114 protein-coding genes, 3 tRNA genes and 1 riboswitch (1 of these 118 only partly in view) are annotated in these 112,248 nt (G+C 63.1%); of the genes, 58 read left to right on the top strand and 59 right to left on the bottom strand.

Going from position 1 to position 112,248, the window contains the following annotated elements:
• From RMO95_RS02435 to RMO95_RS02335, 21 genes are all read left to right on the top strand, one after another.
• On the top strand, window positions 1-213 hold the 3' portion of the coding sequence (locus RMO95_RS02435; RefSeq protein WP_310448995.1) for a class I SAM-dependent methyltransferase. The gene continues 486 nt to the left of window position 1, outside the view; only the last 213 of its 699 coding nucleotides appear in the window; its start codon lies beyond the left edge, outside the window; it ends in the stop codon at window positions 211-213.
• A gap of 11 nt (window positions 214-224) precedes the next feature.
• Entirely contained in the window at window positions 225-2,105 is a 1,881-nt protein-coding gene (locus tag RMO95_RS02430) for an asparagine synthetase B family protein (RefSeq protein WP_310448994.1), read from the top strand.
• Between the two features lie 89 nt (window positions 2,106-2,194).
• Window positions 2,195-3,082, top strand: coding sequence for a class I SAM-dependent methyltransferase (locus RMO95_RS02425; RefSeq protein ID WP_310448993.1), 888 nt, complete (start codon window positions 2,195-2,197; stop codon window positions 3,080-3,082).
• Window positions 3,083-3,088: 6 nt separating this feature from the next.
• Window positions 3,089-4,096, top strand: a complete 1,008-nt coding sequence (locus RMO95_RS02420) for an N-acetylneuraminate synthase family protein (RefSeq protein ID WP_310448992.1) — start codon at window positions 3,089-3,091, stop codon at window positions 4,094-4,096.
• A 12-nt stretch (window positions 4,097-4,108) separates the two neighbouring features.
• Complete coding sequence (gene neuC / locus RMO95_RS02415; RefSeq protein ID WP_310448991.1) at window positions 4,109-5,263, top strand: UDP-N-acetylglucosamine 2-epimerase; 1,155 nt, start codon at window positions 4,109-4,111, stop codon at window positions 5,261-5,263.
• An 11-nt stretch (window positions 5,264-5,274) separates the two neighbouring features.
• Window positions 5,275-5,964, top strand: a complete 690-nt coding sequence (locus RMO95_RS02410; RefSeq protein ID WP_310448990.1) for an acylneuraminate cytidylyltransferase family protein — start codon at window positions 5,275-5,277, stop codon at window positions 5,962-5,964.
• The gene (locus RMO95_RS02405; protein ID WP_310448989.1) at window positions 5,965-7,617 is read left to right on the top strand and encodes a hypothetical protein; all 1,653 of its coding nucleotides are present in this window, start codon (window positions 5,965-5,967) and stop codon (window positions 7,615-7,617) included.
• Between the two features lie 29 nt (window positions 7,618-7,646).
• On the top strand, window positions 7,647-8,594 hold the full coding sequence (locus RMO95_RS02400) for a class I SAM-dependent methyltransferase (protein WP_310448988.1): 948 nt from the start codon (window positions 7,647-7,649) through the stop codon (window positions 8,592-8,594).
• 1 nt (window position 8,595) lies between these two features.
• Window positions 8,596-9,543, top strand: coding sequence for a hypothetical protein (locus RMO95_RS02395; protein ID WP_310448987.1), 948 nt, complete (start codon window positions 8,596-8,598; stop codon window positions 9,541-9,543).
• Window position 9,544: 1 nt separating this feature from the next.
• Window positions 9,545-10,474, top strand: coding sequence for an NAD-dependent epimerase/dehydratase family protein (locus RMO95_RS02390; protein ID WP_310448986.1), 930 nt, complete (start codon window positions 9,545-9,547; stop codon window positions 10,472-10,474).
• A 31-nt stretch (window positions 10,475-10,505) separates the two neighbouring features.
• Window positions 10,506-11,840 carry a glycosyltransferase gene (locus tag RMO95_RS02385; protein WP_310448985.1) on the top strand — a complete coding sequence of 445 codons (1,335 nt, stop codon included), beginning with the start codon at window positions 10,506-10,508 and terminating at the stop codon, window positions 11,838-11,840.
• Window positions 11,837-13,981, top strand: coding sequence for a bi-domain-containing oxidoreductase (locus RMO95_RS02380; RefSeq protein ID WP_310448984.1), 2,145 nt, complete (start codon window positions 11,837-11,839; stop codon window positions 13,979-13,981). The genes RMO95_RS02385 and RMO95_RS02380 overlap by 4 nt, the downstream gene beginning before the upstream one ends.
• A 4-nt stretch (window positions 13,982-13,985) precedes the next feature.
• Window positions 13,986-14,690, top strand: coding sequence for a class I SAM-dependent methyltransferase (locus RMO95_RS02375; protein ID WP_310448983.1), 705 nt, complete (start codon window positions 13,986-13,988; stop codon window positions 14,688-14,690).
• Window positions 14,687-15,457: a class I SAM-dependent methyltransferase gene (locus RMO95_RS02370; RefSeq protein ID WP_310448982.1), complete on the top strand. Its 771-nt coding sequence runs from the start codon at window positions 14,687-14,689 to the stop codon at window positions 15,455-15,457. Before RMO95_RS02375 ends, RMO95_RS02370 begins: the two co-directional genes overlap by 4 nt.
• A gap of 4 nt (window positions 15,458-15,461) precedes the next feature.
• Window positions 15,462-17,585, top strand: a complete 2,124-nt coding sequence (locus RMO95_RS02365) for a heparinase II/III family protein (RefSeq protein ID WP_310448981.1) — start codon at window positions 15,462-15,464, stop codon at window positions 17,583-17,585.
• Window positions 17,509-18,765, top strand: a complete 1,257-nt coding sequence (locus RMO95_RS02360) for a hypothetical protein (RefSeq protein WP_310448980.1) — start codon at window positions 17,509-17,511, stop codon at window positions 18,763-18,765. Before RMO95_RS02365 ends, RMO95_RS02360 begins: the two co-directional genes overlap by 77 nt.
• Window positions 18,731-19,864: a glycosyltransferase gene (locus RMO95_RS02355; protein ID WP_310448979.1), complete on the top strand. Its 1,134-nt coding sequence runs from the start codon at window positions 18,731-18,733 to the stop codon at window positions 19,862-19,864. The genes RMO95_RS02360 and RMO95_RS02355 overlap by 35 nt, the downstream gene beginning before the upstream one ends.
• Window positions 19,865-19,903: 39 nt before the next feature.
• A complete protein-coding gene (gene asnB, locus RMO95_RS02350) occupies window positions 19,904-21,850 on the top strand; it encodes an asparagine synthase (glutamine-hydrolyzing) (protein ID WP_310448978.1) in 1,947 nt (648 codons plus the stop codon).
• Window positions 21,805-23,001 (top strand): glycosyltransferase family 4 protein, encoded by a 1,197-nt coding sequence (locus RMO95_RS02345; RefSeq protein WP_310448977.1) that lies wholly within the window; start codon window positions 21,805-21,807, stop codon window positions 22,999-23,001. The genes asnB and RMO95_RS02345 overlap by 46 nt, the downstream gene beginning before the upstream one ends.
• Before the next feature lie 36 nt (window positions 23,002-23,037).
• Complete coding sequence (locus RMO95_RS02340) at window positions 23,038-23,979, top strand: UDP-phosphate N-acetylglucosaminyl 1-phosphate transferase (RefSeq protein WP_310448976.1); 942 nt, start codon at window positions 23,038-23,040, stop codon at window positions 23,977-23,979.
• Window positions 23,976-25,796: a nucleoside-diphosphate sugar epimerase/dehydratase gene (locus RMO95_RS02335; RefSeq protein ID WP_310448975.1), complete on the top strand. Its 1,821-nt coding sequence runs from the start codon at window positions 23,976-23,978 to the stop codon at window positions 25,794-25,796. The genes RMO95_RS02340 and RMO95_RS02335 overlap by 4 nt, the downstream gene beginning before the upstream one ends.
• Here the strand turns inward: RMO95_RS02335 and RMO95_RS02330 are convergent.
• A complete protein-coding gene (locus RMO95_RS02330; RefSeq protein ID WP_310448974.1) occupies window positions 25,756-26,769 on the bottom strand; it encodes a glycosyltransferase family 9 protein in 1,014 nt (337 codons plus the stop codon). The genes RMO95_RS02335 and RMO95_RS02330 overlap by 41 nt on opposite strands.
• 16 nt (window positions 26,770-26,785) lie before the next feature.
• Between RMO95_RS02330 and RMO95_RS02325 the strand changes: the two genes are divergently transcribed.
• Entirely contained in the window at window positions 26,786-27,622 is an 837-nt protein-coding gene (locus RMO95_RS02325) for a symmetrical bis(5'-nucleosyl)-tetraphosphatase (protein WP_310448973.1), read from the top strand.
• Window positions 27,623-27,658: 36 nt separating this feature from the next.
• Here RMO95_RS02325 and RMO95_RS02320 read toward each other — a convergent pair whose 3' ends face one another.
• The 9 genes from RMO95_RS02320 to RMO95_RS02280 form a co-directional block, all read right to left on the bottom strand.
• Complete coding sequence (locus RMO95_RS02320; protein WP_310448972.1) at window positions 27,659-28,120, bottom strand: glycine zipper 2TM domain-containing protein; 462 nt, start codon at window positions 28,118-28,120, stop codon at window positions 27,659-27,661.
• 30 nt (window positions 28,121-28,150) lie between these two features.
• Window positions 28,151-29,083, bottom strand: a complete 933-nt coding sequence (locus RMO95_RS02315; RefSeq protein ID WP_310448971.1) for a carbohydrate kinase family protein — start codon at window positions 29,081-29,083, stop codon at window positions 28,151-28,153.
• 14 nt (window positions 29,084-29,097) lie between these two features.
• A complete protein-coding gene (locus RMO95_RS02310) occupies window positions 29,098-30,108 on the bottom strand; it encodes a DUF3426 domain-containing protein (protein ID WP_310448970.1) in 1,011 nt (336 codons plus the stop codon).
• Window positions 30,102-31,001 carry a 50S ribosomal protein L11 methyltransferase gene (gene prmA, locus RMO95_RS02305; RefSeq protein WP_310448969.1) on the bottom strand — a complete coding sequence of 300 codons (900 nt, stop codon included), beginning with the start codon at window positions 30,999-31,001 and terminating at the stop codon, window positions 30,102-30,104. The genes RMO95_RS02310 and prmA overlap by 7 nt, the downstream gene beginning before the upstream one ends.
• A gap of 5 nt (window positions 31,002-31,006) precedes the next feature.
• Window positions 31,007-32,371, bottom strand: coding sequence for an acetyl-CoA carboxylase biotin carboxylase subunit (gene accC, locus RMO95_RS02300; RefSeq protein WP_310449007.1), 1,365 nt, complete (start codon window positions 32,369-32,371; stop codon window positions 31,007-31,009).
• Between the two features lie 189 nt (window positions 32,372-32,560).
• Window positions 32,561-33,013, bottom strand: coding sequence for an acetyl-CoA carboxylase biotin carboxyl carrier protein (accB, locus tag RMO95_RS02295; protein ID WP_310448968.1), 453 nt, complete (start codon window positions 33,011-33,013; stop codon window positions 32,561-32,563).
• A 51-nt stretch (window positions 33,014-33,064) separates the two neighbouring features.
• Window positions 33,065-33,553: a type II 3-dehydroquinate dehydratase gene (gene aroQ / locus RMO95_RS02290; protein WP_310448967.1), complete on the bottom strand. Its 489-nt coding sequence runs from the start codon at window positions 33,551-33,553 to the stop codon at window positions 33,065-33,067.
• Between the two features lie 38 nt (window positions 33,554-33,591).
• Window positions 33,592-34,158 (bottom strand): TlpA disulfide reductase family protein, encoded by a 567-nt coding sequence (locus tag RMO95_RS02285; protein WP_310448966.1) that lies wholly within the window; start codon window positions 34,156-34,158, stop codon window positions 33,592-33,594.
• Window positions 34,155-34,760 (bottom strand): nucleotidyltransferase, encoded by a 606-nt coding sequence (locus RMO95_RS02280; RefSeq protein WP_310448965.1) that lies wholly within the window; start codon window positions 34,758-34,760, stop codon window positions 34,155-34,157. Before RMO95_RS02280 ends, RMO95_RS02285 begins: the two co-directional genes overlap by 4 nt.
• A gap of 55 nt (window positions 34,761-34,815) precedes the next feature.
• On the opposite strand from RMO95_RS02280, the gene mpl reads away from it, so the two are divergent.
• The 7 genes from mpl (at window position 34,816) to RMO95_RS02245 (ending at window position 41,195) form a co-directional block, all read left to right on the top strand.
• On the top strand, window positions 34,816-36,165 hold the full coding sequence (mpl, locus tag RMO95_RS02275; RefSeq protein WP_310448964.1) for a UDP-N-acetylmuramate:L-alanyl-gamma-D-glutamyl-meso-diaminopimelate ligase: 1,350 nt from the start codon (window positions 34,816-34,818) through the stop codon (window positions 36,163-36,165).
• Window positions 36,166-36,540: 375 nt separating this feature from the next.
• Window positions 36,541-37,707: a cytochrome c oxidase subunit II gene (gene coxB, locus RMO95_RS02270; protein WP_310448963.1), complete on the top strand. Its 1,167-nt coding sequence runs from the start codon at window positions 36,541-36,543 to the stop codon at window positions 37,705-37,707.
• Window positions 37,708-37,737: 30 nt separating this feature from the next.
• The gene (ctaD, locus tag RMO95_RS02265; RefSeq protein ID WP_310448962.1) at window positions 37,738-39,342 is read left to right on the top strand and encodes a cytochrome c oxidase subunit I; all 1,605 of its coding nucleotides are present in this window, start codon (window positions 37,738-37,740) and stop codon (window positions 39,340-39,342) included.
• The gene (locus RMO95_RS02260; protein ID WP_310448961.1) at window positions 39,335-39,478 is read left to right on the top strand and encodes a cytochrome oxidase small assembly protein; all 144 of its coding nucleotides are present in this window, start codon (window positions 39,335-39,337) and stop codon (window positions 39,476-39,478) included. The genes ctaD and RMO95_RS02260 overlap by 8 nt, the downstream gene beginning before the upstream one ends.
• Window positions 39,479-39,496: 18 nt before the next feature.
• On the top strand, window positions 39,497-40,078 hold the full coding sequence (locus RMO95_RS02255) for a cytochrome c oxidase assembly protein (protein ID WP_310448960.1): 582 nt from the start codon (window positions 39,497-39,499) through the stop codon (window positions 40,076-40,078).
• A complete protein-coding gene (locus RMO95_RS02250) occupies window positions 40,075-40,281 on the top strand; it encodes a DUF2970 domain-containing protein (protein WP_310448959.1) in 207 nt (68 codons plus the stop codon). The genes RMO95_RS02255 and RMO95_RS02250 overlap by 4 nt, the downstream gene beginning before the upstream one ends.
• Window positions 40,282-40,340: 59 nt before the next feature.
• Window positions 40,341-41,195 carry a cytochrome c oxidase subunit 3 gene (locus tag RMO95_RS02245; RefSeq protein WP_310448958.1) on the top strand — a complete coding sequence of 285 codons (855 nt, stop codon included), beginning with the start codon at window positions 40,341-40,343 and terminating at the stop codon, window positions 41,193-41,195.
• Window positions 41,196-41,253: 58 nt separating this feature from the next.
• Here the strand turns inward: RMO95_RS02245 and RMO95_RS02240 are convergent, their stop codons facing one another.
• A complete protein-coding gene (locus tag RMO95_RS02240) occupies window positions 41,254-41,451 on the bottom strand; it encodes a twin transmembrane helix small protein (protein WP_310448957.1) in 198 nt (65 codons plus the stop codon).
• Window positions 41,452-41,505: 54 nt separating this feature from the next.
• On the opposite strand from RMO95_RS02240, the gene RMO95_RS02235 reads away from it, so the two are divergent.
• The 4 genes from RMO95_RS02235 (at window position 41,506) to RMO95_RS02220 (ending at window position 44,533) form a co-directional block, all read left to right on the top strand.
• Window positions 41,506-42,210 (top strand): SURF1 family protein, encoded by a 705-nt coding sequence (locus RMO95_RS02235; RefSeq protein ID WP_310448956.1) that lies wholly within the window; start codon window positions 41,506-41,508, stop codon window positions 42,208-42,210.
• A 98-nt stretch (window positions 42,211-42,308) separates the two neighbouring features.
• Window positions 42,309-42,824 carry a hypothetical protein gene (locus RMO95_RS02230; RefSeq protein WP_310448955.1) on the top strand — a complete coding sequence of 172 codons (516 nt, stop codon included), beginning with the start codon at window positions 42,309-42,311 and terminating at the stop codon, window positions 42,822-42,824.
• 217 nt (window positions 42,825-43,041) lie between these two features.
• Window positions 43,042-43,938, top strand: a complete 897-nt coding sequence (cyoE, locus tag RMO95_RS02225; RefSeq protein ID WP_310448954.1) for a heme o synthase — start codon at window positions 43,042-43,044, stop codon at window positions 43,936-43,938.
• Window positions 43,939-43,960: 22 nt separating this feature from the next.
• Window positions 43,961-44,533, top strand: coding sequence for an SCO family protein (locus RMO95_RS02220; protein WP_310448953.1), 573 nt, complete (start codon window positions 43,961-43,963; stop codon window positions 44,531-44,533).
• 69 nt (window positions 44,534-44,602) lie between these two features.
• Here the strand turns inward: RMO95_RS02220 and rpoH are convergent, their stop codons facing one another.
• The 6 genes from rpoH to ftsY form a co-directional block, all read right to left on the bottom strand.
• Window positions 44,603-45,499, bottom strand: a complete 897-nt coding sequence (gene rpoH / locus RMO95_RS02215) for an RNA polymerase sigma factor RpoH (protein ID WP_409574918.1) — start codon at window positions 45,497-45,499, stop codon at window positions 44,603-44,605.
• Between the two features lie 152 nt (window positions 45,500-45,651).
• Window positions 45,652-46,047 (bottom strand): hypothetical protein, encoded by a 396-nt coding sequence (locus tag RMO95_RS02210; protein WP_310448952.1) that lies wholly within the window; start codon window positions 46,045-46,047, stop codon window positions 45,652-45,654.
• Between the two features lie 153 nt (window positions 46,048-46,200).
• Window positions 46,201-46,860, bottom strand: a complete 660-nt coding sequence (locus RMO95_RS02205) for a methyltransferase domain-containing protein (protein WP_310448951.1) — start codon at window positions 46,858-46,860, stop codon at window positions 46,201-46,203.
• A gap of 37 nt (window positions 46,861-46,897) precedes the next feature.
• Window positions 46,898-47,797: a permease-like cell division protein FtsX gene (ftsX, locus tag RMO95_RS02200; RefSeq protein WP_310448950.1), complete on the bottom strand. Its 900-nt coding sequence runs from the start codon at window positions 47,795-47,797 to the stop codon at window positions 46,898-46,900.
• A complete protein-coding gene (locus RMO95_RS02195; protein WP_310448949.1) occupies window positions 47,794-48,441 on the bottom strand; it encodes a cell division ATP-binding protein FtsE in 648 nt (215 codons plus the stop codon). Before RMO95_RS02195 ends, ftsX begins: the two co-directional genes overlap by 4 nt.
• Window positions 48,441-49,418, bottom strand: coding sequence for a signal recognition particle-docking protein FtsY (gene ftsY, locus RMO95_RS02190; protein WP_310448948.1), 978 nt, complete (start codon window positions 49,416-49,418; stop codon window positions 48,441-48,443). The genes RMO95_RS02195 and ftsY overlap by 1 nt, the downstream gene beginning before the upstream one ends.
• 154 nt (window positions 49,419-49,572) lie before the next feature.
• Here ftsY and RMO95_RS02185 point away from each other — a divergent pair, with 154 nt between their 5' ends.
• The 5 genes from RMO95_RS02185 (at window position 49,573) to RMO95_RS02165 (ending at window position 53,761) form a co-directional block, all read left to right on the top strand.
• Window positions 49,573-50,937: a pitrilysin family protein gene (locus tag RMO95_RS02185; protein WP_310448947.1), complete on the top strand. Its 1,365-nt coding sequence runs from the start codon at window positions 49,573-49,575 to the stop codon at window positions 50,935-50,937.
• 131 nt (window positions 50,938-51,068) lie between these two features.
• Window positions 51,069-52,451, top strand: coding sequence for a pitrilysin family protein (locus tag RMO95_RS02180; RefSeq protein WP_310448946.1), 1,383 nt, complete (start codon window positions 51,069-51,071; stop codon window positions 52,449-52,451).
• Window positions 52,452-52,462: 11 nt separating this feature from the next.
• Complete coding sequence (rsmD, locus tag RMO95_RS02175; RefSeq protein WP_310448945.1) at window positions 52,463-52,996, top strand: 16S rRNA (guanine(966)-N(2))-methyltransferase RsmD; 534 nt, start codon at window positions 52,463-52,465, stop codon at window positions 52,994-52,996.
• Window positions 52,993-53,484, top strand: a complete 492-nt coding sequence (gene coaD, locus RMO95_RS02170; RefSeq protein WP_310448944.1) for a pantetheine-phosphate adenylyltransferase — start codon at window positions 52,993-52,995, stop codon at window positions 53,482-53,484. The genes rsmD and coaD overlap by 4 nt, the downstream gene beginning before the upstream one ends.
• 28 nt (window positions 53,485-53,512) lie before the next feature.
• Window positions 53,513-53,761, top strand: coding sequence for a YfhL family 4Fe-4S dicluster ferredoxin (locus RMO95_RS02165; RefSeq protein WP_310448943.1), 249 nt, complete (start codon window positions 53,513-53,515; stop codon window positions 53,759-53,761).
• 4 nt (window positions 53,762-53,765) lie between these two features.
• Here RMO95_RS02165 and mutM read toward each other — a convergent pair whose 3' ends face one another.
• Window positions 53,766-54,590: a bifunctional DNA-formamidopyrimidine glycosylase/DNA-(apurinic or apyrimidinic site) lyase gene (gene mutM / locus RMO95_RS02160; protein WP_310448942.1), complete on the bottom strand. Its 825-nt coding sequence runs from the start codon at window positions 54,588-54,590 to the stop codon at window positions 53,766-53,768.
• A 99-nt stretch (window positions 54,591-54,689) separates the two neighbouring features.
• On the opposite strand from mutM, the gene RMO95_RS02155 reads away from it, so the two are divergent.
• The 8 genes from RMO95_RS02155 to ychF all read left to right on the top strand — a co-directional run bounded on the left by RMO95_RS02155 (window position 54,690) and on the right by ychF (window position 61,355).
• Window positions 54,690-56,393: a tetratricopeptide repeat protein gene (locus RMO95_RS02155; RefSeq protein WP_310448941.1), complete on the top strand. Its 1,704-nt coding sequence runs from the start codon at window positions 54,690-54,692 to the stop codon at window positions 56,391-56,393.
• Between the two features lie 8 nt (window positions 56,394-56,401).
• Window positions 56,402-56,929: an outer membrane lipoprotein LolB gene (locus RMO95_RS02150; protein ID WP_310448940.1), complete on the top strand. Its 528-nt coding sequence runs from the start codon at window positions 56,402-56,404 to the stop codon at window positions 56,927-56,929.
• Entirely contained in the window at window positions 56,922-57,758 is an 837-nt protein-coding gene (gene ispE, locus RMO95_RS02145) for a 4-(cytidine 5'-diphospho)-2-C-methyl-D-erythritol kinase (RefSeq protein ID WP_310448939.1), read from the top strand. The genes RMO95_RS02150 and ispE overlap by 8 nt, the downstream gene beginning before the upstream one ends.
• 68 nt (window positions 57,759-57,826) lie before the next feature.
• Window positions 57,827-57,903 (top strand) — tRNA-Gln (locus RMO95_RS02140).
• Window positions 57,904-57,977: 74 nt separating this feature from the next.
• Window positions 57,978-58,928: a ribose-phosphate diphosphokinase gene (locus RMO95_RS02135; protein WP_310448938.1), complete on the top strand. Its 951-nt coding sequence runs from the start codon at window positions 57,978-57,980 to the stop codon at window positions 58,926-58,928.
• A gap of 64 nt (window positions 58,929-58,992) precedes the next feature.
• Complete coding sequence (locus RMO95_RS02130; protein ID WP_310448937.1) at window positions 58,993-59,655, top strand: 50S ribosomal protein L25/general stress protein Ctc; 663 nt, start codon at window positions 58,993-58,995, stop codon at window positions 59,653-59,655.
• Between the two features lie 3 nt (window positions 59,656-59,658).
• Window positions 59,659-60,273 (top strand): aminoacyl-tRNA hydrolase, encoded by a 615-nt coding sequence (gene pth / locus RMO95_RS02125; protein WP_310448936.1) that lies wholly within the window; start codon window positions 59,659-59,661, stop codon window positions 60,271-60,273.
• A complete protein-coding gene (gene ychF, locus RMO95_RS02120; RefSeq protein WP_310448935.1) occupies window positions 60,270-61,355 on the top strand; it encodes a redox-regulated ATPase YchF in 1,086 nt (361 codons plus the stop codon). The genes pth and ychF overlap by 4 nt, the downstream gene beginning before the upstream one ends.
• A 210-nt stretch (window positions 61,356-61,565) precedes the next feature.
• Here the strand turns inward: ychF and RMO95_RS02115 are convergent, their stop codons facing one another.
• Both RMO95_RS02115 and trxA read right to left on the bottom strand, forming a co-directional pair.
• On the bottom strand, window positions 61,566-62,552 hold the full coding sequence (locus RMO95_RS02115) for a PAS domain S-box protein (protein WP_310448934.1): 987 nt from the start codon (window positions 62,550-62,552) through the stop codon (window positions 61,566-61,568).
• Between the two features lie 341 nt (window positions 62,553-62,893).
• Window positions 62,894-63,265, bottom strand: a complete 372-nt coding sequence (gene trxA, locus RMO95_RS02110) for a thioredoxin (protein ID WP_310448933.1) — start codon at window positions 63,263-63,265, stop codon at window positions 62,894-62,896.
• A 69-nt stretch (window positions 63,266-63,334) separates the two neighbouring features.
• Between trxA and gluQRS the strand changes: the two genes are divergently transcribed.
• Together gluQRS and RMO95_RS02100 are read left to right on the top strand one after the other, a co-directional pair.
• A complete protein-coding gene (gene gluQRS / locus RMO95_RS02105) occupies window positions 63,335-64,279 on the top strand; it encodes a tRNA glutamyl-Q(34) synthetase GluQRS (RefSeq protein WP_310448932.1) in 945 nt (314 codons plus the stop codon).
• 16 nt (window positions 64,280-64,295) lie between these two features.
• Window positions 64,296-64,766 carry a CoA-binding protein gene (locus RMO95_RS02100; RefSeq protein ID WP_310448931.1) on the top strand — a complete coding sequence of 157 codons (471 nt, stop codon included), beginning with the start codon at window positions 64,296-64,298 and terminating at the stop codon, window positions 64,764-64,766.
• A gap of 173 nt (window positions 64,767-64,939) precedes the next feature.
• Here RMO95_RS02100 and queE read toward each other — a convergent pair whose 3' ends face one another.
• The 15 genes from queE to RMO95_RS02025 all read right to left on the bottom strand — a co-directional run bounded on the left by queE (window position 64,940) and on the right by RMO95_RS02025 (window position 78,236).
• Window positions 64,940-65,608 (bottom strand): 7-carboxy-7-deazaguanine synthase QueE, encoded by a 669-nt coding sequence (gene queE / locus RMO95_RS02095; RefSeq protein ID WP_310448930.1) that lies wholly within the window; start codon window positions 65,606-65,608, stop codon window positions 64,940-64,942.
• The gene (ybgF, locus tag RMO95_RS02090; protein ID WP_310448929.1) at window positions 65,608-66,369 is read right to left on the bottom strand and encodes a tol-pal system protein YbgF; all 762 of its coding nucleotides are present in this window, start codon (window positions 66,367-66,369) and stop codon (window positions 65,608-65,610) included. Before ybgF ends, queE begins: the two co-directional genes overlap by 1 nt.
• Window positions 66,370-66,371: 2 nt before the next feature.
• Window positions 66,372-66,926, bottom strand: coding sequence for a peptidoglycan-associated lipoprotein Pal (gene pal / locus RMO95_RS02085; protein ID WP_310448928.1), 555 nt, complete (start codon window positions 66,924-66,926; stop codon window positions 66,372-66,374).
• Window positions 66,927-66,970: 44 nt separating this feature from the next.
• Window positions 66,971-68,257, bottom strand: a complete 1,287-nt coding sequence (gene tolB, locus RMO95_RS02080; RefSeq protein WP_310448927.1) for a Tol-Pal system beta propeller repeat protein TolB — start codon at window positions 68,255-68,257, stop codon at window positions 66,971-66,973.
• A gap of 69 nt (window positions 68,258-68,326) precedes the next feature.
• Complete coding sequence (locus tag RMO95_RS02075; protein WP_310448926.1) at window positions 68,327-69,085, bottom strand: energy transducer TonB; 759 nt, start codon at window positions 69,083-69,085, stop codon at window positions 68,327-68,329.
• On the bottom strand, window positions 69,082-69,483 hold the full coding sequence (gene tolR / locus RMO95_RS02070) for a protein TolR (protein ID WP_310448925.1): 402 nt from the start codon (window positions 69,481-69,483) through the stop codon (window positions 69,082-69,084). The genes RMO95_RS02075 and tolR overlap by 4 nt, the downstream gene beginning before the upstream one ends.
• A gap of 148 nt (window positions 69,484-69,631) precedes the next feature.
• Window positions 69,632-70,309, bottom strand: coding sequence for a protein TolQ (gene tolQ / locus RMO95_RS02065; protein WP_310448924.1), 678 nt, complete (start codon window positions 70,307-70,309; stop codon window positions 69,632-69,634).
• Window positions 70,306-70,722, bottom strand: coding sequence for a tol-pal system-associated acyl-CoA thioesterase (ybgC, locus tag RMO95_RS02060; RefSeq protein WP_310448923.1), 417 nt, complete (start codon window positions 70,720-70,722; stop codon window positions 70,306-70,308). Before ybgC ends, tolQ begins: the two co-directional genes overlap by 4 nt.
• Window positions 70,719-70,931, bottom strand: a complete 213-nt coding sequence (locus RMO95_RS02055) for a hypothetical protein (protein ID WP_310448922.1) — start codon at window positions 70,929-70,931, stop codon at window positions 70,719-70,721. The genes ybgC and RMO95_RS02055 overlap by 4 nt, the downstream gene beginning before the upstream one ends.
• Before the next feature lie 26 nt (window positions 70,932-70,957).
• Window positions 70,958-73,579 carry an FkbM family methyltransferase gene (locus tag RMO95_RS02050; protein WP_310448921.1) on the bottom strand — a complete coding sequence of 874 codons (2,622 nt, stop codon included), beginning with the start codon at window positions 73,577-73,579 and terminating at the stop codon, window positions 70,958-70,960.
• 10 nt (window positions 73,580-73,589) lie between these two features.
• Window positions 73,590-74,651 carry a Holliday junction branch migration DNA helicase RuvB gene (ruvB, locus tag RMO95_RS02045; protein ID WP_310448920.1) on the bottom strand — a complete coding sequence of 354 codons (1,062 nt, stop codon included), beginning with the start codon at window positions 74,649-74,651 and terminating at the stop codon, window positions 73,590-73,592.
• Window positions 74,652-74,797: 146 nt separating this feature from the next.
• On the bottom strand, window positions 74,798-75,397 hold the full coding sequence (gene ruvA, locus RMO95_RS02040; RefSeq protein ID WP_310448919.1) for a Holliday junction branch migration protein RuvA: 600 nt from the start codon (window positions 75,395-75,397) through the stop codon (window positions 74,798-74,800).
• Window positions 75,398-75,407: 10 nt separating this feature from the next.
• On the bottom strand, window positions 75,408-76,535 hold the full coding sequence (locus RMO95_RS02035) for a nucleotide disphospho-sugar-binding domain-containing protein (RefSeq protein WP_310448918.1): 1,128 nt from the start codon (window positions 76,533-76,535) through the stop codon (window positions 75,408-75,410).
• Between the two features lie 170 nt (window positions 76,536-76,705).
• A complete protein-coding gene (ruvC, locus tag RMO95_RS02030; RefSeq protein WP_310448917.1) occupies window positions 76,706-77,239 on the bottom strand; it encodes a crossover junction endodeoxyribonuclease RuvC in 534 nt (177 codons plus the stop codon).
• A gap of 151 nt (window positions 77,240-77,390) precedes the next feature.
• A complete protein-coding gene (locus RMO95_RS02025; protein ID WP_310448916.1) occupies window positions 77,391-78,236 on the bottom strand; it encodes a DMT family transporter in 846 nt (281 codons plus the stop codon).
• 96 nt (window positions 78,237-78,332) lie between these two features.
• Here RMO95_RS02025 and RMO95_RS02020 point away from each other — a divergent pair, with 96 nt between their 5' ends.
• Window positions 78,333-78,866, top strand: a complete 534-nt coding sequence (locus tag RMO95_RS02020; RefSeq protein ID WP_310449005.1) for a peroxiredoxin — start codon at window positions 78,333-78,335, stop codon at window positions 78,864-78,866.
• 28 nt (window positions 78,867-78,894) lie between these two features.
• Here RMO95_RS02020 and RMO95_RS02015 read toward each other — a convergent pair whose 3' ends face one another.
• On the bottom strand, window positions 78,895-79,620 hold the full coding sequence (locus RMO95_RS02015; protein ID WP_310448915.1) for a YebC/PmpR family DNA-binding transcriptional regulator: 726 nt from the start codon (window positions 79,618-79,620) through the stop codon (window positions 78,895-78,897).
• Window positions 79,621-79,722: 102 nt separating this feature from the next.
• On the opposite strand from RMO95_RS02015, the gene RMO95_RS02010 reads away from it, so the two are divergent.
• From RMO95_RS02010 to RMO95_RS01990, 5 genes are read left to right on the top strand one after another with little or no spacing between them, the layout of a single operon-like run.
• Window positions 79,723-81,252 (top strand): helicase HerA-like domain-containing protein, encoded by a 1,530-nt coding sequence (locus RMO95_RS02010; RefSeq protein WP_310448914.1) that lies wholly within the window; start codon window positions 79,723-79,725, stop codon window positions 81,250-81,252.
• Window positions 81,253-81,290: 38 nt separating this feature from the next.
• Window positions 81,291-82,151, top strand: coding sequence for a DMT family transporter (locus RMO95_RS02005; protein WP_310448913.1), 861 nt, complete (start codon window positions 81,291-81,293; stop codon window positions 82,149-82,151).
• Window positions 82,152-82,181: 30 nt separating this feature from the next.
• Entirely contained in the window at window positions 82,182-84,080 is a 1,899-nt protein-coding gene (locus RMO95_RS02000) for a TonB-dependent receptor plug domain-containing protein (RefSeq protein ID WP_310448912.1), read from the top strand.
• A 51-nt stretch (window positions 84,081-84,131) separates the two neighbouring features.
• Window positions 84,132-85,022, top strand: a complete 891-nt coding sequence (locus tag RMO95_RS01995) for an ABC transporter substrate-binding protein (RefSeq protein WP_310448911.1) — start codon at window positions 84,132-84,134, stop codon at window positions 85,020-85,022.
• On the top strand, window positions 85,019-86,941 hold the full coding sequence (locus tag RMO95_RS01990; RefSeq protein WP_310448910.1) for an ATP-binding protein: 1,923 nt from the start codon (window positions 85,019-85,021) through the stop codon (window positions 86,939-86,941). The genes RMO95_RS01995 and RMO95_RS01990 overlap by 4 nt, the downstream gene beginning before the upstream one ends.
• Here RMO95_RS01990 and metF read toward each other — a convergent pair.
• From metF to ahcY, 8 genes are all read right to left on the bottom strand, one after another.
• Window positions 86,938-87,774, bottom strand: a complete 837-nt coding sequence (gene metF, locus RMO95_RS01985; protein WP_310448909.1) for a methylenetetrahydrofolate reductase [NAD(P)H] — start codon at window positions 87,772-87,774, stop codon at window positions 86,938-86,940. The two genes, RMO95_RS01990 and metF, sit on opposite strands and share 4 nt — an antisense overlap.
• Window positions 87,775-87,806: 32 nt before the next feature.
• A complete protein-coding gene (locus RMO95_RS01980; protein WP_310448908.1) occupies window positions 87,807-88,160 on the bottom strand; it encodes a phage holin family protein in 354 nt (117 codons plus the stop codon).
• Between the two features lie 23 nt (window positions 88,161-88,183).
• On the bottom strand, window positions 88,184-89,062 hold the full coding sequence (locus RMO95_RS01975; protein WP_310448907.1) for a hypothetical protein: 879 nt from the start codon (window positions 89,060-89,062) through the stop codon (window positions 88,184-88,186).
• Entirely contained in the window at window positions 89,062-90,300 is a 1,239-nt protein-coding gene (locus tag RMO95_RS01970; protein ID WP_310448906.1) for an AAA family ATPase, read from the bottom strand. The genes RMO95_RS01975 and RMO95_RS01970 overlap by 1 nt, the downstream gene beginning before the upstream one ends.
• Before the next feature lie 3 nt (window positions 90,301-90,303).
• Complete coding sequence (locus RMO95_RS01965) at window positions 90,304-91,782, bottom strand: DNA translocase FtsK (protein WP_310448905.1); 1,479 nt, start codon at window positions 91,780-91,782, stop codon at window positions 90,304-90,306.
• Entirely contained in the window at window positions 91,782-93,818 is a 2,037-nt protein-coding gene (dndD, locus tag RMO95_RS01960) for a DNA sulfur modification protein DndD (protein ID WP_310448904.1), read from the bottom strand. Before dndD ends, RMO95_RS01965 begins: the two co-directional genes overlap by 1 nt.
• A complete protein-coding gene (gene dndC / locus RMO95_RS01955) occupies window positions 93,815-95,158 on the bottom strand; it encodes a DNA phosphorothioation system sulfurtransferase DndC (protein ID WP_310448903.1) in 1,344 nt (447 codons plus the stop codon). The genes dndD and dndC overlap by 4 nt, the downstream gene beginning before the upstream one ends.
• A 72-nt stretch (window positions 95,159-95,230) precedes the next feature.
• Window positions 95,231-96,640: an adenosylhomocysteinase gene (gene ahcY, locus RMO95_RS01950; protein ID WP_310448902.1), complete on the bottom strand. Its 1,410-nt coding sequence runs from the start codon at window positions 96,638-96,640 to the stop codon at window positions 95,231-95,233.
• A 55-nt stretch (window positions 96,641-96,695) separates the two neighbouring features.
• A riboswitch (S-adenosyl-L-homocysteine riboswitch) is annotated at window positions 96,696-96,774 on the bottom strand.
• 136 nt (window positions 96,775-96,910) lie between these two features.
• Here ahcY and RMO95_RS01945 point away from each other — a divergent pair.
• Window positions 96,911-96,987: transfer RNA gene (locus RMO95_RS01945), tRNA-Met, on the top strand.
• Between the two features lie 77 nt (window positions 96,988-97,064).
• On the opposite strand, the gene RMO95_RS01940 is transcribed toward RMO95_RS01945, so the two are convergent.
• The 5 genes from RMO95_RS01940 to RMO95_RS01920 form a co-directional block, all read right to left on the bottom strand.
• The gene (locus RMO95_RS01940; protein WP_310448901.1) at window positions 97,065-97,463 is read right to left on the bottom strand and encodes a TM2 domain-containing protein; all 399 of its coding nucleotides are present in this window, start codon (window positions 97,461-97,463) and stop codon (window positions 97,065-97,067) included.
• 207 nt (window positions 97,464-97,670) lie between these two features.
• Entirely contained in the window at window positions 97,671-98,000 is a 330-nt protein-coding gene (locus RMO95_RS01935) for a hypothetical protein (RefSeq protein ID WP_310448900.1), read from the bottom strand.
• Between the two features lie 92 nt (window positions 98,001-98,092).
• Window positions 98,093-98,809, bottom strand: coding sequence for an RES family NAD+ phosphorylase (locus RMO95_RS01930; protein ID WP_310448899.1), 717 nt, complete (start codon window positions 98,807-98,809; stop codon window positions 98,093-98,095).
• Window positions 98,787-99,167 (bottom strand): antitoxin Xre/MbcA/ParS toxin-binding domain-containing protein, encoded by a 381-nt coding sequence (locus tag RMO95_RS01925; protein ID WP_310448898.1) that lies wholly within the window; start codon window positions 99,165-99,167, stop codon window positions 98,787-98,789. The genes RMO95_RS01930 and RMO95_RS01925 overlap by 23 nt, the downstream gene beginning before the upstream one ends.
• A 169-nt stretch (window positions 99,168-99,336) precedes the next feature.
• On the bottom strand, window positions 99,337-99,744 hold the full coding sequence (locus RMO95_RS01920) for a glutaredoxin domain-containing protein (protein WP_310449004.1): 408 nt from the start codon (window positions 99,742-99,744) through the stop codon (window positions 99,337-99,339).
• Between the two features lie 130 nt (window positions 99,745-99,874).
• On the opposite strand from RMO95_RS01920, the gene RMO95_RS01915 reads away from it, so the two are divergent.
• The gene (locus RMO95_RS01915; RefSeq protein WP_310448897.1) at window positions 99,875-100,531 is read left to right on the top strand and encodes an OmpA family protein; all 657 of its coding nucleotides are present in this window, start codon (window positions 99,875-99,877) and stop codon (window positions 100,529-100,531) included.
• Between the two features lie 30 nt (window positions 100,532-100,561).
• Here the strand turns inward: RMO95_RS01915 and RMO95_RS01910 are convergent, their stop codons facing one another.
• Window positions 100,562-101,461: a radical SAM protein gene (locus RMO95_RS01910; RefSeq protein ID WP_310448896.1), complete on the bottom strand. Its 900-nt coding sequence runs from the start codon at window positions 101,459-101,461 to the stop codon at window positions 100,562-100,564.
• Window positions 101,462-101,571: 110 nt separating this feature from the next.
• Here RMO95_RS01910 and RMO95_RS01905 point away from each other — a divergent pair, with 110 nt between their 5' ends.
• Window positions 101,572-102,969, top strand: a complete 1,398-nt coding sequence (locus RMO95_RS01905; RefSeq protein ID WP_310448895.1) for a 3'-5' exonuclease family protein — start codon at window positions 101,572-101,574, stop codon at window positions 102,967-102,969.
• 9 nt (window positions 102,970-102,978) lie between these two features.
• Here the strand turns inward: RMO95_RS01905 and RMO95_RS01900 are convergent, their stop codons facing one another.
• From RMO95_RS01900 to RMO95_RS01860, 9 genes are all read right to left on the bottom strand, one after another.
• Complete coding sequence (locus RMO95_RS01900; protein WP_310448894.1) at window positions 102,979-103,881, bottom strand: patatin-like phospholipase family protein; 903 nt, start codon at window positions 103,879-103,881, stop codon at window positions 102,979-102,981.
• Window positions 103,882-103,993: 112 nt separating this feature from the next.
• On the bottom strand, window positions 103,994-104,239 hold the full coding sequence (locus RMO95_RS01895; protein WP_310448893.1) for an ArsR family transcriptional regulator: 246 nt from the start codon (window positions 104,237-104,239) through the stop codon (window positions 103,994-103,996).
• Between the two features lie 27 nt (window positions 104,240-104,266).
• Window positions 104,267-104,342, bottom strand: a tRNA-Ile gene (locus RMO95_RS01890).
• A 50-nt stretch (window positions 104,343-104,392) separates the two neighbouring features.
• Window positions 104,393-106,603, bottom strand: coding sequence for an RNA polymerase sigma factor RpoD (rpoD, locus tag RMO95_RS01885; RefSeq protein WP_310448892.1), 2,211 nt, complete (start codon window positions 106,601-106,603; stop codon window positions 104,393-104,395).
• 139 nt (window positions 106,604-106,742) lie between these two features.
• Complete coding sequence (gene dnaG / locus RMO95_RS01880; protein WP_310448891.1) at window positions 106,743-108,476, bottom strand: DNA primase; 1,734 nt, start codon at window positions 108,474-108,476, stop codon at window positions 106,743-106,745.
• Between the two features lie 14 nt (window positions 108,477-108,490).
• Window positions 108,491-108,943, bottom strand: a complete 453-nt coding sequence (locus RMO95_RS01875) for a GatB/YqeY domain-containing protein (protein WP_310448890.1) — start codon at window positions 108,941-108,943, stop codon at window positions 108,491-108,493.
• Window positions 108,944-109,049: 106 nt separating this feature from the next.
• Window positions 109,050-109,262, bottom strand: coding sequence for a 30S ribosomal protein S21 (gene rpsU / locus RMO95_RS01870; RefSeq protein WP_041100734.1), 213 nt, complete (start codon window positions 109,260-109,262; stop codon window positions 109,050-109,052).
• Window positions 109,263-109,361: 99 nt separating this feature from the next.
• Window positions 109,362-110,438 (bottom strand): hypothetical protein, encoded by a 1,077-nt coding sequence (locus tag RMO95_RS01865; protein ID WP_310448889.1) that lies wholly within the window; start codon window positions 110,436-110,438, stop codon window positions 109,362-109,364.
• Between the two features lie 6 nt (window positions 110,439-110,444).
• Window positions 110,445-110,762, bottom strand: a complete 318-nt coding sequence (locus RMO95_RS01860; protein ID WP_310448888.1) for a hypothetical protein — start codon at window positions 110,760-110,762, stop codon at window positions 110,445-110,447.
• A gap of 412 nt (window positions 110,763-111,174) precedes the next feature.
• On the opposite strand from RMO95_RS01860, the gene RMO95_RS01855 reads away from it, so the two are divergent.
• A complete protein-coding gene (locus tag RMO95_RS01855) occupies window positions 111,175-111,891 on the top strand; it encodes an Abi-alpha family protein (protein WP_310448887.1) in 717 nt (238 codons plus the stop codon).
• Window positions 111,892-112,248 lie beyond the last annotated feature (357 nt).

The raw sequence follows: 112,248 nt of genomic DNA, 5'->3' as shown, positions 1-112,248 counted from the left end.
TACGTGGTCGACGAATATCTTGATCCAGGAGTGCGCCTGAAGGTTCACGTGAATACCTATGCACGACGGGAGATCGTGCCTTTCATCGAAAGCTACGGCTTCGAGGTCGAGGAAGTCATCGACCGTCGCACGATGGGGGCGACCGAGATGGTGATCGGCTATCCCCACGCCTGGACTTTTCTGCGGGCGGTCCGCTCCGCACCCTCTTTGTAGATACTGCCAAAATGTCCCGAATATCTGGTCTGTTTTCCCCCTACGACGTGGCCGCCGTACCGGCCAGGGTCGAATCCATGTTGCAGGTTCTTCCTGGATCCATAGTCAGTTGCACGAACGGCGGCAACGGCGCTCTCGGCTGGAAAGGGCACCGGACGGGTACGGGCGGCGCAGGAATGCACGAGGGCCTGTACCTTGCGATCGATGGGCGCATTCTGAATGCCCGCGAACTCCGCACGGGCATGGGCGAAGTGCCGGATGGCGATCTCGCCTTGCTCGTGGCGCTCTATCGTCGCCATGGATTCGAGGGGATGCTCGAGCGGCTCGTCGGCGATTTCGCCGTTGCCATTTACGAGCCCAATGAAGGTGTCTTGTCGCTGGGACGCGACCGCTTCGGTGTCAAGCCGCTCTATTACTCGGAGCTTTCGGGCGGCGGTTTTGCGTTCGCCTCTCAGCCGCGTGCACTGCTGGCACTCGGCATTCAGCCTGACATCAACCGCGGTTTTGCCGCCCGTTTCGTCGGCCTGCATTATCGAACCTTCGACAACGCGCCGGAGGAGTCTCCCTACGCGCATATCCGGCAGTTGCCCGCAGCACACTGGGTTCGCCTGGCGCCCGGCGGTGTCCGGCAGTGCCGGCCATACTGGACGCTGACACCGCAACCGGAATGGACTGGCGACGAAGAAGCCCTGGCCGAACGCTACCGGGAATTGCTCATGAAGTCGGTTTCCCGCCGCGTGAATGCGGCCGAGCGACCGGCGTTTACCTTGTCCGGCGGCCTGGATTCGTCGTCGGTCCTGTGCTGCAGCAGCGTGATTCAGAACCGCAAGCAGGTGGCGTTCTCCAGTGTGTATGTAGACCCTACTTACGACGAGCGTGAAGAGATCAAGGACGTGGTGGTAGAGCGGGTGTCCGAATGGGTGCCGGTCGAGCTCGACGATGAAATAGACATCTTTGGAATCGTGTCCGACATGGTGCGGGTGCATGACGAGCCGGTGGCAACGGCGACATGGCTGTCCCACCACCTCCTGAGCAGGATCGTTGCGGAACGCGGGCATACGGCATTGTTCGGCGGGCTCGGTGGCGATGAGCTCAATGCGGGCGAGTACGAGTACTTTCCGATGTATTTCGCGGACCTCAGGGTGCGCGGGCAGGAGGAACTCCTGGCGCGCGAAGTCGATGCATGGGCGCGCCATCACGACCACCCGATTCATCGCAAGAACCGCCAGGTGGCCGAGCAAATGATGGCCGGCATGGTCGATCTGCAGAAGCCCGGCCGGTGCCTGCCGAACCTGGAGCGCATGCTGCGCTACGCTGATGCGGTGCGAGCCGACTATTTCGACCTCGGCGAATTCGCCCCGGTCATGGATGCGCCGTTTCCCAGCTACCTGAAGAACCGCACTTATCAGGACATGTTGCGGGAGACGCTGCCTTGCTGCCTGCGCGCCGAAGATCGTCAATGCACGGCAGTGGGGCTGGAGCACTTCGACCCCTTTCTCGATCACGAGCTGGTGGAGTTCATGTTCCGGGTACCGGGCCAGCTACAGATACGAGACGGCGTTACCAAGCAACTCCTCCGCAGGGCGATGCGCGGCGTATTGCCGGAACCGACTCGGACGCGGGTCAAGAAGACCGGATGGAATGCGCCGGCACACCGCTGGTTCGGCGGACCGGCACTCTCCGCGTTGAGGGATATGGTGACTTCCGATCGATTCAGGAATCACGGGGTGTTCGATCCTGTCCGGGTATTGGCCCTGATCGATGATCACGTTCGCATTCTCGAAAGCGGAACGAATCAGGAGAATCACATGATGTTCCTGTGGCAAGTACTGAATGTAAGTTTGTGGCTGGATGGTGTGCATGCGGCCCCCCAAAATTCCGGGGGCGCATGATTGCTCGTTTTCCTGCTCCGGGAAGCAGCCTGCAGCGGGCACAAATCGGATTTCTCGAAGTTCTGACCAGGCAATGAAAGCATTGGCAAATGATGGCCTTGAACAATAGCCCCGATACCTGCGCCATCTGCGGCGGGGAGCTCGGCGACACGGTTTTGGTACACGACAGGCCGGATCGTTTCGAGCGTGCCGCAGGGGTATCCGAAGCAGACTATCGTCGTGCGTGGGCCGGTTGTCGCTCCTGCGGCAGTGCGACGAACCTGCAGCAACCCGAGAATCTGCGCAAGCTGAGGAGTATCGCTGCCCAGTATTACGAAGTGGACTTTTCGGGTTCGGATATCGGAGCGAAGTATTCGCTGGTAATGAACCTGCCTCCGAACAAGTCGGACAACGCCGGGCGAGTAGACAGAATCATTGCGGCCTTGAAGCGGTGGGACTCGTTGCGATCCGCCAAAGACGCCTTGTCGGTTCTGGACATCGGCGCGGGTACGGGCGTATTCCTTTCACGGTTTCTTGCCCAAGCCTCTGGCGATTGGCGTGGCGTTGCTCTGGAACCGGACCCGAATGCGGCTGCCCACCTGCGTTCGCTGGGGCTTTGCGAAGTCAGGCAGGAGCTGTTTGCGGGCCAGCCGGAGTTGAGTGGCTTCAAGTTGCTGACCCTCAACAAGGTTCTCGAGCACATTCAGGATCCGAAGGCGTTTCTTGAACAAGTCGCACGCGCCATCGATCCTGCGGAGGGGCTCATTTACGTCGAGGTTCCGGATGTGATGACAATCGGCCGGCGGCCTCCGACCGACAATATCCTCGGAGCTTTGCACTGTCATTTGTACAGTCCGGCCGGCTTGATGCATTTGCTTGATCGGGTGGGCCTTGTGGCGCTTGATATTGGCCACGTCTTCGAACCCAGCGGGAAGCTGACCGTATTTGCATTTGCGACAGGCGCGGAAGCGGCCGAGCGACTGGCAACCAGGGAGTGAGTAAAAGTGCCACAGATAATTGCTGAGATCGGCTCGGTCCACGACGGTTCATTCGGAAACGCGCGCAAGCTCGTGGAACTTGCCGCGGATTGCGGCGCGGACGTCGTAAAGTTCCAGACTCATATCGCAGAAGCGGAAACCCTGGCCGACGCACCGATGCCCCCGTATTTCAAAGGTGAGCCGCGGCTCGACTATTTTCGTCGCACCGCATTCACCGAGGCGCAGTGGGGCGATCTGAAAGCGGCCTGCGCGGGCCTGGGCGTCACCTTTCTCTCGTCGCCATTTTCACTGGAGGCGGTCGACCTGCTGGAGCGGGTCGGCGTCGATGCCTACAAGATACCGTCCGGTGAGGTCACCAATCGGCCGCTGCTGGAAAAGGTCGCGGCGACAGGCAAGCCGGTGCTTCTTTCGTCAGGCATGAGCAACTGGGATGAACTCGATCGTGCCGTCGCGGCGCTGAAAGCGGGAGGGCCGGTTACCGTGCTGCAATGCACTTCAGCCTATCCGTGCCCGCCGGAACGCGTCGGCTTGAACGTCATCGAGGAGATGAAGGCCCGTTACGGGCTTCCGGTAGGATATTCCGACCATACGGAGAGCTGTGCAGCGGCCTTTGCCGCCGCCGCCATGGGGGCGACGGTCATTGAAAAGCATCTGACTTTTTCGCGCAGGATGTATGGCAGCGATGCGGCCAATGCCATGGAACCGGAAAGCTTCACAGCCTATTGCGCGGGTCTGAAAGAGATCTGGGCGATGCGGGCTTCGCCGGTCGACAAGGGAAACATTGAGCCATTCCGCGACATGAAGCGGATCTTCGAGAAAAGCATTGTCAGCTCGCGGGCTCTGAAAGCCGGTCAGACGATATCCATGGGCGATCTGTGCTTCAAGAAGCCGGGCGACGGAATTTCTGCAGCCAATTACCGTGAGTACATCGGTCGTGTCGTCACGAAGGATCTGCCCGCCGACCACAAGTTCAGCGCTGACGAATTCGGCGCCTTGGCATCTGCATCGAAGTAGGGACCAGCAAAGATGAAAAAAATATGTACCGTGATTGGATCGCGAGCGAACTACAGTTCGATCAAATCCGCAATGCGCGCAATACTCCGGCACCCTGATCTGGATCTGCAGGTTGTTGCCACGGCTTCGGCGGTCCTTGACCGCTACGGCCAGGTGGTCAACCTGATCGAGCGGGACGGCTTTGCGATCGATGAACGATTGCATATCCTGATTGAAGGCGAAACGCCGGCGACCATGGCCAAATCGACCGGTATCGGCCTGATCGAATTGCCATCGGTATTCGAGCGGCTCAAACCGGATGTGGTGATTACCGTCGGCGACCGCTTTGAGACCATGGCAACCACGCTGGCCGCGGCCTACATGAACATTCCGGTGGCACACACCATGGGCGGTGAGGTGTCGGGAACGATTGACGAAAGCATCCGGCACGCCGTAACCAAGTTTGCCCACATCCACTTTCCCGCCAGCCGCGACGCGGCCGAGCGCATCATCAAGCTTGGCGAACGGCCGGAGATGGTTTTCCGCGTCGGCTGTCCGAGAATAGATCTGGTGGCGGAAATCCTCGGGCAGGACGGCGACGGTCTGGACAGTCATCTGTTCGACCTTGGCGTCGGCGACAGGATTGACCTCAAGACTCCCTTTGTTATTGTCAGTCAGCATCCGGTTACTACCGAATATGGTGACGGGGAGCAGCAAATCACGGAGACCCTGAAGGCGGTGCGCAAACACGGAATCCAGGCCATTGTGCTTTGGCCGAACGCCGACGCGGGTTCCGAGGACATCGCTCGCGGCATGCGCAAGTGGCGGGAACACGCCCAGGCCGAGAACATGCATTTCTTCAAGAATCTGCCGACCGAGACGTATATCAAGTTGATGAAGCGGACAGCGTGCCTCGTCGGGAACTCGTCGAGCGGCATTCGCGAAGGCGCGTTCATCGGGACGCCCGTAGTGAATATCGGGAGCCGACAGACAGCAAGGGAACGCGGAAGCAATGTCATGAATGTGGGTTCGAATGCCGCCGATATCGCAGATGCCCTGGCGGCGCAGATTCCCCATGGACGTTATCCCATGCAGGATATTTATGGGGACGGCAAGGCCGGCGAGAGAATCGCTGAAACGCTGGCGGTTCTGGGGCCGGTGAACGTTCAGAAGCAAATCACCTACTAGAGCTACCGGAGATGCGTATCCTGGCGGTGATTCCCGCGCGAGGCGGTTCGAAGGGTATTCCTCGCAAGAATATTCTTCCGCTCGCCGGACGTCCGCTGATCGCCTACTCCATCCTGGCAGCGCAAGCCGCAAGAAGTCTCGACCGAACGGTCGTGTCAACCGACGATGAGGAAATCGCCGCGGTAAGTCGTGCCCTGGGTGCGGAGGTACTGATGCGCCCGGCGGCCCTTGCCGATGACCAGGCAGGTACTCGAGAAGTCCTGCTTCATGTCGTCCGCGAAATCGAAAAGACAGGTTACTTTCCTGACGCCGTAATGACCCTGCAGTCTACCTCTCCGTTGCGTACCGCTGCGCATATTGACGATGCAGTGGCCCTCTTCGAAGCGGATGCCACGGCAGACAGCCTTGTCAGTTGCATTCCGGTGCCGCACATATTCAATCCCTGCTCGGTAATGCGCAAGACCCCGGCAGGTTACCTCGAGTCGTTTCTCGACGCGCCGCAGCCAACTCGTCGACAGGACAAGGAGCCGGCCTATGCGCGCAATGGGGCGGCGATTTATATCACTCGCACTGGACGATTGCCGGAGTTCGTCTTCGGCGGGCGAATCCTTCCCTATTTGATGGACGAAGAGTCATCCATCGACATCGATACCCCGGCAGATCTCGTCGCGGCCGAGCGTCGGCTCCGGGAGCGCATTTAGTTGAATAGGGTTCTGCAGCTTCCCCGTCGCGCGTGGCGTCGGGCTCTGCTCGAAATCGACGCCTTGGCCTGGCGGCGGATGCTGTCAGGTCTGCGTACCGAGGCACGACCCGCATCTCGTGGCCGGGTTCTTGTTTGCGACCTGTTCACAATGATTGGGACCGCAAAGGTCGAGTCGCTCATCGCTGGCTGTTTGTCGCAAGAAGGTCTTCGCGCGACCGTGTTGTTGCCGCGCCGGGAGCCCATCCTGGAGCGTCTCTATCGGGCGGCATGCCCTGACGTCGAGTTCGCCTATTTCGACAAGTACCTGGCAGCGGTTCAGCGTGGGCCGGTCGAGGCAGAGGCGGAGCGGCTCATGGAGCACGCTGCGACGACATCTGACTTGGCGGGAATCGAGCGGGCAGGTGTGCGGATTGGCCGCAATGCGCTTTCCAAGGTGCTTCGCATTCGTCGCGAAGGCCGCCTCGACCTTGCCGACCAGGGTGTCCGTTCGCTCGTACTGGGGACACTTGCGGATTCGATCCAGGCAGCGGATGCAGCCACCATGTTGGTCTCGGAGGTGAAGCCTGCCCGAGCTCTGTTCAATGAACGCGGCTATACCCCGGCGGGAGAGGTGTTCGATGCCTGCCTGCTTTCCGGCTGCGACTCAATTCAGTGGTTCGGCGCTCCACGACCTGATTCCCTGATGTACACCCGCTATCGCCTTGAAAACAGGGCGATGCATCCGATGGCCTTGTCTCCCGCGACTTGGGCGAAGCTCAAGTCTCGTCCGTGGACAGAAAAAAACGATCAGGCGGTAATTGCGACGATTGATGCAAATTACCGGGATGGAGGTTGGTACAACCGTCAAAAGCTACAGGACGGAAAGAAGCGGTTGTCCGTGGATGAAGTTCGCCAACTCCTTACGCTTGATCCCGCCCGCCAGACAGCAGTGATCTTTGCCCACATTCTGTATGACGCAACGTTCTTTTACGGGGAAAGTCTTTATGACGATTATGAGCAGTGGCTGGTCGAGACGGTTCGGCTGGCAATCGCCAACCCCCGGATGAACTGGATCGTCAAGGTTCATCCGGTGAATGTTTGGCGTTCGCAAATGGATGGTGCGCCGCTGGAGCAACTTGAAGTGCAAGCGCTGACGCGGGCTTTCGGCAAGTTGCCGGATCATGTCAAGATAATGCCTGCGGATACGCCCATCAACACGGCCTCTTTATTCGACGTTGCGGACGTCGGTCTGACGGTAAGGGGAACAATTGGCATGGAACTACCCTGTCTCGGGATTCCCGTAGTCACTGCGGGTACCGGCCGATATTCCGGCCTTGGCTTTACCATCGACCCCGGATCCCGTGAAGAGTACGCACAGGTGCTTTCCGCGCTGCACCTGCAGCCCAGGCTAGATTCGGAATCGAGGAGTCTTGCCCGCCGGCATTACTACGGGGCGCTCACCCTTCGCCCGCTTCCCATGCGCTCGTTTCTCCTCGACTTCAACGCCAACACCTATGGATTGAGAGACTTGGCACAGAATACGCGGACTGTGCCTGTCAGTGCATGGCAACCAGGAGAGGATCTGCGAACCCTTGCCGCCTGGATAGCGAATGACGCAGTGAGCGACTTGTTGCAGGACGAGCCGCGTGCATTCCCGGAGAACGATCGATGATATCTGCTTCAAGGCAAGAAAGTGTTCCAGTGACGGAAGCTGTTGAAGGCATGCAGTGCCCGTTATGTCATGGAAATAGTGTGGAGATTCATCGGACGCTGGCCCCGTCCGTCCTGGTGAAGCTTTACCGCGAAACGCTCGGTATCGACGTGGGCGATCTGTTTTCGAATGTCGCCAATTTATCCTCGTACCGGTGCAAGGATTGTGATTTCCGCTTCTTCTACCCCGCTATCACCGGACCAGAGAGCTTTTACCAGGCACTGCGGGACCATGGATGGTATTACATCAAGGAAAAGCAGGAGTTTCTGATCGCCGCGCAAGAGATCGGCCAGTCGGACAGCGTGCTTGACATCGGCTGTGGAGACGGTAATTTTTCAAATTACATCGGCGCGGAACATTATGTCGGTTTGGAGCTGTCCGGTGCAGCGGCAGCCGAGGCCCGCGCGCGCAACCTGACGGTTTTCTCCCAGACGGTCGAGGAGTATTCAGAGCGGCAACCGGCGTCTGTCGATGTCGTTTGCGCATTCCAGGTCCTGGAGCACGTGGCCGACCCAAAGAGTTTCCTTGACGCAAGCATACGGTGCCTGAAACCCGGCGGTCGTCTGATAGTTTCGGTCCCAAGTGCCGACTCGTTCCTTCGATTCGCAATCAATAACATTCTGAACTGCCCTCCGCATCATGTTTCATGGTGGAGCGACGAGGCATTGCGCTCGATCGCGCGCATGTATGGACTGGAAATCCGAAAAATCTTCAACGATGTCTTGGCAGAGGAGCATTTGGAAGGTTATCTGAATGCGCTGGTGATCCGGGGCCTGGACGCGAGAAAGCAAAGAATCGGTCTGGTCGACGATTCGTTCAGACTTCGCGTCTACAGCAAGATTGCAGCCATGCTGATGCCGATGCTGCGAAGGGGGCTTGCACCTGTGGAAATGCGCCCTCGCGGACACTCGACCACGGTAGTGTTTTCGCTTCGATAACATGATTGTTTACACAACATTGTTCGACAGCGGCTATCTGGATCGGGCGATTGCCCTGACAAGATCCTTTGCTGAGCACAACATTGACGATGTGCTGCTTCTCGGGTGCATGGATACGGCTTCCGCCGCGGCGTTGGCAAAGATGGACCTGCCGGGAGCGAAAGTGCTCGGCCCTGACTCCTTCATTTCCGGTGAGTTGCTCGCCTTGAAGGATGGACGCAATGTCGCGGAGTTTTGCTGGACGACCAAGCCATTCCTGCTGTCGCATGCCCTGGACGCCTACCCCGATGCCGAGTGGGCCGCCTACCTGGATGCCGACTCGCTGATCTTCGGTCAGATTTCACCGGTGCTGATTGGCCGGAATGAATTTGACTGCGTGTTTACACCGCACAATTTTTCCCCGACTTTTGCTGAATACGAAGCGACGGCCGGACGATACAACGCGGGATTTGTCGCATTCCGGAATAGTGAAGCCGGGAGGGCGGCCCTGGTCACTTGGCGTGGGCTTTGTGCCGGAGCGGTCAGCTCGTGCCCGACGGACGATGCGTACGGGGACCAGAAGTATCTTGAGCAGTTGGTGGAGCAGTTTCATGTGGCGCCGGGTGTCGTGCATAAGGGGCTGAATGTTGCTCCCTGGAACGTCGGACGCTATTGCTTTACGCAGAAGGGGAAGCAGGTTCTTGTCGATGGCGAGGAGCTATTGTTCTTCCATTTTCAGGGTTTCCAGCCGGTCACACACCGGTTGTCGCTGATGTACAGGGGCGCCTATCCGCTGCCCGCGGCGGTGGAAAAACTGGTTTACCGCCCTTACCTGGCTGCCCTCGGCAATGCTCGTCGCATGGCTGGGCAACATGGCGTGCAGCATCTGCTGAAATTCCCAGGGTTCCGCAAGTCGCTACGCGCGTTGTGGGGCGGCCGCGGGAACATTGCCTTGATCCTGCGAGACTGAAGTGAAAGTCTGCGTCATCGGTGGAGGCGGTTTCATTGGTCAGTGGCTGGTGCGCCAGTTGCTCGCGCGTGAAGACGCGGCCATCGTAATTGGCCGCTCGCCACGTCCGCCGGGCCTGCCCGCCGAGGTCGAGTACATACGTGCTGCCTACGATGCAAGAAATACCCTGGTCGAGGTGCTGGCTCGCGTTGATGCGATTGTCCATCTGGCATACGCAACGGTTCCGAGCACCAGCTTTTCCGACCCGATCCATGACCTGATTGCCAATGTGCCACCTACGGTCGCGCTTTTCCAGCAGGTTGCTGCCGCGGGTATCGCGCGGATTGTTCTCGTGTCGTCAGGCGGCACTGTCTACGGCAATGTCGCCAGTCTGCCGATCCCGGAGAACGCGCCGACCAACCCCATTTCGCCGTACGGAATCACCAAGCTGACCATTGAACGGTATGCCCAGATGTACCACGCCCTACTGAAACTTCCCGTGGTCATCGTGCGGCCGGGGAATGCCTATGGCGTGCGATGCGACGGCGGAACAGGGGGCGGTTTCGTCACGGCTGCAGTCAGGGCCGCAGCTTGCGGGCAGCCGCTGCAGATCTACGGAGACGGCAGTGCGGTGCGTGACTACGTTCATGTAAGCGACGTTGCTGCCGGGATCGTCGCCGGCCTGACAGAAGGCGTTGTCGGCGCTACATACAATATCGGCACCGGCATCGGGTACTCCAACAATGATATTTTGCGCCTCGCTGGCATCGCGACCGGGCAAGACCAGAGCCATACCGTGGTCCGCTACTTGCCATTCCGCGGCTTCGATGTGGCTGCCAACGTGCTCGACGCCACGCTTCTCAACAGGGCTACCGGGTGGGTACCGAAAATGTCGATCGAAGCCGGAATCGAGGAACTGCGCCGGGCATGTGTGTGCCCCGTAGTTTCCTGATTGCCGGGCCAGGCCGAGGGCATTTCGTCGCATGAACGATTTTCCCCGCGTACTTTTTGTCACCCCCGTTGCCTTCAATCGCATCAGCGGCGGGGGAATTACGTTTTCCAGTCTGTTTCGGGGCTGGCCGAAGCAGGCCTTGGCGACGGTGCACAACGATCCGGAACCCACTCTGGATGAAGTGTGCGAACGATACTTCGTCCTCGGTGCGGGGGAACTGGATTTTGCTCCGCCGTTCGACCATCTGCGTCGTCGTTATCGGGCTGCAAGCGCTGTGTCCGCTTCAGTCCCAGAAGCTGCCGCCGCAGGCCGGATCGAGATCGCATCGCGCATGAAGAGCATGGCGCTGCGAATCCTCGGCGACAGTTTTCCCGAAAGGGCCCGCCTGACTCCGGAACTGGAACGCTGGATCGCCGATTACCGCCCCCAGGTGCTCTACACGATTCTCGGCTCCAACGGCATGATGAGCCTGATCGAGCAGATCAGACGCCGGTTCGAACTTCCCCTGGTGGTGCATGTCATGGATGACTGGGTGGCTGCCAATCATCGCAGGGGTTTGCTGGGGCCGTGGCAGCAGCACCAGATGCAGCGGTGGATGCAACATTTCATGTCGATCGCCGATCAGTGCCTCGGCATTTCGCCGGCGATGTGTGACGCCTATGGCAAACGTTACGGGCGCATATTCCAACCATTCCAGAACACCGTTGATCTGGCCCGGTGGAGCCCCTTTGCCAAAGCCACGCTGGCATCCGGTTCGCCGGCGGATTTGCTCTACGTCGGTTCGATCTTCCCCAATGCCCAGCTCGAATCGCTGGTCGATTGCTGTCATGCCGTGGCAAGGCTCAATGCCGAGGGTTTCGCGGCGACCCTCACTATTGCTACTCCGCGCGATCACGCCGCGCGCTACGGGGGCCGCCTCGCAATCGACCCGGCAGTTCGCATCGAGCCGCCAATCGAAGACGACGAGGCCTTTTTTCGTCGTATCGCCGCCGCCGATGCGCTGCTCTTGCCGGTAAACTTCGACCCGGAGAGCGTGCGATTCATCCGGTATTCCATGCCGACCAAGGTGCCTGCCTATCTTGCCGTCGGTACTCCGGTTCTCGCCTACGGTCCGGCAGCCACTGCGCAAATCGACTATGCGCTGAAAGCCGGCTGGGCCGAAGTGGTCGATCGGCGCGATCCGCGGGATCTTGTCGAGGGCTTGCGCCGGGTGATCACCGATATGGAGTTGCGCGTACGCTTGTCGGCCGGCGCCCGCGCCGCGGCAGGGCGCAACCACGATTCGGCGCGTCTTCGTGCCGAATTCGGGGATGTTCTGCGCGTCAGCGCGGCAAAAGCAGTGCAAAAGGGAGTGAGCAGACAGTGAAACAGGTGCTAATCCGCCACGGCGGCGTTGCAGTCGAAGAGGTCCCGGCGCCGGTTGCAGAGGCGGGTCATGTGCTGGTGCGTCTCGAGTATTCCTGCATTTCGGTAGGTACGGAGATGAGTGGTGTGCGCACCAGCAACCTTCCCCTCTGGAAGCGCGCCCTGCAGCGCCCGAAGGACGTCATGCAGGTGATCGACCGGGTGCGCAGCCATGGGCTGGCGGAGACCCGCGATCTCGTCAAGGCGAAGCTGGAGGAAGCCCATCCCCTCGGCTACTCGGCGGCCGGCGTCGTGATCGAGGTGGGAGCGGGAATCGATGACATTGCGGTGGGTGACCGTGTTGCCTGTGGGGGCTCGCAGAGCGCCTACCACGCCGAGATGGTCGCCGTGGCGCGCAATCTGGTGGTGCGGGTTCCGGACGGAGTCTCGAGTGCCGATGCATCCACCGTGACGCTTGGCGCTATCGCCCTGCAGGGCGTTCGCCGCGCCGCTCCGACCCTGGGCGAGACGTTCGTGGTCATCGGTCTCGGCATTCTCGGCCAGCTTACCCAGCAATTGCTGCATGCCAACGGTGTGCGGGTGATCGGCCTCGACCTCGACCGCAGGCGTCTCGATCTGGCCCTTTCTCACGGCATGGCGGCGGCTTTTCATCCCGATGACGGAAAGGTAGCCGACCACGTCGCCCGGATGACCGATGGCTATGGTGCGGACGGCGTCATCATCACAGCCGCGGCGGCTTCCAGCGACATCGTTGCCACCGCCTTCCACTGTTGCCGGCGCAAGGGAAGGGTGGTGCTGGTGGGCGACGTGGGTCTCGATCTGCAACGCGGTGACTTCTACGCCAAGGAGCTGGACTTCTTCGTGTCCACTTCCTACGGGCCGGGCCGATACGACCGCACCTACGAGGAAGCGGGGCTCGATTATCCGCTCGCCTATGTGCGCTGGACCGAGAACCGCAACATGCAGGAATGCCTGCGCCTGATGGACGACGGGCGGCTCCGAATTGCGCCGCTGGTCGAAGCCGTGCATCCTGTCGAGCGTGCAGGCGACGCCTATCAGGCGTTGCAGACAGGCGATGCCCGGCCGTTGGCATTGCTGCTTTCCTATTCCGGCAGCGATGAAAGGCAGCCGCTGCGGTCTGTTCCCAATCCGGGCGCCAGAAGCGGCCGAGCCGATGCCTTGCGTCTTGCCGTGCTCGGTGCCGGCGGCTTTGCGCGCGGCACCCTGATCCCGATTGTCGCCGCAATGCCCGAGGCATTCAGTCTGGCCGGGGTGGTCACGCGCCAAGGCCACAATGCAATGAATGTCGCCCGCCAGTTCGGCGCCGGCTTCGCCTCGACGGACTACCGTACCGTGCTGGCCGATCCGGCAGTCGATGCGGTAATGATCGCAACCCGTCACAACGCGCACGGTCCGATGGTGCTGGAGGCGCTGCAGGCCGGAAAACACGTCTTTGTGGAAAAGCCGCTGTGCCTGACCCAGGCGGAACTCGACGCCATCCGCGGCTTCTACGAGGCTGCCGGCGATGGCGCGCCTGTGCTGATGGTCGGTTTCAACCGGCGCTTCTCTCCTTACGCCGAGGCTCTGGCTCGGGCCACCGCCGGGCGCGCTGCGCCGATGATCATCAATTACCGGGTCAATGCCGGTTTCATTGCGCGCGACCACTGGGTTCAGGGTGTGGAGGGGGGCGGCCGCAACTTGGGCGAGGCCTGCCATTTCTATGATTTCTTTACCCGGCTGACGGACGCCCGCGTGCTGCGCGTCGACGTTGCGGCCATCGTTTCCGGTACCGCGCACTATGGGCCTAGCGACAACTTCGTCGCGACCCTGAGTTTCGAGGACGGCTCGGTTGCTACCTTGACCTATACGTCCCTTGGCGCGACGGGGCACTCCAAGGAGCGGATCGATGTCTATGCGGACGGCAAGGTGTTGAGCGTAGATGACTACCGGCGGTTCGAGGCGGTCGGCGCGCAAGGCATCAGGAACTTCGAAACCGCGCGGATGGAAAAGGGGCATCGAGAGGAGATAGCGGCCTTTGCTTCGGCCATCCGCAATGGCGGCGACTGGCCGATTCCGCTTTGGCAGCAACTGCAAGCGACGCAAGTGGCGCTTGACGTTGAAGCGCGTCTTCTTTCGGGCTAGCTCGATGGACACCTCGAATCCGCGCTCCACGGCCACGGGTGCCCGCGCCTTTTTCGATGGCTTGGCGGGTGGCTGGGCGGACCGCTACAAGAATGACCCGTCGATGACGGCGCGTCTGGCGCGATTTTCGGATGTGTTGGCCGGACGCGTGACGCCGGGCGCCAGCGTGCTCGACTTCGGGTGCGGTGCCGGGGTCATTGCCCGCTGGCTGGCGGCCCGCGGTTACGCCATGAGCGGTTGTGACCTTTCGCTGGAGATGATCGAGGCCGCGCGGCGCGACGAGGCGGCCAGCGCAATCGGATGGGACACCTGCGGCGATGGCCCGCTACCCTACGCAGACGAAAAATTTGCCGCGATTGTCAGTTCCAGCGTGCTGGAGTACGTGGTCGATCTGGATTCGACTTTGGCGGAGCTTCACCGGATTCTTGCACCTGGGGGCTGGTTGTTGGTCACGATCCCCGACAGCCGTCATCCGCACCGGCGGCGTGAGGCTCTGAAGCGCCTTCTGCTGAGTCTGCCCCTGGTCGGCGCGTGGCTTGAACGTGGGCGCTGGGCGGAAGGCGCCGCGTATCTGCGCCTGTCGCGCAACCGGTTCAGTCCCTCCGTTTGGGTCCGGATCATTGCAGAACACGGATTCCATGTGGAGCCGGTCAGCCCTTGTGAAGGTCCGTTGCTGCTGCTGACGGCTCGACGCGGGGACGCGGGATGAGTGAACCGCATTGCCTGCAATTGCCGGCCGAGGATGTCTACGCCACGGCCAAGAAGATCGATTTTGTGCTCGAGCGGATAAGGCGATACGGGCAGCAGGTCAATCCGGCGCCGCGTGTCCTCGACTTTGGCTGTGGCAACGGGACGGCGCTTGGCCAGTATGTGATCGGCGAGGGTGCGGACTACCTTGGCGTCGACTTCCATGCTCCGTCGCTCGACTACGCCCGCACCCATTTCGGTCAGCCGCACGCGCGGTTCCTCCCCGAGGTTCCGGCCGGTGAGCGCTTTGACATCATCATCTATTCCGAGGTGCTCGAGCACCTGGATGACCCTGCGGCGATATTGCGTTCGCACCTGCCGCTGCTGGTACCCGGCGGCATCGTCCTCGGCTCGATTCCCAATGGATACGGACTGACCGAGATCGAGAAGTACGTTGACCGGAAACTGCACCTCTACGAGGCATTGCGATGGGTCTGGCGTCGTCTGCGCGGCGGGGAGCCGGTAAAGCAGGAAGCGGGGCTACCGTACAACTATGCCTCCGGCCATGTCCAGTTCTTCACGCGGCGCAGCTTCGAGCGTACCGTCCGCAGCGCCGGGCTGGAACTGGCCGAACTGCGCAATGGAAGCGTGATGGGGGCAGATCTCAGCGGCGCCACGTTTCTCCGGTCGCAAGCGCTGATCGCATTCAACACGAAGCTGGCCGACTATTTGCCGGCATGGGCGGCGGCCACCTGGCACTTTGCGCTTCATCGAGCCAAGGAAGCCTAGCCCGGTGTCCTTCGCCATCCCGAGCCAGTTTCGCGACTATCCGCTGCGGCTGCTGCTGGCGAAGGGGTTCGGCCGTTTGCGGCGGATTGCGGGAGGTGAGCTGCAGCGCCTGCGCGACAAGTTTCTGGAGAGCCACGGTGGCGGGCAGGAGACCCTGCGTCCGGTGGCGCTGCGGTTGCGCAGCGAGGACATCCCTGAGGATCTTTGCGCCTATCTCGCGGCGGTTGCACCGGCCTACATGGAACATCGGTTCAACCTGCTTGGCTCGGGCTGGGTGCGGGTGGCTCATGGCATCGCATGCGCCGGCTTCGACGGACAGCGTTATCCGTCCGCTCCATCTGTGAATGCCGACCCTGCCGGGCACTGGCTTGCGGGTCGGATCAACCGCGCCAATCTGGCTGCCGCGCAGCAGGCTTGGCAGTTGATCGGCCGCGCCGGATACGTGCCGATCGATTGGCAACTCGATTTCAAGTCCGGCTTTCGCTGGTCCGAACTGACCTGCCATCTCGATGTCCGCATCGGTTCCGCCGCGGGCGCCGACATCAAGCTACCGCGGGAGCTCGCCCGCATGCAGCACCTGCCCCAGCTCGCGCTCTGTGCGCTGCGGGCGTCCTCAGGCGACTCCCGATTTGTGGATGCCGGCCTGTATGTCGACGAGATTCGCGTCCAGTTACTCGACTTCATTGCCACCAATCCGCCGCGCTTCGGAGTCAATTGGGCTTGCGCGATGGATGTGGCGATCCGCGCGGCGAATTGGCTGCTCGCCCTCGACCTCCTGGCATCCGGCGGGCTTGGGTTGGACCGATCCACCCACGCACTCGTCTCGCGCAGCATCGTCGACCACGCGGTGTATGTTGCGGATCATCTGGAGTGGTCCGAAGTCAATCGCACCAATCACTATCTGGCCGATCTGGCCGGCCTGCTCTATGCGGGGGCGCGGCTTGATGTTTCGCCGCGCAGCGACGCCTGGCTTGCCTTCGCCGTGCGGGAACTGACGGGAGAAGCGCTGACCCAATTTCACCCCGAAGGCAGTTGCTATGAGGGGTCGACGAGTTACCACCGTCTTTCGGCCGAGCTGGTGCTTTTCGGCGTGGCTCTGGCCGCCGGGTTGCCGGAGTCGAGGCGGAACGCGTTGACGTCCTATCGACCGGATGCGATCCAGGTACGACCCGATTTCCCGCCGCCACCCGTGCCGGATTTCCCGGATGCAACAGGACGGCCGGGGCCCGTTTCAGCAATGGTCGCCGAGCGACTCTGGCGGGCAGCCCGCTTCAGCGAAGCCGTGAGCCGTTGCGACGGACGCATCAGCCAGATCGGCGATACCGACTCCGGACGGCTGTTCTGGCTGCATCCGGTGGCGGTCGGTGGTCATCCGCCCGGACGCGACGATCTGGATCATCGTGCACTGATCGAATCCATCGACGCGCTGTTTTCACCAACCGTTGCCGCCCGATGGTTCGACAGCGTTGTGGTGCGTGCGCTGGCCGGAGAGTGGCTGGCTCGGATTCCGGAGCCACTATCGATGCCGGGTGACCTTGGCGACGCAACGGCGATCGAGGCGGAAATCAGCCAACGACCGGATGCGTGCCGCCGGTTCAGACGATTTCCCTTGGCGCGGTCGACGAATCCCTGGAGCCGTATCGCCTACCCCGCCTTCGGGCTCTACGTTTTCCGCCGCGACGACGACTTCGTGGTCTTCCGCTGCTGGGGTCCGTTGGCGGCCGGCACGCCGAGCGGACACCTCCACGACGATAATCTCGGCATTGAAATCGTGTTGGGAGGGCAGGCGTTGATACAAGATCCTGGAACCTACGTCTACACGGCCGATCCGCAGGCGCGCAACCTGTACCGCTCCGCGTCGGCGCATGACGCGCCGCGGGCGCGTGCCTGGGACGTGGCTCCTCCGGGTTCGACGCTCTTCTCCCTGACACCGAAGGCCGCGGCCGAGTGCACCTGCTGGCAGGCCGATGCGGTTGCCGGACGGATCGTTGCGGACGAGGGCACGCTGCATCGCCTGGTGCGCTTCCGGGATGATGCGCTGGAGATATGGGATGGCATTTCCGGGGGCGAACTGGCTGCCCTCGGCAACGCACCGACGCCCTGCATTGGCTATGGCCGCAAAGCCTAAGGTTCTCTTTCTCCTGTTCGAGGGACTGGCGGCCACTGTGTTGGAGTCCCAGGTCTTGGCCACAGTGCGCATGCTCCAGGCGAAGAGCGTCGCGCAGTTCGAGGTGTGGGCATTTGCCTGCCTTGATGCCCTCATGCAGAGTTCCCGCTCCCGCCTCGGGGCCGCGGAGCAACTGGCACAGGCACCGGTGTTGCTGTATCGCGCGGTGCGGCCGCTTTCCCGGCTGGCCTACGCGATCAACGTGCTCTTGTTTGCGTGGCGCTTGTTTCCTCGCCGCCGGGACTTCACCCACATTCATGCGCGCACCGACTATTCCGCCGCCGTGGCGGGGCCGGTGGCGAGCCTGTTCGGCATCGAGTTGATCTGGGACTGCCGCGGCGATTCGGTGGCCGAGGTCGAGGAGCGTTTTGCCGGTCGTCGCGGCTGGTTTGGCCTGCTGGTGCAATTGCGGCTGCACGAGCTACGTGGCTACACACGAATGGCGGGCCGATGGTGCAGCCGCGCACTGTTCGTGACGGAGGAGTTGCGCGACCAGTACCGCGAACTGGTTGGAGACAAGCCTGTCGAAATCGTGCCCTGCGCGGCCCACGAGGAACTATTCTTTTTTGATCCTGACCTGCGCGCGGCAAGCCGTCGGCGCCTCGGCTATGCAGCCGACGAGACCGTGTATGTCTATAGCGGCAGCCTTACCGAGTACCAGGGTTTCGGCGACACGGTGGGATTTTTCGCGGCGGCCCATGACAAGGATCCACGCAGCCGCCTGCTGGTGCTTACGCCGGCGCTGGCGGCCGCGCAGCACGAACTGGCGCATCTTCCGCAGGGCAGTTTCCAGGCCCATGCCTGCGCCCTCGGCGAGGTTAATGCCTATTTGAATGCCGCCGATGTCGGCTTCCTGCTGCGCCCGCCTCTGCGTACCAACCGGGTGGCCTCGCCGACAAAGTTCGCCGAATATGGCCTGACGGGCCTTGCGGTGGTGACCAGCGAAGCCGTACCCTATGCCATGCGCGTCGCCACGGCTGTCGGCAACCTCGTGACTGTCGAGAATGGCTGCCCTCGACTGCCGTCACTTGACCGCCCGGCGGTGGCCAGGCGCTTCGCCGAACGGCTCGGCCGCAGCAATTTCACAGAAAATTACCGTCGAATCTATGCGCCCCATTCCGATAATCGCCGTCACCCGTAGTTTCGATAGCGGCGGCACGGAACAGCATTTGCTGCAAACGCTCCCGCGCCTGAATCGTGAAAAGTTTGCGGTCACCATATTGGCGCTGTATCGCGGAGGGGCGCTGGCTGAGGCTTTTACGCAAAGTGGAGTGAATGTCCGGCCGGGTTCGTCATCTCGTATCGGGGCTCTGTCCCGCCTTGCGTCGCAAGCGGCTGGACACCGTTCATTGGTGCACTGCTTCTTGCCTGAGCCATACCTTCTTGGCGCCCCGGTCGGGCTCATGGCGGGTTCGACAGTATTGATGAGTCGCCGCAGCCGCAACACTTACCAGCAACACCATCCGGTGGCCGCATGGTTCGAGCGTCGGCTGCATCGTCGCATGGCTGCGCTGGTCGGCAACTCGCGTCCGGTGGTGGCCGACCTGCTTGCCGAAGGGGCGCCGCCCGGGCGCGTCCGGCTGATCTACAACGGCATCGATACCGGCCGCTTCCTGTGCGGCAACCAACGCGAGGCCAAACGCCAGGAAGTCCGAACCCGACTCGGACTGGCGGATGATGTTGTCGTATTGACTTGCGTCGCCAATCTGTTTCGCTACAAGGGCCATGCCGATTTGCTTCGGTCGCTGGCCATGCTGAGCCCCGTCATTGCAGCGAACTGTGTAATGCTGCTCGCCGGGCGTGACGCGGGAGAGGCGGATTCCCTGCAGAGGCAGGCTGTCGAACTGGGCATTTCCGGCAGAGTCCGGTTTCTTGGCGAGCGGCGCGACGTCCCGGACTTGCTCGTCGCGAGCGACATCGCGGTGCTTGCATCGCAAGAGGAGGGATTCTCGAATGCCGTGCTGGAGGGCATGGCGGCAGGGCTGCCGATGGTGGTGACCGACGTTGGCGGGAATGCGGAGGCAGTGATCGACGGCAAGAATGGTTTCGTCGTGCCGGCGCGGGAACCCGCGCTGCTGGCAGAAGCCATGTCGGCCTTGATTGGCGATGCCGGACGCAGGCGCGCGATGGGGGATGCCGCCCGCGTGCGCGTCACCGAATCGTTTTCGATCGATGCGTCGGTTTTCGCCTATGAGGCGCTGTATGAAGAGATTTGGGCACGATACGGAAATGGTTTGTGAATTCACGGAGTCAACTGGCGTGCGAAAGGTGTTCTTGAAGTGTGTGGCTTAGCGGGGGCTCTGCTCCGCAATCGATTGCGCGACGACGATGCGCTGGTTCGCGATGTCGGCGCCATGGCGGACGCAATCGTTCACCGCGGGCCCGATGAGGGCGGCGCCTGGACCGATGCCGCATTCGGTGTCGCCCTGGCGCATCGCCGCCTGTCCATTCTCGATCTGTCAGCCGCCGGGCGCCAGCCGATGCACTCCGCCAGCGGGCGATTCGTGATCGCCTTCAATGGGGAGATCTACAACCATCTCGAGTTGCGCAATGAATTGCCGGGCTTTGCCTGGCGAGGGCATTCCGATACCGAAACACTGCTGGCGGCCTTCGAGACATGGGGCGTCGAGGCGGCCTTGCGACGCATGGTCGGCATGTTTGCCATCGCCTTGTGGGACAGCGGGCGCAAGGAACTCACGCTCGCGCGCGATCGTCTGGGCGAGAAGCCGCTCTACTACGGTCTGCAGGACGGCGCACTGCTGTTCGGCTCGGAACTCAAGGCGCTGGCGGCGTATCGCGGCTGGGCTCCGCAAGTCGATCGCGATGCGCTGGCTCTGTTCATGCGCTATGGCTATGTGCCCTTGCCGCACACGATCTGGCGCGGGATCCGCAAACTGCTGCCCGGGAGCTATCTGACCCTCGCCGCCGATGCGCCAATCACCGTCCTGCCAGCGCCGACTCTCTATTGGCGCGCGGTCGAAGTCGCTGCGGGCAGTGCTCGCACAAGCATCGACGAAGCGAGCGCGGTCGGGGCGCTGGACCAGCATCTACGCGTCGCCGTGGCAGGGCAGATGGTTGCCGATGTGCCGCTCGGCGCCTTTCTTTCGGGCGGCGTCGATTCCTCGACCATCGTCGCCCTGATGCAGGCGCAGTCGCCGCGTCCGGTGCGGACCTTTTCCATTGGTTTTACCGAAGCGGACTACAACGAGGCCGCGTATGCCAAGTCTGTCGCGGCGCATCTGGGCACCGACCACACCGAGTTCTACGTGTCGCCGGGAGATGCCCAGGCCGTGATTCCCCGCCTGGCTGAAATGTATGACGAACCATTCGGCGACTCGTCGCAAATCCCTACGCATCTGGTCGCCGCGATGGCGCGCCGCCATGTGACGGTTTGCCTGTCTGGCGACGGCGGCGACGAGTTGTTCGGCGGCTACAACCGGTATTTCTGGGGAAGGTCGATCTGGCGTCGCATCGGCCCGCTGCCGCGCGGCCTGCGGGCTGCCGCGGGGCGCGCAGTCAGCGCCGTTTCGCCGCAAGCCTGGGACAGGATCGGCAGGGCGCTGCCCAGCGGTCTGCGCCAACCGACACTCGGCGATCGCCTGCACAAGCTCGCCGGAGTCATCGATGTGGCATCGACGGACGAACTCTATCGGCGACTGGTATCCCAGCACCGCGAGCCTCGCAGCATCGTGATCGGCGGCGACGAAGCGCCGATCTGGGCCGACGCCGAGGCGGCCGATTTTGCGCGCTCGGCCCGCGGCGGCGACTTTACAGAGCGCATGATGTTCCACGATCTGGTCGGTTATCTTTCCGACGACATCCTGGCCAAGGTCGATCGGGCCGCCATGGCGGTCAGCCTGGAGACGCGTATTCCGCTGCTCGACCATCGCTTGGTGGAGTTCGCCTGGTCGCTGCCGCTGGATATGAAGATTCGTCATGGACAAGGCAAGTGGCTGCTGCGTCAGGTGCTGTATCGCTACGTGCCGAAGGAACTGATCGAGCGGCCGAAACAGGGCTTCGGCATTCCGCTCGATTCCTGGTTGCGTGGGCCGCTGCGCGACTGGGCGGAAGCGCTGCTCGACGAGTCGCGATTGCGCAGCGAGGGCTTTCTGCATCCCGAACCGGTGCGCCGCAAGTGGGCCGAGCACCTTTCCGGCCGCCGCAATTGGCAATACTGGCTGTGGAACGTCCTGATGTTTCAGGCCTGGCGGGAGCGTTGGGCGTGAGGGTCTGCCAGCTCTGCGCCGTCGATTTCACCGTCAGGAACTTCCTGCTGCCGCTCATCGACGGCATGCGCGGGCAAGGCTGGTCGGTGACCGCCGTATGCTCGCCCGGTCCGTTTGTCGACGACTTGCGCCGCGGCGGCTACGCCGTCGACACGATTCCGATTTCGCGCAGCATGAATCCGCTTTCGGCACTTCGCTCGACGATCGCGCTGGTGCGCTACTTTCGTCGCGAGCGCTTCGACGTCCTGCATGTGCATACTCCGGTGGCGGCATTGATTGGGCGCCTCGCGGCACGCATCGCCGGGATTCCGCTGGTCGTCTACACCGCGCACGGCTTCTATTTTCACGACGAGATGCCGCGCCGCAAGCGTGCGCTGTTCGTTGCGCTGGAGCGCTTTGGCGGGAGGCTTACCGACCTGCTTTTCTCGCAGAGCGCCGAGGACGCGGAGGAGGCGGTCAAGGAGGGCATTGCCCCGCGCGAGCGCGTGCTGGCGATCGGCAACGGAGTCGACGTGTCGTGCTTCGATCCGGCAAGAGTTGGCGCTGGCGAGACGGCGCGCGCGGCATTGGGCATTCCCGCCGAGGCTTTCGTGGTTGGCATGATTGGCCGTCAGGTGCGCGAGAAGGGGGTGGCTGAGTTTCTGGCTGCCGCCGCCGACCTGGCGCAGCGATTTCCCAAAATCTGGTTTCTGCTTATTGGTGAGCGTTTGCCCAGTGACCATGCCAGCGGTGTCGAGGATGAGTTCTCTGCGGCGAAAGCCCAATTGGGCGAGCGACTTGTGGCCCCCGGCCTGCGCTCCGACATCCCCCAGATGCTGGCAACGATGGACTTGTTCTGCCTGCCGTCGTGGCGCGAGGGCATGCCGCGCACCATCATCGAGGCGATGATGATGGGCAAGCCCGTGGTGGCCACGGATATCCGTGGTGCGCGGGAAGAAGTTGTGGCCGAGGAAACCGGCGTGTTGGTGCCGACGCGTGCACCGGGACAGCTCGCCGCGGCGATCGAGCGTTTTGTCCGCGATCCGGCATGGGGCACGCAGCTCGGCCAGGCAGGCAGGCAGCGCGCATTGATGTTGTATGATGAAAAAAAAGTCATCGCGTTGCAGCTGGAGCGAATTGCCCAGGCTGCGCGACAGCGGGCTCTGCTCTGATTCCATTCCATAGTGTCGAACTGGATTGCCTCCATCGTGGCCGCTAGCGCCACCATCGCTCTCCTCGCAATTCTGTTGCGACGCGCCGATGTTTTGCCCGTCGATCGCCCCAACGCGCGTTCGCTGCACGATCGGCCGACGCCCCGCATCGGGGGGTTGGCGCTGTTCCCGGGAGCCGTTCTGGGTTGCCTTGCAGCCGGTTTGTGGGACGGCGATTCGGTGCTCCTGCTGGGGCTCGCCGGTTTTCTGTTCTTTCTGTCGATCTTTGACGATTGGCGCAGTCTTCCCGTGAAGTTGCGGTTCGGCGCCCATCTCCTGGCTGCGGGCTTGCTCGCCTTCGGTTTGATGGGTTCCTCGATGGTCGCCTTGGCAGCGGCTTTGGCGGTGGCATGGATGACCAATCTCTTCAATTTCATGGACGGCGCCAACGGCCTGGCTGGCGGCATGGCGGCCATTGGCTTTGCCGTCTTCGGCCTGGCGTTCGGCGCGCCGAACGCGAGCTACGCCTTGACCGGGGCAGCCCTCGGCTTCCTGGTATTCAATTTTGATCCGGCCAGGGTGTTTCTCGGCGACGCCGGATCGATTCCGCTTGGCTTTCTGGCGGGAGGACTTGGCTTGCTGGGCGTGGTGAAGGGGCAGTGGCCCTGGTGGTTTCCCCTGCTTGCGTTCTCGCCGTTTGTCGTCGATGCGACGGTTACGCTGGTGCGTCGGGCGCTGCGCAGGGAAAGGGTTTGGACCGCCCATCGAGAGCACTACTATCAGCGCCTCGTGCGCATGGGCTGGTCCCATCGCCGGCTGGCATTGTTCGAATACGTGCTCATGGCGGCATGCGGAATTTCGGCCCTGACCCTGCTGTCGGCGGGCCAACAGTTCCAGGTCCTGGGGCTGTCGGCATGGGTTGTCGTTTACGCAGGCCTGATGCTGTTCATTGACAGATGCTGGGCGCGCAGTGCGGCCAGCCGCGGAGACCGGGCGTGAGGCGCAGCGCGATGATTTTCCTGCACGACCTTGCCATGGTGGTGTTCGCCTGGCTCGGGTCTTACTGGCTGCGCTTCAATCTCGACATTCCGGCTGAATTCAATGAGGCCATGTGGTCGGCGCTGGTGGTGGTGATACCCGTGCAGGGAATCATTTTCTATGGCTTTGGCCTGTATCGTGGGATGTGGCGCTTTGCCAGCGTTTCCGACCTGAAACGGATACTGATCGCCTGCGGAGTCGCGGGTCTGGCGTCGCCTGCGGCCCTGGTGATGGCACAGCAGCTCAACATGGTGCCGCGCTCGGTGTTCATCCTCGATCCATTGCTGCTGGTGTTGCTGATGGGCGGCGTGCGCTTCACCTATCGGGCCTGGAAGGACGGACATTTCTTCCTGCGCCGCACCGGGGTGGGCACGCCGGTCCTGATAGTTGGCGCTGGCGAGACGGCGATGCGCCTGATCAAGGAACTGGAAACCAGCCGGGTCTGGCGCGTGGTCGGTCTGGTCGATGCCGGTTCGGCGCTGACCGGTCGTCAGCTCGGCGATGTGCCTATCCTGGGCGGGATCGATGCGATCGCGGAGCATGCGCAACGCGCCGATGCGCACCACGTCATCATCGCCATGCCCTCGGCGTCGGCAGCGGAACGGCGGCGTGCGACGGAACTGACGGCGGCGGCCGGACTTACGGTGATGACCGTGCCCGCGCTCGAAGACCTGCTCACCGGCCGCGTGGCGATTTCGGAAATCCGCAAGGTCGAACTCGAAGACTTGCTCGGCCGCGACCGGATCGAGCTCGACGAGGCCGGCCTGCAGGGCCTGCTGGAGAACAAGACCGTGCTGGTGACCGGCGCCGGCGGCTCGATCGGCTCCGAGTTGTGCCGCCAGATCGCGCGCTTCCGTCCGCGGCAGTTGGTGTTCCTGGAGCAGTCCGAATACGCGCTGTACAGCATCGAGCAGGAGTTTGCCGGGCGTTCCGTGACCTGCGTGGTGGGCGACGTGAAGGATGTCGTGCGCATGGACGCGGTGTTCGCCGAGCACCGGCCGGACGTGGTGTTTCACGCCGCGGCCTACAAGCACGTGCCGCTGATGGAATGTGCCAACGCCTGGGAAGCGGTGAAGAACAACGTGCAGGGCACGCTCAACGTGGCGCGCGCCGCGCTGGCCAACGGCACCGGGGAATTCGTGCTGATTTCCACCGACAAGGCGGTCAATCCGACCAATGTCATGGGTGCCAGCAAGCGCCTGGCGGAGGTCGTGTGCCAGGCGGTGCAGGCGCAGCGCTCGGCGACGCGTTTCGTCATGGTGCGTTTCGGCAATGTCCTGGGTTCGTCGGGCAGCGTGATCCCACGCTTTCGCGAGCAGATCGCGAAAGGCGGGCCGGTCACCGTCACGCATCCGGAGATCATCCGCTACTTCATGCTGATACCCGAGGCGGCGCAACTGGTGTTGCAGGCCGGACTGATGGCGGCGCGCGAAGCCGAGGGCGGCCGGGTCTTCGTGCTCGACATGGGCGAACCGGTGAAGATCGTCGACCTGGCGCGCGACATGATCCGGCTTTCGGGCTTCAGCGAGGACGAGATAAAAATCGAGTTCACCGGCCTGCGGCCCGGCGAGAAGCTCTACGAAGAACTGCTCGCCGACGGCGAGGCGACCCTGCCGACGCCGCATCCTAAGCTGCGCATCGCGAAACCTTCGGCGTCACCCGACGCGGCCTGGCTGGCCGAGCTCGAACTATGGCTGGCAGCGCCCTGGCGCGAGGAAGCCGAGGTGAAATCCGGGCTCAGGAGCTGGGTGCCGGAATATCGGCCCGCAAGGCATTGAAGGCCGTCGTTACTTCATCGACCGCGATGTCCCGCACGTCGAGCGAAGGCTTCTGCAGCAGGCGATAAGGCACGCCCCAGGGGCGCCAGCGCGCCGTGCCGGAATTGCCGAAGAGGCACACGATGGGCAGGCCGAGCCCCGCCGCCAGATGCATGGCGCCGCCGTCGGCGCAGATCAGCGCATCGCATTGCGCGAGCGCGGCGATCAGGTCCGCCAGCGTCTGCGTCGGCCGCGCAATCACCGGGGCGCCAGCGCCAACTCTTGCAAGCAGCTCGCCGGCCTTGGCATCGTCGCCCGGATGCAGCGGATTGTCTTCGGCGCCGGGCGACCAGAGCAGCATGAAGCGCAGCGGGCCTTGCGCCGCCAGTGATTCAATGGTTTCGGCGAAGCGTTCGGCCGGCCAGCGCTGCGACGCCTTGCGCGCGCTGATGTGGATGCCGACGGTGAATGGCGGCGCCGGCGCCGCCTTGCCCGGTGCGAAGACCCGACAAGCCGGCGGCGGACCGGCAATGCCGTAGACCGCAGCGACGCGAAACACGTCCTCGGCTTCATGGCGGCCGGCGTCGTCGAGCGGCAGCGCCAGATCCAGTCCCTTGACGTCGCCGAAGCCGATCAGGCGCTTCGGCTGCAGCCAGCGCGCGAGCTTGACCACCCGCGGCTGCGGCGAGGTGGTGGCGATGATCACGTCGTCGAGCTGCATCCCGCGCAGTTTGCGCATCATCGCCAGGCGCCGCCACAGGATGCCGGGCAGCGATTCGCGGGGACCGCGATGCTTGGCCTTGGTGTAGACAAAGACTTCGTCGAGATCGGGATTGCCGGCCAGCACCGGTGCGTTGTAGCTATTGACCAGCGCGCCGATCCAGGATTGCGGAAATCGCCGGCGCAAGGCGGCGATCAATGGTGTGGTGCACACCAGGTCGCCGATGTTGTCGCGCCGGATGATCAGTATTTTCGGGGTGGGGGCAGGGCTCAAGGTAAACTTGTCGACTATGGCTACTTATGCAATCGGAGACCTGCAGGGCTGCTACGACCCGCTGCGGCGCCTGCTCGACTATATCAGTTTCGATCCGGCCGCCGACCGCGTCTGGTTCGTCGGCGACCTGGTCAATCGCGGCCCCGCGTCGCTCGAGGTGCTGCGCTTCGTCAAGGCACTGGGAAGTTCGGCGACCGTGGTGCTCGGCAATCACGATCTGCATCTGGTGATGCAGGCCGCAGGCTACGGCAAGCCGAACAAGGAAGACACGCTCGACGAGATCCTGGCGGCCGCCGACCGCGACGAGTTGCTGGCCTGGCTGCGGGCGCAGCCGCTGTTCCATGTCGAGGACGGCTGGGCCATGGTGCATGCCGGCCTGTTGCCGAGCTGGACCGTGGCGCAGGCGCAAGCGCTGTCCGACGAAGCCTCGGCGGCATTGCAGGCCGCCGACTACCGCGACTTCCTCGCCAATATGTGGGGCTCGGAACCGGCAGCCTGGCGCGACGATCTCGCCGGCTGGGACCGTTTGCGCGTGGTGGTGAATGCGATGACGCGCATGCGCTATGTGACGGCGAGCGGCGCCATGGAATTTCGTGCGGGCGGCGCCAAGTCGCCGCCCGACAAGGGGCCGCCGGGATGCCTGCCGTGGTTCAATGCGCCGGGGCGCGCCAGCGCCGACCATGCGATTGTCTGCGGGCACTGGTCGGCCCTCGGATTTCGCGACGAGGCCAACATCCTCGCGCTCGACACCGGTTGCCTGTGGGGCGGTTGCCTGACGGCGGTGCGGTTGGATGACCGGCGGGTATTTCGTCAGCCCTGTCCGCAGCAGGCCAAGCCCTCCGGCTGGGACTGAGCGTCCGGCGCTCGTACCAAGGCTCGACGGGCGAACTCAGTGCGAGACGCGGGTGACGCCGCTGCCGGACAGGACCCGCACTTTGTCGCCGGCGCGGAATTGTTCGTCGGCCTCCTGGGTCACGGCGATGAACTGGCCGCTGTCGAGTTTGACGGTGATTTCCAGGCCGTCCTTCTTCGACGTCTTTTCCTCGATGGCCTGCCCGGCCACGCCGCCGAGCACGGCGCCGAGCACCGAGCCGACGGTCGAGCCCTTGCCCTGTCCGACGTTGCTGCCGGCGATGCCGCCGACCACGCCTCCCGCAACGACGCCGACACCCGATTGCGTGCCTTCGATGGTCACCGTGCGCACGGATTCCACGACGCCCATGCGCACATGCATTTCGCCGCGGGTTTGCGAACGGGAATAGGCGGAACCGGACTGGCTGCCGGCGCAACCGGCCAGTACCAGGGCGGTTGCGGCAGTGACGGCAAGGGCAAGCAGACGGTATGGCTTCATGAGATTTCCTTTATTCACGGCGGGGCTCGATCAGAGTGTCTCACCGAATGCGGCACTGAAACGCTGGGCAATGTCTTCCCTTCTCAGCTTGTGGTTCTGGCCGCCGCGGTGGGCGATCTTGATCGACCCCATCAGCGATGCCAGGCGCCCGGTCTTCTCCCATTCCCAGCCCCGGCCGATGCCGTAAAGCAGGCCGGCGCGGTAGGCGTCGCCGCAACCGGTCGGGTCGATCAGCGATTCCGGCGGCGCCGCCGGAATCTCGATGCGGCGGCCATTGCTGTAGATCTGCGATCCGCTGCCGCCCAGCGTGACGATCAGCGCCTGGACTTCCCCGGCCAGTTGTTCCAGGCTGCGCCCGGTGCGTTCCGTCAGCAACTTGGCTTCGTAGTCATTGACCGTGCAGTAGTCGGCAAGTTTCAGGAAGGCCATGAGTTCGGCGCCGTCGAACATCGGCAGGCCCTGGCCCGGATCGAAAACGAAGGGTATGCGGGCATCGTGGAATTCGCGCGCATGCTGCAGCATGCCGTCGCGGCCGTCGGGCGCGACGATGCCGAGACTCACCTCGCGCGCATCGGTGACCTTGTTGCGGTGCGACTGGGTCATCGCGCCCGGGTGAAAGGCGGTGATCTGGTTGTCGTCGAGATCGGTGGTGATGAAGGCCTGCGCGGTGAAGCTGTCGGGCACGTGCGTGACATGGCTGGCGTCCAGTCCCAGTTGCTTGAGGCGGTGCAGGTAGGGCGTGCTGTCGTCGCCGATGGTCGCCATGATCAGCGGCTCGCCGCCGAGCAGCTTGAGGCTGTAGGCGATGTTGCCGGCGCAGCCGCCGAACTCGCGACGCATGTCGGGCACCAGGAAGGCGACGTTGAGGATGTGGATCTGTTCCGGCAGGATGTGGTTCTTGAAACGATCGCCGAATACCATGATGGTGTCGTAGGCCATCGATCCGCAGATGAGTGTCTTCATGAATGCTTTCGGGTTCAGGGATAGAAAAGATACAGCCGGTAGCCGCTGGCCGCCATCTCGCGCGGCTCGACGCCGACCGTCAGCACGATGTCGGCGTTGGGCGCCATGCCGGCGGCGAGCGGCGTCGCGGGCGGCAGGTAGTCGGCCGGCGCCAGCACCTTGCGCGCGATGGCCTGGTCCGCCGTGTCGGTCAGCGTGAGTTCCAGATGCGGGAACTGCTGGGCGAAGGGCGCCCGGTTTTTCAGCGTCGCCGCCAATGCCAGGCGGCCCGGATGTCCGCTGTCGGGGTGCAGGTCGGAGGCCTCGATGCCGACCATGCCGACCTTCGTCGGCAGGCCGACTTCGCAGCCGGCGACCTGGCACAGGGCGACCAGGGCCGGTTTGGTCTGCGGCCACAGCACCGCCAGCTCGACGCGGAACGCCATCAGCGCCTGCAGGCCCAGTACGGCGAACGCCAACAGGCTGCCGATCACCCACGGCCAGCGGCGCGGCGGCGGTGGCGCGGCGGGGAAGGTCTCGCTCCAGCCTGCCGTCTCGCTGTCATCCGCCGTGTCGGTATCCGGCGCTGCGGCGTCAAGCTCGGTCGCTTCCGGGGCGGCGGTGATTTCCGGCAGCAAGGCTTCCTCGGTGTCCGGCGGCAGCGCCGGGACTTGCTCGGGCACTTCGTCCGGCACTTCCGGCATCGAGCCGGGGTCCGGCTCGGGCGCTGGCTCGGTAGCCGGTTCAGGAATGGGCTCGGGAGCCGGTTCAGGAGTTGGCGCTGGCGGGACGGCGAATTCGTCGGTCGCGGCTTCGGCATAGGCCGCGGATTCCTCTGCCGTATCGGGCGGGGAAGGGGCAATCCCGTCGTGCGCGGATTCGGCGGCGGGCGGTGCGACCAACACCACCGTGGGTTCCTCGATCAGGCTGTCGATGGCATTGAAGACATGCTGGCATTCGCCGCAACGCACGCGGCCGGAGCGCGCCTTGAGCTGCTCCGCGGTGACGCGGAAGTGGGTTGCGCAGTTGGGGCAGCGCGTCAGCACTGCTGGCCCTCCAGCCGCACCCAGCCGTCCAGTTCGGCGCCCACACGCAACGCAATCAGCGGCGCATAGGCGGCGATGACCTGGTCGGCCTGGCTCGCCAGCACGCCGGACAGCGCGATGCGCCCGCCCGGCGCGATGCGCCCGACCAGCAGCGGGGCCAGCACGCACAGCGGGTTGGTGAGGATGTTGGCGACCACGATGTCGAAGCGCTCGTCGAGCTTGTCCCGCGAATGGCGCAGGGCGATCGTCACGTCATTGTTGGCGGCGTTGTCGCCTGCGGCGATCAGGGCATTCTCGTCGATATCCACGCCCAGCACCGATGCCGCGCCCAGCCTGGCCGCGGCGATGCCGAGGATGCCCGAGCCGCAGCCGTAGTCGAGCAAGGTTTCTCCACCGCGCAGGGTTTCGGTCAACCATTGCAGACAGAGGAAGGTGGTCGGGTGCGAGCCGGTGCCGAAGGCCAGGCCCGGGTCGAGGATCAGGTTGATCGCGTTGGCGTCGGGTGCGGCGTGCCATGAAGGCACGATCCACAGGCGCTGATTGACCTTGATCGGGTCGAACTGGGCCTGGGTCAGGCGCACCCAGTCCTGTTCGGCGACGTCTTCCAGTTCGATCTCGGGCAGGTCTTCGATCCCGGCCGCGGCCGCCGCCGCGGCGATGCGCCCGATCAGGTCCTCGCCCGGATCGAACAGCGCCACCACCCGGCTCTCATTCCACAGCGGCGTCGCGGGTCCGCTCCCCGTTGCGTCGGGTTCGCCGAATTGCGGCGTTTCCAGCTCGGTTCCGGCCAGCGCGTCTTCGACGCTGACCGAGATCGCGCCGGCCGCCAGCAGCGCGTCGGACAGCGCATCCGCGTGCGCGGCGTCGGTTTCCAGGGCGACGCTGACCCACATGGCGCCTACTTGCCTTTGCTGGCTTCGCTGCGGGCGGCGAGCTTTTCTTCGAGGTAATGGATGCTGGTGCCGCCCTTGATGAAACGCTCGTCCAGCATCAGGTCCTGGTGCAGCGGGATATTGGTCTTGATGCCGTCCACCATCATTTCCGACAGCGCGATGCGCATGCGCCGGATGGCCTGTTCACGCGTATCGCCGTAAGCAATCACTTTGCCTATCATCGAGTCGTAGTGGGGCGGCACGGTGTAGCCCGAATAGGCATGGGAATCCACGCGGATGCCGGGGCCGCCGGGCGCATGCCAGTTGGTGATCTTGCCCGGCGAAGGCGTGCACTTGAAGGGGTCTTCGGCATTGATGCGGCACTCGACGGCATGGCCGCGGATTTCGATGTCGCGCTGCTTGAACCAGAGTTTTTCGCCGGCGGCGATGCGGATCTGTGCCTGGACGATGTCGATGCCCGTGATCAGCTCGGTGACCGGGTGCTCGACCTGGACGCGGGTGTTCATCTCGATGAAGTAGAACTCGCCGTCCTCGTAGAGGAATTCGAAGGTGCCGGCGCCGCGGTAGTTGATGCGGCGGCAGGCCTCGGCGCAACGGTCGCCGACGCGGGTCAGCACCCGGCGGTTGATGCCCGGCGCCGGCGCTTCCTCGATCACCTTCTGGTGCCGGCGCTGCATCGAGCAGTCGCGCTCGCCCAAGTAGACCGAGTTGCGATGCGCGTCGGAGAGCACCTGGATTTCCACGTGGCGCGGATTTTCGAGGAACTTCTCCATGTACACGGTCGGGTTGTTGAAGGCCGCGCCGGCTTCGCTGCGGGTCATGTTGACCGCGTTGAGCAGTGCGGCCTCGGTATGCACCACGCGCATGCCGCGTCCGCCGCCGCCACCGGCCGCCTTGATGATCACCGGATAGCCCACGGCGCGGCCGATCTTGGTGATTTCCTTGGGGTCGTCGGGCAGGGCGCCCTCGGAGCCGGGCACGCAGGGGACGCCGGCTTCGCGCATGGCGTTCTTGGCGCTGACCTTGTCGCCCATCAGGCGGATGGTTTCCGGGCGCGGGCCGATGAAGGCGAAGCCGGATTTCTCGACGCATTCGGCAAAGTCGGCGTTTTCCGAGAGGAAGCCGTAGCCGGGGTGGATCGCCTCGGCGTCGGTGACTTCGGCCGCGGAAATGATGGCGGGGATGTTGAGGTAGCTCTGGCTCGAAGGCGCCGGCCCGATGCAGACCGATTCGTCGGCCAGCTTGACGTACTTCGCCTCGGTGTCGGCTTCCGAATGCACGGCGACCGTGCGCACGCCAAGCTCGCGGCAGGCGCGCAGGACTCGTAGCGCTATCTCGCCGCGGTTGGCGATCAATACTTTACCGAACATCATGCCTCCGCCGGGCCGCCCCAAGGAGGCATGAGTTGTTGAACCGGACGCTGCAAAGCAGCGGAACCGTCATCACCCCTTTCCGTGGGGCGAAGTCGGGGTTTCGTGGAGCACTGCTCCACGCCGACGTAGCCGGCCGGCTGTGCAAAGCCGGTCGTGGGGCGCGGGTCGGGGGAATGGTCGTCATGTTCAGCCGATCACGAACATCGGCTGGCCATACTCCACCGCCTGGCCGTTTTCAACCTGGATGGCCTTGATCACGCCGGATACGTCGGCTTCGATCTCGTTCATCAGTTTCATCGCCTCGATCACGCAGAGCGTGTCGCCCTCCTTCACCGTCTGGCCGACCTCGACGAAAGGCGCGGCATCCGGGCTGCTGGCCCGATAAAAGGTGCCCACCATCGGCGCCTTCATGACATGGCCCTCGGGCAGGGCCGGTGCGGCGGCGGCAAGAGTTGGCGCTGGCGACACGGCGGCCGGCGCCGCTACTGCGGCTGCGGGCATGTGGATATTGGTGGTAGCGGGTGCTGCGGCGAAATGCTTGGCAATGCGAATCTTTTCTTCGCCCTCACTGATTTCAAGCTCCGAAATGCCGGAGTTCTGCACGAGATCAATCAGGGTCTTGAGTTTTCTCAGGTCCATGGGGACTCCCAAACAAGGATTTGCGGCCGCGGCCGCCGATTTCTAGATGATTCAGGCGGTACGCAAGCGGGCCAGCGCGGCTTCCAGCGCCAGTTCGTAGCCTTGCGCGCCAAGACCGGAGATAACGCCGACGGCGATATCCGAAAAATACGAGTGACGGCGGAACGGCTCCCGCCCATGCACATTCGACAGATGAACCTCGATGAAGGGAATGGCCACCGCCGCCAGGGCGTCGCGCAAGGCGACGCTGGTATGGGTATAGCCCGCCGGGTTGACGATGATGAAGCGCACGCCTTGTTCGCGAGCCGACTGAACCCGGTCGATCAGTTCGCCCTCGTGATTGCTTTGAAAGCTTTCGAGCCGGGCGCCGAAAGCGCGAGCCCGGGCCTCCATTGCCGTATGTATGCTGGCCAGCGTGGTGCGCCCGTAAATTTCCGGTTCGCGGCTTCCCAAGAGGTTCAGATTCGGCCCGTGGAGGACCAGAATTGCGCCCTGCGATTCGTCGCCAGTGCCGGCTTTGCTGCGTTTTTGCTTCGTCATGGGCGCAAGTTTGCCGCAAATACCTACACTTTGTCCAGTTAGCGAGAAATCAGCTCGACCAGTTGCCGCTCCAGATCCGCCTCCGCGAAGCGGCCCAGCTTGATCGCCGCGACCATTCCCTGGCGGTCGATCACCGCGGTGAAGGGCAGTGCCTGGCGCGAGTTGCCCAGTGCGACGCTGCTGTCGATTGCGCCGGAGTCACCGATCAGCAAGGGGTAGCTGACCGGGGTCTGCTTTTGAAATTCGCCGACCTTGTCTGCAGTATCGATGCTGATGCCGACAAATTGAACACCTTTGGCTCCGAACTGCTCCTGCAGGCGAGAGAAGCCCGGCATTTCCTCGCGACAGGGTGGGCACCAGGTCGCCCAGTAATTGACGACCAGAATCTTGCCGCGCCATTGTTCCATTGCCTGGGCCTTGCCTCCCGAATCGGGCAGGGTCAAGCGAAAGATCGCCGTTGCCTGGGTGCCAAGCGATGAAGTTTCCAAAGGAGGAATTCCCTTTATGTTCGCGGCAGGTTGGATGTCTTTATATATTAAATAGCCGAAGATGGCGGATAGAAGTCCGACGACTCCGACTGCGACCCAGATGCGGCGGGAATTCATGGGCCGGTTTCCCGCAACAAGTCGATCACGGCCTCGGCGCGTGCCCGCCGCCGACCCTGACCGCCGTGATGTGCTTTCGGCTGCTGGCGCTCGGCGAGCGGCGGATAGATCGATAGCAGGACGGGAATATCGTTCCAGTCTATGGCCAGTTGCGAGTCCAGCCCCGGTTTGCGCTTGTCGATGACTTCGTAGGAAATGCCCTGGGACAGGAGCGCAATTTCGACATCCTTGCTGCTATCGGCGAACAGTTCTATTTCTGCGGCGGAATAGCGGCCAGCCGTGCCATCCAGGGCACCGCCCGTCAGATAGGGGTTGAATTCGGTCAGCGCCTGCATCACTTCGAGTGCCGTGGCGCGCAGATCGTGTACGCGCTCCCGCTGCTCGTCTTCCTGGTAGAGCGACTGCCAGCTGCGCAACTCGGTCTCGATTTCCTCGTTGGTGGGCAGCGCATCGCCTTCCGCGGCACCGAGACTTCGCGCCGCCTTGCGTTTGGCGGTGCCGTAATCGGCGATGCCGTCTTCCGCCATCAGGCGCGCGGCGGCGCTGGCGATCGCGCGACGCAATTGGCTGGATGCGGAGGGTGCTGGTTTGCGGCGCGGCATGGGGTAGCGGGTAGCGGAGGTTACAATCCTGAGACATTATTCCATGGAAAGTGCCATGCACATTCACATCCTCGGTGTCTGCGGCACCTTCATGGGCGGCATCGCGCTGCTGGCACGCTCGGCCGGGCACCGAGTCACCGGTTGCGACGCCAATGTCTATCCACCGATGAGTACGCAATTGACCGAGCAGGGCATCGCCTTGACGGATGGCTATGATCCCGGACAACTGGCGCTGAATCCGGACCTGTTCGTCGTCGGCAACACCATTTCGCGCGGCAATCCGCTGCTGGAAGCAATCCTGGAGCGCAATCTGCCCTATGTCTCCGGACCGCAGTGGCTGGCCGAAAACATATTGCAGGGACGCTGGGTGCTGGGCGTGGCGGGGACGCATGGCAAAACCACCACGACGTCGATGCTGGCCTGGATACTGGAAGAGGCAGGCTTGAACCCCTCGTTTCTCGTCGGCGGTGTCCCTCAGGGCTTTGGTGTCTCGGCGCGGCTGACCGATTCCCCCTTCTTCGTCATCGAAGCCGACGAGTACGACACGGCGTTTTGCGACAAGCGTTCCAAATTCGTTCATTACCGCCCAAGGACCGCCGTACTGAATAACCTTGAGTTCGATCATGCAGATATCTTTGCTGATCTTGCCGCTATCGAGACTCAATTCCATCATTTTGTACGTACTCTGCCCGGTAACGGACTGATTGTCGCCAACGCCGCGGAGCCGGCGCTCGATCGCGTCCTGGAACGCGGTTGCTGGACTCCGGTCGAGGTATTCAACGGCGCTGCCGGCTGGCAGGCCATGGCCGTGAATGGTGATGGCGGCTTCGAGGTCAGCCTGCGCGGCGAGCGCGTGGGGCGGGTCGAACATTTCGCCCTGCCCGGCGATCACAATCGCGCCAATGCCCTGGCCGCCCTGGCTGCGGCCCGCCATGCGGGCGTGCCGGTGGCTGTCGGGCTGCGGGCGCTGGAAAGCTTCAGGGGCGTGCGGCGCCGGCTGGAGATAAGGGGTACCGTGCGCGGCGTCACCGTGATCGACGATTTCGCCCATCATCCGACGGCAATCCGCGTCACCCTGGAAGGCCTCCGTCAGCGCGTGGGCGCCGCCCGGATTCTTGCCGTGCTCGAGCCGCGCTCGAATACGATGAAGCTGGGCACCATGAAGGCGCAGTTGCCGGATAGTCTGGCCGGTGCAGAGGCGACTTATTGCTATGCCGGCAATTTGGGCTGGAATGCCGCCGAGGCCCTGGCGCCACTGGGGACAAAGGCAAGGGTCTTCGACGATCTCGACCAATTGGTCGCCGCCGTGGCGGCGGACGCACGGGAGGGTGACCAGGTATTGATCATGAGCAACGGTGGATTCGGCGGAGTTCATGAAAAGCTGTTGTCAGCCCTGACGCATTGATACCAGGCCATTCCCGCACCGCGCTTTCCTGACTCAAAAAGCATCCGGCCGGCGTTCGGTCGTCGCGTGGCCCCGACATGTGTCGAAAGGAAAGCTTCCGTGGCGCTTGCCGCCGGCCTTGTCGGCGTTAAGCGTGGCGGCCATAAGCGGAATCTCGGGCAGGTCCGGCGCGAATAATCACACATCGTGATAGCCAACTTTGACAAATATCAATGAAGCTGTGTTAACCTTCACAATAGTTGAGTATTAAAGTAAAGTTTAATTACTCGAATTGAGTGTCGGCAAGTGAGCGTTGCGCCATGGCGCGATGAGTACAAAGTGCTAGAAACGCCGCCATGACCAACGATGTCTGGCAAAGGCGATTTAGGGGGGAGCATGGCAATCAATAAATCCAAATCCTGTCGAGGGCAGGGTTCCGCACGTCTTGCCCGTGGCCTCACGGCTGGCGCGCTGGCCCTTGGTGCCGAGCTGGCGCTTGCGGCCTGGGAACTCAATCTGCAGCCTCCGGTCAGCGCCGGCGCCCGGCTTGCCTACGATTTGCACACCATGGTGATGTGGCTGATCGTGGTGATCTTCGTCGGTGTGTTCGGCGCCCTCAGCTATTCGCTTTATGCCCATCGCAAGTCGAAGGGCCACAAGGCTGCCGATTTCCACGACAACACGACAATTGAAATTCTATGGACCGTGGTGCCCTTCATCATCCTGGTCCTGATCGCTTTTCCCGCAACCACCTCGCTGGTGGCGATGCGCGATACCTCGCAGCCGGACATGACGGTGAAGGCAACCGGTTATCAATGGAAATGGGGTTATGAGTACCTGACCGGTGATGCGGCAGGCATCAAGTACATGAGTGTGCTGGCCACCACCCAGGATCAGATCAAGGGATTGGCGCCCAAGGGCGAGCACTACCTGCTGGAAGTCGATAAACCGCTGGTGGTTCCGGTGAACCAGAAGGTGCGCATCCTCACGACTTCGGCCGATGTCATTCACAACTGGTCGGTGCCGGCGTTTGCGGTGAAGACCGATGCCGTCCCGGGCTTTGTGCGCGATACCTGGTTCCGCGCCGAGAAGGAAGGCACCTACCGCGGTCAGTGTTCCGAACTCTGCGGCAAGGATCACGGCTTCATGCCGGTGGTGGTCGAGGTGGTTTCGGCGGAGAAATATGCCGCCTGGACGGCCGAGCAGAAGAAGCTGATGGCTGCCGGGGCGGAAGATCCCAATAAGGTATGGACCCTTGCCGAGCAGCAGGCCCACGGCGAAAAGGTCTACACCACCAACTGCGCCGCCTGCCACCAGCCCACCGGACAGGGCCTGCCGCCGGCCTTCCCGGCGCTCGACGGTTCGAAACTGGTCAAGGGACCGAAGCAGGCCCACATCCAAATCGTGCTCAACGGCAAGCCGGGTACCGCCATGGCGGCGTTCGGCGTCCAACTGAACGATAGCGATATCGCCGCCGTGGTCGCCTATGAGCGCAATGCCTGGAGCAACAAGTCCGGCGAAGTCATTCAACCGGCCGAAGTCAAGGCCCTGCGCGGCAAGTGATCGATCCGCGCGAGCCTACAGGAGAACAGCATGAACGCTAGCCACACCGCCCATCACGACGATCTCGGCCATCACGGCCACGCACCTTCCGGCATCATGCGCTGGATCACCACCACCAACCATAAGGACATCGGCACGATGTACCTCTGGTTCAGCTTCATCATGTTCCTGGTCGGTGGTGCGATGTCGCTGGTGATCCGCGCCGAACTGATGCAGCCCGGCATCCAGTATGTGTCGCCCGAGTTCTATAACCAGATGCTCACGCTGCACGCGCTGATCATGGTGTTCGGCGCCATCATGCCGGCCTTCGTCGGCTTCGCCAACTGGATGCTGCCGCTGATGCTCGGCGCCCCCGACATGGCTTTTGCCCGGATGAACAACTGGAGCTTCTGGCTGCTGCCGCCGGCGGCCATCCTGCTTACCGGATCCCTGTTCGTCCCGGGCGGCGCGGCTGGCACCGGCTGGACGCTGTATCCGCCCCTGTCGGTACAGATGGGCATCGGCATGGACATGGCGATATTCGCAGTGCATATTCTCGGGATGTCGTCGATCATGGGTTCGATCAACATCATCACCACCATCCTCAATCTGCGCACGCCCGGCATGACCATGATGAAGATGCCGATGTTCGCCTGGACCTGGCTGGTGACGGCCTTCCTGCTGATCGCCTCGATGCCGATACTCGCCGGCGCTGTCACCATGCTGCTGACCGACCGCCATTTCGGCACCAGTTTCTTCAGCGCCGCCGGCGGCGGCGATCCGGTGCTGTTCCAGCACATCTTCTGGTTCTTCGGCCACCCCGAGGTGTACATCATCGCGCTGCCGGCCTTCGGCGTCGTCTCGCACGTGATCCCGGCCTTTTCGCGCAAGCCGCTGTTCGGTTATGTCTCGATGGTCTACGCGATCGCGGCCATCGGCCTGATTTCCTTCTTCGTCTGGGCCCACCACATGTATGTGACGGGCATTCCGCTGACGGGCCAGCTCTACTTCATGTACGCCACGCTGCTGATTGCCGTGCCGACCGGGGTCAAGGTGTTCAACTGGGTCACCACCATGTGGCGCGGTGCGCTTTCCTTCGAGACGCCGATGCTGTTTGCGCTGGGCTTCCTGTTCCTGTTCACCATCGGCGGCCTGACCGGCCTGGTGCTGGCGATCACGGCGGTGGATATCCAGCTGCAGGACACCTATTACGTGGTGGCCCATTTTCATTACGTGATGGTTGCGGGAGCCCTGTTCTCCGCCTATGCTGGTTTGTATTACTGGCTGCCGAAATGGACCGGCCACATGTACAACGAGTCGCTGGGCAAGCTGCATTTCTGGCTTTCCATCGTGTTCTTCAACATAGCCTTTTTCCCGCAGCACTTCCTCGGCCTTGCCGGCATGCCGCGCCGCATTCCCGACTATGCGCAGCAATTCACCGACTTCAACATGGTCTCGGGCATCGGCGCATTCGGCTTCGGCTTCAGCCAGCTGCTGGTTCTGGTGGTGGTGTTCAAGGCCATGAAAGGCGGCGAAAAAGCCGCGGCGAAGCCGTGGGACGGCGCGACCGGCCTGGAGTGGACGGTTCCCTCGCCGGCGCCGCACCATACCTTCGAGGATCCGCCGCCCTTCGATCAGGCCACGGCCCATGCCTGATCGACTCGCCATGGAGCACGGCAAACTGACGCCGCAGCAGAGGCAAGGCAACCGGCGCATTGCGCTGGTTCTCGCCCTGTTCGCCTTCCTGGTGTTTGCGACCTTCATCGCCCGCCAGTGGCTGGCCTCGCCCTGACCATCGGTTTATCGAGCGATGAGCCAAGTCCTCACTCCCGCGGGCACCCTGATCAAGGCGGCCAATCGCCGTCTGGCGGTGCGCCTGCTGGCCGTGATTGCCGGCAGCCTGCTGTTCGTTGCGATCCAGCCGGGGCTGTACAAGGCCTTTTGCGAGTGGACCGGAATCTACGACATCGATCGCGCCGACCAACTGGCGCACAGCCCGCTGGCTGGCCGTGCGGTGCGTCTCGAATTCGATGCCAACAGCTTCGACAACGGCTTGCGCTTCCGTCCTGAGCTCGCGACCCTGTCGGCGAAAACCGGCAACGTCGTGCATGTGACCTACCGCGTCGAGAATACCCGCGATACCGTCGTCATCGGCCAGGCGGTTCCCAGCTACAGTCCGCAGCATGCGGGCGGCTACGTAAAAAAACTCGATTGCTTCTGTTTCAAGCAGCAGACCTTCGCGCCGCATGAGGTGCGCGAACTGCCGGTGGTATTCGTGCTCGATCCGGAACTGCCGGCCGATGTCACGACCGTGACGCTGTCTTATACCTTCTTCGAAGTTCCGGAAGGATCGGTGCAGGGCAAGCCCGTCAATTCGAAATCCGCGCCATGAACAAGCCGACCGCCACGTCGCCCGGACTGCTGCGCACCCTGCGTACGGTGGGTTCGGCCATGTTCGGAGTGCGCGGCAGGAAGCGCCACGAAGAGGATGCGGCTGCCTTGTCGCCGTTGTTGGTGGCCATCGCCGCGTTGATTTTCATGGCCGTGTTTGTCGGGGTTCTGGTCACCCTGGCTACGACCATTGTCGGCAAATAACAAGATTGCGTATCGCAAAGTGTTGAACAGTATCAACCGCTAAATTCCAGGAGGCCGCCATGAGTCACGCTGCAGGAAGCAACCGCTACTACGTTCCGGAGCCATCGATCTGGCCTCTGGTGGGCTCGGGCGCCCTGCTGCTGCTCGCCTTCGGCGCCGTGCTCAGCATGAATTCGATCGCCAACGGCGGCCTGTTGCTGCTGGCGGGTTTCGTGGTGTTGCTGATCATGCTGTTCGGCTGGTTCGGACGGGTCATCGGCGAGTCCGAGGCCGGCCAATACAACATCCAGGTGGACCGCTCCTTCCGCTGGGCGATGTCGTGGTTCATTTTTTCCGAGGTGATGTTCTTCGCCGCGTTCTTCGGCGCCCTGTTTTACGTCCGCGTGCTGGCTGTTCCCGAACTCGGCAGCCCCGGCCAGGCCCTGCTCTGGGACGGCTTTGTCGGCCAGTGGCCGACTGCGGGACCCGCTGCCAAGGACAGCTTCACGCCGATGCACGCATGGGGCCTGCCGGCCATCAATACCGCCTTGCTGCTGAGTTCCGGTGTCACCATCACCTGGGCCCACTGGGGCCTGATCGCCGGCAAGCGCAAGCAACTGATACTGGGCCTGATGCTCACGGTGTTGCTCGGCGTGACCTTTCTCGGCGTACAGATTTATGAGTATGGCGAAGCCTATTCCCATCTCAACCTCAAGATGACTACGGGAGTTTACGGTTCCACCTTCTACATGCTGACCGGTTTTCACGGCTTTCATGTCACGCTCGGCGCGACCATGCTGGCCGTGATTCTGGTGCGCTCGATCAAGGGCCACTTCACGGCCGAGCGTCATTTCGCATTCGAGGCGGTGGCGTGGTACTGGCACTTCGTCGACGTGGTCTGGCTGGGCTTGTTTGTCGTCGTCTATTGGCTCTGAGCGTCCGGCCGTCCCGGGCCCAACGGGGGCTGTCCGGGCATGAGCTTCATGCCCGGGCTCAGAGATGCCCGCTGATCCAGCCGAAGTAGTGGCCGCCGATCAACACCAGGAACAGCAGCACGGACAGGGCGACGCGCAGGGTCAGCGCCTTGACCGCCCGGTCCGCACTCTGCCCGCTGTCGCGATATACGAACAACAAGGCGCTGGCCAGACTGAGCACAATGGCAATTAGCAGGGCAATTACGATGAAGCGCATGAGCGAAACGCCGATATGTACAGTGTCGCTACGATACCAGTTCGCAGTCTAGCCGTGCATCGTCCTTCCCGGACCCTGTGGCAGCGCGCGGCGATCAGCCTGGTCCTGGTCGGCCTGTGCCTGGGCATGGCCTGGCTGCAGTTGTGGCGTGCCGAGACCCGCGGCGGTAATTTCGAGCGTCAGCAGGCCGGTGCCGGGGCCGCCCCGATCGCTCTTGGCGCCGACCAGCGTGATGCCGAGTTTCTGCAATGGCGTCCGGTCATGGTGCGAGGGCGCTGGCTCGCGGAGCGGACCCTGTTTCTCGACAACAAAATCCATCGCCAGCGTGTCGGCTACCATGTATTGACGCCCTTGCAGCTTGATGGATCGCGTGCCGTGGTGCTGGTCAATCGCGGCTGGGTGCAGGCACCCCGCTTGCGCACAGAGATACCGCTGATCGCCACGGAGCCCGGTCCCGTCGAAATCAGCGGCATTGCACGCAAGTTCGAGTCGAAGTTTTTCGAGTTCGGCAAACCTCAGCCCGAAGGCCAGGTCTGGCAACACGTGCGCGAGACCGACTATCGCCAGCGCAGCGGACTGGATGTATTGCCGGTCATTGTTCTGCAATCGAATGCCGCGGCCGATGGCCTGATCCGCGACTGGAGCGACCTTCAGGGACCCGGCAATCCGGCGCAGCGCCACTATGCTTATGCCATCATGTGGCTGATCTTTGCCCTGATGGCCGCCGGCTATGGTTTGTTGGCATGGAAGCGCGCTTGAAGCCGGTTCGATCGATCTCCACCATGCCCCATTCCTCTCTCGCTGCCATGAACGATCCCAGCCCAGCCCCTCCGATTCGCCGGTCCGGCCGCTGGGCATTGATTGCCATCGCCCTGGTCTGCGTCCTGCCTTTGCTGGCGGCCCTGTATTTCCGATTCATAGCGCCCCCCGACGCAACCACGCTGGCCGGCCAGGCGCTCACGCCCGCGGCATTTCCCTATGCGGCCGTGCGACGCATGGACGGTCAGCCGCTGGCCCATGCCGAAGTCGCCGAGCACTGGATGGTGGTGCATGCCGGCTCGGGACTCTGCGATTCAGGCTGTCGCGACGCGCTCTATCTGACTCGGCAAGCGCGCACCGCCCAGGGCCGCAGCATGGAGCGCATCCAGCGCGTCTGGATCATTGCCGACGCCAAGCGACCCGCCGCCGATTTGCTCGCCCTGCACCCGGATTTGCTGCTGCTCGAACCGGTTGATGGCCGGGCCATCGAGGCATTCGCAGCCGCAGGGGCAATCCATCTGGTCGACCGGCGCGGCTTCGTGGTGTTTCGTTACGCGCCCACGGTCGACCCGAAAGCCTTCATTCGCGAGTTGGGCAAGCTGGTCAAGTTCTAGCCGTGTCGCCAGCACCAACTTTCATGCGCGAGCCGTATTTTTGCCGATCCGCGGCGGCCCCGGATGGGGAAGTTTTCTCCGCCGCGGATGGCGCCGCAAGCGGCAGCAGACCCGCCGCTTATCCCGCAGCACTGGCCGTGCCCTTACAGCTTTGCAGCCTCTGGCTGCGTGCTAGACTGGCATTTCGATTCCGGATTCAACCGTTCATCTCTCAAGCATGAAAACCACAGCCCTCATCCTGCAATCCGGCACCGACCGACTGCGTCAGTATTTTCAGTTGACGAAACCGCGGGTGGTTTCGCTGATCGTTTTTTGCGCGGTAATCGGCATGTTCCTCGCGGTGCCGGGCATGGTGCCGTGGCGCATCCTGCTCGCCGGCACTGCAGGTATCGCCCTGGTGGCCGGCGCGGCGGCGGCGGCAAACTGCCTGATCGAACAGAAGATCGATGCGCTGATGGCGCGCACCCGCGGCCGGCCCCTGCCTCAGGGCGAAGTCAATTCACTGGAGACGGTGCTGTTCTCGGGTCTTATCGGCGGCACCGGGCTGTTCCTGCTCTACACCTGGGTGAATCCCTACACCATGTGGCTGACCTTCGCCACCTTCGTCGGCTATGCGGTGATCTACACCATTTTCCTCAAGCCCAACACCTCGCAGAACATCGTCATCGGCGGCGCCTCGGGCGCCATGCCGCCCGTGCTCGGCTGGGCGGCCGTGACCGGCGAGGCGCCGGGTGAGGCCTGGCTGTTGTTCCTGATCATCTTCGTGTGGACGCCGCCGCACTTCTGGTCGCTGGCGCTGTACCGCACCAAGGAATACGCCGCCGCCGGCCTGCCCATGCTGCCGGTGACGCATGGCGCCGAGTACACCCGCCGCCATGTCTTTCTCTACACCGTCGGCCTCACGCTGGTAACCCTCGTGCCCTATGTCATAGGTATGTCGGGCGGGTTCTACCTGACTTCTGCCGTGCTGCTCGACACCGTCTTTCTCGGTTACGCCTGGCTGATCTGGCGCGACTACTCGGACGCCGTGGCGCGCATCACCTTCCGCTGGTCGATTCTCTATCTCGCACTCCTGTTCGCGGCGCTGCTGATCGACCACTACCTGCTGGTCTGAGTACGTTCCCCGCAAGCTTCCGATGCGCATCCTGCTGTTGTGCCTTGCGCTGCTGCTCAGCGCCTGCAGTCCGCCGGCGAAGTTCAACGCCACGGAACTGCGCAGCATCGACTGGGGCAAGGACTTCGCGCTTACCGACCATCAAGGCAAGCTGCGCCGCCTGGCCGATTTCCAGGGCCGTGCGGTGGTCCTGTTCTTCGGCTACACGCAATGTCCCGATGTCTGCCCGACGACGATGGGCAATATGCGCGAATTGATGACCGCGTTGGGCTCCGACGCGGAACGGGTGCAGGTGTTGTTCGTCACGATCGATCCCGAGCGCGATACGGCGCAACTCCTGGCGCAATACGTGCCGGCATTCCATCCATCTTTTCTCGGCCTGTTCGGCGATGCGGCGGCGACGGCGGCAGTCGCGAAGGAGTTCAAAATCTACTATCACAAGCAGCCGGGAACGACGCCCTCGACCTACTCGATGGATCACACGGCCGGCAGCTATGTCTTCGACCCGCGCGGGCGGCTGCGGCTCTATCTGCGTCATGGCGAAACACCGCAGCACATGGCGCAGGATCTCAAACAGTTATTGGCCGGAGAGTAGCAAGGCTTCGGAAAAAACCATGGGCAGCCGCGTTGCCGCGGCTGCCCGTTCCCGACGGCTTTGGATTGCTCAGGTCGCCAGGCTGCTTTTCATCTTCTGCATCGCCTTGACTTCGATTTGGCGAATGCGCTCGGCCGACACGCCGTACTCGGCCGCCAGTTCATGCAGCGTCGCCGCTTCTTCGCCATCCGCCACCAGCCAGCGCCGCTGAACGATGGTGCGACTGCGTGGATCGAGACTGGCCAATGCCGAACGCAGTCCTTCGTCCTGCAAGCGGTCGTACTCCTTGCGCTCCAGGATCGCCGAAGGCTCGATGCTGCGATCGGCGGCCAGATAGGCGATGGGAGCGTAGCTGTCCTCATCGTCATCGGAGACGGGTTCGAGCGAAACGTCGGCGCCCGTCAGGCGGGTTTCCATTTCGATGACTTCTGCCGGCTTGACGCCGAGTTGCTTTGCCACGGCGGCGACTTCTTCGGCGCCCAGCGTGTTGAAGCCCTGTGGCGAATCCACGTCCTGCGCCAGCGAGGCCTTGATGCTGCGCAGATTGAAGAACAGTTTACGCTGCGCCTTGGTCGTGGCGATCTTGACCAGCCGCCAGTTCTTCAGGATGTATTCGTGGATCTCGGCCTTGATCCAGTGCATGGCGAACGACACGAGCCGCACACCGCGATCCGGATCAAAGCGCTTTACCGCCTTCATCAAGCCGATGTTGCCTTCCTGAATCAGGTCGGCATGCGGCAAGCCATAACCCAAGTAGCCGCGCGCAATGGCAATCACCAAGCGCAGATGAGAGGTTACCAACTGCCGCGCCGCATCCAGATCGCCGTCCTGGCGAAAGCGGCGGGCAAGCGACTGCTCCTCGGCTTCGCTGAGCATAGGGACGCGATTCGCGGCGGAAATGAACGCCTCGATACTGCCGCTGGCGGCAAGCATGGGGAAACGCTCAAGAGATACGGTATGACTCACGGTACGACCTCCTTGACGGCAATATTAGCACTCTTGAATTGAGAGTGCCAACATCTGGAGAAGTTCCCGATGAATTTAGTCGGGAATTGTCGGCCGGACCCGTTTACAGGCAGCCATCCTCGGGCATTTCGCCCAGGGCAGCGACGAGGCCATCAGGCTTTCGGCGGCGCTCCCGGCGGACGCTTCGGCTTCTTGAAAAAGCGCTTGGAGGGCTTGGCGCCGGGCGTAGGATCCTGGCGCCTTGCCTGCTCGGGACGTCGTCCCTGCCCCTGTCCCTGCCCTTGTCCCTGTCCCTGTCCCTGTCCCGGACGTCGCCCCGGTTCTGCCGGCGCTCCCTGAATACGGTTGCCGGGGGCCAGGCAAATCTCCAATTCGATGATCTCGTCCCAAATCGCATCGGTACGCTGGTGGTCGGGAATGGCCAGCAACTCCCGCAGACGGCGACGCGGGTCTTGGGGTTGCGGTTCGTTGCGTACGGGCTCCGCCAGCAGCTGTTCGTTTTGCGCGGGTTCGACGGGAGCCTGCTCGATCGGTTGGTCTTCGTTCATTTGCATATTATCGCTCGAATAATCTGTTCCGTTCCAGTGTTACCCATTGCGGCGCGGAAGCTGTAGGTTTTTTCCAAAGCCTTTCGGCTTGTTCCTTCTACCAATGCGGTAAAACCCTCGCATCGGCAGTCATCGGTGGGCCGGTCGCCGCGCTCACCTGGCTTGCGAATCCGGATTCGTCCGCTCTTTCATCTGCGTGTCGCAATCCAGCGGCGGCGACACGATGAATTGGGCCATTTGTGTCGAACTGCCGCGCAGGGGATCGACAGGCCCAATATCGCTGAAACTGACGGCATAGCCGTGGCGGGCTGCAACGCCCCGCGCCCATTGCTGAAACCTGGCGCGCTTCCATTCGAAGCGATGGCCGCGGTGCCGAAACTGGCCGGGCACCATGCCATGCAGCGCATTGTATTCCTCGTTGGGCGTGGTGACCAGAACGGTGGAAGGGCGCATGCCGGCAAACACCGCATGTTCGACCTTCGACAGGCGGCGGGGATCGATGTGTTCGATGGTTTCGACCAGGGTGGCGGCATCGAAGCCGGCCAGTTCCCGATCGACTTCCTCGAACGAACCGCAACGCAGTTGCACGCCACAGGCATGATCGGGCCGATCCAGGCCCAGCGCGAGTCGCGCCGCGGCGAGCGCTTCGGCATCGATGTCGATACCGACGATGCGGCTGAATTGCGGGTGGGCCGCCAGTCGCTGCAGCAATTCGCCGGGACCGCAACCGAGATCCAGGACGCGGCTTGCGCCTCTGTCCAGCAGATGGCGCACCACGGTATCCAGACGTTCCCGGTGCAGTTCGCTGGCCATGGATCAGTCGACCTTCCTGCGCATCGTTTCCCTGGTTTCAGTACTGCTGCATATGCTGGCGCATGGAGATCATCGCTCCCAGCCAGCCGAGGCCGGCGGCGAAGCCCAGCAGCAGCGCCGAGTCGCGCGCGCCCAGCGTCTGCAGCGCCAGCGTGAGATCGTACAGCCTTGCCAGTTCGGCCAGGGGGGCACGCAGCCACAGCGCGGCGGCTGCGACCAGCAACCAGGCAAGCACACCGCCACCCAGTCCGAGGAGGACCCCGAAGTAGAGAAAGGGGCGCTGGATGAAGCCGTTCGTGGCGCCGAGCAGCCGGCTGACCTCGATCTCGCTGCGGTGCGTGAGCACTTGCATGCGAATTATGCTGAAGCTGATTGCGATCAGGCCCGTGCCCAGCAAAGCGGCCAGCAGCATCACCGTGGTGCGGCCAAGTTTCAGCAGGGCATCGAGCCGGCGTACCCAGGCCGAGTCGAGTTGCACATGCTCGATCTTGGGCCATTGGCGGAACTCGACGGCGAGTTGCTCCATCGCCGCCAGGCTTTCATCCGCGACGCTGACCACGAAGGCATCGGGGAAAGGGTTTGCCGGCAGGGCTTCGATCACCTCGCGCAGACCCGGGCCGGATTTCATGCGCGCCAGGGTCTCCTCGCGCGGGACAAACAGCACCTGTTTGACCCCGGTATGGCGGCCCAGGCGCTCGCCGATTTCGGTCGCTGCCTGGCGTTCTGCGTTGGCCGCCATGAAGATCGAAATCTGCGGAACGGCGGAAGTCGTGCCGCTCAGGTGCAGGGCATTGGCGAGCAGCATCTGGCCTCCGGCCGGCAAGGCCAGGGCGATCCCGATCGCCAGCAGCGAGAGCAGGCTATTGACCGGCGCGGCGGCCAGTCGGCGCAACGCGAGCCGGGCCGCATCCTGGTGCTGGCTCAGCCAGACCCTCATGACAGCAAGCTGCCGTGATCGAGCTGCAGGCGCCGCGCCGCGGGAAACAGCTCGGTGGCATAGGTCGCGATCAATACCGTGACGCCGACGTGGTGGAACTCATGAAAGATGCGCGCCACATCCGCGGCAGTCTCGGTATCCAGATGGGCCGTGGGTTCATCGGCGAGCAGCAGGCTCGGCCGGTTCACCACGGCGCGGGCGATCGCCAGGCGCTGCTGTTCGCCACCGGAGAGCATGACCGGCATGGCCTTCTCGCGGCTGGCCAGGCCCACCTTGTCCAGCGCGGCGCGCACGCGCTGCGCGGCGTCCCGGCGCGGGAAACCGACTATCGACAGCGGCAGCATGACGTTGTCGAACACCGTCCGATCGAACAGCAGCTTCTGATCCTGGAACACCATGCCGATGCGCCGGCGCAGGAAGGGCAGGGCCGAACGCGGTAGCGCGGAGAGATTCTGTCCGCTGATCAGCAGTGCGCCGCCGCTGGGTTTCTCGACTCCCGCAATGAGTTTGAGCAGGGTGGATTTTCCTGCGCCGGAGTGGCCGCAGACCAGCGCCATTTCGTGTTCCGCCACCTCGCAGCTGACATCCGACAGCGCATCGAGGCCGGGCGGATAGCGTTTGGAAACACGCTCGAAGCGAATCACTAACCCGGTCCCAGCAATGCCTCGACAAACTCGTCGGCGCGGAAGGTCTGCAAGTCATCGATGCCCTCGCCGACGCCGATGAAGCGCACAGGCTTCGGGCACTGGCGGGCGATCGCGGCGAGCACGCCGCCCTTGGCGGTGCCGTCGAGCTTGGTGATGACCAGTCCGGTCACGCCGATCGCCTTGTCGAAGGCCTTGACCTGCTGCACGGCGTTCTGCCCGATGTTGGCATCGAGCACCAGCAGCACCTCGTGCGGACCCGTGTCATGAGCCTTCTGGATCACGCGGCGCACCTTGGCAATTTCTTCCATCAGATGCAGTTGCGTCGGCAGGCGCCCGGCGGTGTCGGCCAGCACGACGTCGATCTTGCGCGCGCGGGCGGCGCTGATCGCATCGAACACCACGGCGGCCGGATCACCGCCTTCCTGCGCGATGACGGTGACGCCGTTTCTCTCGCCCCATTCCGTCAGTTGCTCGCGCGCAGCGGCGCGGAAGGTGTCGCCGGCGGCCAGCAGTACGCTCTTGCCCTGACTCTGGAAGTGCTTGGCCAGCTTGCCGATCGAGGTGGTCTTGCCGGCGCCATTGACGCCGGCGATCATGATTACGAAGGGCTGATGGCCATCGGCCTGCAGCGGTTGCTCCAGCGGCGCGAGCAGGGTTTGCAGCCCTTGCGCCAGCGCAGCGCGCAACTGGTTGGGGGTTTCCAGCTTGTCGCGCTTGACGCTGGCCTTGAGTTCGGCGAGCAGCCAGTGCGTCGCCTCGACGCCGCAGTCGGCCATCAGCAGCGTGCTCTCCAGATCTTCGAGCAGTTCGTCGTCGATCTTCGCCCGGCTGAAGAGCTCGCCGAGCGGCGTGTTGAGGGTGGCTCGGGTGCGGGAAAGTCCTGCCTTGAGGCGTTCGCCCCAGGAAGCGCGCGGCGCCGGAGTTGCGGCTGCCTGGGCGGCGGGGTGGTCCTTCGTCTTTAGGAAACCAAACATGCGGAATGCGGTCGGAGGCTGGAGCCGCGCTAAGATGCGCGACTATGATTTTAACAGAAGCCCCGTTCGGCTCCGGCATAAGGCCCGCCTGGACGGGCACGGGCCTACTTCGAAACTTCGTTCCTCCTATCACGCCGATCGCCATTGACCTGACATGAAACCACTGCTTGCTCCGCTTGTCCTGCTGGCATTCGCCGTAGCGCCAGCGCCAACTCTTGCCAACCCCTTCGAAACCCGGCTGGCCAACGGTCTGCGCGTCATCGTCAAGGAAGACCCGCGCGCGCCGACCGCCGTGCATATGGTCTGGTATCGCGCCGGCAGCATGGACGAAAAGGACGGCACCTCGGGCGTTGCCCACGCGCTGGAGCACCTGATGTTCAAGGGCACCCGGAATCTCAAGTCGGGCGAGTTCAACAAGCGCGTGGCCGAGGCCGGCGGCCGCGACAACGCCTTCACCAGCCGCGACTACACGGCCTACTTCCAGATCGTGCCGAAGGGCGCGCTGCCGGAAATGATGAAGCTCGAAGCCGACCGCATGGCCAACCTGACGCTCGACGCCAAGGAATTCGCCGCCGAGATCAAGGTGGTCATGGAAGAGCGGCGGCTGCGCACCGACGACAATCCGCAGGCCCTGGTGTATGAGACGCTGAATTCGACCATGTTCCAGGCGCATCCCTATCGGCGCCCGATCATCGGCTGGATGGACGACCTCGAACACATGACCTGGCAGGACGCGCGCGACTGGTATCGCGCCTGGTATGCGCCGAACAATGCCTATGTCGTGGTGGCGGGCGACGTCGATCACCGCGAGGTATTCCGTCTGGCGCAGAAGTACTACGGCCCGCACAAGGCGAAACCGCTGCCGGAACGCAAACCGCAGAACGAACCGCAGCAGGCCGGCATCCGCCGGGTAAGCGTCAAGGCGCCGGCCAAGCTGCCCTACATTGCCATGTCCTGGAAGGCGCCCAGGCTGCGCGACGTGCAGAAGGACCGCGACCCCTATGCGCTCGAGGTGTTGGCGGCGGTGCTCGACGGCCACGATGCCTCGCGCTTCGCGAAGAATCTGGTACGCGGCAGCAAGATCGCCCAGTCGGCCGGCGCCGGTTATGACGGAACGCTGCGCGGTGAAGCCAGCTTCACCCTGGACGGCCAGCCGGCTGAAGGCAAGACCGTCGCCGAACTGGAAGCCGCGCTGCGCGCCGAGATCAAGCGCATCCAGGACGAAGGCGTGTCGGCCGAGGAACTGGCGCGGGTCAAGACCCAGTCGGTCGCGGCGCAGATCTACAAGCGCGATTCGCTGATGGCGCAGGCCATGGAAATCGGCGGCCTCGAAGCGGCGGGCGTGTCCTGGCGCGATATCGACGTCCTGCTGGAAAAGCTGAAAAGCGTGAGCTCGGAAGAAGTGCAGGCGGTGGCGAAGAAGTATTTCTCGGACGATACGCTGAGCATCGCGGTACTCGATCCGCAGCCCCTCGAAAATGCTAAACAAAAGAAACCCTCCGGGGCAGTGAGGCACTGATGAAGCAAAGCAAATTGAACGCCCCCCACCCCTTGCCCACGGCTTGCTTTGCACAGCCAGCCGGCTGCGGCGGCGCGAAGCAGTGCTTCGCGAAACCCCGCCTACGCCCCCTTCCCGGGGCGGGGCTACTGATGAAGCCCCTGCGTAGCAAGACGGCCAGCATAGCTGGCGCGTCGCTGCGGATGTTCGGCTCGTTGCGCTCGATTATTGTGGGGCGCTCACGAGCGCGTTTCACGTTGATCTTTCTGCTGTCCTTCCTGACCTCAACCTTCGCCCTGGCGGGAGTCAAGATCGAGCACTGGACCGCACCCTCGGGGGCCAAGGTGTATTTCATCGAGACCCGCGTGCTGCCGATACTCGACGTCCAGATCGACTTTGCCGGCGGCGGCGCCTTCGTTCCCGCCGCCAAGGTAGGCCTCGCCGGACTGACCCGCAACCTGCTCGAAGCGGGCGCCGGCGATCTGGATGAAGAGAAGATTTCAGGGCGCCTGGTCGATCTCGGCGCGCGGCTGGGCGGCGGGGCCGACAGCGATCGTGCCAGCGTCAGTCTGCGCACGTTGTCGACCCTGGCCGAACGCGAGGCCGCGCTGGATCTGATGCGCACCGTGCTGTCAGCGCCAACTTTCCCGCAAGCGGTGCTGGAGCGCGAAAAGGGTCGCAGCATCGCCGGCATCCGCGAAGCCGAAACGCGCCCCGACGCCATCGCCGGCAAGCGCTTCGCCGCGGCCATCTATCCCGATCATCCCTACGGCGTCAGCCCGACGGTGGACAGCGTGAGCGCCATCACGCGCGACGACCTCACCGCCTTCCATCGCCAGCATTACGGCGCGCGGGGCGCCGTGGTCTCGATCATCGGCGACGTGTCGCGCGCCGAGGCCGAGGCGATCGCCCAGCGCCTGACCGAGGCCCTGCCGCCGGGCGGCGGCGAGCTCGTGCCGCCGCCGGTAAAGAAGCCCCAGCGGCAGACGATCAAGATTCCCCATCCCGCGGCGCAGAGCCACGTGCATGTCGGCCTGCCGGCGATCCGCCGCAGCGATCCCGACTATTTTCCGCTGCTGGTGGGCAACTACACGCTCGGCGGCGGCGGCTTTGTTTCGCGCCTGATGCAGGAAGTCCGCGAAAAGCGCGGCTACGCCTACAGCGTGTATTCCTACTTTTCGCCGCGCAAGCTCGAAGGCCCGTTCGAGATCGGCCTGCAGACCAAGCGCGACCAGGTCGATGCGGCGCTCAAGGTGGTGGATGAGGTTCTCAGCGGCTACATGGCCAAGGGTCCGACGCCACAGGAACTGGCCGCGGCGAAGAAGAACATGGTCGATGGCCTGGCACTGCGCATGGACAGCAATGCCAAGCTGCTCGGCTACCTGTCGGCGATCGGCTTCTACGGCCTGCCGCTGACTTATCTCGATGATTTTCCGGCTAGGGTCAAGGCCGTGACCATCGAGCAGGTCAAGGCTGCCTTCGCCCGCCATGTGAAGCCGGAAAATCTGGTCACTGTGGTCGTCGCCGCCGATTGAGCCGCTGAGTCTTGAGCCGCATCCGCATCACCGGCGGCGAGTGGCGCAGCCGCCTGGTCCAGGTGCCCGACGCTCCGGGCTTGCGGCCGACGCCGGACCGGGTGCGCGAGACCCTGTTCAACTGGCTGGGCCAGGATCTCAGCGGGCTTAGCTGCCTGGACCTCTTCGCCGGCAGCGGCATCCTCGGTTTCGAGGCGGCCTCGCGCGGCGCAGACTACGTCGCCCTGGTGGAGCGCGCGCGGCCGGCCTTCGCGGCGCTGAAAAAGCATGCCGAGGGCTTCGCCTGCCCGCGACTGGAACTGTTTTGCTGCGATGCGCTAAAATTCGCCCCCCCATCGGGTCGGCGCTTCGATTTGCTGTTTCTTGATCCACCTTATGGGCAAGGCTGGTTGAGCCGCGTAGAGTCCCGTCTGGATGAGCTGGCCGCGCCGAGCGCGCGGCTGTATGCAGAGGCCGAGATGCCTCTGGAGAAGTTGGGTCGCTGGACGGTGACGAAGCAGGGGCGAGCCGGCCAGGTTTTTTTTCACCTGCTGGAGCAGGCATGAGCAAGAGCATTGCGGTTTATCCGGGGACTTTCGATCCCCTGACCAGCGGCCACGAGGACCTCGTGAGACGGGCGTCGAGCCTGTTCGAGCGAGTCATCATCGGTGTGGCCGAAAGCCGCAGCAAGCGCCCCTTGTTCTCGCTCGACGAACGGGTCGATATCGCGCGCGAGGTGCTGACCGGCTACAGCAATGTCGAAATCCATGGTTTCGATTGCCTGCTCATGGATTTCATGCGCCAGCACGGTGCCAGCGTGATCATGCGCGGACTGCGCGCCGTGTCTGACTTCGAATACGAATTTCAGATGGCGGGCATGAACCGGAACCTGTATCCCGATGTCGAAACAGTATTCCTCACACCCTCGGATCAATACATGTTCGTTTCGGCGACGATAGTGCGCGAAATCGCATCGCTGGGCGGCGACGTATCGAAGTTCGTTCCGCCGCTGGTGCAGCAACGACTGATTGAAAAGATTCAGCAAAGCCATTGAAGTTCAGAGAGAAGCCAAAGGAAAAATCATGTCCCTGATGATCACCGATGAATGCATCAACTGCGACGTATGCGAGCCCGAGTGCCCGAACAACGCCATTTCGCAGGGTGATGAGATCTACATCATCGATCCCGCCAAATGTACCGAGTGCGTCGGCCACTTCGACACGCCGCAGTGCCGCGAGGTCTGCCCGGTAGACTGCATTCCGGACGATCCGAATCACGTCGAAACCAAAGATCAACTGATGGCGAAGTTTCTTGCGCTGACCGCCAAGTAAGGCGCTAACGCTGGCAGCGCGCGCAGAAAAAACTTGCGCGCTGCCCCTGACGCAATTCCCTGATCGGGCGGCTACAGATGCGGCAGGGTTCGCCGCTGCGGCCGTAGACAAAATACTGCTGCTGGAAATAGCCCGAGCTTCCATCGGAATGGATGAAGTCGCGCAGGCTGCTGCCGCCCGCGTCGATGGCGGCGGTCAGCGTCGCTTGGATGGCCGGCACCAGGCGTTCCAGGCGTTTGAGGGAAATCCGGCCGGCGGCCGTGCGCGGGTCGATGCCGGCGCGGTACAGGCTTTCGGACGCGTAGATGTTGCCGATGCCGACCACGCGATGGCTGTCCATCAGGGTCGGCTTGATCGCCGCCGCAAGACCGGCGTACTCGTGCTTGAGCCAGGCGGCGGTGAACTCTTGCGCCAGCGGTTCGATGCCGAGCACCGCCAGCAGCGGATGTGCCAATGGATCCTGGGCCAGCCACAGAATGGCGCCGAAGCGCCGCGGATCCCTCAGGCGCAAGGCCAGTTTGCTGCCCCCGATGACGAATACCAGATCGAAATGATCGTGCTTCTCGGCCGGCTGCGTGGCCGGCACCAGCCGCAGGCTGCCGGACATGCCGAGATGGATCAGCAGGTGTCCGTTGCCGAAATCCAGCAGCAGATATTTGCCGCGACGGCTTACCGATTCCAGATGGCGGCCACCAAGCGTGCGGTCAAGGTGCGTCGGCAGCGGATAGCGCAGCGCCGGTACCCGCACGATCACGGATGCGACGCGCTTGCCGACCAGCACCGGCGCTATGCCGCGACGGGTGACTTCGACTTCGGGCAGTTCAGGCATGCCGGGTCGCGCACGAAATTACTGGCGAAACTGCTAACATCACCGCATTGTATGTGACGGTAGTGTTCGACAGCAGTGTTCCCCTCAGGTGCCGCGCTCATGAAGTTCCGTTCCCCTGTCCTGGCGCTCTCGCTCGCACTGGTCAGCATGTGCGCATGGGCGCAGACGCCCGCGCCCGCCGCCAGCGCGCCGGTGCCCGAAAAGCAGGAAGACCGGCTGCCGAAGCAGGAACTGACCGGGCAGATTCTCTACCAGTTCCTGCTCGCCGAAATCGCCGCGCAGCGAGGCCAGTTTGGGCTTTCGGCCGGCGCCTATCTCGATCTGGCGAAGAGCACCCGCGATCCGCGTGTGGTGCGCCGGGCGGCCGAGATCGCCTTTCATGCGCGTCAGTATGATGCGGCGCTGGAGGCCGTGCGACTGTGGCTGAGCCTAGAGCCCACGTCGCAACAGGCAAAGCAGATGGAGGCGACGCTGCTGCTGGCCAACGGCCGCATCGATGAATTGGCCGGCAATCTCGCTCGCGACCTGGCGGCGGAAGCCCCGAACATTGGCGATGCGCTGATTCGCATGATGCGCGCCTTCGCCCGCTACCCGGACAAGCCGGCTGTTCAGCGCTTGTTCGACCAGCTTACCGAGCCCTATCCCGCGCTGCCCGAAGCCCGCTTGATCCGCGCCCAGGTGGCCGCGGCGGCGGGGAATTCCGACCGCGCGCGCAGTGAAACGGACCAGGCGCTGGCGCTGCGTCCGAACTGGGAACTTGCGGCCTTGTTCAAGGCGGAGCTGTTGCCCAAGGGAGCGGCGCAACTCGACTTCCTGAAAACCTGGCTCGATGCCAACCCCGACGGCCAGCAGGCCCGTCTGGCCTATGCCAGGGGCCTGGTGGGTGAAAAGAACTATGAAGCCGCGCGTGTCGAGTTTCGTCGTTTGCTCACGGCCAATCCCGATATTCCCGACATACTCTATGCGGTCGGGGTGCTCTCGCTGCAGGTCAATGATGCGCCGGAAGCCGAGCAGCAACTCAAGCGTTTCGTCGAAATCGGGCGCGGCGACCTGAACCCGGCGCGCTTCTACCTGGGACAGATCGCCGACCAGGACAAGCGTCCCGACGAGGCCTTGCGCTGGTACGACCAGGTCACGGCCGGCGAACATGCCATGCCGGCGATGGTGCGGGCCACCCAGGTTCTGCTGCGCCAGAACAGGTTCGACGAGGCGCGCGCGCGGCTCGTCGCGGCGCGCGCGAATGCGCCCGACGACATGCGCCTGGTGGTGGCCGAGGCCCAGTTGCTGCGCGATGCCGGGCGCCATGAGGAGGCCCTTGCCTTCCTGGCCAAGATGCTGGAGGTCCAGCCGGATCAGCCCGAGATCCTCTACGAGACGGCGCTGGCTGCAGAGAAGCTGGGCAAGGTGGATGACATGGAACGCCACCTGCGGCGCCTGATTGCCCTCAAGCCGGAGTCGCCGCAGGGCTACAACGCGCTCGGCTATTCGCTGGCGGACCGCAATCTGCGGCTCGACGAAGCCGCGCAGCTGATCGACAAGGCCTTGTCGCTGACGCCGGACGATCCCTTCATTCTCGACAGCAAGGGCTGGTTGCTGTTTCGTCAGGGCAAATCCGCGGCTGCCCTGGAGACCCTGCAGGCGGCTTTTGCCAAGCGGCCCGACCCGGAAATTGCCGCCCACATCGGTGAAGTGCTGTGGGTACTCGGGCGCTCCGACGAGGCATTGGCGATTTGGCGGGAGGCGGCCAAGGCGCATCCGACCAATGAGGCACTGGGCGCGACCATCAAACGATTCGCGCGCTGAGAGTCCTGATGCGCTCGTTCCTGGTTTGCCTGGCTGCACTGTTGCTGGCGGCTTGCGGCGAGATGCAGAAGCTTCCCGAATCGACGCAGGTGCTCGGCCCGCCGCTGCAGAACTTTGCGGCCCATGGACGCATTTCGCTGCGCCAGGGTGAGCGCAGCGACCATCTGCAGTTCGACTGGCAGCACACGCCGGGGCGCGACGTGGTGCTGTTTTCCTCTCCGCTGGGCCAGGGCCTGGCCGAACTGGGGCGCGATGCCTCCGGCGCCTGGCTGCTGGTGCCCGGCGAAGCCGAACGGCGCGAGCCGGACCTGGGCGCACTGGCGCAACGTTTGTTCGGTGCGCCGCTGCCGCTGGATCTGCTCGCCGAGTGGCTGCGCGGCGCCCAGCCGGCCCTGGTCGGCGAAGTCGAGGGCTGGCGCATCACCGTGACCGAAAGCGCGCCGTGGCGCCAGCACCAACTTCCGCGACGGCTCGAAGCGCGCCGCGACGACATCGAGCTGAGGATCGTGATCGACGACTGGGGCGACGGTGACTGACTGGCAGCGCGACTGGCCGGCGCCGGCCAAGCTCAACCTGTTCCTGCATGTGGTCGGCCGCCGCGCCGATGGCTACCACTTGCTGCAAACCGTGTTCCGCTTCCTCGACTGCGGCGACACGCTGCGCTGCGAGCCGCGCGGCGATGGCCGCATCGTGCTGGCGACGCCCTTGCCCGGCGTGCCGCCGGAAACCGATCTGACGGTACGCGCGGCGAGCGCCTTGCGTGCGGCGACCGGCGCCACCGCCGGCGTCAGCCTGCATCTGGAAAAGCGCCTGCCCATGGGCGGCGGACTGGGCGGCGGCAGTTCGGACGCGGCGACCACGCTGCTGGCGCTGAACCGCCTGTGGCGCACCGGCCTCGATTCCTCCCGGCTGCAGCGCATCGGCCTCGCGCTGGGCGCCGATGTGCCGATCTTCGTGCATGGTCGCAGCAGTTTTGCCGAGGGCGTGGGCGAGCACTTCACGGATGTTTCGCTGCCGCCGGCCTGGTATCTGGTGCTGGTGCCCGCGGTCGCCGTGCCGACGCCCGAGATATTTCGTTCCGCAGCGCTGCGCCGCGACACGCCGGCCATTGCCGCCGCCGATTGGCGCCCGGGATTCGGCCGCAACGATCTCGAAGCCGTGGCCTGCGCACTGTATCCCGAGGTGGCGCGCCATCTCGACTGGCTGCGGCACCATGGCGACGCGCGCATGAGCGGATCGGGCGCTTGCTGCTTCGTCGAGTTTGCCCGGGAGTCCGCCGCGCAGGCCGCCTTGGCCGCGCTGCCCGCCGACATGAAAGGCTTTGTCGCCGCCGGACTGGACCGGCATCCGCTCGCGATTATTTGACAGCGGGGGCGAAAACCCCGAAAATGCGCGTCCTTTCGACCTCCGCCCTCAAGGCGGGGTCTCGATGTTGGGGAGTCGCCAAGTTGGTTAAGGCACTGGATTTTGATTCCAGCATGCGAAGGTTCGAATCCTTCCTCCCCAGCCAACCCATTCACAGAAATGGCGCGGGCAGCAGAGGTTTTGCGGATTTGCCTGGCTGCCTCGTTCGAGCTGACCGACATGGCCTATGACAGCCTGATGGTGTTTACCGGCAATGCCAACCCCAAGTTGGCAGCCGACGTCGTCAAGCGCCTGCACATCTCGCTCGGCCGTGCCAATGTCGGGCGCTTCTCCGATGGCGAAGTCAGCTGCGAAATCATGGAGCACGTGCGCGGCCACGACGTGTTTGTCTTGCAGTCCACCTGTTTTCCGACCAACGACAACCTGATGGAGCTGATGGTCATGGTGGACGCCCTGAAACGGGCCTCCGCCGGCCGCATCACCGCCGCGATTCCCTATTTCGGCTATGCCCGCCAGGATCGGCGGACGCGCTCGGCGCGCGTCGCAATCACGGCCAAGGTGGTGGCCAACATGCTGCAGACCGCTGGCGTGCAGCGCGTGCTGACCGTCGATCTGCATGCCGACCAGATCCAGGGCTTCTTCGACATCCCGGTGGACAACGTCTATGCGGCGCCGATCCTGCTCGGCGACATCTGGAAGCAGCGCCACGAGGACCTGCTGGTGGTGTCGCCCGACGTCGGCGGCGTGGTGCGCGCACGCGCCCTGGCCAAGCGTCTCGAATCCGACCTGGCGATCATCGACAAGCGGCGGCCGAAGGCCAATGTGTCGGAAGTCATGAACATCATCGGTGAAGTCGACGGCCGCACCTGCGTCATCATGGACGACATGGTGGACACCGCCGGCACGCTGTGCAAGGCCGCCCAGGCGCTCAAGGAGCATGGCGCCAAGCGCGTGCTGGCCTACTGCACCCATCCGGTGCTGTCCGGCAGCGCCGTTTCGAGGATCATGGAATCCGAGCTCGACGAGCTGGTGGTGACCGACACCATTCCGCTGTCCGAGGAAGCCCGCGCCTGCTCGCGCATCCGCCAGATATCGATCGCCGAGTTGATGGCCGAGACCATGTTGCGCATCAGCAACGAGTCTTCGGTCTCCTCGCTGTTCATGGACTGATTTCTCACCCCCTGGCCTGGTCGCGGGCGAGGGATATTTCCAGCAGTACTTAACGGAGTAAATCATGCAACTTCAATTCAACGCAAACAAGCGCGATGGACAGGGCACCGGAGCGAGCCGCCGCCTGCGTCGCACCGGCCGTGTTCCCGGCATCCTTTACGGTGGCGGCGCCAATCCGCAGTCCATCGATATCGATCACAACGAGCTGTTCCAGTTGCTGCGCAAGGAGGCGTTCTATTCCTCCGTGCTCAACGTCAATCTCGACGGCAAGGTCGAAATGTGCCTGCTGCGCGACGTACAGCGCCATCCCTACCGTCCGGTGATCCTCCACGCCGACTTCCAGCGCGTCGATGCCACCCACAAGCTGCACCAGAAGGTGCCGTTGCACTTCGTCAATGCCGACGTCTCGCCGGGCGTCAAGCTCTCCGGCGGCATGGTGCAGCACGTGATGTCCGACCTCGACGTGCGTTGCCTGCCGCAGGACCTGCCGGCCTTCATCGAAGTCGATCTGAAGGACATGGTCGCCGGCCATTCGATGCACGTTTCCCACCTCGTCCTGCCGGCCGGTGTCGAAGCCGTGCTGCACAAGGGCGAAGATCCCGTGGTCGCGACCGTCATCGTGCGTGGCGGCAAGGCCGAGGAAGAAGTCCCGGTGGTCGAGGCGGCACCTGTCGCTGCCGCTCCGGCTCCTGCAGCGAAGAAGTCCGAGAAGACCGACAAGAGATAATTTTTGCAGGCACCTTTGCGCTTGATCGTCGGTCTCGGCAACCCCGGGACCGAATACGCTGAAACCCGGCACAACGCCGGGTTTTGGCTTTGTGAGCGCCTGGCAGGCGAACTCGGCGTCAGTTTGGGTCGCGAATCGCGCTTCCACGGCCTCGCCGGGCAATCTCGTGCCGAAAATATTTGGCTCCTGCAGCCGCAGACCTTCATGAACCGCTGCGGCCAGTCGGTACGCGCGCTGATGCAGTTCTACCGCATCGAGCCCGCCGAAATGCTGGTGATGCACGACGAACTCGATTTGCCGCCGGGCCAGATGCGGCTCAAGTTCGGCGGCGGTCTGGGCGGGCATAACGGGCTGAAGGACATCACCGCGCATCTGGGCACCCAGGACTACTGGCGCTTGCGCATCGGCATCGGCCATCCCGGCGACAGGAACGAGGTCGTCGATTACGTGCTGAAGGCGCCGCGCAAGGAAGAACGGGCCGAGATCGATGCCGCCCTCGACCGCGCGTTGCTGGCCTGGCCGGTCCTGGCCAGGGGAGATTTCAGCGCCGCCACGCAGCGCATCAATTCCAAACCGGCGCCCGCCGGAACAGAAGTATTGAAGAAAGAAAAACCATGAAATGCGGCATCGTCGGACTGCCCAATGTCGGCAAGTCCACCCTGTTCAACGCGCTGACCAAGTCGGGCATCGCGGCGGAGAACTATCCCTTCTGCACCATCGAGCCGAATGTCGGCATCGTCGAAGTGCCCGATCCGCGCCTGGAGGCCTTGTCCGCCATCGTCAAGCCGCAACGCATCCAGCATGCCATCGTCGAGTTCGTCGATATCGCCGGTCTGGTGGCCGGCGCCAGCAAGGGCGAAGGACTGGGCAACCAGTTTCTCGCCAACATCCGGGAAACCGACGCCGTGGTGCATGTGGTGCGCTGTTTCAGCGACGACAACGTGGTGCATGTGGCGGGCAAGATCGATCCGCTGCATGACATCGAAGTGATCGACACCGAACTCGCGCTGGCCGACATGGCGACCGCCGAAAAGGCGCTGAACCGCTACAAGAAGCCCGCCAGCGCGGGCGACAAGGACGCGAAAATTCTCTGTGCGGTGCTCGAAAAATGTATCGCCCAGCTCGATCAGGCCAAGGCAGTGCGGGCGCTCGATCTGTCGAAGGAGGAATGGGCCAGCATCAAGCCTTTCTGCCTGATCACCGCCAAGCCGGTGCTGTATGTCGCCAACGTCAAGGAAGGCGGCTTCGACCACAATCCCTATCTCGATGCCGTAGAGGCCCACGCCAAGGCCGAGAAGGCCGAAGTGGTCGCCGTCTGCGCCGCCATCGAAGCCGAGATCGCCGACCTCGAAGACGACGAGAAGCAGATGTTCCTGACCGATATGGGTCTCGATGAGCCGGGCCTCAACCGCCTGATCCGCGCCGCCTACAGGCTGCTCGGCCTGCAGACCTATTTCACTGCCGGCGTCAAGGAAGTCCGCGCCTGGACCATCCACGTCGGCGATACGGCGCCCAAGGCCGCCGGCGTGATCCATACCGATTTCGAGAAGGGCTTCATCCGCGCCCAGACCATCGCCTACGACGACTTCATCGCCTACAAGGGCGAAGCCGGCGCCAAGGAAGCCGGCAAGATGCGCGCCGAAGGCAAGGAGTACGTGGTCAAGGACGGCGACGTGCTGAACTTCCTGTTCAACGTCTAGCCGGGTCAACAGTTGGTGCTGGCGGCACGGCGATTCACGGCCGTCGTGGGGCCGGCCAGGGCGGACTGAAGTCCACCCCACATCAGCTAGTAGTCAGTCAACAAGGAAAAGGTGCATTCCCTGTAGGAGCGAGCTTGCTCGCGATAAGCCGTTGTCGCGAGCAAGCTCGCTCCTACATCCATCGGTTTCAACATGCCTGTTTACTAGTTACTAGTCGCGCTTATGCGAGCGCCGCTCGTTGGCGACGCGCAAGGTGACGTCGGCGATCATCCAGACGCTGTGGCCGGTGCCGCCGGCCATGGTGCGTCCCGAAAGCTCGGCCCAGAACTGCGTGCCGTCGGCCCGCCGCAGGCGATACATGCCTTGCGCCAGATGGCCTTTTTCGAAAGCCGCGGCCGTGTCGGCAAGGAACCGGTCGGCCTCGTCCTTGCTGACGAAATGATGATCGACGCGTGAGGCGGTCAGATCCTGGATGCGGCGGCCCAGCAGTTCGCCGAAGCGCAGGTTGCTCTTGATTACCTGCTTGCCGCGGATCACGGCAATTCCCATCGGCGACGAATCGAAGATCGCCTGCTGTTCGGCAAGCAGTATTTCCGCCTCCGTGCTGCGCTGCAGGCTGTCGGTGGATGAGCGGTAGAGCGTGCGCTGCACGATGATGAATACTGCGATACAACATGCCGCCGCGGTGATCGGCCATTGCGCCTGCTCGCCCAGGGTGGCCGCGTAATGGAAGATGGCCGGGCTCAGGGTGGGGATGATGAACAGCCAGAAGGTGATGTTGGAGAGGGCGACAAACACCGAGCCGGTGAAGGCCGTGATGACCACCATCAGCGCCACGAACATTTGCGCATCCGGATGCGTCGGCGGCGGATAGAGGGGGCCGAACAGCACGCCCCAGCCTATGCCGGTGAGAAAGGTGCCGAAGGCAAACAGCCATTCCCAGCGGTGTATCCCGGCGATCTGCCGGTCGCACTTGGTGAACATGTAGCGGAACCAGGCGCGCACGGCCAATACGGAAAGCATATAGGCCACCCACAGCTTCAGGGGCTCCATGCCCGCGGTGTCGAACAGCACCAGAAAGCACAGAAAGACGCCGATCAGCGACACGACGATGCTCGACGGCAGGCTGTCGAACAATACTTCGATGCGGCGTATCTCAGCGTCGTCGCTGAGCTTCTGGGAGAAAATGGAGTTCATCACCGAGCTTCCATGACAAACGCCATCATAGCGCGGTATTCCGGCGGCTTAACGTGAAACAACTCGTTCGGAGCGACGGGTGATGGTCGAGCGAAGCGAGCCGATCATCCGCAGTGCTTTGCCCGCGTTGTTTGCGGGCTTAGCCCACTGCGCAGGGGCATCATCAGAAGCCTCCCCGTGAGGGGGCTAGGCGGGGATTCGCGACACATGCGTCGCGCCGCCGCAGCCGGCTGGCTGTGCAAAGCCAGCCGTGGGCCGCAAAGCGGATGGGAGGGGCGGGCCTTCAATTCGCCTTTCGCGCGTTTCATAATCGGGGGCGCTGTGTTACTGCTGCATGAAAGCTAGCTGCTTCCTGCCTGGCCGGCGGCAATTTCGGCGCGTACCGTGTCCATGTCCAGCGCCATGGCCTGTTCGATCAATTGTTCAAAGGCACTGGCGGGCAGCGCACCGGCCTCGGAGTAGATGATGATCTGGTCGCGAAAGAACATCAGCGTGGGGATCGAGCGGATGTTGAAGGCGCCGGCGATTTCCTGCTGTTCTTCGGTGTTCACCTTGGCGAAGACGATGCCGGGCTGTTTCTCGGAGGTGGCCTCGAAGGTTGGCGCGAAGCCGCGGCAAGGCGCGCACCAGGGTGCCCAGAAGTCTATGATCACGTTTGCGTTGTCGTTGATGACTTGTTGAAAATTGTCCTTGTTGAGTTCCAGCGTGGCCATGGGCGGCTCCCGAGTTGAAGTGAATGGAATGCTACCGTTTTGCCGCGCGGCGTGCTATCACTCTGGCCGATGATTACCCGCACCGTTTCTTATCGTGGCCGCTTCGCACCTTCGCCCAGCGGGCCCTTGCACTTCGGTTCGCTGGTGGCCGCCACCGGTTCGTTTCTGGAAGCCAGGACGCGGCATGGCGAGTGGCTGCTGCGCATGGAGGATGTCGATGCGCCGCGCTGCTCGGCCGCCGCAGCCGGCGAAATCCTGCGCACGCTGGACGCCTGCGGCTTTGCCTGGGATGGCGAGGTGGTCTGGCAAAGCCGCCGTGCCGAGGCCTATGCGGCGGCGCTGGAGCGGCTCAAGCAGGCGGGCCGCGTCTTCGCCTGTGCCTGCAGCCGCAAGGAACTGGCGGATTCGGTCATCGCGCCGGACGGCGCCGCGATCTACCCCGGCACCTGCCGCCCGGGCTTGCCGCCGGGGCGCGCGGCGCGCGCCTGGCGCCTGCGCGTGGGCGATGCGCGCATCGAGTTCGATGACGCGATCCAGGGCCGCATCGCCAGCGACCTCGGCAGCGAGGCCGGCGACTTCATCCTGCTGCGCGCCGACGGGCTGTTCGCCTATCAACTCGCGGTGGTGGTCGATGATGCCGACGCCGGCATCACCGATGTCGTGCGCGGCGCCGACCTGCTGGCCTCGACCGCGCGCCAGGTCTTCCTGCAGCAATGCCTGGGGCTGCCGACGCCGCGCTATGCGCACCTGCCGGTCGCGGTCAATGCGGCGGGCGAAAAACTGTCGAAGCAGACGCGTGCCGCCGCCGTGGACATTGCGCGGCCCGGCCCGGTGCTGTGCGCGGCGCTGGAATTCCTCGGCCACAAGCCGCCGTCGGAACTGTGCGGCGCGACCGTGGCTGAACTGTGGACCTGGGCCGTGGCCAACTGGCGGCTGGACCGGGTGCCGCGCGGCCCGGCACTGCCGGGTGGGATAATCCGACCGGGAATCGAACACCTGGCCTGGCCGCCGTAAGCAAAAAGGAGTAGCCATGATTGTTGACGATGTCGCCGGCCTGCGCCGGGTGCTGCAGGACAACCGCGTGATTGCCGTGGTCGGGCTGTCGCCGAACTGGAACCGGCCCAGCTATTTCGCCGCCAAGTACATGCTGGAACACGGCTACACGGTGGTTCCGGTGAATCCCGGGGCGACGGAAATTCTCGGCCGGCAATGCTATCCGGATCTTGCGGCGATTCCGTTCAAGGTGGATCTGGTCGATGTTTTCCGCAAGCCCGTGGATGTGATGCCGATTGCCGCTGAGGCGATTCGCATCGGCGCCCGCTGCCTCTGGCTGCAGCTGGGCGTGATCCACCCGGAGGCGGCGGACCAGGCCGCTCGCGCCGGGCTCGACGTGGTCATGGATCGTTGCGTCAAGATCGAATACGCGCGGCTGTTCGGCGGTCTCAATTACGCCGGCGTGAACACCCGGATCATCTCCGCCAAGCGGCCGCCCTGTCCTTAGTATTCAATTCGGAAACCCGGTTCAGTCCGCAGATGACGCAGATTGCACGGATTGAACAACTGTTCGGAAAGGGCGATTGTCTTACCGGATGGATGGCATAGCGATTGGCCGCAATCGCCGCAATCCATCTGCGCCAATCTGCGAAATCTGCGGATCGGTCTTGTCTTGTCGCGTCAGCGCCCCTGGGCGTTGTCCCACAGTATCTTGTGCAGTTGCAGCTGAAAGCGCAGCGGCAGGCGATCGTCGAGAATCCACTGTGCCAGCTGCGCCGGATCGAGTTGCCCCTGCACCGGTGAGAACAGCACGGCGCAGCGCGCGAAGAGTTGGTGCTGGCGACACGCCGCGACAGCCCAGTCGTAGTCCTCGCGCGAGGCGAGGACGAACTTCAGCTCGTCGCGAGGCGTCAGCAGGGCGAGATTTTCCCAGCGGTTCTTTGCCAGCTCGCCGGAGCCGGGCGCCTTGAGGTCGACGATGCGCGCCACGCGCGGGTCGACGTCGCCGATGTCAAGTGCGCCGCTGGTTTCGAGCGATACCGAATGGCCGGCATCGCACAGGGCGGCCAGCAGCGGCAGGCAGTTCTTCTGCGCCAGGGGTTCGCCGCCGGTGACGCAGACCGTGGTGCAGCCGAACCCGGCGACGCGCCGCAGGATTTCGTCCATGGCCAGCGATTCGCCGCCGCTGAAGGCATAGGCGGTATCGCACCAGACGCAACGCAAGGGACAGCCGGTAAGCCGCACGAACACCGTGGGCAGCCCGACGCGACTGGATTCGCCCTGGATCGAGTGAAAGATTTCGGTGACGCGCAGCGTGGCGCGCGGGTCGATATCAGCCAGGGCCGGCACTACTTCTTCTTCAGCCGGAGCTTGGCCTTCTTGCCGGCATCGGAGTTGGGATAGCGTTCGGCCAGCTGTTCGAGGGTTGCTCGCGAGCCCTTCCAGTCCTTGAGCGCATCGAGGCTGGCGACGCGGCTGGCCATCGCATCCGGCGCGCGATCGTCCTTGGGCCAGCCGTCGGCGAACTTGCCGAACAGCTCGGCGGCGCCGGCATGGTCCCTGGACTGGGCGTGGGCGTAGCCGCCCCAGTAGTGGGCCGAGGCGGCGAGGCTGCTGTTGGGGTAGGTCTTGATGAAAGCGAGGAAGGCCGCTGCCGCTTCCTTGAACTTTCCGCTCTTGAGGTTCGCCAGCGCCGCCTCGTAGGTGCCGGTTTCCAGCGCAGGATCGGGCTTCGGCGGCTCAGTCTTGGCTTCCGCGGGCGGCTGCTCCAGCTTCCTCAGGCGATTGTCGAGATCGACGTAAAAATCCTTCTGGCGCTTCTGTGCGGCTTCCAGTTCGTAGCTCAGGACTTCGATCTGGCCGCGCAATTTGGCGATGTCGGCCTTGATGGCCTCGACCTGGTTGGAGAAGTCCATCTGGTTGCGACTGAGGGTGTCGGCGCGCTTGCCGAGCTCGTCCACCCCGCCTCGCAGTTGTTCGCGCAGTTGCTCGATGCGGCTGCGCGCTTCTTCGTCGTCGAACACGCCGGCCTGCGCCGGCAAGGCCGTTGCCGCTGCCAGCAACAGCGCGGCCAGCAGTCTTGCCGTCTGTGCCGCCAGGCCGCCGCGCATGTTCAGAATTCGCCCGTGTAGAGCATTTCGCCGCGCCGATTCTTGGCCCAGCATTCTTCACCCGACTCGGTGCAGGCCGGCTTTTCCTCGCCAAGGCTGACCGCCTCGATCTGGTCTTCCCGGGCGCCGAGCAGGGCCAGCGCCTTCTTGACCGCTTCGGCACGTTTCTGGCCCAGCGCCAGGTTGTACTCGCGGCTGCCGCGTTCGTCGGCATTGCCCTGAATCAGCATTTTCATTTTCCGATTGGCGGACAGGAACTTGCCGTGGGCCGTCAGCAGGGACTGGAATTCGTCCTTGACCACATAGCTGTCGTAGTCGAAATAGACGCTGCGCTTCGACAGGGGACTGCGCGGATCCTTCAGCGCGGCAATGCTGCCGGCATCGAAGGCTTCGGGCTTCACCTGGGTCACGGGAGCGCTTTCGACCGCGACCGCGCCGGGCGTGCGCGATTCGACGCCGGAGGCCGCCTGTTCGGGTGCCGGCGGCTGCGAACCGCAGGCGGCGAGCAGCAATGTCAGGGCGGAGAGCAGCGGAAGAGCAAGGAGAGGTGTGCGCATGATGGCTTCCTTTATGAAGTCGGTATCGGGTGGCTTGCCGAAACTTATCGGACCAGGGGACCCCAGGCAGGTTCCCGCACATCGGCGGCCTGCACGGAAAGTTTTTGCTTGACCCGGCCGTCGCTGGAGACGGCCGCCAGCACGCCGCGCCCGCCGATTTCGGTGGCATAGAGGATCATGCGGCCGTTGGGTGCGAAGCTCGGCGATTCGTCCTTGGCGGAATCGGTCAGGATCTGGATCTGCTTGGTCGCCAGATCCATCAGCGCCAGCTGGAAGCGGCCGTTGCCGTTGCGGGCGACGAAGGCCAGGCTCTTGCCGTCCGGCGAGGGGCGCGGGGTGACGTTGTAGCTGCCTTCGAAGGTGACGCGTTCCGCCGGGTTTCCCAAACCCGCGCCGGAACTGGCGATGCGGTAGATCTGCGGGCTGCCGCCGCGATCGGAGGTGAAGTAGATGAAATGCGCATCGGGCGACCAGCGCGGTTCGGTGTCGATGCCCGATGACGTCGCGATGCGCGTCACGCCGCTGCCGTCGGCATTCACCACGTACAGCTGCGATCCGCCGTCCTTGGTCAGTACCACGGCCAGTTGCTTGCCGTCGGGCGACCAGGCCGGCGCCGAATTCGAGCCCTTGAAGTTGGCCGCAACGTGGCGGCGTCCGCTGGCGAGGTCATGCACATAGACCACCGGCTTCTTCGCCTCGAAAGAGACATAGGCCAGCTTGGTTCCGTCGGGCGACCATGCCGGCGAGATGATCGGCTCGCGCGAAGCCAGTGCCGCCTGGTCGTTGGCGCCGTCGGCATCGGCGATTTTCAGTTCGTAGCGGCCGGTGCTTTTCACCACGTAGGCGATGCGCGTGGAGAACACGCCGGGCTCGCCGGTGAGCTTTTCGTAAATGAAATCGGCGATGCGGTGGGCCGTCGCGCGCAATTGCGCGCCGCTGTGCAGGTAGGCCGGATTGCCCAGCACGGCTTGCTTCGGCACGTCGGACAGGCGCACCCGGGTTTCGTAGCGGCCGTCGGCGCCGGGAACCACGCTGCCGCCGACCACGGCGTCGGCGCCGCGCGTCTTGAGGTCTTCGAAGGGCGGCGTGGCGCTGTCGGCCAGCGCAGCGCCGGCATCGACCAGGCGGAACAGTCCGCTGCGTTCGAGGTCGGCGCGCACTACCGAGGCCAGGGCCTGGGCGACGATGCGTTCGCCGGTGAAGTCGGCGATGGCGACCGGCAGGCGGTTGGCGCCGGCGCCGGTGATCTCGACCGTGAGTTGCGCCCGGGCGGTGACGGAACACAAGGCCAGCCCGGCAGCGCAGGCAAGTACTAGGCGATTGAATTTCATCGAGCCGATTATAACGCCTCGGCTTGGACCGGCCGCAGGCGACGACAAATGCGCCAGGCCGTGCCACCTTCAGTCATCCGACAGCGGCCGGAAGTGCAGTTCCAGGGAGCGCTCGAACAGCTCGGCCTGCTGCGGCTTGGGCAGCGGGTTGGACTTGAGTATGGCCCGTTCGATGGCAGCGTCGAGTGCGGCATGGCCGGAAGAACGCTTGAGGCGCACCGTCACGATTTCGCCGCTCGGCAATTGCGTGACGTCGAATATCGCCTCCGGATTGCCCTTGATCTCGGGCGGCACGACGATGTTGCCGCGAATCTTCCTCACTATGCTTGCAACGTAGGCGTTCATGGCCTTGCTGCGCGCGGCGGCGGCTTTCGCCGCCTGGGTTTGCGCAAACTCCTGCGCGGCGCTGTCGGCCTGCTTGCGCTGCGCCACGCGCTCGGTCTCGCGCTTGAGTTCGTCCTGGAAGGGATCGACCCGGGGTTTCGGTTCAGGCTTCGGTTCAGGCTTCGGCGGTGGCTTGGGCTTTTCCTTGATTGCGATGTCGGGTTTCGGCGGCGGTGGCAGCGGCTTGGGTTCCGGCTTGGGCTCCGCTTTCGGCGCCGGCGGCGGCTCGGGAGTTGGCGCTGGCGGCACGGCGGCCGGGGCGGCAACGGGCTCCGGCGTGGCCCGCACCAGGTCGACTTCGACCACGTCCGTGGCCTTGGTCTGCCAGCGCACGCCGTAGAACAGGAAAGCGGCCAGCAGCAGATGCACCGCGATCGCCAGCGCGATGGAAATGCGCTTGCCGGCCTTGTTGGCCGGCGGCCGGATGGGTGTGTCAGTGCTCACTTGTCGGCAGCAGCCCTCGGCTGCACCAGCAGGCCGATCTTTGCCACTTGCTGGCGTTGCAATTCGTCCATGACGCCCAGTACGACTTCGTACTTGACGCTGCGATCGCCGGCGATCAGCACCGCCTGCTGCGGATTGGCCGTCTGGGCCTCCCTGAGGCGGGCCGGCAGGTCGGCGCGGGTCACGATCTGCTCCGCGCCGCCCTTGGCCCGGTCGCGCAGCGCCAGCGAGCTGTCGGCCTTGATGATGACTTCCAGCGGCGCCACCGGCGGCTGGCTGCTCTTGCCGACGCTGGGCAGATCGACGCTGCCGGTCTGGATCATCGGCGCGGTGACCATGAAGATGACCAGCAGCACCAGCATCACGTCGATGTAAGGCACGACGTTGATTTCATTCATGAGCCTGCGCTGTCTCATTGGTAACCCCAATGAGACAGCGCAGGCTCATGACCATTTGTGAGCTTTCCCCCCGGCCCCCTTTCCCAGAAAGGGGGTGACGATATTTGTGTCGCGCTTTGCGCGACGATTTTGTAAGAACGACGGACTCTCATCGCGTTTGGCGCTGCAGGATGTTGGAGAACTCTTCCATGAAGCTCTCGAAACGCACCGCGACGCGATCGACGTCGTGGGCGAAGCGGTTGTAGGCGATCACCGCCGGGATCGCCGCGAAGAGGCCGATCGCGGTGGCCACCAGCGCTTCGGCGATGCCCGGCGCGACGGCCGAGAGCGTCGCCGTGCTCATGTTTGCCAGGCCGCGGAAGGCGTGCATGATGCCCCAGACGGTGCCGAACAGGCCGACGTAGGGCGAGACCGAGCCGACCGAGGCGAGAAAGGCCAGATGCGCCTCCAGGTCGTCGATCTCGCGCTGGTAGGTGGCGCGCATGGCGCGCCGCGCGCCGTCGACCACGGCGGTGGGGTCGATCAGCTTCTGCCCGCGCAGTTTGGTGAATTCGCGGTAGCCGGCTTCGAAGATGCGTTCCAGCGCGCCGGTCTGGTGGCGGTTGTTGATCGCGCTCTGGAACAGCGCGTTGAGGTCGCCGCCGCTCCAGAAGTCGCGTTCGAACTTGTCGGTCTTGCTCCGCGCGTCGCGAATTGCGAAGGCCTTGCGGAATATCCAGTACCACGAGGTCAGCGACACCAGCGTCAACAGCAGCATCACCAGCTTGACCACCAGGCTGGCGTGGATCACGAGTTCGATGATGGAAAGGTCTTGGGTCACGTTCATTGCGGAGTTTCCGGCAGGGCTGACAATTGTTGGTGAAGGATACGCGGCATCGGGATCGGCCGGCCGCGCGCCGGGTCGATGCAGGCCACGCGTATTTTCGCATCAAGCAGCAGCTCATGGTCGCGCCGGACGCGTTGGGCGAAGCTGAGTTGGGCGCGACCCAGCGACGCGATGCTGGTTTCGATGACGAGCAGGTCGTCGAGCCGGGCGGGCTTCAGGTACTCGGCCGCGATCGAGCGCACCGCGAAGGCGATGCCTTCCTGCATCAGGACATTCTGGTCGTGACCCAGGCTGCGCAGGAACTCGGTACGGCCGCGTTCGAGAAATCGCAGGTAGTTGGCGTAATAGACGATGCCGGCGGCGTCGGTGTCTTCGTAATAGACGCGCACATCAAATTGAAAAAGGGCGCTCATCCGATATTCTCATTGCGCATGCAACGCGCCAAAAAGTCGCGCAACTGTCTGAATGCAGGCCGAGAACTCTTGCAAACGCTCTCGTCGAAGCCGCCGCAGTCGGCGGCGTGAATGTTGCCCAAGATCGTGCCCTCCTGGCCAATGGTTTCAGGTCGGCAAACGCGGTATTCCTTGGCGCGCTGTGCGAATGCCCGAATGCGGGTGCGCATTTGAGTGGAAGTTCGTGAAATCCGGATCAAGTCCCGCTGCCATGTGTGGTACCGGCAATCCGCGAAACCGCCAGCCGCCAATTGTCGTCGATATCGCGCACCGGCTCCAGACCGTTCATTTGAAACCGGCTGTTTTCCGGCAATGCAATGATATTTGCCTCGGGATGACCGGCTGCGGCAAAGATGTTGACCGCGTTGCGGTAGAAATTATGCTGATTGTAATAGGGCGAAATATGCCACCAGCAGCGGTAGTTCATCTCAAATAGCCGGACCAACAGTTCCCGGGCGCCCGTATCCAGATTGCACTCGGCAAAAACCACCGGCCGATCCTTTTCAATAAGGCCGCGTGCTCCGCGTATGACCTTTGCTTCCATGCCTTCGACATCTATCTTCAGCAGTGCAATTCGAGGCAACTCCAGGTCGTCGAGCCGGATCATCGGGATGCGCTCGTTTCCGCTCGCGGCCTCCAGACTCAGGCCGCCGATATTCTGGCGCTGAAGAGCCCAGCGTGAATTGACGATTGTCTGTCCGCTATGGTCCGAAACTGCCGAATTGAAATCGCGAACGTTCGCGAGTCCGTTGAGCGCAATGTTGGTGCACAAGACCTGGCGCACCAGCGGCTGAGGCTCGAAGGCGAACAGCATGCCCGCTTCGCCGATCGTCTTGGCAAGTGGTATCGCGTGGGTGCCGATATTTGCACCGACATCGATCACATTGTCGCCAGGCCGAAGGACTTGTTGCAGCAGATGGATTTCGTTTGCGGCCCATTCGCCGTAAAGTTCGATGCTGCGGCCGATGACCATGTCGTTAGGCAGGTAGGCCGTGGGGCCAAAGCGGCTTCTGCCCACAACGATGGACCCGGACGACAAAAGCGTTCTGGCGCGTTTTCTGAACAGCCGGGCGGCGACATCGACAAGCTGGCGATTACTGTCCGCAGAAGTCCGCTCGGGCCGACGGTTCCCGGGTGGGCTGACAGACGGCAGGGGATCAAGGACCAGTTCTGTGCGAAGTCCGTACGGAAAGGTCCGCGCGACCTCGAAAAACTCCTCGGTCGAGAGATTTTCGGAGAGTTCGAGACGTCGGGCAAACTGGTTCATGTGCGTCCATTCAACCTGACTGGAGCCCGCGGACACCGTTGCCCAGAAGTTAGCAAGAATCTTGCTTCTCAACTGTGCCGGACTGCGCACCGGGAAATGCGCCAGGGACATTCCGGCGATGGGCGTTCCAGGAGTCGGGCCGGACGGTGTGTGGATATTGTGGGCGCCATGATCCACCCTGAACCAGTCGTTTCGCGCAAGCACTGCCGAAAACGCCACCTTGCTGGCGGGTGTGGTTTCGGAGTGGGTTTCTTCGGAACATCGTCTGTGCCGGATTCGCAGCGCAGGGTTGGTTTCGCTCGGATCGTCAGTCGGGAGCGGAATGTAGGTTTTCCAGGGCAAGGCAATCGCTTCCAGGCTTGAGGCCGCTGGCAGCCTCTGGGCGAGAGTTCCCGGCGAATCAACACTAATAAACTCGTCCGCATCAAGGATGAAAATCCAGTCCGCGGCATATTGCCGGGCCAGGCGCTTCGCATAGGCAGTAGTCAGGCCGGCCTGATCGAATTCAGGATCATCATGAAAGATCACCCGGAGGCGATCGTCTTCCTCGCAAAGCCGGGACAAGATCTCGCGCGATCCATCGGTGCTGCAATGGTCGACGAGATAAAGAGCGTCGAGCAGCGTCAGGTTGTGACGGACAAAGGGTTCAAGTATGTCGGCTTCGTTTCTGCAGAACGACAAGCCGACGGCGGCGGCCGGTAGCACCAGGTTGCGCAGAGCCCTTTCAATCGCCGGGCGTGCGAGCAGTGCCGGCTCGTGACAAGCTGCCGCCGCGCGTATCTGCAACGCTTTACGCTCGGCATCGGAGTCGAGAAGGCGAAGGCATTCGTCAGCCAAAGACTGATATGGGACGGCGAGAAATCGATCGCGTAGCACTTCGGCGACCGAATCTGGAGCATATTCTTCCGAGATCACGGCTTTGCCGTTTGCCAGCAGGAATAGAACGCGGACGGCTTCAAATTCGCCGGCGTCCGCCTGATGGATATTCAGCACCAGTTTGGCCCGCGCGATCCATGCATCCCGCTCTGCCGCCCACACATTGCTCAGCGTTACCACGTGCGCTCCGCGAGCCCGCAACTCACGCAATACGCGCAAGCGCCGCTCGTTCAGCGCACCGAAGAACAGAACGTCAACATCCTGGACTTCAGCGGCGGTAATGCGCGTCAAGCAAGGCGAGTACCCGAATGGCACATGAATTGCCGTCGGCGCGATCCCGGAGCGATGCAAGTATTCAATATTCCTTGCGCTGAAATCCCAGACCCGAAAGTTCGATAGCACTTGCAGGTATTGCTCGGTGAACCATGGATAGCCAGGCACCAGTTGATCGAGGTTGAACACGATCGATTGAGCCGGAAGCCCGCCGATGCTGGCCGGGTCGAGATGCTGGGCGCAAAATATGACGGGCGTGGTTTCCCTGTCGATGCTATTGACGTCGATTCGCGCCGAGTGGCCGAGATCGATCAGGCATTCCTGCAACACTTCCATGGACTCGCGAGCGGCTTCGACGTACTCGAAACCGTCCGGCTTGATGAGCACAAGCTGAAAATTCATCAGGCAGGCGTTATTCGTTCCAAAGGCCCTGATTCGGATCTTGTGGCGACCGGAGCCCGAAATGCCGCCAGATGCTCGCCGTCGCCACGCGGCCGCGCGGGGTGCGCTGCAGGTAGCCTTGCTGGATCAAATAGGGTTCCAGCACGTCCTCGATGGTGTCGCGCGCCTCGCCGATCGCGGCGGCGAGGTTGTCCACGCCGACCGGGCCGCCGCCGAATTTTTCCAGCATGGCGCCGAGCAGCTTGCGGTCCATCACGTCGAGGCCGAGGTGATCGACATCGAGCATGGTCAGCGCCGCATCGGCCACCTCGCGCGTGATCCTGCCGTCGGCCTTGACCTCGGCGAAATCGCGCACGCGGCGCAGCAGGCGGTTCGAGATGCGCGGCGTGCCGCGCGAACGCTTGGCGATTTCCATCGCGCCGTCCTCGACGATTTCGCAGTTGAGCAGGTGGGCCGAGCGGCGCACGATCAGGGCGAGTTCCTCCGGCGTATAGAACTCCAGCCGGGCGACGATGCCGAAGCGGTCGCGCAGCGGATTGGTCAGCATGCCGGCGCGGGTGGTGGCGCCGATCAGGGTGAAGGGCGGCAGGTCGAGCTTGACCGAACGTGCCGAGGGACCTTCGCCGATCATGATGTCGATCTGGAAATCCTCCAGCGCGGGGTAGAGGATTTCCTCGACCACGGGACTCAGGCGATGGATCTCGTCGATGAACAGCACGTCGTGCGGTTCCAGGTTGGTCAGCATCGCGGCGAGATCGCCGGCGCGCTCCAGCACCGGGCCCGAGGTATGGCGCAGATTGACGCCCATCTCGTGGGCGATGATGTGCGCCAGCGTGGTCTTGCCCAGGCCCGGCGGGCCGAACAGCAGCACATGGTCCATCGATTCGGCGCGCCGCTTGGCCGCCTCGATGAAGATTTCGAGCTGGCCGCGAATCTTCTGCTGGCCGACGTAATCGGCCAGGCGCTTGGGCCGCAGGGCGCGCTCCAGCACGTCTTCCTGGGTCGATTCGCGGCCCGCCGAGATCAGGCGTTCGGGCGCGGCGGCGGCGAACTTGTCGGTCTGGATGCTCATGGGACTACTCTCCCCCGGCCCCCTCGCCGAGCGAGGAGGTGACAGTGGTGCGCCGCTGCGCGGCTTCGTGCGATTGTTGGCGCCCCGTCGGGCGGCCGTGCGGGGCGCTCATGCCGTAAGTTTAGCCGAGGCGGGCGGGCGCCGCCTCACGAGGACTTCGAGAGCAGCTTGAGCGCGGCGCGGATGCCGTCGGAGACGGAAACGTCCGGTGCCAGCGCCTTCACGGCCGAGACCGCCTCGCGTTCGTTGTAGCCGAGCGCCAGCAGCGCGTTCATGATGTCGGCGGCGGCGTCGGCCGCCGTGTCGCCAGCGCCAACTCTTGCGCCGCCGCCGGTGGCCAGGGTTTTCGGCAAGCGGTCGCGCAGCTCCAGCAACAGGCGTTCGGCGGTCTTCTTGCCGATGCCCGGCACCTTGGTCAGGCGCCCGGCTTCCTGCAGCGTCACCGCCTGCGCCAGTTCCGTCACCGACATGCCGGAGAGCACGGCCAGCGCGGTGCGCGCGCCGATGCCGGAGATCTTCAGCAACTGGCGGAAGGCGGCGCGTTCCTCCGGCGAGGCGAAGCCGTAAAGGTAGTGGCCGTCCTCGCGCACGATCAGGTGGGTGTGCAGCACGACCTTCTCGCCGGTCGCCGGCAGGTTGTAGAAGGTGCTCATCGGCACATCGACTTCGTAGCCGAGGCCCTGCACATCCACCGTGATCGACGGCGGGTTCTTTTCGATGAGCATGCCGCTGAGGCGACCGATCATGGTTTTCCTTTCATGCGAGGATTTCGTCGATGCGGCGCACCAGGTTGCCGATCACCGCCTGCTGGTCGAAGGCGGCGTACTTGGCGGCGAAGGCCTGGGCATTGCTGCGCCAGGATGGATTGTTTAGCAGGTCGGCGAGCACGGCGGCGAGGTCGCCCGGCGGCTGCTCGGGATTCACCAGGCGGCCGGCGCCCATTTCCTCGACGCGGCGCGCCACCAGGAATTGCTCCAGGTGTCCGGGCAGCAGCAGCAGCGGCTTGCCGGCGAGCAGGAAGGCCGTGGTGGTCGCCAGACCGGCATAGGTGACGGCGAGATCGGCTTCGCGCGTCATCTGCGCGATGTCGGCGGGATGGTCGAGAAAGCGCAGATGCGGCGCGGCATAGCGCGCGGCCAGCGCGGGCGGCAGCATGGGGAAGTAGATCACGGTCGCCTGCCCCAGCGCGCGCAGGGCGGCCAGCACCGCTTCGTGGTGCGGGCTTTCCGCGCGCAGGTAGGCGAACACGCGCTTGCCGCCGCCCGCGGGCCAGGCCACGGCCTGTCCGTTGCCGGCGCTGGGCAGGCTGCCCCAGTAGCGCGCCGGGCCGCGGTCGGCATAGTGGTCGAGTTCGGGAAAGCTCACCAGGGCTTCCTCGGCGACGTCGAACAGTTCGGCCAGATGCCGCAAGGGCGGACAGTGGTAGCGGCTCAGCACCGCATTGATCGCGGCCAGCGCGGCGAGGTCGAGCTGGCCGATGGTTTGCTCGGGCTGCGGCGCCCAGGGGCGCATGTTGGGCAGCGGGCTCACCCGCGGCGGGGCGGTGAAGCCGTTGGAGAACAGCATGACGGGGATGCCGAGACTGCGTGCCGCGAGCAGCGCGGTCGGCGCGTGGTCGGCCAGCACCAGCCGGGCGCCGGTCAGGCGCATGGCTTCGCGCCAGGCGCCGACCAGGCCGAACAGCGCACGAGAATCCGCGTAGCCGAAGCGCAGCAGGATGTCGGCATAAGTCAGCGGCGGCCCCGGGCGGGCGGCCTCGGGCACCGACGGCGCGGCCAGCCAGTTGAAACCTGCACTGGCGAGGAAATCGCCGACCACGGCGGGCTGGGTCACCATCCAGTGCACCTCGTGGCCCTGCTCGCGCAGGGCGCGTGCCAACGGCATGAAGGCGCCGACGTGACCCAGGTTGGCGCCGAATTCCCAGGCATAAAGAATGTTGTGCTTTCCCCCCGGCCCCCTTTCCGCGAAAGGCGGTGACGGGGGTTCGATCGCTGCGCGATCTCCGGGTGTTTGGCTGCGCCCACCTGGGGACGGCCCTGCGGCGGGCGATGTCATCACACCAGCCTTCCATTGCGCATGCGTCTGCCCAGGGTGGATAGCCCGCCCATGCCCTGGCCGCCATGGGCGTGGGCGATGGCGCAGGCCAGCGCGTCGGCGGCATCACTGCTCGGTATGCCCGGCAGATTGAGCAGGCGCGCGACCATGGCCTGGACCTGTTCCTTCGCCGCCTTGCCATGGCCGACCACCGCCTGCTTGACCTGCAGCGCGGTGTATTCCGCCACCGGCAGGTTCGCCGTGACCAGCGCGGAAATCGCCGCACCGCGCGCCTGGCCGAGCAGCAGCGTGGATTGCGGATTGACGTTGACGAAGACGATTTCCACCGCCGCCTGTTGCGGGCCGTAGGTGGCGATGATCTCGACCAGGCCGTCGAGTATGGTCTTGATGCGCTGCGGCAGGCTGCCTTCCGCATCGGTCTTGACGCAGCCGCTGGCGACATAGGCCAGGGTGTTGCCCGCCTTGTCGATGACGCCAAAACCAGTGCTCCTCAGACCGGGATCGATGCCCAATATGCGAATGGCCTTGTTCATGACGTAGCAGCGCAACCGGGGGCGCTGGTTTCAGAGAAGGCTAACCGGCGCAGCCGGTTAAGCGAGCTACGCGAGCGGCCGTAGCTAAAACCAGTGCTCCTCAGACCGGGATCGATGCCGAGTATGCGGATGCTGCTAGACAATGGCGGTTTCATTTTCGCGCAAGATACACGCCCCACACCGCGAGCGCCATGCCGACCAGCGCCATGCCGGCCAGGCGCTCGTCGAACAGCAGCCAGGCGATCAGGGCGGTGCAGGGCGGCACGAGGTAGAACAGGCTGGCGAGATTCACCGCGCTGCCGCGGCGGATCAGCATGTTGAGCAGGGAAACCGCGCCCAGCGACAGCACCAGCACCAGCCAGGCCAGGGCAAAGATGAAGTCGGGCGCCCATTCGACGCGGAAGTCCTCGCTCAGCTGGACGACGATGGCGGTGGCGATGGCCGTCGGCAGGAACTGGGCGATGGCGCCGGTGCGCCAATCAAAACTCGGGCAAAAGCGTTTCTGGTAGAGCGTGCCGGCGGTGATGCCGGCCAGCGCCGCCAGCGCCGGCCACAGCGCATCGAGGCCGAAGCCGCTACCGAGCTTGCCCGACACCACGATGGCGACGCCGACGAAGCCGAGCACCAGGCCGAACCATTGCCGCGCCAGCACGGCTTCGTTGAGCAGCCAGCCGGCGCCGACGGCGGTCAGCAGCGGCTGGATGCCCACCACCAGGCTGGCGACGCCGGCCGGCAGGCCCTTCGATATGGACATGAAGACGCCGCCGAGGTAGACGCCGTGCACCAGCAGGCCGGCGACGCCGATATGAAACCACTGCCGCGCATCGCGCGGCCAGGGCGCGCGCATCGCCAGCGCGATCAGGGTCATCAGCGCCAGCACCAGCAGGTAGCGGATCAGCAGAAAGGTGAGCGGCTCGGCGTGCGGCAGGCCGAACTTGGCGCCGATGAAGCCGGTGCTCCAGAGCAGGACGAACAACAGGGGGACGGAACGGTTCATAAAACTCATGGTCGAAAATTCAGCCCGCAAGGGTAACCGATTCCCGATTCGCCGCGCCGGCGCGGCAAGTTTCGATCGACCGAGGAGAGGGATGTGATGCGCAAATTTGTGGTGGGACTGCTGTCGATGCTGGCCCTGATCTCCGCCGCGAGCGCGGAGGTTCCGGCGCTGGGTAGCGCCGCGCCGGGATTTTCCTTGCCCGACCAGGACGGCGCGATGCGCCGCCTGGATGAATGGCGCGGACGCTGGCTGGTGCTGTACTTCTATCCCAAGGACGACACGCCGGGCTGCACCACGGAAGCCTGCAGCTTTCGCGACGACATCTCGCTGCTCACCGGCCTGGGCGCGCAGGTGGTCGGCATCAGCGTCGACGACACGGCGTCGCACAAGGCCTTCGCCGAGAAATATCACCTGCCCTTCCCGCTTCTGGCCGACTCGACGGCCGCGGTGGCGCGGCAATACGGCGCGCTGTCGGACTGGCTGGTGGTCAGGATGGCGAAGCGCTACAGCTTCATCATCGACCCGGCGGGACGCATCGCCAAGGTCTACCTGAGCGTCGATCCGGCGCGCCATGCGCGCGCGATTGCCGCCGATCTGAAATCCCTGCAGGCCAACACCGCGGTCCGTTAAGCGGCCGCCGCGTGGCGGGCCGGCGCGTTTATTCGTCGATTACCGCCGTGGTGTAGACCTCTTGCACGTCGTCGAGCGCTTCGAGAGCATCGAGCAGCTTCTGCATTTTCAGCGCGTCCTCGCCTTCGAATTCGGTTTCGTTCTGCGGTTTCATCGTCACTTCGCCGAATTCCGGCTTGAAGCCGGCCTGCTCCAGCGCATCCTTGACGTTGGCAAAGTCGTTGGGCGGCGTGATGACTTCGATCGAGCCGTCCTCGTTGGTCAGCACGTCGTCGGCGCCGGCCTCGATCGCCGCGTCCATCAGCGTGGCTTCATTGGTGCCGGGCGCGAACAGCATCTGCCCGCAGTGGGTGAACAGGAAGCCGACGCTGCCGTCGGTGCCCATGTTGCCGCCGTGCTTGGCGAAGGCGTGGCGCACTTCGGCGACGGTGCGCACCTTGTTGTCGGTCAGGCAGTCGACCATCACCGCGGCGCCGTTGATGCCGTAGCCCTCGTAGCGGATTTCCTCGTAATTCACGCCTTCGAGCTGGCCGGTGCCGCGCTTGACGGCGTTATCGATGTTGTCCTTGGGCAGGCTCTGCGCCTTGGCCTTCTCGATCGCCAGCCGCAGCCGCGGATTGGCGCTGACGTCGCCGCCGCCCATCTTCGCGGCGACGGTGATTTCCTTGATCAGCTTGGTGAACACCTTGCCCCGCTTGGCGTCCTGGCGCCCCTTGCGATGTTGGATGTTGGCCCATTTGGAATGTCCGGCCATAGTGGTTTCCCTGGTTGCGCGCCATTGCCGCGGGATTGCCGCGAGTTTGCCGCGAGTTTGCCTATTAGAATCGCAAATTTTAGCATCCCGGGAATCCCTGTCATGAGCCAAGCCCTGCCTATCGCCAAGAGCGGCGAGATCGAACTTGCCCTGCTGGCGCAACTTGCCAACCGTCACGGCCTGATCACCGGCGCCACCGGTACCGGCAAGACGGTGACGCTGCAAGTCATGGCCGAGCAGTTGTCCAGGGCCGGCGTGCCGGTGTTCCTCGCCGATGCCAAGGGCGATCTGTCAGGCCTCGGCGTCGCCGGGGCCGCCTCCGAAAAGTTCCAGGCGCGGCTGGATCGGCTCGGCATCAAGGACTGGCAGCCGCAGGCCAGCCCGGTGGTGTTCTGGGACGTGTTCGGCCAACGCGACCATGGCGGCCATCCGGTGCGCGCCACGATTTCCGACATGGGGCCACTCTTGCTGGGGCGCCTGCTCAATCTCAACGACACCCAGGCCGGGGTGCTGCAGATCGTGTTCCGGGTGGCCGACGACCAGGGCCTGCTGCTGCTCGACCTCAAGGACTTGCGCGCCATGGTCCAGCATGTCGGCGAGCACGCGGCCGACTACAAGACGCAGTACGGCAACGTCTCGGCCGCTTCGATCGGCGCCATCCAGCGCGGCCTGCTGACGCTCGAAGAGCAGGGCGGCGACAGCTTCTTCGGCGAGCCCATGCTCGACATCGAAGACCTCATGCAAACCCAGGACGGGCGCGGCGTGATCAATGTGCTGGCGGCCGACAAGCTGATGAACTCGCCGCGGCTCTACGGCTGCTTCCTGCTCTGGCTGCTGGCCGAGCTGTTCGAGCAACTGCCCGAGGCGGGCGACCTGCCCAAGCCCAAGCTGGCCTTCTTTTTCGACGAGGCCCACCTGCTGTTCAGCGACGCGTCGCCGGCGCTGCTGGAGAAGGTCGAGCAGGTGGTGCGCCTGATCCGCTCCAAGGGCGTCGGCATTTACTTCGTGACGCAGAATCCGCTCGACATTCCCGATGTCGTGCTCGGCCAGCTCGGCAACCGCGTCCAGCATGCGCTGCGTGCCTTCACCCCGCGCGACCAGAAGGCGGTCAAGGCGGCCGCCGACACCCTGCGCGCCAATCCGGCCTTCGACGCCGCGACGGCGATCACCGAACTCGGCGTCGGCGAGGCGCTGGTCTCCTTCCTCGACGAGCACGGCCGGCCGACCGTGGTCGAGCGCGCCATGGTGCTGCCGCCGGCCTCGCGCATCGGACCGATGACGGCAGACGAGCGTCGGGCCGCGATCGCCGCCTCGCCGATCGCCGGGCATTACGAAAAGCTGCTCGACCGCGAATCGGCCTACGAGAAACTCAAGGGCGATGTCAGTCAGAGAGTTGGCGCTGGCGACACGGCGACTGCGACGCCGCAAGCCGGCGGCGGCGGATTTCTCGGCGGCATCGGCGACGCGCTGGGCGGCATGCTCGGCGGCGGCGCCCGCAGCGGTTCGCGCGGCCGGCAGACCGTGGTCGAAGCCGCCGTGAGCAGCACCGTGCGCGCCATCGGTTCCTCGCTCGGCCGCGAGATCGTGCGCGGCGTGCTGGGCTCGATCATGGGCGGCGGTCGTCGCCGGTGACGCACGCGGCCGGCTTGCCCGCGGTACATCGCGCTGGAGTGATATTCGCCGTTATCGCGGCCTTCGGCTTTTCCTTCAAGGCGATCCTGGTCAAGCTGGCCTATCCCTACGGCGTCGATGCCGTGACGCTGCTGGCCCTGCGCATGGCCTTCGCCCTGCCGGTATTCCTCTGGGTCGGTTTTTCCGCTTCGCGCAATGCCCCGGGCATGACGCTGCGCGACTGGCTTGCGGTCGCGCTGCTGGGCACGCTCGGTTACTACGGCGCCAGCATTCTGGATTTTCTCGGGCTCAAGTACATTTCGGCGGGCCTGGAACGGCTGATCCTGTTCACCTATCCGACGCTGACCCTGCTGTTCGGCGTCGTCCTGCACGGCCGTGCCATCAGCCGCCGCGAGGCTGTGGCGCTGGGCCTGTGCTACACCGGCATTGCCGCCGCGTTCGCGCACGATCTGCACTTTTCCGGCGATACCGCTGCGGTCTGGATCGGCGGCGGCTTCGTCTTCGCTTCGTCGGTGAGTTATGCGCTCTACCTGTCGGGCAGCGCCGGGATGATTGCGAAACTCGGTGCGGCACGCTTCACCGCCCTGGCCATGCTGGTATCGACAGCCGCCATCGGCGGCCACTTCCTGGCGACGCAGCCGCTGACGACCCTGGTGCAGCCTTGGCCGGTCTATGCGCTGGGCGCTGCGATGGGCATGTTCTGCACGGTACTGCCGGTATTCGCCCAATCGGCGGCGATTCGCCGCATCGGCAGCGGACAGGCCGTGCTGGTGGGCATGGTGGGTCCGCTACTGACCATTGTCTTCGCCTGGCTGCTGCTCGATGAAGGTTTCTCGACGGCGCAGATGGCCGGTGTCGCACTGGTCATTGCCGGCGTGGCTACGGTTAGCCGCCGCTGAGCATATCTATCTGTCTATAATCGGATAACCATGCTCAGCCGTCGACTTTTTGCCGTCCTCTCAGCGCCAACTCTCGCGCTTCTGTCCAGCTGCGCTGGGGCGCAGGAGGTTTCGGAGAAGGACTACTTCGACGAACTGCCGGTGGTGCTCTCGGTCAGCCGCCTGGCGCAGCCGCTCAAGGACGTGCCGGGAGCGGTGACGGTCATCGATCGCGAAGCCATCCGGCGTTCCGGTGCGCGCGATCTGACCGACTTGCTGCGTTTCGTTCCGGGCTTCGTGATCGGCCACATCAATGGCGCAAATCCGATCGCCAATTATCACGGCGATTTCGATGCATTGAATCGGCGCCTGCAGGTGTTTGTCGATGGCCGTTCGATCTATTCCTCCCTGCTGGCCGGCAACGTTAGCCACCCGATGATGGGTATGGTGCTCGATGACATCGAGCGCATCGAGGTATTGCGCGGGTCGAACTCCGCGGCTTACGGCGCCAATGCGTTTTCCGGGGTGGTCAACGTGGTGACGCGGACTGCCACCGATGTGCCAAGATTTTCCACGTCGCTGGCGCTCGGCGAGAAGGGCATTGCCGATCGCAGCGTGCGCGCGGCTTGGGGCGACGAGCGCCTTGCCGTGCGATTGACGGCGGCGCGCTCGGGCGACAGCGGATTCGACGATGCTAACGACGACAAGCGGGTTGATCAGTTTCATCTCCGCGCCGATTTGCGGCCATCGGCGGCGGACGACGTCATGTTGACTGCGGGCTCGGTTCGCCATCAGTGGGGTGCGACCGATATGCTGCGCAGTGAAAACTGGCGCAATGTGTTCGTCCAGGGGCAGTGGCGGCACAATGTCGATGCAGACAACGATATCCGCTTCAATGGCAGCTTCGATGAAGAAAAGTTCATCGACCAGATCTATCACTTCACACTCTTGGGAGTGCCGCGTCCCTATCGTGCCGATGGGACGGGACGGCGATTGTCCCTGGAGGCCGAACATACGACCCGGATATTGCCGGATCTGCGCCTGGTATGGGGTGGCCAATGGCGTCACGAGGAAATCCGCTCACCCGATCTCTTCAAGGAGCAGACTGCGCTGACCGCCGAACTGCGCCGCGTGTTCGGCAATGTCGAGTGGCGGCTGGGCGAGAAATGGATTGTAAATGCCGGCGCGATGTGGGAAGACCATAGTGTCGCCGGTCCGCATACGGCGCCGCGTCTGAGTCTCAATTACCACATCCTGCCCGGACACACGCTGCGTTTTGGCTCCACCCAGGCCTACCGCATGCCCACCATGTTTGAATTGCGCGGGAATTGGCGGACACCCAGCCTGCCCGGCTCACTGGTGCTCGCCAGCGGCGGGATCAAGCCCGAGCGCCTGGTGGCCAACGAGATCGGCTACGTCGGCGAGTTCCGGCAGCTCGGCCTGACAGTCGACTTGCGCGGCTTCGAGGAAAGCGGCAGCAGCATCGCCCGCTATTTCGGCGGTTATCCGAACGACGTGGTGAACAAGGACCGTTATCGCAAGCGCGGTTGGGAGACGCAGTTGCGCTGGAAGCCGCGTCCGGAAACCCAGCTATTGTTGAATCACACGGTACTCAACATTCGCGCCTGGGCCACCGGCGACACGCACATCAGCGACGAACTGAGCGCACCCTCGCACACCTCCGGCTTGGTCTGGTTCGAATCTCTGCCGGCCGGTTTCGAGTTCGGGCTGTTCTATCTCACCTACGGAGCGATGACCTGGGGCGGCAAGAACGACGTGCTCGACACCCAACCTCGGGTCGATCTGCGCTTGGCGCGCCGCTTCAAGATCGGCGGAACTCAGGCCGAAGCGGCTGTGGTAACGCACTCGGCAACCGGCAGCTATCAGGAAGGCGATCCGGGGAGATACTTCCCGCGCCGCACTTTCGCCACATTACGGCTGGATTTCTGAGTAATGCCCTCCCGGTTTTTAGCTGCTCTCGCCACCGCTTGCCTATGTCTAATGACATATGGATCAGCGGGGGCCGCCGCGACGATCCCCGTCTGGGTGGCCTTGTCCGCCACGGGCGGCGCCCACGCCGAAGCGGCGCAGGCGCTGCAGGCGGAAGTCGAGCAGGCACTGCCGGGACGCATCGACTGGCGCGTGGCGCACTGGAGCAGCTTCACCCGTGCGGCGCCGGAGCCGCAATGGGTCGTCGCCATCGGGACGGGGGCTCAGCGCGGCATGCAGAACCTGTTTGCCCGTGACACGACGCCGCCCCCGCTGCTGTCGATACTGGTGCCGCGCCTGGCTTTCGAGCGCATGGCCGATCCGGCGCGCCTGCGTGCCGGATCGCTCTCGGCGGTGTTCCTCGACCAGCCGCCATGGCGGCAGCTGGAACTGATCCGGCTGGCGTTGCCCAACGTGCGCAAGGTCGGCATGCTGGTCGGCGCGGAGTCGAAGGGCCACTTGCCGGCACTGGAGAAAGCGGCCAAAGAGCGCGGCTTCGAACTGGCGGCGGCGGCGGTGGAAGCGGATGGCCTGTTCGAGGCCCTGCAAGCGGTGCTGCCCAATGCCGATGTCCTGCTTGCGCTGCCCGACCCGGCTGTGTTCAACAGCCAGACAGCCGCCAACATATTGACGGCAGCCTATCGGCGGCGGGTGCCGCTGCTCGGCTTTTCTCCGGCCTATGTCAAGGCGGGCGCGCTGCTGGCCCTGTATTCGACACCGGCCCAGGTCGGTGTCCGCGGTGGCGAATCGCTGCGCCAGGCACTGGCGGGCAAGGCTTTGCCGGCGCCGCAGTGGCCGCGCGAGTTTGTCGTCGCGGTTAACCATGATGTCGCCCGCTCGCTGGGTTTCGCCCTGGACGAATCGCTGATCGGGCAACAACTGCGCCAGAAGGAGAGGCCATGAAGATGAGCCTGCGTACCCGCATGCTGTTGTCGGCGCTGCTGCCGACCACGCTGGTGGCGGTGCTTTTGACGACGGTGTTTTTACTGCGCGCCATCGACGATCTCGAACAAGGATTGCAGACGCGCGGCACGGCGATTTCGCGACAGATGGCCGGTGCTGCGGAGTTCGGCATATTTTCCGGTCAGCGCAGCGCCCTTTCGGTGTTGACCGAGTCGGCACTGCAGATCGATCCGGATGTGCGCGGGGCAGCGATTCTCGATGCGCGCGGTGCCGTCATGGCACTTAGCGGCGCGTTGAATCAATCCATGTGGCCCGCGCCGGCGCGCATTGACGGCGCACGTCTGCGTCCGGATGTGCTGTTGTTCGTCGAGCCGGTGATGCGCAGCAGTCTGCCCGTGGATGACATCTACGGCGGCACGACGGCGGCAGCTGAGGTGCCGCAGCAGCTGCTTGGCTACGTCGTGGTCGAACTGTCACTGCGCAAGGTATCGAGCAAGAGCGAACGGCTGATCGCCATCGGCGGCTTGATTGCCTTGCTTGGATCCGTGCTCGGCGGCTGGCTGGCGCAACGCATCGCACGCGGCATGACAAACCCGCTGCTGGAGGCCAACGAGGTCGTCGGGCGTATCGGCGCCGGGGACCTGACGGCGCGCATGGCGACCCGATCTGCCGGCGCCCTGCACTCCCTGGCGGCCGGCATCAACGGCATGGCCGAACGCATAGGCGTGACGCAGGACGAGTTGCGCGCCCGGGTGGCCGAAGCCACTGCCGACTTGCGGCAGGCCAAGGACGCGGCGGAGCACGCCACCATCGCCAAATCGCACTTTCTGGCGGCCGCCAGTCACGACCTGCGCCAGCCCCTGCACGCACTAGGCCTCTTCGTCTCCGCCCTGGCGCAATCCCAGGCGGCAAGGCAGGAGCCGGAACTGGTTGCGCACATCCAGTCGGCCGTTGACGCCCTGCAGAATCTGCTCGATGCCATCCTCGACATTTCACGCCTCGACGGCGGCAACGTGGTGCCGAGCATCGGCTGCTTCCCCCTGAGCCATGTGCTGGATCGCCTGGGCCAGGATCTTTCGCTGCTGGCCGCGCAAAAGGGTTTGCGGCTCAAGCTGCGGCCGACACGGTTCTGGGTGCGCAGCGACGAAAAGATCGTCGAGCGCATTTTGCTCAATCTGGTCGGCAATGCCTTGCGCTACACCCGCACCGGAGGCGTGCTGGTGAGCTGCCGCAGCCGCCGCGACGTGCTGGTGGTCGAGGTCTGGGATACCGGCGCAGGCATTCCGGAGCATGCACGCGAGGGAATTTTCGAGGAATACGTGCAGTTGGCGAACCCTGAGCGCGATCGTGCCAAGGGCCTCGGGCTGGGCCTGGCCATCTGCCGGCGCCTGGCCGACTTGCTGCACATTCCGCTGGGTGTCCGTTCGCGCCCGGGGCGCGGTTCGGTGTTCTGGATCGAATTGCCCGTGGTGCCGGCGGGCTTGCCCCGCGATCTGCCGTCAGCGGGGAGCGCATCGTCAGAGGGCGCGGTCGATCCGGCGCGGATAACGGGAACAGTCCTGGTGGTGGAGCGGGATGCGCTGGTACGGGCGGGCATGCAACAGGCGATCGTCAGCTGGGGCGGCCGGGTGTTGCTGGCGGCCGACCGCGAGGAGGCGCTGAGCCGCTGCCGCGAGAGCGATCCGCCGCCGGATCTGACGATATGCAATCTTCGACTGCCGGGCCGCGGCAGCGGTATCGAGCTGGCACAGGAGCTGCGCCGGGAATTCGAGGGCATGGCCGTGCTGCTGGTCAGCGCGGATGTCAGCGACGAAGCGCAGAATGCGGCGCGCAGCGCCGGCTTCGCGCTGCTCAAGCAGCCGGTGCCGGCAGGGCGGCTGCGGGCGGCCTTGCGCCACCTGCTCGAGGTTCGCGTCTAGCGGTCGAGCAGTCCCAGGCGGCGGCAAAGCTCCAGCGTCAGGCCCGCCTGGTTCATGCTATAGAAGTGCAGGCCCGGCGCGCCGCGCTCGATCAGGCGCTGGCACAGCTCGGTCACCACATCGAGACCAAAGGCCCGGATCGATTCCGCATCGTCGCCGAAGCTCTCGAACTTGCGCCGCATCCAGCGCGGTATCTCGGCGCCGCAGGCGTCGGAAAAGCGCGCCAGCTTGGAGAAGCTCGCGATCGGCATGATGCCCGGCACGATCGGCACCGTTACGCCCAGCGCCCGCGCTTCGGTGACGAAATGCTCGTAGGCGTCGGTATTGTAGAAATACTGGGTAATGGCCGAATTCGCACCGGCGTCGATCTTGCGCCTGAAATTCAACAGATCGTCGCGCGGGCTTTTCGCCTGCGGATGCCATTCCGGATAGGCCGCCACCTCGATAAGAAAACGCGCGCCGGTTTCGGCGCGGATGAACGACACCAGCTCGTTGGCATAACGGAATTCGCCGGCGTCGGCCATGCCCGAGGGCAGGTCGCCGCGCAGGGCGACGATGCGGCGGATGCCGCGTGCGCTGAAGATGGCCAGCATCTCGCGGATGCCCTCGCGCGTGGAACCGATGCAGGACAGGTGCGGCGCGGCCTGGTGGCCTTCGGCGGCGATCTCCATCACCGTCGCCAGCGTGTTTTCGCGCGTCGAGCCGCCAGCGCCGTAGGTGACGGAGAAAAACTCGGGCTTCAGCAGCGCAAGCCGGGTCCGCGTCGCGCGCAGCTTCTCCATGCCCTCGCTGGTCTGCGGCGGGAAAAACTCGATGGATAGTTCAAGACTCATGCTGGATTCCAGGAAAGTGCTTCAGCGTGCGTTCATGATCGGGGCGAGCTCAGCAGCAAACGCGCCAGCAGCCAGGAAATCACGCTGTAGAGCGTCGAGCCGATGACGCCGGCGATGAATCCGTCCACCACGAAGCCGTCGAGCAACCACGCCGCGAGAAGAAACATCATGCCGTTGATGACGAAGATGAACAGCCCCAGGGTCAGCAGCGTGACCGGCAGCGTCAGCAGCAACAGTAGCGGCCGGATCAGGGTGTTGATCAGTCCGAGCACCACCGCCACCCCCAGCGCCGTGGCAAATCCGGCGACGTGTATCGAGGGCAGCAGGTAGGGCAGGGCCAGCAGCGCCGCTGCGTTGATCAGCCAGTTTAGGAGGATGCGGACCATTGCCTGATCAATTCGCGCGTGACTTAGTTGCTCGCTGCAATTTGATCGACAAAAAGTGCTATTTCTGACGGGACGCGTGCCATTTCCCGTACATGGTTGGCCAATCGTCCTTTCAAATTATCCTTGATGCGATGAGCTGCAGAGAATCTATCGAGCAGCGCCTTGCCATGAACCCTTCTGAGTAGAGCAGTGACGCGAGTGGTTGAGGATTCACCTGGAAGATCAAAGGCATCTACGCGGGAAACGTGCATTGCATAATCGGCGGCTGCCGAGGAAGGAAGCCTTGGGAATTTATCTTGCTGAACACATGCTTCGCTTTCAGCACGAGTGGAAAAGCGACGATTGGTATACCCGTCAGACAAGCCTTCAATTCGATGCTGATGGCAAACGGCGTTAATTGCCGCGTGAGGGATTAGAACTTGACAATGATTCAATAGCTCGTCATACACATCTTGCATCGGCCTGGGTGGTTCCATCTCTATCTCGGCCCGACATTTCTCCATTGCCTCGCCGTCAGCAAGATAGTTTTCCATCTCCCATCGACAAAGCGCTTTCACCTCTGAACCAAACGGCTGTGAGTTCTGGTAGGCAGCATCATCGGTCTCATGAACCAAATGCCACATATCTTTGCTCATAACTGTATCCCGGTCCACGACGCCCCACGCTGAGTTGCCGGCCTTTCGTTCCTCAGCAACGGCCTCTATTACGGCTGAACAACCGGAGAAATTGCATTGCTGTGAAGCGGGCCTGAATTCAACGCGTGACAGGTGATCTTTGAACCAGCACTCGCCGAACACGTAGTTGTCTTCTTCAGATTCGACGTAAATAACAGGAACTCCACCGTAACGGGCCGACAGTCTGTCCGGAGCACTCAAACCGGGTTGATTCTTTACCGCCCCCATTAATTTTCTCCCGCAACTGGATCCATGCTGCGTGTCAATTCTTTCGCGGTGGCTTCTTTCGCGATTTCCTCCGCGCGGTCTTCTTCCTCTGCTGTTTCGATGATGTAAGCGCCCTTACGCAAATTTTCCTCGACGCTATTGAGTCCGAACGCTTTCATCATTCGCTCCGAATGGGTGGCCATAAATACGCTGACATTGGGGAAGTGCGACTTTGCAATGTTTAGAAGAGTAAACAGGGTCTCGTACTGCCAATTACGGTGAAGATGAACCTCCGGTTCATCGATCAACAAAATGGTGTTCCGAGTCATATGTGCCCCCAGACGCAAATAAAGCTGAACCAGACTTTTTTCTCCGCTGGATAGCCTGTCCAGCCGATGCTCCAATCCGTTCGCTTCAATGATCGCCTCCGGCGGTTCTTTGCGCACGCCTTTAAGCTTCTTCCCAGAAAAAAGTCTCTTGTCGTCAACTTTGAAGACCCGCTCATTGATCGCTGCGATAGCAACCTCAAAGCGGCCATCGTCCATCCACTTTAGCCAGACTAGCAAGTTGTCCAGCGAGTCCCGCCACTCGCGGCCCTCTACGTCGAAAATATGTACGGGGCGATAGTTCCAATCGCGCGGGGCGACGATGGCCCGATCTTCGGTCGGCATGCGGATGATGTTGCGATAAGCGGAAAAATAGATCAGTGTCGGCAAAGTTAGCTCGTCGCTCTCGAAGCCCGACAGACGTTCTCCAATGCTGGTTTCGATGAGAATGTTGAAGTTCTGCACCCATTCGTCGGTGCGGCCAACCATGCTGTAGCGACCAAAGGCGTTGCGCACGAAGCCAAACCTGCACCAGCGCGTCGCTCCGTATTTCTTGACGTCGGATTCTCCCCACGGCTTCAAAGAAACTTCCTCACCCATGAAGCCTGCAACGAGCGACAGGATCACGGTTTCCTTGCGCCCATCACGATTCACAGTCACGCGAACGTCCCACTGGGCGCGGCCTTGCTCGCGGTCGAATGCCTCGAAGCCGAGAGCTGAACACTCTGTCTTGCCGAGCATATTCATCATCGCGGCAAGCATTTCCATGACCGTTGTCTTCCCCCGGCCATTCTTGGAAATCATCAGGTATGCATTGCACGGCTCGTCATTGGCGTCGGTAAAATCGAATTCCTCCATTCGTTCCTGAAAGGGGCCAACCCGGTCCACTGTGAGGAGCAGGGAAGAAAATTCCTCGATCAGTATGTTCATCATTGGTTAGCCCTCCTTGTGTAAGCGTCGCAGGAAGCTTGTTACATCATCCGGCCGGATGTTGAATCCATGCGCGCGCACTAACTTCTCGCCCAGCCATTTCACCAACATGTCGCCCTTGCCGAGCAGTTTCTCGGCGCCCCCTTCATCGAGGACGATGCGCGAATCGGTGGCCTTCTGCACAGTCAGGGCGATGCGTGAGGGAATGTTTGCTCGTAGCAGGCCGCTGAATGTAGCTGCATCCGGGCGTTGGGTGGCAAGCACTAGATGGATACCGGCGGCGCGGGCTTTCTGGGCAAGACGAACCAAGGGGTCTTCCGCATCTGGTGCCTGAGCGATCAGGTCGGCGAGTTCCTCTACCACGACGACAATCCGGTGCGGGGCTGACTCACCCAAATCCCTCCATTCCCTTGCACCACGCGTAGCCAATAGCTTCTCCCGCGACTCCATCTCCTTCACCAGGCTTTTCAGAGAACGGGTCGCCTCCACGCCGTCGGTAACGATGGGTGCCAGCAGGTGTGGCGAACTCTGATATGGAGTGAACTCGACTCGCTTGGGGTCAATAAGCAGCAACCGTAACAACGCTGGGCTGCGCGTAGTTAGAAGTGACAGAAGCAAGGCATGCAGGCAAACGCTCTTGCCGCTGCCAGTGGTGCCGGCAACCAAGACGTGGGGTGCATCGACAAGATCGCGCGTAACCGGCTCACCTTCGATATCGACGCCCAGCAACAGTGGCAGCCCCGCTGCGGGCGCGGCCCAACTGCCGAACAATTCCGTGCCCACGTTCTTCCACTCCTGCGGAGGGCGGGGAACATCCAGCCAGACTGTCTTCGGTTCCCCCGCTGGTGCAAGGAATACTCCCGCATCCTTAAGGCCAAGGGTGAAGGCCAGATCATCTAGTTTTCGTTCCAGCCGGCCATAATCTTCGGCATCGGCAAGGCGTATCGTGTGACGCGTGACGCGGGGGCCTTCGCGGCTTTCGGTAATCTCCGCAGTCAACCCAAACTCTTCAAGGGCCTGAGCCAAGCCCTTGGCACTGTCAAGACTGCTCGCTTCCTGGGTTTCTCCATGTGCGCTGAAGAATTCCTGGTAGAGGAATTCGTGAAAGTCGTGGGATTCCCTCCACGAAGTCTGAATTTCCCGCAGACCGCGACGAATGTGCCGTTGCAACAGCCGCGTGAATAGCGACTCGTTCTCGTCGCCGAACAAATCCTGCTGGTGGTAGACCGAAAGCAAGGCACGGAAGGCGCCCACAAAACCCTCTGGTTCCTTTTGGCTGTGTCCGGTAAGTACCTCGAGCGTATATTCCTTACCTTTCCCACCTTCCAGATTGTCGAAATCTTCAGCAGGTGGGTTCAACTGTTTGATGGAAAGCGCCAAAGCCACGCGCAACACGGTCCATTTATCACCTGCAGCCCTAAATCCCGTTCGCAGTACCAAGGCAATAGTGTCCTCGTCGCTTTGGGAGGTATACACCTTGGCCATCAGTAATACCCTCCAAGCTCGACACTGGTCTGATCGCCTTCCGGATTAATCAGTCGGTATTCCCGATACACATGGGACTTGAGTAAGGCATGTTTTTCGCGATCCAGTTCGGAATCGGTGGGCAGCACAATCACCTGCGGCCCCGCCTTGGGGTAGTAGCAGGTAATGAGATTTTCCTGGTGCTGTCGGTCGATACGAGCTAACGGCGTATCCACCACCACTGGAGCCTCCTTGCCGGATACGTCTTTTAATCCCCATAGCAAAGCCAGGGCAACTAATTGCTTCATACCAGCCGAAAGATTTCCCATTCCGACTGGCTGGCCATTGGCATCAAAGTAATGCAAGGAAAAATCATCGTTGACCTGAATATGCCGAATCAGGGTGTGAGAAGTCATCAGTTCGATGAATCGACTGTTGATGGCGGCTTCGATATCGCTGCGCCGCCGTGCCTTCAGCAGGCTGCGGTATGAAGCCAGGGCGTGTTGGAGCCGTTGGCCGATGCCCAGCTTGCCTCGTGCCGCATTTGCACCCACCAATTTTCGTTCTTCGGCCCGGCAAGTGTCGCGCCTAGCCCCCAACTCGCGATTGAAATTGCGTTCCTGTTCGGCAAGTCCGCCAAGATGTCGATGTAGTTCCTCAATCCTGATGTTCAGAGTATCGCGTTCAGTGATTCGCTCTTCAAACAATTGCCGTTCTTGGGGGGCGAGATTGGAGACATCGTTAAGCTTTCGCTCGATCTCGGCAAGGTCGGACTTGATGCGACGAATATCCGCCAGATCGCTTGCCCAACGGGCGCGTTTGCGTTCGTCATGGGAGTACTCGTCCGCCACCCTGAGCAAGGCCTCGGCACGAAGGGGGCTCAAATGGAACAAGCCAGAAGTCATGTCTTCCGCATCGGGGCGGTAGCTGTCCATGACGCGGGCCAACTTGCGTCGCAGGAACTCTTCCTGATCCTGCGTCAACGGCGGTACCGGTAGCGGCGGGTCGTCGAACAGTCGTTCCGGCAAGGCATTAAAGACTCTACCCAATTCGTCTTTGAGGCGTCGGTTGGGATGGGCGGCGATCTTTTCTAGCTCATGTGCTACTTCGCCCATAAGCAATGGATGCAAAACCAGCGGCGCATCTCTGGTGAAGGACTCGAAAAAGGTGAGAGTTCTTTCTTCCAGGCGCGCCGCGAAACCTTCCCGTTTTGTAGCCAGTTGCGCTTCTTCGCTCTGTAAAGCGAACTGGCGCCGTGCCTGGAGGGCAGTGTCCAGCCGTTTGACGGCATACTCGGCCTCGGCGATTTCATCTTCCACGCTCTTGCGATCGGCATCTAGTCCCGCAAGCTTCTCTTCGAAAGCCTGGATTTCATGATGCAAGGAGTTGATTTTATGCTGGCTAGCGTCGTTGGAATCTTTCCGCCAAGCGGTCAAATTACGGCCGAGATACTCGTCGATGACGTCTATGTCGGCGAGATCCAGCAATTGCTCTATTTTCTCTAACTGGCCATCACGGTTAGCCTCGGCAAGTTGTTGTACTCTCTCACCGTCATAGATGAAAAAAGGCATCACGGCCTCGGGTAACCGCTCTTGGATAAATGCACGGGCTTCGCCCTCGATATCGCCATCCTGATCTTCAAGGGGGTCGCCAAAACTAGGCGTAACGCGTAGGGTTTCTCCAGCATTACCTTTCTCTAACTGCCAGATGCGTTCGACAGTTACTGTACCGGCGGCTTCACGCCAGACAAGCGAAACGCCAAACCTCTTCTCACCGGCAGCACGCGCGTGGCGGTTAAAAATGCCGACCCACTCGTCGCCCATACCTAGCAGGTAATGGTCACGCTTAATGTTTCGGCCGATATGAACGGTGCCGCGCAATTCCTCTGATACACCCGTAAATAGCAGCTTTAGGCTGTTCAGAAAGCTCGTCTTGCCGTAGCCGTTACGGCCCCAAATAAGGAGTATGTTGCGCCCATCGTCGGATGGACGAAGATCGAAATCCCAAGTGCCGCAATACGAAAACAGGTTGTGGATACTGAACCGCTCGAGAATCATGTTTGCGCCATTTGCTCCGCTTGCTGCGCAGCCTTGTTCACCAAGTCACTGACCGCACGTTCAAATCCCTTTTTTGCTCCCCACTTGTCCAGAGACGGAAAATCACGGCGGCGGATTTCCAGCAACTCCCGCATCAAGTCGGGGTTTAAACCAGACTCGACGGCGGCTTGTTCCAGCAACTCGTCTTCAGGATGAGTAGTTTCTTGTGGGCTTCCCGACATGGCGATATCCCTCCCGTACTTTATGGCGATGTTGCGCGCCAAATGTCCTTGGAAATCGAACTCCCTCGACCATTCATGCTGAATGTATACTAATTCCGCCTCGCTGACGAGGGGAAGCCCGACTTTCTTCTCCAATGCCAGCAGGGCTTCGAGGATTTCCTGTCGCGCGATAGGAAGGAATGGGCCCGGTCCAGCATTCCCGTTTCGTTTCACTTCGCTTCGATAGCCGGGCTTGTCGCGCAGCTCGATCAACCAATCGCGAAAATCGACTAATGGCTGCAGGTGCTCTTCGCCAGAGCGGATGAAACCTTGCAACGACTTGTCTTCTTTGACCACTGTACAGGTCCAGCAACCAAAACGACTGCCACCACAGGATGGTGTATTGAGATCGAAGATAACGGGGCACTCACCACCGCTTGCTTGGCGATAAAGAGAAAACAGGAAGCTATGGTTGCCTCCCCACGGACAGGGATTATCCGACAAGTACTCCCATACATCGTCGGTGGTCCAGTTCGCAATGGGCGTGGCCACCAAAGCATTGGGAATTTCGTGATGGGGGTTTAGTCCTCGGCTGTTGATTTCGCGCGCCTGCATGGTACGGCCACGCTGCGAACTCTCGGAGATTCGCGTTCCCAACAGCAGGATAACGCTGCCGTGGTTGATTGTAATGTCCTCAATTGCACGGCGCGACGGCTTAATCTTCATGTTGCTGGTACACCAGCGAAACCAGCGTGAGGGTGGTGGGTAACCTTTCCCGATGAGCTTGCCCCAGTAGCTCTCTGCTGGGGTCGGGCGGACAAGGATTGTTGAAATTGGCAGGCGCAGTTTTGTCGCTGATCGCTGGACGCTATCTATTGCCGCAGTGACGTATTCCGCAACGTTGGGGGCTTCAACCTGTGTATCGGACGATATAACGAAAATTGGTTTTGTCGCCCGCTTGCCAAGGCCAAGCAGCATATTGAAGACAAGCTGCAGAACTACCGTGGAATCCTTTCCGCCAGAAAAGGCAACTACCCAAGGACGGCTATCAGCAAGATATTGCGATTCCAAAGATGCTTGCACCAACTCGATCATTGATTGCATCGAAGAAGGTCTGACTGCCAATTGCTCTGAACTCATAGGGTATCCGCCGAAGGGATCATGAACGGAATGGAGTCGAGAGTACCGACTCCATCCAGGTTTGGCAATTCTCTAGTAGCGGTACTGGTCGGCCTTGTAGGGCCCGTTCTTGGGCACGCCGATGTAGGCCGCCTGCTGGTCGGTCAGTTCCGACAGTTGCGCATTCAGCTTCTTCAACTGCAGGCGCGCCACTTTTTCGTCGAGGTGCTTGGGCAGGGTGTAGACGCCCACCGGGTAGTCGGCATTGCGCGTGAACAGCTCGATCTGGGCAATGGTCTGGTTGGCGAAGGACGACGACATCACATAGCTCGGGTGTCCCGTACCGCAGCCCAGATTCACCAGGCGGCCCTTGGCCAGCAGGATGATGCGCTTGCCGTCCGGGAAAATCACGTGGTCGACCTGCGGCTTGATCTCTTCCCACTGATACTTCTCGAGCGAGGCGACGTTGATCTCGGAATCGAAATGGCCGATGTTGCAGACGATGGCCTGGTCCTTCATCTTCGCCATGTGCTCGTGGTCGATGACGTGCACGTTGCCGGTGCAGGTGACGAAAATGTCGGCCTTGTCGCAGGCGTAGTCCATGGTGACCACGCGGTAGCCCTCCATCGCCGCCTGCAGCGCGCAGATCGGATCGATCTCGGTGACCCAGACCTGGGCCGACAGCGCGCGCATGGCCTGGGCCGAGCCCTTGCCGACGTCGCCGTAACCGGCGATCAGCGCCACCTTGCCGGCGATCATGACGTCAGTGGCGCGCTTGATGCCATCCACCAGCGATTCGCGACAGCCGTAGAGGTTGTCGAACTTCGACTTGGTGACCGAGTCGTTGACGTTGATCGCGGGAATCTTCAGCTCGCCGCGCTCGTGCATCTGGTACAGGCGATGCACGCCGGTGGTGGTTTCTTCAGTGACGCCCTTGATCTGCGCCAGACGGGTCGAATACCAGGTCTTGTCGACTGCCAGCTTGGCCTTGATGGCGGCGAACAGCACGGTCGCTTCCTCGCTGTCCGGCTTGTCCAGTACCGAGATGTCCTTCTCGGCGCGGCTGCCCAGATGCAGCAGCAGCGTCGCGTCGCCGCCGTCGTCGAGAATCATGTTCGAGTAGCCGTTGTCGGGCCATTCGAAAATGCGGTGGGTGTAATCCCAGTAGTCGACGAGAGTTTCGCCCTTGACGGCGAACACGGCCACGCCGTCGGCGGCGATGGCGGCAGCCGCGTGATCCTGGGTCGAGAAGATGTTGCACGAAGCCCAGCGCACTTCGGCGCCGAGCGCGGTCAGCGTCTCGATCAGCACCGCGGTCTGGATCGTCATGTGCAGGCTGCCGGTGATGCGCGCGCCCTTGAGCGGCTGGGCCTTGGCGAATTCCTCGCGGATGGCCATGAGGCCGGGCATCTCGGTTTCGGCGATGCGGATTTCCTTGCGGCCCCAGGCGGCAAGGCCGAGGTCGGCAATTACGTAATCTTTTTTGTCAGTCACGGCGTTCATGAGGGCTCCTTGAACTGTGACCGGGAGGGAGGCGAACTCACCCTGCCCGGTACGGGTTAGGTGAGCGCAGTTTGAAAATGGTCCGAGCCTGGGGGGTAAGTGTGGGAACTACCCTTGCAGCGCTCCTCGGAAGGGAGACGATTATATCGTTTTTGGTTTCGGCCGCTACGCTTAACGTCGATAAGTCCAACGTTAGCCTTCACTGAAACCGCGTTTTCGGCAATTGCGTTGCGCACTGCCGCAAATCCATCTATAATCGCCTTTCTCTGACGCGGGGTGGAGCAGTCTGGCAGCTCGTCGGGCTCATAACCCGAAGGTCGCAGGTTCAAATCCTGCCCCCGCAACCAATAAAGACAAGGGCTTACAAGCGAATGCTTGTAAGCCCTTTGTCCTTTGGCCGGTCGTGCAATTCAGCTGACTGAGGTCATTTTGACGCGTTTACGACGGTAATCTGGTCATTGAGCGTCCAGTAATCGTAAAGGTAGCCGATGCCCGCAAGGCCGAGCGTACAAAGGTACAGAAGGCCGGTGACCCACTTGCCTATGTACATCCGATGAACCCCGAAAAAACCCAGGAAGGTCAGCAGAATCCAGGCGACGGAGTAGTTCACTCTGCCCGACTGAAATCTGAGATCGGCCTGACGGTCCATGGCCGGGATCAGGAATAGGTCTATCAGCCACCCGATGCCCAACAGGCCCAGGGTGAAGAACCAGATAGTTCCAGTCACCGGCTTTCCGTAATAGAAGCGGTGGGCGCCGGTGAACCCGAACAGCCAGAGGATGTAACCGACGGTCTTTGAGTGGGTATCGCTTGCCTGTGTCATTGCCTGGCTCCTGGTTTGGCCGATATTCAGCCTAGTACGCAGACATGTTGAAACCGATGGATGCAGGAGCGAGCTTGCTCGCGACAACGGCTTATCGCGAGCAAGCTCGCTCCTACAGGGAATGCGCCTTTTCCTTGTTGACTGACTGCTAGGTCAAAGTTGTTTCACTGCCTGTCATGGAGAACGAGAATTTTTTGCGGAACCGGTTTACATCCCGGCGCCGACATCCCCGATTGCCGGCGGTGCCCACTCCAACAGTTCAGCCAGCCTGTGAACGATCCAGGCGGACTCCTTTTCGTTGAAGTTCGACACATCGGCCATCAAGCCCCGGTGGCAGCGCATCAGGACTTCCTGTGCAGCGAAGTTCTCCTTGAATGCGATCGTCCGGGCATGCTCGGTCAGCATGCAGGCCATGTCCTCGCACCGTTCATAGCGGTCCAGTATGACTTCATGAGACGCGTTTGGCCGGGTGTGTCCGGGGGCGACATGCATGAGCATGAACGACTGCGGGATGTCGATCTGATTATCGAAGGGCATATGGGCTCAGGATGCGATCGACTCGGCTTTGTTCATGGGACTTCCTCGGGACAAATTTCGCGATCCGACTTTTATCTTCGCCAGCGTTTGGCTTATGCATACTCGAAGCTGAGCGCGTCTCCAGTCAGTTCCCGTTGCCAGACCACCAGTTTCGGCGGCTGGATGAACAGGCCCCACGTCTGCTCCCAATCCCGAAAAGGCGCTGCAACAGCCCTGAATACGGCCGGCGTAAGGATCGCCAGGCAGCGGCCATCGGGGCGGTTTCGGGCCGATTCCGAGCGCAGCACCTCGATGTTTTCATGCCTTGCGCGGGCAGCGAGTTCCTGGGTTTTACCGTAATCGGACGGATGGATCCAGGTTTTTCGCTGCGTCCTGAAGGGTGGCAACGTCAGATCCAGGTGTAACTGCGTCGCGCCATGGAATTCGAACAGCGTCATCTGTATCGAGGCAGATTGGCTGGCCAAGGCTTCGCTGTCCAGCCAGAAACGCAGGCGCCAGTATCCGGCTTCGGCGCAGGCGGTCTTGATGTCTTCGGCGCCGTAGAACACCGCGGGATCGAAGCGCCCCCGAAATCGCGATCCGGAAGGCGGCGGCGGTAGATAGCGAAAGGGCGTGCTGAGTAGAAAGTGCAGACCCTTCGCTGCTTTCGGCAATGGCGGCTTGGCGTCTTCGAGAATGTTTTCGAGGATGCCCTGGTCGATCACATTGCCCATCGTCAGGGCGATGGTGGCGTTCTTGTGCTGCGCTTCGACCGCGCGCCAGCCCGAGCCCTGCCAGGGGCGAGCCTCAGGCAGGAGCGCGATGGGCATCAACGTAATCGCAGGCGTGAACCAGGCCGCGCGCGTTCTGGATCACCGCGAACGGGATTTCGTTGCCGAACGCGAGGTTGCGCGATTTCAGCCAGGCCTTCGCCAATTGATCGTTGCTGCCGACGATCGAATACAGGCCGCGATACAGGCGAACGAGGAGGGCGGCCAACTCCCATTCCTTCGTGCGTTCGCGAACCGTGAATTCGCCCCGCATCAAGCGGGACGCGGAAGGCTGGCTGATGCCGATTATGGTCCCGAGATCGGTGGCGCTGATATCCAGATGCCGTGCGACTTCCGCAACCGCGGTAGTAAGGATCCGCGCTCGATCTTCGACTTTGGCGGCGATGGCCTGCGGCATGGTTCTTTCTCCTTTACCGACGTTTTATATTCTATTGAATGCCAATATATAAATATAGTCAATAGAATGGCCGTAGGGCAAGCCAATGAACCGAATCCCGCGAATCGGCAATACACATGCTGCGAAGTCCGGCCGCAAATCGCTGTAAATCGCCGAGCCAGCCAGCCGGTCAGTCGGCCATCATTCGCGAGAATTCCCCGCTGTCGATCAGCCGCTGCAATTCGCTGGCGCCACCGACCAGAACGCCTTTGACGAACACCATGGGGAAGGTGGGCCAGCCGGTCCACATCTTGAGGGCGTTGCGGCGTCTCCACTGGCCGAGATAGCTTCCGTACTCAAGGTATTTGTACGGCGTTCCCAGCGCGTCCAGCGCCTTGCACGCCTTTCGCGGGAAAGGATTTTGCGCCATGCCGACGACCACGACCTTGCTTCCGGCGACGGCTGCCTGCACTTCGCCCACGATGTCGGCATGCTTGTCCGCGATGGACCGGCGGATGGCGGGATGAATATGGTCTTCGTCCAGAACGCTTCGACTCATGTCGGACTCCTTGGTCTTGTTGCTACGATTACAGGTCATTGCACTCACATTATCGCCGCTGCGCCGTCCCGCCAGCGCCAACTATCGGCCGTCATCGTCCCGAGCCGGATTCCGGGTGGCCGCTTTGGTCTGTTGCTCAGGGAAGGCCGGCTCGCGCAAGCCGCCTGTCTTGCTGATTCGCAAGCTCGCGGCTTCTGGTGGAATTCCATGTGCAAGCTATACTTCATATCGAAGATTCGCTAATTTTGGATGGGAGGTTATTGTGAAAACCACGAAGAATTTGGTATTGACGGCGCTGCTGGCCGGGTTGCTGGCGAGTGCGCAAAGCATGGCCGCGGAGCCGGAGCGCAAGACCGTGTCGATCAATGATCGCGTGCCAACGCCGCAGCAGGTTGCAGATGCGCTTTTCCCCAAGGAAATCGAAGCCTTGAAGAAGGAATGCGCGCAGGCCGAGAAGGCCGGCATGCGTTGCCAGAGCCGGATTCCGAAGTCATCTCTGGATTCCGTGCTGGTTACTTTCCCGCGTGGCTCGGCGAGCCTGAGCGGCGAAGCACAGGAATTTCTCTCGGCGGTTGGACAGGCCCTGAAGAGCCGGGAGTTGATGTGGACTTCGATGCGTATCGAGGGGCATACCGACGTCACGGGCAGTCCGGCGGTCAACCAGCGCTTGTCGAAGGAACGCGCGGACGTCGTCAAGAGTTATCTGGTCAAGAATTTCGGGCTGAAAAACATAGAAACCGTCGGCCGTTCGAGCGAGCAACTGAAGGACCCGGCGGATCCGGAAAGCGCGTTGAATCGCCGCATAGAGTTTGTTCCCGAGTGGTAGTCGAGGCCGCTTGAGCGGCGCCCTTTTCGGCTAAAGCCCCGGCCTGCGGACAGCGCGTAGGCTGGCGGCCGCAGGGGCCGCGATGGCTGTCCGTATTTCATCCATGAGGCGCGACTTTTCGGCGCCGAGGGTGCCTTTGAGCACCAGGCGGTTGGAGACGTGGTCGCTGCGGAATACGGTGCGCCTGAGTTCCAGTGCCGATATGAAGGTTTCCATTTCGACGAACAACTCGCGTTGATCGCAAGCTTGCCAGTCCGCAAATCCGGCACGGAAGCGGTCATCGCCCTGCGGAAAACTCACCACCAGCGTTGCCAGGAATTCCGGCTGCGTCGCATTGGCCAGGCGCGCCGAATTTTCCGCATGTTGCCGCGACAGCGCTTTGCCGCCGAGGCCGTTGAGAATCATTACCGAACGCCTGATGCCGGCCTGCTGCAGCTTGTCGAGCGCTTCGCAGGTGCTGGCGAAGCTTTCGCCCTTGTGCACTTTCGCCAGCACCTCGTCATCGCCCGATTCGGCGCCGACGTAGGCGATGCTGAGGCCGGCGGCGGCCAGTTCGCTGAGTTCCTCCACCGATTTCCGGCGCAAGTTGCGCGGCAGGCAGTAACTGGACACGCGGCGCACCGCCGGCAAATGCTCGCGGATAGCATCGAGGATTTCGAGCAGGCGTCGGGTCGGCAGCACCAGCGCATCGCCGTCGGCGAGGAACACGCGGCGGATTTCGTTGCCGAAACGCTCGCCGCAGCGGCGCAGGGTCTCCAGGGTTTCCGTGGCATCGCGGGCGCGGAATTTCTTCTGCGGCGCCGTATACATTTCGCAGAACGTACACTGGTTCCACGAGCAGCCGTCGGTGACCGGCAGGATCAGCGATTCGGCCTCGCTGGGCGGACGGAACACGGGATCGACATAGCGGATCGGGAAGCCGGGATTCATGTTGCCGGTGATGTTACGGGCGTTTGGTCCGCGACGGTATCCCCTCGTGGGATTTCGAGGCTGGCGCAGGCTATGATTCTCCGCTCCCCCGAAAACTTGATTCCTGCCCCATGTCCTTTCCCACCCTGGCCTTTGTCGACCTCGAAACTACCGGTGCCACGGCGACGGCCGATCGCATCACCGAAATCGGCATCGTCGAGGTCGACGCGGAGGGGGTGCGCGAGTGGTCCTGCCTGGTCAATCCGGGTACCCCGATTTCAGGCTTCATCGAGCGCCTGACCGGCATTTCCAACGCCATGGTGGCCAAAGCACCGCCGTTCGAGGAGGTCGCCGCCGAAGTCAGGGCGCGTCTCGACGGGCGGCTTTTCATTGCCCACAACGCGCGCTTCGACTACGGCTTCCTGAAAAACGAGTTCAAGCGCGCCGGCCACGATTTCCGCGCCACGGTGCTGTGCACCGTCAAGCTCTCGCGCAAGCTGTTTCCCCAGCATGCCAGGCACAACCTGGACAGCCTGATCGAACGCCACGACCTGACCGTCAGCAGCCGGCACCGGGCCCTGGGCGACGCGCGCCTGATCCACCAGTTCTGGAACCGGGTGCAGGCCGAGATCGCGCCGGAACTGCTCGACGAAACCGTCAGGAAGCTGACCGCACGCCCGAGCCTGCCGGCGAACCTGGATCCGGCCGCGATCGACGATCTGCCGGACGGTGCCGGCGTCTACCTGTTCTACGGCGAGAACGATCTGCCCTTGTATGTCGGCAAGAGCAAGGAATTGAAGAAGCGTGTGCTGTCCCACTTTGCCGCCGATCATGCGGCGGCCAGGGAAATGAACCTGGCGCAGCAGGTGCGGCGCATCGAGTGCATCGAAACCGGCGGCGAGATCGGTGCGCTGCTCAAGGAGGCGGCACTGATCAAGCAATTGCAGCCGATTCACAACCGGACCCTGCGGCGCAACGATGACCTGTGTTTCTGGCAGCTCGTGGAAGAGCGCGCGGGCGAGTGGCGTCCGCAGTTGTTGCCGGCAAGCGAGCTTGGCTGCCGGCAGCAGGAACAGCTGTTCGGGCCGTTCAAGAGCGCCAGGGAGGCGAAGCGCACGCTGACCGAGCTGGCGAAGGAGCATCGACTTTGCCACGCGCTGCTCGGGCTGGAGAAAGTCAAACCCGGCAAGCCGTGTTTTGCCCACCAGTTGCAGCAATGCAAGGGTGCCTGCGTCGGCAGGGAGCCGGTGTCCTTCCACAGTGCGCGCCTGATGGCGGCGCTCGGCCGCCAGCGCCTGGAGCCTTGGCCCTTCGCCGGTCCGGCATGGCTGCGCGAAGGCGACGAACTGCATCTGATCGACCACTGGCGCCACCTTGGCACGGCGCACAGCGAAGCTGATCTATATGCGCTGCTGGAGACCGCGCCGCCGGCTTTCGATCGGGACAGCTACCGCATTCTGCTGAAGGCGCTCGATCGCATGACGCCGCTGGCGGCAAGCCTTGCCAACGAGGCTGCAGAGGCCAACTGAAGCCGGTCCTCAGTGCGTTGCCGCCGGCGGGTTGCCGCGCCGCCGCGCCAGCCGTTCCTTGATCTCGGCCATGGCCACGGCGGCGGCTTTTTCCCCTTCGAGTACTGCGCGATGACGGCCGGCGAAATCGGTGGCCGGCAGTTCGGCGGTGATCGGGCGGATCACGATATCGGCTTCCGTCGTTTCGTAGCGGCTGATTGATTGGCCCATGATGGCAAAGGTTTGCAGCAGTACCTCGACCGTGCTCGAAGTGCGCGCGTCGCGCGGCTTGACCGAGATATCCACGGCGATCACGAAGTCGGCGCCGAGACTGCGCGCGGCGCGGACCGGGATCGGGCTGACCAGGCCGCCATCGACATAATCGCGGCCGTTGATGCTGACCGGCTGGAACACGCCGGGCACGGCGGACGAGGCGCGTACCGCCATCCCGGTGTTGCCGCTGCGAAAAAGCACGGATTCGCCGCTCTTGAGGTCCGTGGCAACCACGGCAAAGCTGCGCGGCAGCTTCTCCAGCGGCCGGTTCGCGACCGCGCGATTGACGAAATTCTGCAAGGCTTCGCCCTTGAACACGCCGCGATCCGGCAGCGACCAGTCGCCGATCTGGGCCGCGTCCATGTCCAGCGCGATCTTCTGCAATTCGAATCCGGACAGTCCGGAGGCATACAGCGCGCCAACCACCGCGCCGGCGCTGGTGCCGACCACGAAGTCGGGCACGATGCCCTGCGCTTCGAGTGCCTTGATGACACCAATGTGGGCAAAACCGCGCGCCGCGCCGCCGCCCAACGCCAGACCTATCTTGACCGGCGTCGGCGCCGGTGCGGGTGGCGGTGCTGGCTTTTCTCCCAACAGGGTGCAGCCGGACAGTAGGGTGACGGCAAGGAAGGCGAACAGGAGGCGGTGCGAGGCACGCATGACTTCAGAAGGGCCGCGACGTGGCAAGCGTCGGCCGCAAGGGCAGTGGAATTCGGCAAAAGCACCGGGCACGGGGCGCCACCCTGGCGTCCGTGATGCCCGGCCGAGGGCTTTAGCTCGACGCGCCGGGCTTTCTGCCGGGGCTCTTGGGCGGAATGTAGCCCGCCACGCGGCAAAGTACCGCCTCGACTTTCTCGCCATTGTTGAAGCGAGTCACGCTGCATTTCGAGATCTCGCCGCGCGCCGACAGGTCCGAAATCGAGCGGCGCACCTTGGCCAGGGAGAGCCCCGTCGCGGCAGCGATTTCGGAATCGAAGCGCTGGCCGTTAGCTTTCAGGTATTGCATGATTTCTTGCATATCAAGTGCTCCGCGTAAAGGTGAAGCTGGTGGGCCCAGCGAGACTCGAACTCGCAACCAAAGGATTATGAGTCCTCTGCTCTAACCATTGAGCTACAGGCCCGTCGTGAAACTGCAACGGCTCGCGTTGCATGAGCCGCCGGTATTGCGCAATCAGGTTTCGGAATCGAGGAAGCTGCGCAGCTTTTCGGAACGGGTCGGGTGACGCAGCTTGCGCAGGGCCTTGGCTTCGATCTGGCGTATGCGTTCGCGGGTGACGTCGAACTGTTTGCCGACTTCTTCCAGCGTGTGATCGGTGTTCATCTCGATGCCGAAACGCATGCGCAGCACTTTGGCTTCGCGTGGCGTGAGGCTGTCCAGCACCTCCTTGGTCACTTCGCGCAAGGACGCAAACAGCGCCGCATCGCCCGGCGACAGTGTCGCCTGGTCTTCGATGAAGTCGCCGAGATGGGAATCGTCGTCGTCGCCGATCGGCGTTTCCATGGAAATCGGTTCCTTGGAGATCTTGAGGATCTTGCGAATCTTCTCCTCGGGCATTTCCATTTTCACCGCCAGCGTCGCCGGATCCGGTTCGAGACCGGTTTCCTGCAGGATCTGGCGGCTGATGCGGTTCATCTTGTTGATGGTCTCGATCATGTGCACCGGGATGCGGATGGTGCGCGCCTGGTCGGCGATCGAGCGCGTGATGGCCTGACGGATCCACCACGTCGCGTAGGTCGAGAACTTGTAGCCGCGGCGGTATTCGAACTTGTCCACCGCCTTCATCAGGCCGATGTTGCCTTCCTGGATCAGGTCGAGGAACTGCAGGCCGCGGTTGGTGTACTTCTTGGCGATCGAGATCACCAGGCGCAGGTTGGCCTCGGTCATCTCGCGCTTGGCGCGGCGCGCCTTGGCTTCGCCGGTGGACATCTGCTTGTTGATGTCCTTGAGTTCCTTGAGCGGGATGCCGATGCGGGTCTGCAGGTCGATCAGGCGCTGCTGCTCTTCGAGAATGTTCGGCGCCGCACGCATCAGTTGCGCGCAATAGGGCTTGCCCGACTGCACTTCGTGCTTGAGCCATTCCATGTCGGTCTCGTGACCGGGGAAGGTTTTGATGAAATGCGGGCGCGGCATGTGCGCCTTGTCCACGCAGAGATGCAGAATCTTGCGTTCGTGGCTGCGCACCGCCTCGACCATGCCGCGTACCGAGTCGCACAGGCGCTCGATTGACTTGGCGGTGAAGCGGATATTCATCAGTTCATCGGAAATCTGTTTTTGCAGGCGCAGATAGCTCTTGTCCTGCGAGCCCTTCTTGGCCAGCGTCGGCTGCAGCTTGGCGAACAGGGCGTGGATGATGGAGAAGCGCTCGAGGGCATCCTGCTTGAGTTGCAGCAGCGAGGCGGAGATCCGGGCGCTGCCGTCGTCTTCGTCGTCCTCGTTGTCTTCCTCGACTTCCATTTCCTCGTCTTCGGCGAGCGCCTCGATGTCCTCGTCGCTGGCGTTGGGATCGATCAGGCCATCGACCAGTTCGTCGATGCGCATTTCGTCGCGCGCCACCTTGCCGGCGGTTTCCAGCATTTCGGCGATGGTCGTCGGGCAGGCGGAAATCGCCATGATCATGTGCTTCAAGCCGTCCTCGATACGCTTGGCGATTTCGATTTCGCCTTCGCGCGTAAGGAGTTCGACCGAGCCCATTTCGCGCATGTACATGCGCACCGGGTCGGTGGTCCGGCCGAATTCGGAATCGACCGTGGACAGCGCCTGTTCGGCTTCTTCTTCGACTGCTTCGGCATCGACCGGGGCGGGTGCGGATTCGTTGAGCAGCAGGTCATCGACGGCAGGCGCTTCGTCGAAGACCTGGATCGCCATGTCGTTGAAGGTGGAGATGATCGATTCGATCTGCTCCGCATCCACCAGGTCGTCGGGCAGATGGTCGTTGATTTCGGCGTAGGTCAGGTAGCCGCGTTCCTTGCCCAGGGCGATCAGGTTCTTCAGGCGGGTGCGCTTGGTGTCCAGATCGATCGGGGTGGCCTCGGGAGCGACGAGCTTTTCCTTGCTCTTGCGCCCACGCGACTCGGCGATGGCCTTGGCCACGGATTTTGCGGCGACCGGCTGCACTGCGGGTTTCGCCGGCACGACGGTCTCGACAGGCGGCGACACGGGTTTCGCCGGCTTGGCGGCAGCGTGGGATTTGTCTGCAGCGGCTTTGACGCTTGCCTTGGCCGGTTTGGCCTTGGCGGCGGTGGTTTTGGCGGCTGCCTTGGCAGGGGCGGCCTTGGCGGCGGCAGGCTTCTTGACCGGCACAGGTTTTTTCGGCGCGGGTTTCTTCGCGACCGGCTTGGCGGCGGCCTTCGACTTGCTCTGCTTGGCGATTTCCTTCGACATGACTATCCTCAGCTGGAGCACGATTGCGGCGCGGTGCCGCCGGCCATGGAAACGCCGCGACGTGCGCGGAAAGGTCGGCTCAGCGCGCCGTGAAAGCGCTGGAGAACCATTAAGTATATCAGATCGGACCCCCTTCCGTCTAGGACGCGCTGGGGCGCTTCTTTGCCAGCAGTTCGGTGAGGCGTTTCCGGTCGTCGGGGCTCAGGCCCTGCCGCGCTCGTGCCGTGAGCTGTTCGATCTCGGCGGTGAGGGCGGTATGGCGCAGGCGGGTGATGGAATCATTGAACATGGCTTCGAGAGCCCCGAGATCGACTTCTTCCACCATGTTTGCCGCAATGCCGGCGATCAGGGCCTCATGGGGCGTGCCGCGGAAAAATTCCAGCAACAGGCCGAAACCGCCGGCCGGCAGCTCGCCGTGTTCGATGGCGTCGGCAATCGCAATCAGCGCCTCGCTCTCCACGCGTTCGCGGTCGATCAGATCCAGCGGCAGGCTGGCCGCCCACTCCGGTTTGTGCAGAAGGATTTGCAGCAGCTTGTATTCGACCGAGGAAGGCACCGGGCGCTGCTTCATCTGCGCCGGCGCGTAGCGGCTGCGGGCGAGGGGTTTCAGGCCGCATTCGGCTTCGACCTCGGCCTGCGACACCTGGGCGCGCTGGGCGATCTCCTTGGTCACCTGGACCCGCAGGATAGGCGCGGTCATTTTCTGCAATAGGGGTTTTGCTGCATGCACCAGCATGGCGCGACCTTCGGCGGTATTGGGATTGGTCCGTTTGACCAGTTCCCTCAGCAGAAATTCGCTCAGTCGGGCTGCGTTTTTGGTCTGCTGCACAAAGGCCTCGCGGCCATGTTCGCGGATGTATTCGTCCGGATCCTGGTTGCCCGGCATCTGGAGAATCTCGACGGTCTTGTTGTCGGCGAGGTGGCTCAGGCTCACTTCCATGGCGCGCCAGGCGGCGCGGTCGCCGGCTTCGTCGCGGTCGAAGCAGAACACCACGCGGTTGGCCTGTTTCAGGAGCTTCTGCACGTTGGCATCGGTGGCGGCGGTGCCCAGCGTGGCGACCACGTTCTCGACCCCGTTTTGAACCAGTCCGACCACGTCCATATAGCCCTCGACCACCAGCACCGTGCCTTCTTCCTGGATGGCCTTGCGCGCCTGGGGCAGGCCGTAGAGTTCGCGGCCCTTCTCGAACAGCGGAGTTTCCGGTGAATTCAGGTACTTGGGCTCGCCCTGGCCGATCACCCGGCCGCCGAAACCGATCACATTGCCGCGCTGGTCGAGGATGGGAAACATCACCCGGTCGCGGAAGCGGTCGTAGCGCCGGCCCTGCTCATTGACGATGACCAGGCCGCATTCGACCAGGGCCGGATCGTTGTAGTCGGAGAAAACCTGCTGCAGTCCCTGCCAGCCATCCGGCGCGTAGCCGAGGCCGAATTTCGCGGCGATTTCACCCGAAAGTCCGCGATTCTTGAGATATTCGACGGCTTTCGGCGAGGCCTTCAGCTGCTCGCGGTAGAAATGCATGGCACGCGCCATCGGTTCGGTCAGCGGCGCCTTTTTGGCCCGGATCGCCGCGTTGCGCTCTTCGTGGGGCACCTGCAGCCCGGCCGAGGAAGCCAGGTCCTCGACCGCCTCGATGAAACCGATGCCGGCGTGCTGCATCAGGAAGCCGATCGCGCTGCCATGCGCGCCGCAACCGAAGCAGTGATAGAACTGCTTGCTTGGGCTGACCGTAAAGGACGGGGTTTTCTCGGAATGGAAGGGACAGCAGGCGCTGTAATTGGCGCCGGCCTTGCGCAGCGGCACGTAGCGCTCGACCACATCGACGATGTCGATGCGGGCCAGCAGTTCCTGGACGAAGCTTTCTGGGATCACCGGGGTTTATCCCCTTATTGCGCTGCCGCCAGCTTGGCCTTGACGAGTTTGGAAACTTCGCCCATGTCGGCGCGGCCGGCCACCTGGGGTTTGACCAGGGCGATGACCTTGCCCATGTCGGCCGGCGCCTTGGCGCCCGATGCGGCGATGGCGGCGACCACGATCGCCTCGACCTCGGCGGCCGAGAGTCCCTGCGGCATGTAGTCGGCCAGCACCGATGCCTCGAACTTCTCGGCGTCGGCCAGATCCTGGCGCTTGGCAGCTTCGTACTGGGTGATCGAATCCTTGCGCTGCTTGAGCATCTTTTCGATCACCGCAATCACCGCGGCGTCGTTGATTTCGATCTTCTCGTCCACCCGCTTCTGCTTGATCGCGGCGCGCAACAGGCTCAGCGCGTCCTTGCGGGCCTTCTCGCCGGCCTTCATGGCGGTCTTCCAGTCGTCGTCGATACGGGTTTCGAGGCTCATCGGATCATCCTTTCCAGAAGCAAGAAGCACAAAAACCGCCTGGCGGCGGTTTCGGTCATCAAGCGGCAAAACGAACGCGGTTCAGGCTACAGAACCGCAATCCGGATCAATACATTTTCGGCGGCAGAAGCTGGCTGCGAATGCGCTTGTGGTGGCGCTTGACGGCAGCCGCAGCCTTGCGCTTGCGCTCGGTCGTGGGCTTTTCGTAGAACTCGCGTGCGCGCAGCTCGGTCAGCAGACCAGTCTTTTCGATGGCGCGCTTGAAGCGACGGATCGCGACTTCAAACGGCTCGTTTTCCTTGAGGCGAATACCCGGCATTGCAATTATCCTGGAGAGGCGGGAAAGGCGCGCATTCTAAACGCTTTGCCATTGATGTCAATTGTTTCTGCGCCGGGCAAGACGTAGCTCGGTGCCTGATCAGCTCAAGCCCAATGCTTTCACCAGCCGGCGTGCCGCGTCGTCGGCGCCCGTGGTCGCCGGTCGGGCGGGCGCCGGCGCCCGCCACAGGTCCTGCAGGATCTCCACGAAGTCGCCGGCCAGCAGTTGCCCGCGGGTCAGCATCGCGGCGCGCGCATTGCGGGCGAGCCAGTCCGTCAGATGGGGTGTTTCCGGCCAGTCCCCGCGCTCCAGATAGAGGACCGGAATGCCGCTGCCGGCCGCCTCGACGAAGGTGCCGTAGCCGGGTTTGGTGATCACCGCGTCGACGCTGGCCAGCAGGTCGGAAAAATCCAGCCTTGCCGCGTCGAAGGCATGCACGTCCGGGCGCTTGAGCGCCCAGGCGCCGGGCACCAGCCAGCTCAAGCCGGGCGTGTGCGGCCAGCGCTCCAGCGGCGGGCGAAACTCCATGCCGCCCATCGCCAGCAGAATCCAGCGTTGCGCCGTATCCAGCCCGAGCCGGCGCGCCACCAAGGCCCGGTCGCGCCGCCCCAGCCGGGCAATCGGCGCGATGTCCTGCCGCCCCGGCAGGCCGCTCATCGGCAGGCCCGGCGTCAGGCGCAGGAAGCAGCCCCCGGCGCCGTAGGCCGCCAGCATCTGTGCGTGGATGGCCGGCATCCAGGGCTCGTCGGCGAAATAGTGGGCGAACAAGTCCGCCCAGTTCAGCGAACACAGGCCGGCGGCCGGGATGCCGGCCTCGGCCGCCCCCGCCAGCGGCAGGTAGGCGACATTGGACAGCAGCGCATCGACCCCGCGCTGCCGCAGCCAGCCGGCTTCGGCCGTGACCCGCTGCGCCCAGTCCGCGTGGAATTCGCGATAGCGCCGGGCGCTGGCGGCGAGGTCGATATCGACGGCGTTGTGCATCACGTAGCCGAAGTCGCGCGCTTCGGCGACATGGACGAAATCCGCGGCGATGCGATGCGCGAGGCGATGCCGCGGAATCGCGCTGCGCACCGTCACGCGCAGCCCGGGGACCAGGGCGGCCAGCGCATCGATCACCGGCGCGGTCTGCGCCAGATGGCCCAGGCCGTGGGCCGAAATATCGACCAGCAGATGCACCCGGGATCAGCCCGGCAGCTTGAGGCGGCGCGCCACGCGCTTGTCGACATGGCTGCGCGCCGCGAAATCCGTCGCGCCGGCCGCTTTCGCCGCCTCGACCGCAGGGCCGTCGAAGGTCGCGGCGCAGGTGACGATGTCCACCGCGGGATGCAGCGCACGCAAGCGCGCGATTTCGTGCAGCGCATCGCGTCGGCCGAGGTCGATCACAATGCAGTCGGGCGTTTCCTTGCTGGTTCGCGGCAGCATGGCGACTCCGGCGGACGACCAGACGTGGGTCAGGCGCAGGCGGGTGGTCAGGTCGTGGCAGAGGAGCAGGATTTTCATTTTTTTCCCGGAGGCAGGATCGGCAGCGGCGTGTCGCCAGCGCCAACTCTTGGATTTTGCCATGGGCGAGAGGCTTGCCGGGACTCGCCCCGGCGGGCGAGGTACTTTCTTGCTGCGCGGCAAGAAAGTACCCAAAGAAACGCGCCCCGCCTCCCCGGCCCTGCGGGCTGCCCTCGCTGCGAAAGGCCCGCCGGGCCGGTCGCTAAACTAGCCGGCCAAAAGCGGCCGTCGTCGGACAACGCGACCGGAATTCCCCGGCGAACCTTCCTCGCTCGGCGGGTCAGAGGGGGATGAAAACCGTCGCGCATGATAGGTTGTGACGAACAAATTCGATGCCGATCCCCTAAGGCTCAAAATCGACTGATTCGATGCTGGTGGTATCTTGTCGACTGCGCAGCAAAGCGGAGGAGCGATGATTTCTGATGAAGAAGGTAAGGCAGTTCAAGAGATAGCCAAGGCTACAGGGAAATCAGTTGATGCTGCCCGAGAATTCGGTGGGTTCATTTCGAAATACATTGGAGGCCCCCTTGAGCAAGCGATTGGAATTTGGGAAGACAAACTGAAGTATCGCCGCTGGGAGAATCAGATTCGCCTTGCGGAGAATGCCAAGAACTTCCTTAACGCACGCGGGCTTGATGGACCAACGAGACTCATAGAGCTATCGATAGCTATCCCTCTACTTGAAGAGGCATCACTGGCTGACTCTGATTCGCTGCAGAATCGATGGGCCATGCTCCTGGCGAATGCTGCCGATGCAAACGGACCAGAGATTCGCCGTGCGTATGTTGGCATCCTCTCGGAAATGACCCCAATTGACGCATCGTTACTAGAAATGATTTTTGACGCGGACGCAGCGACCCCGCCTAGTCCAGAGGGAGAACGCGCAGAACTTTGGACCGGAAAACTTCCCAACAGCATTTCCGTTGCCAAGCCTGAAGATGATCAAGAGAACAAAGTTGTGCTGCCTGAATACGAGTTGTCCTTGGTAAATCTTGGGCGCCTAGGCCTTATCTGCAGTGCAGCTGCGTTTGGTGGAATGGCAAACATGAAATGGGTTTCGATAACCGCGCTTGGACGGCAATTTGTCATCGCGTGTCGTCCTCCGAAGGCGAATAGCCGACAGGTGTAGCAGCCCAGTCGGGCGCTCGGATTTTCGGATCGCGCGGACAGATGAGATGGTTTTCCTCCCCCTCTGACCCGCCGAGCGAGGAAGGTTCGCCGGGGGTAGTCCGGTCGCGTTGTCTGAGCGAAGCGAGTTTAGCGACCGGCCCGGCGAAGCTTTCGCAGCGAGGGCAGCCCGTAGGGCCGGGGAGGCGGGGCGCGTTTCTTTGGGTACTTTCTTGCCGCGCAGCAAGAAAGTACCTCGCCCGCCGGGGCGAGACCCGCCGGGGCGAGACCCGGCAAGGCATATTCGGTCAAGCTGGATATAATCATGGGGTATCCACTTAGCTCCACTTGAGCTAGAATATACTGGATGGACATCCAG

The organism is Sulfuritalea sp., assembly GCF_031426875.1.
Classification (GTDB): domain Bacteria; phylum Pseudomonadota; class Gammaproteobacteria; order Burkholderiales; family Rhodocyclaceae; genus Sulfuritalea.
The sequence above is the reverse complement of the archived record's forward strand: the minus strand, read 5'-3'. Positions and strand labels throughout refer to the sequence as shown.

Excerpts from the sequence above, each read along its gene's own strand:
- RMO95_RS02000 (WP_310448912.1), top strand. The coding sequence starts at position 82,182 with ATGCTCAGCCGTCGACTTTTTGCCGTCCTCTCAGCGCCAACTCTCGCG.
- RMO95_RS02410 (WP_310448990.1), top strand. The coding sequence starts at position 5,275 with ATGCGTATCCTGGCGGTGATTCCCGCGCGAGGCGGTTCGAAGGGTATT.
- tolB (WP_310448927.1), bottom strand. The coding sequence starts at position 68,257 with ATGAAATTCAATCGCCTAGTACTTGCCTGCGCTGCCGGGCTGGCCTTG.
- RMO95_RS02425 (WP_310448993.1), top strand. The coding sequence starts at position 2,195 with ATGATGGCCTTGAACAATAGCCCCGATACCTGCGCCATCTGCGGCGGG.
- RMO95_RS01970 (WP_310448906.1), bottom strand. The coding sequence starts at position 90,300 with ATGATGAACATACTGATCGAGGAATTTTCTTCCCTGCTCCTCACAGTG.
- RMO95_RS01860 (WP_310448888.1), bottom strand. The coding sequence starts at position 110,762 with ATGAAAATCCTGCTCCTCTGCCACGACCTGACCACCCGCCTGCGCCTG.
- ybgC (WP_310448923.1), bottom strand. The coding sequence starts at position 70,722 with ATGAGCGCCCTTTTTCAATTTGATGTGCGCGTCTATTACGAAGACACC.
- RMO95_RS01935 (WP_310448900.1), bottom strand. The coding sequence starts at position 98,000 with ATGCCCTTCGATAATCAGATCGACATCCCGCAGTCGTTCATGCTCATG.
- RMO95_RS02375 (WP_310448983.1), top strand. The coding sequence starts at position 13,986 with ATGGACACCTCGAATCCGCGCTCCACGGCCACGGGTGCCCGCGCCTTT.
- coxB (WP_310448963.1), top strand. The coding sequence starts at position 36,541 with ATGGCAATCAATAAATCCAAATCCTGTCGAGGGCAGGGTTCCGCACGT.
- ruvA (WP_310448919.1), bottom strand. The coding sequence starts at position 75,397 with ATGATCGGTCGCCTCAGCGGCATGCTCATCGAAAAGAACCCGCCGTCG.
- RMO95_RS02360 (WP_310448980.1), top strand. The coding sequence starts at position 17,509 with ATGGCATTTCCGGGGGCGAACTGGCTGCCCTCGGCAACGCACCGACGC.
- dndC (WP_310448903.1), bottom strand. The coding sequence starts at position 95,158 with ATGAGTTCAGAGCAATTGGCAGTCAGACCTTCTTCGATGCAATCAATG.
- RMO95_RS01990 (WP_310448910.1), top strand. The coding sequence starts at position 85,019 with ATGAAGATGAGCCTGCGTACCCGCATGCTGTTGTCGGCGCTGCTGCCG.
- RMO95_RS02010 (WP_310448914.1), top strand. The coding sequence starts at position 79,723 with ATGAGCCAAGCCCTGCCTATCGCCAAGAGCGGCGAGATCGAACTTGCC.
- rpoD (WP_310448892.1), bottom strand. The coding sequence starts at position 106,603 with ATGTCGAAGGAAATCGCCAAGCAGAGCAAGTCGAAGGCCGCCGCCAAG.
- RMO95_RS02325 (WP_310448973.1), top strand. The coding sequence starts at position 26,786 with ATGGCTACTTATGCAATCGGAGACCTGCAGGGCTGCTACGACCCGCTG.
- RMO95_RS02315 (WP_310448971.1), bottom strand. The coding sequence starts at position 29,083 with ATGAAGACACTCATCTGCGGATCGATGGCCTACGACACCATCATGGTA.
- neuC (WP_310448991.1), top strand. The coding sequence starts at position 4,109 with ATGAAAAAAATATGTACCGTGATTGGATCGCGAGCGAACTACAGTTCG.
- gluQRS (WP_310448932.1), top strand. The coding sequence starts at position 63,335 with ATGATTACCCGCACCGTTTCTTATCGTGGCCGCTTCGCACCTTCGCCC.
- RMO95_RS02025 (WP_310448916.1), bottom strand. The coding sequence starts at position 78,236 with ATGAACCGTTCCGTCCCCCTGTTGTTCGTCCTGCTCTGGAGCACCGGC.
- pal (WP_310448928.1), bottom strand. The coding sequence starts at position 66,926 with ATGCGCACACCTCTCCTTGCTCTTCCGCTGCTCTCCGCCCTGACATTG.
- RMO95_RS02370 (WP_310448982.1), top strand. The coding sequence starts at position 14,687 with ATGAGTGAACCGCATTGCCTGCAATTGCCGGCCGAGGATGTCTACGCC.
- RMO95_RS02385 (WP_310448985.1), top strand. The coding sequence starts at position 10,506 with ATGAACGATTTTCCCCGCGTACTTTTTGTCACCCCCGTTGCCTTCAAT.
- RMO95_RS01980 (WP_310448908.1), bottom strand. The coding sequence starts at position 88,160 with ATGGTCCGCATCCTCCTAAACTGGCTGATCAACGCAGCGGCGCTGCTG.
- RMO95_RS01975 (WP_310448907.1), bottom strand. The coding sequence starts at position 89,062 with ATGGGGGCGGTAAAGAATCAACCCGGTTTGAGTGCTCCGGACAGACTG.
- cyoE (WP_310448954.1), top strand. The coding sequence starts at position 43,042 with ATGAAAACCACAGCCCTCATCCTGCAATCCGGCACCGACCGACTGCGT.
- RMO95_RS02015 (WP_310448915.1), bottom strand. The coding sequence starts at position 79,620 with ATGGCCGGACATTCCAAATGGGCCAACATCCAACATCGCAAGGGGCGC.
- RMO95_RS01995 (WP_310448911.1), top strand. The coding sequence starts at position 84,132 with ATGACATATGGATCAGCGGGGGCCGCCGCGACGATCCCCGTCTGGGTG.
- ruvB (WP_310448920.1), bottom strand. The coding sequence starts at position 74,651 with ATGAGCATCCAGACCGACAAGTTCGCCGCCGCCGCGCCCGAACGCCTG.
- ychF (WP_310448935.1), top strand. The coding sequence starts at position 60,270 with ATGAAATGCGGCATCGTCGGACTGCCCAATGTCGGCAAGTCCACCCTG.
- ftsX (WP_310448950.1), bottom strand. The coding sequence starts at position 47,797 with ATGAGGGTCTGGCTGAGCCAGCACCAGGATGCGGCCCGGCTCGCGTTG.
- RMO95_RS01905 (WP_310448895.1), top strand. The coding sequence starts at position 101,572 with ATGTCCTTTCCCACCCTGGCCTTTGTCGACCTCGAAACTACCGGTGCC.
- mutM (WP_310448942.1), bottom strand. The coding sequence starts at position 54,590 with ATGCCTGAACTGCCCGAAGTCGAAGTCACCCGTCGCGGCATAGCGCCG.
- RMO95_RS01930 (WP_310448899.1), bottom strand. The coding sequence starts at position 98,809 with ATGCCCATCGCGCTCCTGCCTGAGGCTCGCCCCTGGCAGGGCTCGGGC.
- RMO95_RS02240 (WP_310448957.1), bottom strand. The coding sequence starts at position 41,451 with ATGCGCTTCATCGTAATTGCCCTGCTAATTGCCATTGTGCTCAGTCTG.
- RMO95_RS02205 (WP_310448951.1), bottom strand. The coding sequence starts at position 46,860 with ATGGCCAGCGAACTGCACCGGGAACGTCTGGATACCGTGGTGCGCCAT.
- tolQ (WP_310448924.1), bottom strand. The coding sequence starts at position 70,309 with ATGAACGTGACCCAAGACCTTTCCATCATCGAACTCGTGATCCACGCC.
- accB (WP_310448968.1), bottom strand. The coding sequence starts at position 33,013 with ATGGACCTGAGAAAACTCAAGACCCTGATTGATCTCGTGCAGAACTCC.
- mpl (WP_310448964.1), top strand. The coding sequence starts at position 34,816 with ATGCACATTCACATCCTCGGTGTCTGCGGCACCTTCATGGGCGGCATC.
- RMO95_RS02020 (WP_310449005.1), top strand. The coding sequence starts at position 78,333 with ATGCGCAAATTTGTGGTGGGACTGCTGTCGATGCTGGCCCTGATCTCC.
- ctaD (WP_310448962.1), top strand. The coding sequence starts at position 37,738 with ATGAACGCTAGCCACACCGCCCATCACGACGATCTCGGCCATCACGGC.
- RMO95_RS02155 (WP_310448941.1), top strand. The coding sequence starts at position 54,690 with ATGAAGTTCCGTTCCCCTGTCCTGGCGCTCTCGCTCGCACTGGTCAGC.
- RMO95_RS02115 (WP_310448934.1), bottom strand. The coding sequence starts at position 62,552 with ATGAACTCCATTTTCTCCCAGAAGCTCAGCGACGACGCTGAGATACGC.
- RMO95_RS02100 (WP_310448931.1), top strand. The coding sequence starts at position 64,296 with ATGATTGTTGACGATGTCGCCGGCCTGCGCCGGGTGCTGCAGGACAAC.
- trxA (WP_310448933.1), bottom strand. The coding sequence starts at position 63,265 with ATGGCCACGCTGGAACTCAACAAGGACAATTTTCAACAAGTCATCAAC.
- RMO95_RS02210 (WP_310448952.1), bottom strand. The coding sequence starts at position 46,047 with ATGAACGAAGACCAACCGATCGAGCAGGCTCCCGTCGAACCCGCGCAA.
- accC (WP_310449007.1), bottom strand. The coding sequence starts at position 32,371 with ATGTTCGGTAAAGTATTGATCGCCAACCGCGGCGAGATAGCGCTACGA.
- RMO95_RS01925 (WP_310448898.1), bottom strand. The coding sequence starts at position 99,167 with ATGCCGCAGGCCATCGCCGCCAAAGTCGAAGATCGAGCGCGGATCCTT.
- dndD (WP_310448904.1), bottom strand. The coding sequence starts at position 93,818 with ATGATTCTCGAGCGGTTCAGTATCCACAACCTGTTTTCGTATTGCGGC.
- RMO95_RS01895 (WP_310448893.1), bottom strand. The coding sequence starts at position 104,239 with ATGCAAGAAATCATGCAATACCTGAAAGCTAACGGCCAGCGCTTCGAT.
- RMO95_RS02395 (WP_310448987.1), top strand. The coding sequence starts at position 8,596 with ATGATTGTTTACACAACATTGTTCGACAGCGGCTATCTGGATCGGGCG.
- RMO95_RS02135 (WP_310448938.1), top strand. The coding sequence starts at position 57,978 with ATGGCCTATGACAGCCTGATGGTGTTTACCGGCAATGCCAACCCCAAG.
- ybgF (WP_310448929.1), bottom strand. The coding sequence starts at position 66,369 with ATGCGCGGCGGCCTGGCGGCACAGACGGCAAGACTGCTGGCCGCGCTG.
- RMO95_RS02055 (WP_310448922.1), bottom strand. The coding sequence starts at position 70,931 with ATGCGCACCCGCATTCGGGCATTCGCACAGCGCGCCAAGGAATACCGC.
- RMO95_RS02245 (WP_310448958.1), top strand. The coding sequence starts at position 40,341 with ATGAGTCACGCTGCAGGAAGCAACCGCTACTACGTTCCGGAGCCATCG.
- RMO95_RS01920 (WP_310449004.1), bottom strand. The coding sequence starts at position 99,744 with ATGACCTGTAATCGTAGCAACAAGACCAAGGAGTCCGACATGAGTCGA.
- RMO95_RS02035 (WP_310448918.1), bottom strand. The coding sequence starts at position 76,535 with ATGCCGTTGGCACGCGCCCTGCGCGAGCAGGGCCACGAGGTGCACTGG.
- RMO95_RS02250 (WP_310448959.1), top strand. The coding sequence starts at position 40,075 with ATGAACAAGCCGACCGCCACGTCGCCCGGACTGCTGCGCACCCTGCGT.
- ruvC (WP_310448917.1), bottom strand. The coding sequence starts at position 77,239 with ATGAACAAGGCCATTCGCATATTGGGCATCGATCCCGGTCTGAGGAGC.
- RMO95_RS02150 (WP_310448940.1), top strand. The coding sequence starts at position 56,402 with ATGCGCTCGTTCCTGGTTTGCCTGGCTGCACTGTTGCTGGCGGCTTGC.
- RMO95_RS01900 (WP_310448894.1), bottom strand. The coding sequence starts at position 103,881 with ATGCGTGCCTCGCACCGCCTCCTGTTCGCCTTCCTTGCCGTCACCCTA.
- RMO95_RS02180 (WP_310448946.1), top strand. The coding sequence starts at position 51,069 with ATGAAGCCCCTGCGTAGCAAGACGGCCAGCATAGCTGGCGCGTCGCTG.
- RMO95_RS01855 (WP_310448887.1), top strand. The coding sequence starts at position 111,175 with ATGATTTCTGATGAAGAAGGTAAGGCAGTTCAAGAGATAGCCAAGGCT.
- RMO95_RS02260 (WP_310448961.1), top strand. The coding sequence starts at position 39,335 with ATGCCTGATCGACTCGCCATGGAGCACGGCAAACTGACGCCGCAGCAG.
- RMO95_RS01940 (WP_310448901.1), bottom strand. The coding sequence starts at position 97,463 with ATGACACAGGCAAGCGATACCCACTCAAAGACCGTCGGTTACATCCTC.
- coaD (WP_310448944.1), top strand. The coding sequence starts at position 52,993 with ATGAGCAAGAGCATTGCGGTTTATCCGGGGACTTTCGATCCCCTGACC.
- tolR (WP_310448925.1), bottom strand. The coding sequence starts at position 69,483 with ATGAATGAAATCAACGTCGTGCCTTACATCGACGTGATGCTGGTGCTG.
- RMO95_RS02280 (WP_310448965.1), bottom strand. The coding sequence starts at position 34,760 with ATGCCGCGCCGCAAACCAGCACCCTCCGCATCCAGCCAATTGCGTCGC.
- RMO95_RS02130 (WP_310448937.1), top strand. The coding sequence starts at position 58,993 with ATGCAACTTCAATTCAACGCAAACAAGCGCGATGGACAGGGCACCGGA.
- RMO95_RS02430 (WP_310448994.1), top strand. The coding sequence starts at position 225 with ATGTCCCGAATATCTGGTCTGTTTTCCCCCTACGACGTGGCCGCCGTA.
- RMO95_RS02320 (WP_310448972.1), bottom strand. The coding sequence starts at position 28,120 with ATGAAGCCATACCGTCTGCTTGCCCTTGCCGTCACTGCCGCAACCGCC.
- metF (WP_310448909.1), bottom strand. The coding sequence starts at position 87,774 with ATGAGTCTTGAACTATCCATCGAGTTTTTCCCGCCGCAGACCAGCGAG.
- aroQ (WP_310448967.1), bottom strand. The coding sequence starts at position 33,553 with ATGACGAAGCAAAAACGCAGCAAAGCCGGCACTGGCGACGAATCGCAG.
- RMO95_RS02220 (WP_310448953.1), top strand. The coding sequence starts at position 43,961 with ATGCGCATCCTGCTGTTGTGCCTTGCGCTGCTGCTCAGCGCCTGCAGT.
- RMO95_RS01910 (WP_310448896.1), bottom strand. The coding sequence starts at position 101,461 with ATGAATCCCGGCTTCCCGATCCGCTATGTCGATCCCGTGTTCCGTCCG.
- RMO95_RS02285 (WP_310448966.1), bottom strand. The coding sequence starts at position 34,158 with ATGAATTCCCGCCGCATCTGGGTCGCAGTCGGAGTCGTCGGACTTCTA.
- RMO95_RS02050 (WP_310448921.1), bottom strand. The coding sequence starts at position 73,579 with ATGAATTTTCAGCTTGTGCTCATCAAGCCGGACGGTTTCGAGTACGTC.
- RMO95_RS02165 (WP_310448943.1), top strand. The coding sequence starts at position 53,513 with ATGTCCCTGATGATCACCGATGAATGCATCAACTGCGACGTATGCGAG.
- RMO95_RS02185 (WP_310448947.1), top strand. The coding sequence starts at position 49,573 with ATGAAACCACTGCTTGCTCCGCTTGTCCTGCTGGCATTCGCCGTAGCG.
- RMO95_RS02255 (WP_310448960.1), top strand. The coding sequence starts at position 39,497 with ATGAGCCAAGTCCTCACTCCCGCGGGCACCCTGATCAAGGCGGCCAAT.
- ftsY (WP_310448948.1), bottom strand. The coding sequence starts at position 49,418 with ATGTTTGGTTTCCTAAAGACGAAGGACCACCCCGCCGCCCAGGCAGCC.
- ahcY (WP_310448902.1), bottom strand. The coding sequence starts at position 96,640 with ATGAACGCCGTGACTGACAAAAAAGATTACGTAATTGCCGACCTCGGC.
- prmA (WP_310448969.1), bottom strand. The coding sequence starts at position 31,001 with ATGTGGGTCAGCGTCGCCCTGGAAACCGACGCCGCGCACGCGGATGCG.
- rpsU (WP_041100734.1), bottom strand. The coding sequence starts at position 109,262 with ATGCCGGGTATTCGCCTCAAGGAAAACGAGCCGTTTGAAGTCGCGATC.
- RMO95_RS02355 (WP_310448979.1), top strand. The coding sequence starts at position 18,731 with ATGCGCCCCATTCCGATAATCGCCGTCACCCGTAGTTTCGATAGCGGC.
- RMO95_RS01965 (WP_310448905.1), bottom strand. The coding sequence starts at position 91,782 with ATGGCCAAGGTGTATACCTCCCAAAGCGACGAGGACACTATTGCCTTG.
- RMO95_RS01875 (WP_310448890.1), bottom strand. The coding sequence starts at position 108,943 with ATGAGCCTCGAAACCCGTATCGACGACGACTGGAAGACCGCCATGAAG.